The organism is Streptococcus sp. NPS 308, assembly GCF_002355895.1.
Classification (GTDB): domain Bacteria; phylum Bacillota; class Bacilli; order Lactobacillales; family Streptococcaceae; genus Streptococcus.
Map to the genome: position 1 here is coordinate 1 of NZ_AP017652.1, position 115,343 is coordinate 115,343.

At 41.8% G+C, this 115,343-nt stretch carries 118 protein-coding genes, 4 tRNA genes, 3 rRNA genes, 1 other RNA gene and 4 pseudogenes (1 of these 130 running past the window's edge); 120 read left to right on the forward strand and 10 right to left on the reverse strand.

The window, feature by feature from the left end:
* The 25 genes and pseudogenes from dnaA to ffs form a co-directional block, all read left to right on the forward strand.
* Positions 1-1,362: chromosomal replication initiator protein DnaA (dnaA, locus tag SNAG_RS00005; protein ID WP_231906640.1), on the forward strand; the 1,362-nt coding region annotated here is incomplete at its 5' end.
* A gap of 158 nt (positions 1,363-1,520) precedes the next feature.
* The gene (dnaN, locus tag SNAG_RS00010; protein ID WP_096405647.1) at positions 1,521-2,657 is read left to right on the forward strand and encodes a DNA polymerase III subunit beta; all 1,137 of its coding nucleotides are present in this window, start codon (positions 1,521-1,523) and stop codon (positions 2,655-2,657) included.
* A gap of 64 nt (positions 2,658-2,721) precedes the next feature.
* Positions 2,722-2,916: a DUF951 domain-containing protein gene (locus SNAG_RS00015; RefSeq protein WP_000285183.1), complete on the forward strand. Its 195-nt coding sequence runs from the start codon at positions 2,722-2,724 to the stop codon at positions 2,914-2,916.
* A gap of 84 nt (positions 2,917-3,000) precedes the next feature.
* Positions 3,001-4,116 (forward strand): redox-regulated ATPase YchF, encoded by a 1,116-nt coding sequence (ychF, locus tag SNAG_RS00020; protein WP_001218699.1) that lies wholly within the window; start codon positions 3,001-3,003, stop codon positions 4,114-4,116.
* A 72-nt stretch (positions 4,117-4,188) separates the two neighbouring features.
* On the forward strand, positions 4,189-4,758 hold the full coding sequence (gene pth / locus SNAG_RS00025; RefSeq protein ID WP_096405649.1) for an aminoacyl-tRNA hydrolase: 570 nt from the start codon (positions 4,189-4,191) through the stop codon (positions 4,756-4,758).
* Entirely contained in the window at positions 4,759-8,262 is a 3,504-nt protein-coding gene (gene mfd / locus SNAG_RS00030; protein ID WP_096405651.1) for a transcription-repair coupling factor, read from the forward strand.
* A 57-nt stretch (positions 8,263-8,319) separates the two neighbouring features.
* Positions 8,320-8,586, forward strand: a complete 267-nt coding sequence (locus tag SNAG_RS00035) for an RNA-binding S4 domain-containing protein (RefSeq protein WP_001234973.1) — start codon at positions 8,320-8,322, stop codon at positions 8,584-8,586.
* Positions 8,579-8,947, forward strand: a complete 369-nt coding sequence (locus tag SNAG_RS00040; RefSeq protein ID WP_000041917.1) for a septum formation initiator family protein — start codon at positions 8,579-8,581, stop codon at positions 8,945-8,947. Before SNAG_RS00035 ends, SNAG_RS00040 begins: the two co-directional genes overlap by 8 nt.
* A 4-nt stretch (positions 8,948-8,951) precedes the next feature.
* Positions 8,952-9,074 (forward strand): SP_0009 family protein, encoded by a 123-nt coding sequence (locus SNAG_RS09945; protein WP_000429343.1) that lies wholly within the window; start codon positions 8,952-8,954, stop codon positions 9,072-9,074.
* Positions 9,067-10,335 carry a serine hydrolase gene (locus SNAG_RS00045; RefSeq protein WP_096405653.1) on the forward strand — a complete coding sequence of 423 codons (1,269 nt, stop codon included), beginning with the start codon at positions 9,067-9,069 and terminating at the stop codon, positions 10,333-10,335. The genes SNAG_RS09945 and SNAG_RS00045 overlap by 8 nt, the downstream gene beginning before the upstream one ends.
* Positions 10,332-11,609, forward strand: coding sequence for a tRNA lysidine(34) synthetase TilS (gene tilS, locus SNAG_RS00050; protein ID WP_096405655.1), 1,278 nt, complete (start codon positions 10,332-10,334; stop codon positions 11,607-11,609). The genes SNAG_RS00045 and tilS overlap by 4 nt, the downstream gene beginning before the upstream one ends.
* Before the next feature lie 4 nt (positions 11,610-11,613).
* Positions 11,614-12,156, forward strand: a complete 543-nt coding sequence (gene hpt, locus SNAG_RS00055; RefSeq protein ID WP_096405657.1) for a hypoxanthine phosphoribosyltransferase — start codon at positions 11,614-11,616, stop codon at positions 12,154-12,156.
* Between the two features lie 15 nt (positions 12,157-12,171).
* Positions 12,172-14,130 carry an ATP-dependent zinc metalloprotease FtsH gene (ftsH, locus tag SNAG_RS00060; protein ID WP_000744576.1) on the forward strand — a complete coding sequence of 653 codons (1,959 nt, stop codon included), beginning with the start codon at positions 12,172-12,174 and terminating at the stop codon, positions 14,128-14,130.
* Between the two features lie 39 nt (positions 14,131-14,169).
* Positions 14,170-14,415 (forward strand): annotated as a pseudogene (locus tag SNAG_RS00065) (23S rRNA (uracil(1939)-C(5))-methyltransferase RlmD); the annotation flags it as partial.
* Between the two features lie 66 nt (positions 14,416-14,481).
* Positions 14,482-14,553: transfer RNA gene (locus SNAG_RS00070), tRNA-Glu, on the forward strand.
* Positions 14,554-14,788: 235 nt separating this feature from the next.
* Positions 14,789-16,335: ribosomal RNA gene (locus SNAG_RS00075) — 16S ribosomal RNA — on the forward strand.
* Between the two features lie 51 nt (positions 16,336-16,386).
* Positions 16,387-16,459, forward strand: a tRNA-Ala gene (locus tag SNAG_RS00080).
* Between the two features lie 124 nt (positions 16,460-16,583).
* Positions 16,584-19,486, forward strand: a 23S ribosomal RNA gene (locus SNAG_RS00085).
* 76 nt (positions 19,487-19,562) lie between these two features.
* A 5S ribosomal RNA gene (gene rrf, locus SNAG_RS00090) occupies positions 19,563-19,678 on the forward strand.
* Together the 16S, 23S and 5S rRNA genes with 3 tRNA genes alongside form the textbook arrangement of a ribosomal RNA operon.
* A gap of 5 nt (positions 19,679-19,683) precedes the next feature.
* Positions 19,684-19,757, forward strand: a tRNA-Asn gene (locus tag SNAG_RS00095).
* 197 nt (positions 19,758-19,954) lie between these two features.
* Positions 19,955-20,115 (forward strand): annotated as a pseudogene (locus tag SNAG_RS10015) (transposase); the annotation flags it as partial.
* 341 nt (positions 20,116-20,456) lie between these two features.
* Positions 20,457-20,690, forward strand: coding sequence for a sigma(X)-activator ComW (gene comW, locus SNAG_RS09850; protein ID WP_096405660.1), 234 nt, complete (start codon positions 20,457-20,459; stop codon positions 20,688-20,690).
* Between the two features lie 245 nt (positions 20,691-20,935).
* A complete protein-coding gene (locus tag SNAG_RS00105) occupies positions 20,936-22,222 on the forward strand; it encodes an adenylosuccinate synthase (RefSeq protein WP_096408773.1) in 1,287 nt (428 codons plus the stop codon).
* A 201-nt stretch (positions 22,223-22,423) separates the two neighbouring features.
* Positions 22,424-22,891 carry a tRNA adenosine(34) deaminase TadA gene (gene tadA / locus SNAG_RS00110; protein ID WP_096405661.1) on the forward strand — a complete coding sequence of 156 codons (468 nt, stop codon included), beginning with the start codon at positions 22,424-22,426 and terminating at the stop codon, positions 22,889-22,891.
* Between the two features lie 32 nt (positions 22,892-22,923).
* An RNA gene (ffs, locus tag SNAG_RS00115) (signal recognition particle sRNA small type) lies at positions 22,924-23,022 on the forward strand.
* A 77-nt stretch (positions 23,023-23,099) separates the two neighbouring features.
* Here ffs and SNAG_RS00120 read toward each other — a convergent pair.
* From SNAG_RS00120 to SNAG_RS00130, 3 genes are all read right to left on the reverse strand, one after another.
* Positions 23,100-24,242: a tyrosine-type recombinase/integrase gene (locus SNAG_RS00120; RefSeq protein ID WP_096405663.1), complete on the reverse strand. Its 1,143-nt coding sequence runs from the start codon at positions 24,240-24,242 to the stop codon at positions 23,100-23,102.
* A 125-nt stretch (positions 24,243-24,367) separates the two neighbouring features.
* The gene (locus SNAG_RS00125; RefSeq protein WP_096405665.1) at positions 24,368-24,832 is read right to left on the reverse strand and encodes a hypothetical protein; all 465 of its coding nucleotides are present in this window, start codon (positions 24,830-24,832) and stop codon (positions 24,368-24,370) included.
* Positions 24,833-24,857: 25 nt separating this feature from the next.
* A complete protein-coding gene (locus SNAG_RS00130) occupies positions 24,858-25,595 on the reverse strand; it encodes a helix-turn-helix domain-containing protein (protein WP_096405666.1) in 738 nt (245 codons plus the stop codon).
* Positions 25,596-25,755: 160 nt separating this feature from the next.
* Here SNAG_RS00130 and SNAG_RS00135 point away from each other — a divergent pair, with 160 nt between their 5' ends.
* Both SNAG_RS00135 and SNAG_RS09790 read left to right on the forward strand, forming a co-directional pair.
* A complete protein-coding gene (locus SNAG_RS00135; protein WP_096405668.1) occupies positions 25,756-25,968 on the forward strand; it encodes a helix-turn-helix domain-containing protein in 213 nt (70 codons plus the stop codon).
* Positions 25,969-26,022: 54 nt separating this feature from the next.
* Positions 26,023-26,175 (forward strand): hypothetical protein, encoded by a 153-nt coding sequence (locus tag SNAG_RS09790; RefSeq protein ID WP_172842362.1) that lies wholly within the window; start codon positions 26,023-26,025, stop codon positions 26,173-26,175.
* Here SNAG_RS09790 and SNAG_RS00140 read toward each other — a convergent pair.
* Positions 26,129-26,776: a hypothetical protein gene (locus SNAG_RS00140; RefSeq protein WP_096405670.1), complete on the reverse strand. Its 648-nt coding sequence runs from the start codon at positions 26,774-26,776 to the stop codon at positions 26,129-26,131. The genes SNAG_RS09790 and SNAG_RS00140 overlap by 47 nt on opposite strands.
* Before the next feature lie 348 nt (positions 26,777-27,124).
* Here SNAG_RS00140 and SNAG_RS00150 point away from each other — a divergent pair, with 348 nt between their 5' ends.
* The 53 genes from SNAG_RS00150 to SNAG_RS00420 all read left to right on the forward strand — a co-directional run bounded on the left by SNAG_RS00150 (position 27,125) and on the right by SNAG_RS00420 (position 66,839).
* Complete coding sequence (locus SNAG_RS00150) at positions 27,125-27,397, forward strand: hypothetical protein (protein WP_054380428.1); 273 nt, start codon at positions 27,125-27,127, stop codon at positions 27,395-27,397.
* 181 nt (positions 27,398-27,578) lie between these two features.
* Positions 27,579-27,878 (forward strand): hypothetical protein, encoded by a 300-nt coding sequence (locus SNAG_RS00160; RefSeq protein WP_096405673.1) that lies wholly within the window; start codon positions 27,579-27,581, stop codon positions 27,876-27,878.
* 14 nt (positions 27,879-27,892) lie between these two features.
* The gene (locus SNAG_RS00165; RefSeq protein WP_096405675.1) at positions 27,893-29,173 is read left to right on the forward strand and encodes an AAA family ATPase; all 1,281 of its coding nucleotides are present in this window, start codon (positions 27,893-27,895) and stop codon (positions 29,171-29,173) included.
* Positions 29,174-29,176: 3 nt separating this feature from the next.
* The gene (locus SNAG_RS00170) at positions 29,177-30,304 is read left to right on the forward strand and encodes an ATP-binding protein (RefSeq protein ID WP_096405677.1); all 1,128 of its coding nucleotides are present in this window, start codon (positions 29,177-29,179) and stop codon (positions 30,302-30,304) included.
* Between the two features lie 63 nt (positions 30,305-30,367).
* A complete protein-coding gene (locus SNAG_RS00175) occupies positions 30,368-30,919 on the forward strand; it encodes a hypothetical protein (RefSeq protein WP_096405678.1) in 552 nt (183 codons plus the stop codon).
* A gap of 10 nt (positions 30,920-30,929) precedes the next feature.
* Positions 30,930-32,513, forward strand: coding sequence for a DEAD/DEAH box helicase (locus SNAG_RS00180; RefSeq protein WP_096405680.1), 1,584 nt, complete (start codon positions 30,930-30,932; stop codon positions 32,511-32,513).
* Between the two features lie 15 nt (positions 32,514-32,528).
* Positions 32,529-34,814 carry an AAA family ATPase gene (locus SNAG_RS00185; protein WP_096405682.1) on the forward strand — a complete coding sequence of 762 codons (2,286 nt, stop codon included), beginning with the start codon at positions 32,529-32,531 and terminating at the stop codon, positions 34,812-34,814.
* A 231-nt stretch (positions 34,815-35,045) separates the two neighbouring features.
* Entirely contained in the window at positions 35,046-35,447 is a 402-nt protein-coding gene (locus tag SNAG_RS00190) for a RusA family crossover junction endodeoxyribonuclease (protein ID WP_096405683.1), read from the forward strand.
* A gap of 44 nt (positions 35,448-35,491) precedes the next feature.
* The gene (locus SNAG_RS00195) at positions 35,492-35,659 is read left to right on the forward strand and encodes a hypothetical protein (protein WP_443031039.1); all 168 of its coding nucleotides are present in this window, start codon (positions 35,492-35,494) and stop codon (positions 35,657-35,659) included.
* A gap of 3 nt (positions 35,660-35,662) precedes the next feature.
* Positions 35,663-35,851, forward strand: a complete 189-nt coding sequence (locus SNAG_RS00200) for a hypothetical protein (RefSeq protein WP_096405687.1) — start codon at positions 35,663-35,665, stop codon at positions 35,849-35,851.
* Positions 35,844-36,533, forward strand: coding sequence for a DUF1642 domain-containing protein (locus SNAG_RS00205; RefSeq protein WP_096405689.1), 690 nt, complete (start codon positions 35,844-35,846; stop codon positions 36,531-36,533). The genes SNAG_RS00200 and SNAG_RS00205 overlap by 8 nt, the downstream gene beginning before the upstream one ends.
* Entirely contained in the window at positions 36,530-37,054 is a 525-nt protein-coding gene (locus SNAG_RS00210; RefSeq protein WP_096405690.1) for a hypothetical protein, read from the forward strand. Before SNAG_RS00205 ends, SNAG_RS00210 begins: the two co-directional genes overlap by 4 nt.
* A gap of 12 nt (positions 37,055-37,066) precedes the next feature.
* Positions 37,067-37,585: a DUF1642 domain-containing protein gene (locus SNAG_RS00215; protein WP_231906642.1), complete on the forward strand. Its 519-nt coding sequence runs from the start codon at positions 37,067-37,069 to the stop codon at positions 37,583-37,585.
* Positions 37,586-37,749: 164 nt separating this feature from the next.
* A complete protein-coding gene (locus SNAG_RS00220; protein WP_096405692.1) occupies positions 37,750-38,088 on the forward strand; it encodes a hypothetical protein in 339 nt (112 codons plus the stop codon).
* A gap of 1 nt (position 38,089) precedes the next feature.
* Positions 38,090-38,350 (forward strand): DUF1372 family protein, encoded by a 261-nt coding sequence (locus SNAG_RS00225; RefSeq protein WP_096405693.1) that lies wholly within the window; start codon positions 38,090-38,092, stop codon positions 38,348-38,350.
* On the forward strand, positions 38,347-38,838 hold the full coding sequence (locus SNAG_RS00230; RefSeq protein WP_096405695.1) for a MazG-like family protein: 492 nt from the start codon (positions 38,347-38,349) through the stop codon (positions 38,836-38,838). Before SNAG_RS00225 ends, SNAG_RS00230 begins: the two co-directional genes overlap by 4 nt.
* Positions 38,835-39,224 (forward strand): YopX family protein, encoded by a 390-nt coding sequence (locus tag SNAG_RS00235; protein ID WP_096405696.1) that lies wholly within the window; start codon positions 38,835-38,837, stop codon positions 39,222-39,224. The genes SNAG_RS00230 and SNAG_RS00235 overlap by 4 nt, the downstream gene beginning before the upstream one ends.
* Entirely contained in the window at positions 39,221-39,469 is a 249-nt protein-coding gene (locus SNAG_RS00240) for a hypothetical protein (protein WP_096405698.1), read from the forward strand. The genes SNAG_RS00235 and SNAG_RS00240 overlap by 4 nt, the downstream gene beginning before the upstream one ends.
* Positions 39,456-39,692, forward strand: coding sequence for a helix-turn-helix domain-containing protein (locus SNAG_RS00245; RefSeq protein ID WP_231906643.1), 237 nt, complete (start codon positions 39,456-39,458; stop codon positions 39,690-39,692). Before SNAG_RS00240 ends, SNAG_RS00245 begins: the two co-directional genes overlap by 14 nt.
* Positions 39,693-39,795: 103 nt before the next feature.
* Complete coding sequence (locus tag SNAG_RS00250) at positions 39,796-40,122, forward strand: DUF1492 domain-containing protein (protein ID WP_231906644.1); 327 nt, start codon at positions 39,796-39,798, stop codon at positions 40,120-40,122.
* A 147-nt stretch (positions 40,123-40,269) separates the two neighbouring features.
* Positions 40,270-40,340, forward strand: a tRNA-Trp gene (locus SNAG_RS00255).
* A 975-nt stretch (positions 40,341-41,315) separates the two neighbouring features.
* Positions 41,316-41,810, forward strand: coding sequence for a terminase small subunit (locus SNAG_RS00260; RefSeq protein WP_096405703.1), 495 nt, complete (start codon positions 41,316-41,318; stop codon positions 41,808-41,810).
* Entirely contained in the window at positions 41,800-43,014 is a 1,215-nt protein-coding gene (locus SNAG_RS00265) for a PBSX family phage terminase large subunit (protein WP_096405705.1), read from the forward strand. Before SNAG_RS00260 ends, SNAG_RS00265 begins: the two co-directional genes overlap by 11 nt.
* Before the next feature lie 11 nt (positions 43,015-43,025).
* Positions 43,026-44,438 carry a phage portal protein gene (locus tag SNAG_RS00270; protein WP_096405706.1) on the forward strand — a complete coding sequence of 471 codons (1,413 nt, stop codon included), beginning with the start codon at positions 43,026-43,028 and terminating at the stop codon, positions 44,436-44,438.
* Entirely contained in the window at positions 44,401-46,422 is a 2,022-nt protein-coding gene (locus SNAG_RS00275; protein WP_096405708.1) for a minor capsid protein, read from the forward strand. Before SNAG_RS00270 ends, SNAG_RS00275 begins: the two co-directional genes overlap by 38 nt.
* A gap of 12 nt (positions 46,423-46,434) precedes the next feature.
* Positions 46,435-46,650 (forward strand): hypothetical protein, encoded by a 216-nt coding sequence (locus tag SNAG_RS00280; RefSeq protein ID WP_096405709.1) that lies wholly within the window; start codon positions 46,435-46,437, stop codon positions 46,648-46,650.
* Positions 46,651-47,133: 483 nt separating this feature from the next.
* On the forward strand, positions 47,134-47,301 hold the full coding sequence (locus SNAG_RS09725; RefSeq protein WP_157740105.1) for a hypothetical protein: 168 nt from the start codon (positions 47,134-47,136) through the stop codon (positions 47,299-47,301).
* Positions 47,302-47,319: 18 nt separating this feature from the next.
* Positions 47,320-47,532, forward strand: a complete 213-nt coding sequence (locus SNAG_RS00290; RefSeq protein ID WP_096405711.1) for a crAss001_48 related protein — start codon at positions 47,320-47,322, stop codon at positions 47,530-47,532.
* 110 nt (positions 47,533-47,642) lie between these two features.
* Positions 47,643-48,155 (forward strand): DUF4355 domain-containing protein, encoded by a 513-nt coding sequence (locus SNAG_RS00295; RefSeq protein WP_096405713.1) that lies wholly within the window; start codon positions 47,643-47,645, stop codon positions 48,153-48,155.
* Positions 48,156-48,182: 27 nt separating this feature from the next.
* Positions 48,183-49,199, forward strand: a complete 1,017-nt coding sequence (locus SNAG_RS00300; protein ID WP_096405714.1) for a carbohydrate-binding protein — start codon at positions 48,183-48,185, stop codon at positions 49,197-49,199.
* Between the two features lie 10 nt (positions 49,200-49,209).
* Positions 49,210-49,413, forward strand: coding sequence for a hypothetical protein (locus tag SNAG_RS00305; protein WP_096405716.1), 204 nt, complete (start codon positions 49,210-49,212; stop codon positions 49,411-49,413).
* A gap of 8 nt (positions 49,414-49,421) precedes the next feature.
* The gene (locus tag SNAG_RS00310; RefSeq protein WP_096405717.1) at positions 49,422-49,733 is read left to right on the forward strand and encodes a phage head-tail connector protein; all 312 of its coding nucleotides are present in this window, start codon (positions 49,422-49,424) and stop codon (positions 49,731-49,733) included.
* A complete protein-coding gene (locus SNAG_RS00315) occupies positions 49,714-50,052 on the forward strand; it encodes a hypothetical protein (RefSeq protein ID WP_096405719.1) in 339 nt (112 codons plus the stop codon). The genes SNAG_RS00310 and SNAG_RS00315 overlap by 20 nt, the downstream gene beginning before the upstream one ends.
* Positions 50,027-50,539 (forward strand): HK97-gp10 family putative phage morphogenesis protein, encoded by a 513-nt coding sequence (locus SNAG_RS00320; RefSeq protein ID WP_096405720.1) that lies wholly within the window; start codon positions 50,027-50,029, stop codon positions 50,537-50,539. Before SNAG_RS00315 ends, SNAG_RS00320 begins: the two co-directional genes overlap by 26 nt.
* The gene (locus tag SNAG_RS00325; RefSeq protein WP_096405722.1) at positions 50,536-50,904 is read left to right on the forward strand and encodes a hypothetical protein; all 369 of its coding nucleotides are present in this window, start codon (positions 50,536-50,538) and stop codon (positions 50,902-50,904) included. Before SNAG_RS00320 ends, SNAG_RS00325 begins: the two co-directional genes overlap by 4 nt.
* Before the next feature lie 3 nt (positions 50,905-50,907).
* A complete protein-coding gene (locus SNAG_RS00330; protein WP_096405724.1) occupies positions 50,908-51,321 on the forward strand; it encodes a phage tail tube protein in 414 nt (137 codons plus the stop codon).
* 3 nt (positions 51,322-51,324) lie between these two features.
* The gene (locus SNAG_RS00335; protein ID WP_096405726.1) at positions 51,325-51,717 is read left to right on the forward strand and encodes a DUF6096 family protein; all 393 of its coding nucleotides are present in this window, start codon (positions 51,325-51,327) and stop codon (positions 51,715-51,717) included.
* Between the two features lie 50 nt (positions 51,718-51,767).
* Positions 51,768-52,109, forward strand: coding sequence for a hypothetical protein (locus SNAG_RS00340; RefSeq protein WP_096405728.1), 342 nt, complete (start codon positions 51,768-51,770; stop codon positions 52,107-52,109).
* Positions 52,110-55,349 (forward strand): phage tail protein, encoded by a 3,240-nt coding sequence (locus tag SNAG_RS00345; protein ID WP_096405729.1) that lies wholly within the window; start codon positions 52,110-52,112, stop codon positions 55,347-55,349.
* 11 nt (positions 55,350-55,360) lie between these two features.
* Positions 55,361-55,711, forward strand: a complete 351-nt coding sequence (locus SNAG_RS00350; RefSeq protein WP_096405731.1) for a DUF6711 family protein — start codon at positions 55,361-55,363, stop codon at positions 55,709-55,711.
* An 8-nt stretch (positions 55,712-55,719) separates the two neighbouring features.
* The gene (locus SNAG_RS00355; RefSeq protein ID WP_172842363.1) at positions 55,720-59,001 is read left to right on the forward strand and encodes a tail fiber domain-containing protein; all 3,282 of its coding nucleotides are present in this window, start codon (positions 55,720-55,722) and stop codon (positions 58,999-59,001) included.
* Positions 58,998-59,207 carry a hypothetical protein gene (locus SNAG_RS00360; RefSeq protein WP_096405733.1) on the forward strand — a complete coding sequence of 70 codons (210 nt, stop codon included), beginning with the start codon at positions 58,998-59,000 and terminating at the stop codon, positions 59,205-59,207. The genes SNAG_RS00355 and SNAG_RS00360 overlap by 4 nt, the downstream gene beginning before the upstream one ends.
* Entirely contained in the window at positions 59,197-59,784 is a 588-nt protein-coding gene (locus SNAG_RS00365) for a hypothetical protein (RefSeq protein WP_096405735.1), read from the forward strand. The genes SNAG_RS00360 and SNAG_RS00365 overlap by 11 nt, the downstream gene beginning before the upstream one ends.
* Before the next feature lie 10 nt (positions 59,785-59,794).
* Complete coding sequence (locus SNAG_RS00370) at positions 59,795-60,235, forward strand: hypothetical protein (RefSeq protein WP_096405737.1); 441 nt, start codon at positions 59,795-59,797, stop codon at positions 60,233-60,235.
* The gene (locus SNAG_RS00375) at positions 60,219-60,551 is read left to right on the forward strand and encodes a phage holin (RefSeq protein WP_096405739.1); all 333 of its coding nucleotides are present in this window, start codon (positions 60,219-60,221) and stop codon (positions 60,549-60,551) included. Before SNAG_RS00370 ends, SNAG_RS00375 begins: the two co-directional genes overlap by 17 nt.
* Before the next feature lie 2 nt (positions 60,552-60,553).
* Positions 60,554-61,420, forward strand: a complete 867-nt coding sequence (locus SNAG_RS00380) for a CHAP domain-containing protein (protein WP_096405741.1) — start codon at positions 60,554-60,556, stop codon at positions 61,418-61,420.
* A gap of 329 nt (positions 61,421-61,749) precedes the next feature.
* Complete coding sequence (locus SNAG_RS00390) at positions 61,750-62,022, forward strand: DUF7720 family protein (protein WP_096405745.1); 273 nt, start codon at positions 61,750-61,752, stop codon at positions 62,020-62,022.
* 173 nt (positions 62,023-62,195) lie between these two features.
* Complete coding sequence (locus SNAG_RS00395) at positions 62,196-62,639, forward strand: dUTP diphosphatase (protein WP_096405746.1); 444 nt, start codon at positions 62,196-62,198, stop codon at positions 62,637-62,639.
* A gap of 1 nt (position 62,640) precedes the next feature.
* Positions 62,641-63,156: a histidine phosphatase family protein gene (locus tag SNAG_RS00400; RefSeq protein ID WP_172842364.1), complete on the forward strand. Its 516-nt coding sequence runs from the start codon at positions 62,641-62,643 to the stop codon at positions 63,154-63,156.
* A 13-nt stretch (positions 63,157-63,169) separates the two neighbouring features.
* Positions 63,170-64,531, forward strand: a complete 1,362-nt coding sequence (radA, locus tag SNAG_RS00405; RefSeq protein WP_096405749.1) for a DNA repair protein RadA — start codon at positions 63,170-63,172, stop codon at positions 64,529-64,531.
* A 72-nt stretch (positions 64,532-64,603) separates the two neighbouring features.
* Positions 64,604-65,098, forward strand: a complete 495-nt coding sequence (locus tag SNAG_RS00410; RefSeq protein ID WP_172842365.1) for a beta-class carbonic anhydrase — start codon at positions 64,604-64,606, stop codon at positions 65,096-65,098.
* A gap of 214 nt (positions 65,099-65,312) precedes the next feature.
* Positions 65,313-66,281, forward strand: coding sequence for a ribose-phosphate diphosphokinase (locus tag SNAG_RS00415; protein WP_000010178.1), 969 nt, complete (start codon positions 65,313-65,315; stop codon positions 66,279-66,281).
* Between the two features lie 120 nt (positions 66,282-66,401).
* Positions 66,402-66,839, forward strand: a complete 438-nt coding sequence (locus tag SNAG_RS00420; protein WP_049538209.1) for a CoA-binding protein — start codon at positions 66,402-66,404, stop codon at positions 66,837-66,839.
* Between the two features lie 26 nt (positions 66,840-66,865).
* Here SNAG_RS00420 and SNAG_RS00425 read toward each other — a convergent pair whose 3' ends face one another.
* Complete coding sequence (locus SNAG_RS00425; protein WP_096405753.1) at positions 66,866-67,876, reverse strand: YeiH family protein; 1,011 nt, start codon at positions 67,874-67,876, stop codon at positions 66,866-66,868.
* 150 nt (positions 67,877-68,026) lie between these two features.
* Here SNAG_RS00425 and SNAG_RS00430 point away from each other — a divergent pair, with 150 nt between their 5' ends.
* The 22 genes from SNAG_RS00430 to purB all read left to right on the forward strand — a co-directional run bounded on the left by SNAG_RS00430 (position 68,027) and on the right by purB (position 92,285).
* A complete protein-coding gene (locus tag SNAG_RS00430; protein WP_096405755.1) occupies positions 68,027-69,196 on the forward strand; it encodes a pyridoxal phosphate-dependent aminotransferase in 1,170 nt (389 codons plus the stop codon).
* Positions 69,193-69,963, forward strand: coding sequence for a DNA repair protein RecO (gene recO / locus SNAG_RS00435; RefSeq protein WP_096405757.1), 771 nt, complete (start codon positions 69,193-69,195; stop codon positions 69,961-69,963). Before SNAG_RS00430 ends, recO begins: the two co-directional genes overlap by 4 nt.
* On the forward strand, positions 69,960-70,952 hold the full coding sequence (plsX, locus tag SNAG_RS00440; RefSeq protein ID WP_096405758.1) for a phosphate acyltransferase PlsX: 993 nt from the start codon (positions 69,960-69,962) through the stop codon (positions 70,950-70,952). The genes recO and plsX overlap by 4 nt, the downstream gene beginning before the upstream one ends.
* A gap of 3 nt (positions 70,953-70,955) precedes the next feature.
* The gene (locus tag SNAG_RS00445; RefSeq protein ID WP_000182270.1) at positions 70,956-71,192 is read left to right on the forward strand and encodes an acyl carrier protein; all 237 of its coding nucleotides are present in this window, start codon (positions 70,956-70,958) and stop codon (positions 71,190-71,192) included.
* A 446-nt stretch (positions 71,193-71,638) separates the two neighbouring features.
* Positions 71,639-71,827 (forward strand): class IIb bacteriocin, lactobin A/cerein 7B family, encoded by a 189-nt coding sequence (locus SNAG_RS00450; protein ID WP_000180817.1) that lies wholly within the window; start codon positions 71,639-71,641, stop codon positions 71,825-71,827.
* Positions 71,828-71,844: 17 nt separating this feature from the next.
* Positions 71,845-72,012, forward strand: a complete 168-nt coding sequence (locus SNAG_RS00455; RefSeq protein ID WP_096405760.1) for a class IIb bacteriocin, lactobin A/cerein 7B family — start codon at positions 71,845-71,847, stop codon at positions 72,010-72,012.
* A 9-nt stretch (positions 72,013-72,021) separates the two neighbouring features.
* On the forward strand, positions 72,022-72,210 hold the full coding sequence (locus SNAG_RS00460; protein ID WP_049519176.1) for a hypothetical protein: 189 nt from the start codon (positions 72,022-72,024) through the stop codon (positions 72,208-72,210).
* A 208-nt stretch (positions 72,211-72,418) separates the two neighbouring features.
* Positions 72,419-72,613 (forward strand): hypothetical protein, encoded by a 195-nt coding sequence (locus SNAG_RS09860; protein WP_084938708.1) that lies wholly within the window; start codon positions 72,419-72,421, stop codon positions 72,611-72,613.
* A gap of 163 nt (positions 72,614-72,776) precedes the next feature.
* Positions 72,777-74,936, forward strand: coding sequence for a peptide cleavage/export ABC transporter ComA (gene comA, locus SNAG_RS00475; RefSeq protein ID WP_096405762.1), 2,160 nt, complete (start codon positions 72,777-72,779; stop codon positions 74,934-74,936).
* Between the two features lie 12 nt (positions 74,937-74,948).
* Complete coding sequence (gene comB / locus SNAG_RS00480) at positions 74,949-76,298, forward strand: competence pheromone export protein ComB (RefSeq protein ID WP_096405764.1); 1,350 nt, start codon at positions 74,949-74,951, stop codon at positions 76,296-76,298.
* 168 nt (positions 76,299-76,466) lie between these two features.
* Positions 76,467-77,174, forward strand: a complete 708-nt coding sequence (gene purC / locus SNAG_RS00485) for a phosphoribosylaminoimidazolesuccinocarboxamide synthase (protein WP_172842366.1) — start codon at positions 76,467-76,469, stop codon at positions 77,172-77,174.
* A gap of 211 nt (positions 77,175-77,385) precedes the next feature.
* Positions 77,386-81,111 carry a phosphoribosylformylglycinamidine synthase gene (locus SNAG_RS00495; RefSeq protein WP_096405768.1) on the forward strand — a complete coding sequence of 1,242 codons (3,726 nt, stop codon included), beginning with the start codon at positions 77,386-77,388 and terminating at the stop codon, positions 81,109-81,111.
* A gap of 161 nt (positions 81,112-81,272) precedes the next feature.
* On the forward strand, positions 81,273-82,715 hold the full coding sequence (purF, locus tag SNAG_RS00500; RefSeq protein WP_096405770.1) for an amidophosphoribosyltransferase: 1,443 nt from the start codon (positions 81,273-81,275) through the stop codon (positions 82,713-82,715).
* A 38-nt stretch (positions 82,716-82,753) separates the two neighbouring features.
* On the forward strand, positions 82,754-83,776 hold the full coding sequence (gene purM / locus SNAG_RS00505; protein WP_096408784.1) for a phosphoribosylformylglycinamidine cyclo-ligase: 1,023 nt from the start codon (positions 82,754-82,756) through the stop codon (positions 83,774-83,776).
* Positions 83,773-84,324, forward strand: coding sequence for a phosphoribosylglycinamide formyltransferase (gene purN / locus SNAG_RS00510; protein ID WP_096405771.1), 552 nt, complete (start codon positions 83,773-83,775; stop codon positions 84,322-84,324). Before purM ends, purN begins: the two co-directional genes overlap by 4 nt.
* Before the next feature lie 44 nt (positions 84,325-84,368).
* Positions 84,369-84,833, forward strand: coding sequence for a GNAT family N-acetyltransferase (locus SNAG_RS00515; protein ID WP_096405773.1), 465 nt, complete (start codon positions 84,369-84,371; stop codon positions 84,831-84,833).
* 1 nt (position 84,834) lies between these two features.
* Positions 84,835-86,382, forward strand: coding sequence for a bifunctional phosphoribosylaminoimidazolecarboxamide formyltransferase/IMP cyclohydrolase (gene purH, locus SNAG_RS00520; protein WP_096405775.1), 1,548 nt, complete (start codon positions 84,835-84,837; stop codon positions 86,380-86,382).
* A 121-nt stretch (positions 86,383-86,503) separates the two neighbouring features.
* Positions 86,504-87,766 carry a phosphoribosylamine--glycine ligase gene (gene purD, locus SNAG_RS00525; protein WP_096405776.1) on the forward strand — a complete coding sequence of 421 codons (1,263 nt, stop codon included), beginning with the start codon at positions 86,504-86,506 and terminating at the stop codon, positions 87,764-87,766.
* Between the two features lie 191 nt (positions 87,767-87,957).
* On the forward strand, positions 87,958-88,446 hold the full coding sequence (purE, locus tag SNAG_RS00530) for a 5-(carboxyamino)imidazole ribonucleotide mutase (protein ID WP_000805606.1): 489 nt from the start codon (positions 87,958-87,960) through the stop codon (positions 88,444-88,446).
* Positions 88,433-89,524: a 5-(carboxyamino)imidazole ribonucleotide synthase gene (gene purK, locus SNAG_RS00535; RefSeq protein WP_096405778.1), complete on the forward strand. Its 1,092-nt coding sequence runs from the start codon at positions 88,433-88,435 to the stop codon at positions 89,522-89,524. The genes purE and purK overlap by 14 nt, the downstream gene beginning before the upstream one ends.
* 8 nt (positions 89,525-89,532) lie before the next feature.
* On the forward strand, positions 89,533-90,720 hold the full coding sequence (locus tag SNAG_RS00540) for a hypothetical protein (RefSeq protein WP_231906646.1): 1,188 nt from the start codon (positions 89,533-89,535) through the stop codon (positions 90,718-90,720).
* A 266-nt stretch (positions 90,721-90,986) separates the two neighbouring features.
* Complete coding sequence (purB, locus tag SNAG_RS00545) at positions 90,987-92,285, forward strand: adenylosuccinate lyase (RefSeq protein ID WP_096408786.1); 1,299 nt, start codon at positions 90,987-90,989, stop codon at positions 92,283-92,285.
* A 54-nt stretch (positions 92,286-92,339) separates the two neighbouring features.
* Here the strand turns inward: purB and strH are convergent, their stop codons facing one another.
* Positions 92,340-96,371 carry an LPXTG-anchored beta-N-acetylhexosaminidase StrH gene (gene strH, locus SNAG_RS00550; RefSeq protein ID WP_096405780.1) on the reverse strand — a complete coding sequence of 1,344 codons (4,032 nt, stop codon included), beginning with the start codon at positions 96,369-96,371 and terminating at the stop codon, positions 92,340-92,342.
* A 304-nt stretch (positions 96,372-96,675) separates the two neighbouring features.
* Positions 96,676-97,409: pseudogene (locus SNAG_RS00555) on the reverse strand (GntR family transcriptional regulator).
* A gap of 321 nt (positions 97,410-97,730) precedes the next feature.
* Between SNAG_RS00555 and SNAG_RS00560 the strand changes: the two are divergent.
* The 15 genes and pseudogenes from SNAG_RS00560 to SNAG_RS00630 all read left to right on the forward strand — a co-directional run bounded on the left by SNAG_RS00560 (position 97,731) and on the right by SNAG_RS00630 (position 110,397).
* Positions 97,731-99,518, forward strand: coding sequence for a glycoside hydrolase family 35 protein (locus tag SNAG_RS00560; protein WP_096405782.1), 1,788 nt, complete (start codon positions 97,731-97,733; stop codon positions 99,516-99,518).
* Positions 99,515-99,991 (forward strand): PTS sugar transporter subunit IIB, encoded by a 477-nt coding sequence (locus SNAG_RS00565; RefSeq protein WP_000156956.1) that lies wholly within the window; start codon positions 99,515-99,517, stop codon positions 99,989-99,991. The genes SNAG_RS00560 and SNAG_RS00565 overlap by 4 nt, the downstream gene beginning before the upstream one ends.
* A 26-nt stretch (positions 99,992-100,017) precedes the next feature.
* Complete coding sequence (locus tag SNAG_RS00570; protein WP_000616995.1) at positions 100,018-100,923, forward strand: PTS mannose/fructose/sorbose/N-acetylgalactosamine transporter subunit IIC; 906 nt, start codon at positions 100,018-100,020, stop codon at positions 100,921-100,923.
* Positions 100,910-101,731, forward strand: a complete 822-nt coding sequence (locus SNAG_RS00575; protein WP_000185285.1) for a PTS system mannose/fructose/sorbose family transporter subunit IID — start codon at positions 100,910-100,912, stop codon at positions 101,729-101,731. The genes SNAG_RS00570 and SNAG_RS00575 overlap by 14 nt, the downstream gene beginning before the upstream one ends.
* A 3-nt stretch (positions 101,732-101,734) precedes the next feature.
* Positions 101,735-102,139: a PTS sugar transporter subunit IIA gene (locus SNAG_RS00580; protein ID WP_096405783.1), complete on the forward strand. Its 405-nt coding sequence runs from the start codon at positions 101,735-101,737 to the stop codon at positions 102,137-102,139.
* Positions 102,140-102,243: 104 nt separating this feature from the next.
* Positions 102,244-103,410 carry an SIS domain-containing protein gene (locus SNAG_RS00585; protein WP_096405785.1) on the forward strand — a complete coding sequence of 389 codons (1,167 nt, stop codon included), beginning with the start codon at positions 102,244-102,246 and terminating at the stop codon, positions 103,408-103,410.
* A gap of 10 nt (positions 103,411-103,420) precedes the next feature.
* Positions 103,421-104,416 (forward strand): tagatose-bisphosphate aldolase, encoded by a 996-nt coding sequence (gene lacD, locus SNAG_RS00590; RefSeq protein ID WP_096408789.1) that lies wholly within the window; start codon positions 103,421-103,423, stop codon positions 104,414-104,416.
* A 146-nt stretch (positions 104,417-104,562) separates the two neighbouring features.
* Positions 104,563-105,600, forward strand: coding sequence for an aldose epimerase family protein (locus tag SNAG_RS00595; protein ID WP_096405787.1), 1,038 nt, complete (start codon positions 104,563-104,565; stop codon positions 105,598-105,600).
* A 107-nt stretch (positions 105,601-105,707) separates the two neighbouring features.
* Complete coding sequence (locus tag SNAG_RS00600) at positions 105,708-106,562, forward strand: VOC family protein (RefSeq protein WP_096405788.1); 855 nt, start codon at positions 105,708-105,710, stop codon at positions 106,560-106,562.
* 310 nt (positions 106,563-106,872) lie between these two features.
* A complete protein-coding gene (locus tag SNAG_RS00605; RefSeq protein WP_096405790.1) occupies positions 106,873-107,445 on the forward strand; it encodes a hypothetical protein in 573 nt (190 codons plus the stop codon).
* Between the two features lies 1 nt (position 107,446).
* The gene (locus SNAG_RS00610) at positions 107,447-108,124 is read left to right on the forward strand and encodes a hypothetical protein (RefSeq protein ID WP_096405792.1); all 678 of its coding nucleotides are present in this window, start codon (positions 107,447-107,449) and stop codon (positions 108,122-108,124) included.
* A gap of 2 nt (positions 108,125-108,126) precedes the next feature.
* The gene (locus SNAG_RS00615) at positions 108,127-108,798 is read left to right on the forward strand and encodes a hypothetical protein (protein WP_172842367.1); all 672 of its coding nucleotides are present in this window, start codon (positions 108,127-108,129) and stop codon (positions 108,796-108,798) included.
* 69 nt (positions 108,799-108,867) lie between these two features.
* Positions 108,868-109,410, forward strand: a complete 543-nt coding sequence (locus tag SNAG_RS00620; RefSeq protein WP_096405796.1) for a DUF3592 domain-containing protein — start codon at positions 108,868-108,870, stop codon at positions 109,408-109,410.
* Between the two features lie 196 nt (positions 109,411-109,606).
* Positions 109,607-109,864 (forward strand): metal-sensitive transcriptional regulator, encoded by a 258-nt coding sequence (locus SNAG_RS00625; RefSeq protein ID WP_096405797.1) that lies wholly within the window; start codon positions 109,607-109,609, stop codon positions 109,862-109,864.
* A 42-nt stretch (positions 109,865-109,906) separates the two neighbouring features.
* Positions 109,907-110,397 (forward strand): annotated as a pseudogene (locus SNAG_RS00630) (prolyl-tRNA synthetase associated domain-containing protein).
* Positions 110,398-110,437: 40 nt separating this feature from the next.
* Here the strand turns inward: SNAG_RS00630 and SNAG_RS00635 are convergent.
* The 3 genes from SNAG_RS00635 to SNAG_RS00645 are packed head-to-tail and all read right to left on the reverse strand — an operon-like array spanning position 110,438 to position 112,707.
* Positions 110,438-110,734 carry a rhodanese-like domain-containing protein gene (locus tag SNAG_RS00635; protein ID WP_096405799.1) on the reverse strand — a complete coding sequence of 99 codons (297 nt, stop codon included), beginning with the start codon at positions 110,732-110,734 and terminating at the stop codon, positions 110,438-110,440.
* Entirely contained in the window at positions 110,724-112,379 is a 1,656-nt protein-coding gene (locus tag SNAG_RS00640; protein ID WP_096405801.1) for an FAD-dependent oxidoreductase, read from the reverse strand. Before SNAG_RS00640 ends, SNAG_RS00635 begins: the two co-directional genes overlap by 11 nt.
* Before the next feature lie 19 nt (positions 112,380-112,398).
* On the reverse strand, positions 112,399-112,707 hold the full coding sequence (locus SNAG_RS00645; RefSeq protein WP_096405802.1) for a rhodanese-like domain-containing protein: 309 nt from the start codon (positions 112,705-112,707) through the stop codon (positions 112,399-112,401).
* A gap of 176 nt (positions 112,708-112,883) precedes the next feature.
* On the opposite strand from SNAG_RS00645, the gene SNAG_RS00650 reads away from it, so the two are divergent.
* From SNAG_RS00650 to SNAG_RS00660, 3 genes are all read left to right on the forward strand, one after another.
* Positions 112,884-113,447 (forward strand): sugar O-acetyltransferase, encoded by a 564-nt coding sequence (locus SNAG_RS00650; protein WP_096405804.1) that lies wholly within the window; start codon positions 112,884-112,886, stop codon positions 113,445-113,447.
* A gap of 238 nt (positions 113,448-113,685) precedes the next feature.
* Positions 113,686-114,921: a carbohydrate-binding domain-containing protein gene (locus SNAG_RS00655; RefSeq protein WP_096405805.1), complete on the forward strand. Its 1,236-nt coding sequence runs from the start codon at positions 113,686-113,688 to the stop codon at positions 114,919-114,921.
* Between the two features lie 126 nt (positions 114,922-115,047).
* Positions 115,048-115,343 carry the beginning of a nucleoside phosphorylase gene (locus tag SNAG_RS00660; RefSeq protein ID WP_096405807.1) on the forward strand. Its footprint extends 469 nt past the window's final position, so the window shows 296 of its 765 coding nt (coding positions 1-296); the start codon lies at positions 115,048-115,050; its stop codon lies beyond the right edge, outside the window.

A 115,343-nucleotide genomic window follows, 5' to 3' on the forward strand; every position in this document is an offset into this window, starting at 1 on the left:
TTGAAAGAAAAGCAATTTTGGAATCGTATTTTAGAATTTGCTCAAGAAAGATTGACGCGATCTATGTATGATTTCTATGCTACACCTGCTGAACTCATCAAAGTAGAAGAAAATACAGCTACTATATTTCTACCGAGAACAGAGATGGAAATGGTATGGGAAAAGCAATTAAAAGATATTATTATTGCTGCTGGTTTTGAAATTTATGATTCTGAAATCAAACCTCACTATATTTTCACTAAACCTCAGAGTACAGAATCTCCTCAAGTAAATGATACAAATAGTGTCTCTACTTACGATTATACACCTGCACTACCAACGATTCCCTATTCTGAAACGGGATTAAAAGAAAAATATACCTTTGATAACTTTATTCAAGGTGATGGAAATGTTTGGGCGGTGTCCGCTGCGTTAGCTGTATCAGAAGATTTAGCTCTAACCTACAATCCTCTTTTCATCTATGGAGGACCTGGGCTTGGAAAGACTCACTTACTTAATGCGATTGGAAATGAGATTTTGAAGAATATTCCTGATGCGCGTGTCAAGTACATTCCTGCTGAAAGCTTTATCAATGACTTTCTTGAACACTTGCGACTTGGGGAAATGGAAAAGTTCAAAAAGACTTACCGTAGTCTTGATCTCTTATTGATCGATGATATCCAATCTCTCAGTGGCAAAAAAGTCGCAACCCAGGAAGAATTTTTCAATACCTTCAATGCTCTTCATGATAAGCAGAAACAGATTGTCCTAACCAGTGATCGTAGCCCTAAACACCTAGAAGGCCTTGAAGAGAGACTTGTCACGCGCTTTAGCTGGGGATTAACACAAAATATCACCCCTCCTGACTTTGAAACACGTATCGCCATTCTTCAAAGTAAAACAGAGCATTTAGATTACCATTTCCAAAGCGATACCCTAGAATACCTAGCTGGCCAATTTGACTCAAATGTTCGAGAATTGGAAGGAGCAATCAACGATATCACTTTAATTGCCAGAGTCAAGAAGATTAAGGATATAACTATTGATATCGCTGCAGAGGCTATCAGAGCACGTAAACAAGATGCCCGCCAGATGCTTGTTATTCCAATTGAAAAAATCCAAACTGAAGTTGGTAATTTTTATGGAGTGAGTGTCAAAGAAATGAAGGGGACGAGACGAGTTCAAAACATCGTTTTGGCGCGTCAAGTTGCTATGTATCTAGCTAGAGAACTGACAGATAATAGTCTTCCTAAAATCGGAAAAGAATTCGGCGGAAAGGATCATACTACCGTGATTCATGCTCATGCTAAAATAAAATCATTGATTGACGAAGACGATAATTTACGTTTAGAAGTAGAATCAATCAAAAAGAAAATTAAGTAGCTTGTGGATAACTCTCACTTTCCTATCTTTTTTATCCACATTTTTTAAACAAGCTAGGAATCTTGAATTTACTAAATAGAAATCAGTTTTCCACAGAATTCACAGACTCTATTATTACTATTAACTTTCTAATACTAAGAATAAATAAAGGAGAATCCATGATTCATTTTTCAATTAATAAAAATTTATTTCTACAAGCCTTAAATACCACAAAACGAGCAATTAGCTCTAAAAATGCTATTCCAATTTTATCAACAATCAAAATTGATGTTACCAATGAAGGAATTACTTTAATTGGATCAAATGGGCAAATCTCCATTGAAAATTTCATTTCTCAAAAGAATGAAGATGCTGGTCTTTTAATTACTTCCTTAGGTTCGATTCTTCTTGAAGCCTCTTTCTTTATCAATGTTGTATCCAGTCTTCCAGATGTAACCCTTGATTTCAAAGAGATTGAACAAAAACAAATTGTCTTAACAAGTGGCAAATCAGAAATCACTCTAAAAGGAAAAGATAGCGAACAATACCCACGCATCCAAGAAATTTCAGCAAGCACACCTTTGGTTCTTGAAACCAAACTACTCAAGAAAATTATCAATGAAACAGCTTTTGCTGCAAGTACGCAAGAAAGTCGTCCAATTTTGACTGGTGTCCATTTTGTTTTGAGCAATCACAAGGAACTAAAGACAGTTGCAACAGACTCTCATCGCCTTAGCCAGAAAAAATTGACTCTTGAAAAAAATGGTGATGATTTTGATGTGGTGATTCCTAGTCGCTCTCTACGCGAATTTTCAGCTGTATTTACGGATGATATTGAAAATGTGGAGATTTTCTTTGCAAATAATCAAATCCTCTTTAGAAGTGAAAATATTAGCTTCTACACTCGTCTCCTAGAAGGAAACTATCCTGATACAGATCGTTTGATTCCAACTGACTTTAATACGACAGTAACTTTTGATGTTGTCAACTTGCGTCATTCAATGGAACGTGCTCGTCTCTTATCAAGTGCGACTCAAAATGGTACTGTGAAGCTTGAAATTAAAGGTGGTGTTGTTAGCGCCCATGTTCATTCTCCTGAAGTTGGTAAAGTAAACGAAGAAATCGATACTGAGCAGGTTACTGGGAATGATTTGACTATTAGTTTCAACCCGACTTACTTGATTGATTCCCTCAAGGCTTTAAATAGCGAAAAAGTAACTATCAGCTTTATCTCAGCTGTTCGTCCATTCACTCTTGTTCCAGCAGATACTGATGAAGACTTCATGCAGCTCATTACTCCAGTTCGTACAAATTAAGTGAAAGAGGTTGAGCCTAGCTCGCCTCTTTTATGATATAATCGAAAAAGAAAAGGAGAGTAGTATGTATCAAGTTGGAAATTTTGTTGAAATGAAAAAGCCACATGCTTGTACCATTAAATCAACTGGTAAAAAAGCCAATCGTTGGGAAATTACACGTGTTGGGGCAGATATCAAAATCAAATGTAGCAATTGCGACCACCTTGTTATGATGAGCCGCCATGATTTTGAACGAAAAATGAATAAGATTATTGACTAAGAACCCTTAGTTAGAGAGTTAGCAAGTTTTCCCTTTTTGTGTTATAATGTTAGGGATTGAAATGAGAACGGAGAATGAGAAACTATGGCTTTAACAGCAGGTATCGTTGGTTTGCCAAACGTTGGTAAATCAACCCTTTTTAATGCAATTACAAAAGCAGGAGCAGAGGCAGCAAACTACCCATTTGCGACTATTGATCCAAACGTTGGAATGGTAGAAGTTCCAGATGAACGCCTACAAAAACTAACTGAAATGATTACTCCTAAAAAGACAGTCCCAACAACTTTTGAATTTACAGATATTGCAGGAATTGTAAAAGGCGCATCAAAAGGAGAAGGTCTAGGGAATAAATTTTTGGCCAACATCCGTGAAGTAGATGCGATTGTTCATGTTGTGCGTGCATTTGATGATGAAAATGTTATGCGCGAGCAAGGACGTGAAGACGCCTTTGTGGATCCACTTGCAGATATTGATACCATTAACTTGGAGTTGATTCTTGCTGACCTAGAGTCAGTAAATAAACGCTATGCGCGTGTAGAAAAGATGGCGCGTACGCAAAAAGATAAAGAATCAGTAGCAGAGTTTAATGTCCTTCAAAAAATTAAACCAGTCCTTGAAGATGGAAAATCAGCACGTACCATTGAATTCACAGATGAAGAACAAAAAGTAGTCAAAGGTCTCTTCCTTTTGACGACTAAACCAGTTCTTTATGTTGCTAATGTAGATGAGGATGTCGTTTCAGATCCAGACTCTATCGACTATGTCAAACAAATTCGTGAATTTGCAGCGACAGAGAATGCTGAAGTAGTAGTTATTTCCGCGCGTGCTGAAGAAGAAATTTCTGAGTTAGATGATGAAGATAAGCAAGAGTTTCTTGAAGCACTTGGTTTGACAGAATCAGGTGTTGATAAATTGACTCGAGCTGCTTACCACTTGCTTGGACTTGGAACTTACTTTACAGCTGGTGAAAAAGAAGTCCGTGCTTGGACCTTTAAGCGTGGTATGAAAGCTCCTCAAGCTGCTGGTATCATCCACTCTGACTTCGAAAAAGGATTTATCCGTGCAGTAACCATGTCTTATGATGATTTGGTGAAATACGGATCTGAAAAGGCTGTAAAAGAAGCTGGGCGCTTGCGTGAAGAAGGAAAAGAATATGTCGTTCAAGATGGCGATATCATGGAATTCCGCTTTAATGTCTAATAACATTTAACAAATAGTGTCAATTAGGTTGGAAAAAAATTCCAACCCTTTTGGCTTTTGAAAGGAAAATAAATGACTAAATTACTTGTTGGATTAGGAAATCCAGGGGATAAATATTTTGAAACCAAGCACAATGTTGGCTTTATGTTGATTGACCAATTAGCTAAAAAACAAAATGTCACTTTTACACACGATAAGATATTTCAAGCTGACCTAGCATCTTTTTTCCTCAATGGAGAAAAAATTTATCTTGTCAAACCTACGACCTTTATGAACGAAAGTGGAAAAGCGGTTCATGCTTTATTGACTTACTATGGTTTGGATATTGAAGACTTACTGGTTATTTACGATGACCTTGACATGGAAGTTGGAAAAATTCGCTTAAGAGCTAAGGGATCAGCAGGTGGTCATAATGGGATCAAATCTATTATTCAACATATAGGTACTCAGATCTTTAACCGTGTTAAAATAGGTATCGGAAGACCTAAAAAAGGAATGTCAGTGGTTCACCATGTTTTAAGTAAGTTTGATCAGGATGACTATGTAGGTATTTTACAGTCAATTGACAAGGTTGACAAAGCTGTAAACTACTATTTACAAGAGAAAAACTTTGAAAAAACAATGCAGAGGTATAATGGATAAATGGTGACTTTATTAGATTTATTCTCAGAAAATAATCAGATAGAAAAATGGCATCAAAATCTGACAGATAAGAAAAGACAACTAATACTAGGTCTGTCAACTTCTACCAAGGCTCTTGCAATTGCAAGCAGTCTAGAAAAAGAAAATAAGATTGTGTTACTGACTTCAACTTATGGAGAAGCAGAACGAATTATCAGTGATCTTCTTTCTCTCTTAGGAGAGGAACTTGTCTATCCATTTTTGGTTGATGACTCTCCTATGGTAGAGTTTTTGATGTCTTCGCAAGAAAAAATCATTTCGCGGGTTGAGGCCTTGCGTTTTTTGAGTGATCCGTCTAAGAAAGGGATTTTAGTTTGTAATATCGCAGCGAGTCGGTTAATTTTACCCTCTCCGACTAGATTTAAAGAAAGTACTATAAAAATTGCAGTTGGCGAAGAATATGACCAACGCGAGCTACTTCACCGGTTAAAGGAAATTGGATATCGAAAAGTTACTCAAGTACAGACACAAGGTGAGTTTAGTATTCGAGGAGATATTTTAGATATTTTTGAGATGTCTCAGTTAGAACCTTTCCGAATCGAGTTTTTTGGTGATGAAGTAGATGGAATTCGGACTTTCGAAGTAGAAACACAATTATCAAAAGAAAATCAAACAGAACTCACTATCTTTCCAGCTAGTGATATGCTTTTAAGAGAAAAGGATTATCGACAAGGTCAGTCAGCTTTGGAAAAGCAAATTTCGAAGACTCTATCACCGATTTTGAAATCCTATCTAGAAGAAATTTTGTCAAGTTTTCATCAAAAACAAGTACATTCAGATAGTCGAAAGTTTTTATCTTTATGTTACCATAAAACATGGACTATATCTGATTATATTGAAAAAGATACACCAGTATTCTTTGATGATTATCAAAAATTGATGAATCAGTATGAAGCATTTGAAAGAGAATTAGCACAATACTTTACAGAAGATTTACAGAATGGTAAAGCATTTTCTGACATGCAGTATTTTGCAGATACAGAGCAAACCTATAAAAAACAAAGTCCAGTTACCTTTTTCTCAAATCTACAAAAAGGATTAGGAAATCTCAAATTTGATCACATTTATCAATTTAATCAATATCCTATGCAGGAGTTTTTCAATCAATTTTCTTTTCTTAAAGAAGAAATTGAGCGATATAAAAAAATGGACTACACTATTATCTTGCAGTCTAGCAATTCAATGGGAAGTAAAACATTGGAGGATGTTTTAGAGGAATACCAGATTAAATTGGATTACAGAGATAAGTCAAGTATCTGTAAAGAATCTGTAAACTTGATTGAGGGTAATCTAAGACATGGTTTTCATTTTGTAGATGAAAAAATTCTCTTGATCACTGAACATGAGATTTTTCAAAAGAAATTAAAACGTCGTTTTAGAAGACAACATGCGTCAAATGCAGAGCGATTAAAAGATTATAATGAACTTGAAAAAGGGGACTACGTTGTTCACCATATTCATGGAATTGGTCAATATCTAGGCATTGAAACAATTGAAATCAAAGGGATTCACCGTGATTATGTCAGTGTTCAATATCAAAATGGGGATCAAATCTCCATCCCAGTTGAGCAGATTCAGTTACTGTCAAAATATGTTTCAAGTGACGGTAAAGCGCCAAAACTTAATAAATTAAATGATGGTCATTTTAAAAAGGCCAAGCAAAAAGTTAAGAACCAGGTAGAGGATATAGCTGACGATTTAATCAAGCTTTATTCTGAGCGTAGTCAGTTGAAGGGGTTTGCTTTCTCAGCTGATGATGATGAGCAACATGCTTTTGATGATGCTTTCCCTTATATTGAAACGGATGATCAACTTCGTAGTATTGAGGAAATTAAGAGAGATATGCAGGATTCTCATCCCATGGATCGACTTTTAGTTGGGGATGTTGGCTTTGGGAAGACTGAGGTTGCAATGCGAGCTGCTTTTAAGGCGGTCAATGATCATAAACAAGTTGTCGTTCTAGTTCCGACGACGGTTTTAGCGCAACAACACTATACAAATTTTAAAGAGAGATTCCAAAATTTTGCTGTTAATATTGATGTGTTGAGTCGTTTTAGAAGTAAAAAAGAGCAGGCAGAGACACTTGAAAAATTAAAGAATGGTCAAGTCGATATTTTGATTGGAACGCATCGTGTTTTGTCAAAAGATGTTGTGTTTTCAGATTTGGGATTGATGATTATTGATGAAGAGCAACGATTTGGTGTCAAGCATAAGGAAACGTTGAAAGAACTGAAGAAACAAGTGGATGTCTTAACCTTGACAGCAACTCCAATACCTCGTACTCTTCATATGTCTATGTTGGGAATCCGAGATTTGTCTGTTATTGAAACACCTCCGACCAATCGTTATCCAGTGCAAACCTATGTTTTGGAAAAGAATGATAGTGTGATTCGTGATGCAGTCTTGCGTGAAATGGAGCGTGGAGGTCAAGTTTACTATCTTTACAACAAAGTTGACACTATTGATCGGAAGGTTTCAGAATTACAGGAGTTGATTCCAGAAGCTTCGATTGGGTTTGTTCATGGACAAATGAGTGAAATTCAGTTAGAAAACACTCTATTGGACTTTATTGAAGGTCAATATGATATTTTGGTGACAACTACTATTATTGAAACAGGTGTTGATATTCCAAACGCCAATACCCTGTTTATTGAAAATGCAGATCATATGGGCTTGTCAACCTTGTATCAATTAAGAGGAAGAGTTGGTCGTAGTAATCGCATTGCTTATGCCTATCTCATGTATCGTCCAGAAAAATCAATCAGTGAAGTCTCTGAAAAGAGATTAGAAGCAATCAAAGGATTTACAGAATTGGGATCTGGATTTAAGATTGCGATGCGAGATCTTTCTATCCGTGGGGCAGGAAACCTCTTAGGAAAATCCCAATCAGGTTTCATTGATTCTGTTGGTTTTGAATTGTATTCACAGTTATTAGAGGAAGCTATTGCTAAACGCAATGGCACTGAGAACACAAGAAATAAAGGAAATGCTGAGTTGATTTTACAAATTGATGCTTATCTTCCTGATACTTATATTTCTGACCAACGACATAAGATTGAAATTTACAAGAAAATTCGTCAAATTGACAACCGTGTCAACTATGAAGAACTACAAGAAGAGTTGATGGACCGCTTTGGAGAATACCCAGATGTAGTAGCCTACCTTTTAGAGATTGGTTTGGTCAAATCATACTTGGATAAGGTATTTGTAGAACGTGTGGAAAGAAAAGACAATAAGATTACAGTTCAATTTGAAAAAATCACTCAACGATTGTTTTTGGCTCAAGATTACTTTAAATCCCTATCTGCAACCAATTTAAAAGCAGCTATAGCGGAGAATAGAGGATTAATGGAAGTTGTATTTGATGTCCGAAACAAGAAGGATTATGAAATTTTAGAAGGGCTGATGATTTTTGGAGAAAGTTTATTAGAGATAAAAGAATCAAAGGAAGCTAATTCTCTTTGACGTTTTTCTTCTATAAAAGGGATAAAAATGGTACAATAATAATTTGAGGTAATAAAAATGAGATTAGACAAGTATTTAAAAGTATCACGAATTATTAAGCGCCGCACAGTCGCAAAGGAAGTAGCAGATAAAGGTAGAATCAAGGTAAATGGAATTTTGGCCAAAAGTTCAACAGATTTGAAAGTTGATGACCAAGTTGAAATTCGCTTTGGAAATAAGTTGTTGCTTGTAAAAGTACTGGAGATGAAAGATAGTACAAAAAAAGAAGATGCAGCAGGCATGTATGAAATTATCAGTGAAACACGGGTAGAAGAAAATGTCTAAAAATATTGTACAAATGAATAATCCTTTTATTCAAAATGAACACCAACGTCGTCGCTACCTGATGAAGGAAAGACAAAAGAGGAATCGCTTTATGGGTTGGGTTCTTATTTTGATGATTTTATTGTTTATTTTACCGACCTATAATCTGGCCCAAAGCTATAATCAGTTACTGCAACGTCGTCAGCAATTGACAGAGTTGAAAGAACAGTATCAAACTCTCAGTGATGAAAAGGATAAGGAATCCGCTTTTGCTGCAAAGTTGAAAGATGAAGACTATGTAGCAAAATATGCACGCGCCAAGTACTATTACTCAAAGAAACGAGAAGCGATTTACACAATTCCTGATTTGCTTCCGAGGTAATGTCATGGAAAATTTATTAGAAGTTGTTGAGCAGTTTCTAAGTTTATCAGATGAAAAACTAGAAGAATTAGCAGCTAAAAATCATTTATTACGATTACAAGAAGAAAGGGAAGAGAAGAATGCGTAAGTTCTTAGTAGTTTTATTGCTACCTGCTTTTATCATAACCTCAAGAGTAGTTAGCACAGAAAAACAGCTTCCTTACTCTTCACAAGAAATTTATTATCTAACCGAGTCTGATTATGGATTCTACTATAAAGAAACTCTGGAATCCCCAATGGTATATGGAGAAACAGCTGTCTATGCTAATGAGGAACTTGTCAAGGAGTCTGGTAAATTGACTCCTGGAACCACCTTTAAAATAGTAGAGTGGCGTTTGAATAGACAAGGTGTTCCTGTTTTTAAATTAGATAATCACCAGTTTATCCTTGCAGATAAGCGGTTGGTCTATGATCAAAGTCAAGTTCAAACTCAAAATAGACAAGTATGGTTGGAACCGGGGTTTGTTATCTATAACAGCCCTTATGGCACTAAAGAAATTTCTTCTACCCTCTCCCCCTATCAACACGTACTAGTGGATAGAACCCTCTTTGCTGAGGGACAAGAATTTCTTCATATTGATCAAGTTGGGTGGGTATCAAAAGGGTTCGTCTCAGAAGAAGACAATCGCATCCAGAAGGTTCAAGAAGTTTTATCAAACAACTATCAGAATGAAAATTATTCTATTTATGTTAAACAACTGAGTACAGGTAAAGAGGCTGGGGTGAATGAAGACAGCAAACTCTATGCAGCTAGCATCTTGAAACTGGCCTATCTTTATTATGCTCAAGATAAGATAAATCAAGGGGAATATACGCTAGAAAGTAGCTTCAAGTATATCCCAGAAGTAAATAGTTTCCCTGGTTCCTATAAACCAGAAGGTAGTGGTAGTTTACCTAAAAAAGAAGACAGCAAAGATTACAGTCTTCAACAGTTAATTACCAAGGTAACAAAAGAGTCTGATAATGTTGCTCATAATATTTTAGGTTATTATGTGACCAATCAGTCTGACGGGGCTTTCAAAGAAAAAATGTCCACTATTATGGGTGAAGATTGGGATGTGAATGACAAATTGACTTCTTCAAAAATGGCTGGAAAAGTCATGGAAGCTATTTATAATCAGAATGGTTTTGTCTTAGAGTCTATGAGTAAGACTGATTTTGACAACCAAAGAATCGCAAAAGGAGTTTCGGTTAAGCTAGCTCATAAAATTGGAGATGCCGATGAGTTTAAACATGACACTGCCATTGTCTATACTGATTCTCCTTTCGTTCTTTCTATTTTCACCAAAAATTCTGATTATGACACCATTTCTAAGATAGCCAAGGATGTCTATGAGGTTCTAAAATGAGGGAACAGGATTTTTTAAATCATTTTCTCCGAAAAGAGTATTTTAAAAAACATTCTAAAGTCCTATTGGCTCTGTCTGGTGGACTGGATTCGATGTTTTTATTTCATCTATTGTCTACTTATCAAAATGAGTTGGGAATTGAGTTGATTTTAGCACATGTCAATCACAAGCAGAGAAGTGAGTCTGACTGGGAGGAAAATGAACTAAGGAAGTTAGCTGATGCAGCTGAACTTCCTATTTATATTACAAGCTTTTCAGGAGACTTTTCAGAAGCGCGTGCTCGAGAGTTTCGTTATGATTTTTTTAGGAAAATCATGAAAGAAGTTGGAGCGACTGCCTTGGTTACTGCCCACCATGCAGATGATCAAGTTGAAACGATTTTGATGCGCTTGATTCGTGGAAGTCGGTTACGTCATTTAATAGGAATAAAAGAAAGTCAAGTAGTTGATAATATTGAAATCATCCGTCCCTTGTTGCATTTTCATAAAAAGGATTTTCCACCAATTGCTCATTTCGAAGATCAAACAAATCAGGAAAGTACCTATTTTCGCAATCGCATTCGAAATAAGTATTTACCAGAACTTGAAAAAGAAAATCCCCGTCTTAGATCTGCTCTTTTAAATCTAGGAAGTGAGATTTCAGATTACCAAGCAGCCATAACGGAGCTTTCTGAACAGATTGATGTAGAAGATTTGAATGAGCTCTTTTCATACTCAAAACAAACTCAAGGGGTCTTGCTCCAGAACTATCTCAATCAATTCCCAGACTTAAATCTTACGAAGTCTCAGTTTGATGAAGTTCGACAGATTTTAGCAAGGAAAAGCCAGTATCGTTATCCATTGAAAAATGGCTATGAATTGATAAAAGAGTATCAGAATTTTCGAGTTTGCAAAATCAGTCCTCAGGCTGATGAAAAGGAAGATGAACTTGTGTTACACTATCAAAATCAAGTTCGACATAAGGGCTATTTATTTTCCTTTGGTATTCCTATTGAAGGAGATGTTGTTCAAAAAATAAATGTTTCACGAGAAACCTCAATACGGATTAGAGGTCGAAAACCTGGTGATGTTATTAGGCTGAATGGTCATCGAAAGAAACTGAGACGCTTGTTTATAGATTTGAAAATCCCTATTGAAAAACGAAAAACAGCTCCTATTATTGAGCAATTTGGAGAAATTGTCTCAATTTTAGGAATTGCGACCAGTGATTTGAGTAAAAACACGAAAAATGATATAATGAACACTGTACTTTATATAGAAAAAATAGATAGGTAAAAAGATGTTAGAACACGATATTAAAAAAATCCTCGTTTCACATGATGAAATTACAGAAGCAGCTAAAAAGCTAGGTGAACAACTAACCAAAGACTATGAGGGGAAAAATCCAATTCTTATTGGAATTTTGAAAGGATCGATTCCTTTTATGGCTGAATTGGTTAAGCATATTGATACACATATTGAGATGGACTTCATGATGGTATCTAGCTACCATGGTGGAACTGCAAGTAGTGGTGTAATCAATATCAAGCAAGACGTAACTCAAGATATCAAAGGAAGACATGTTTTATTTGTAGAGGATATCATCGATACAGGTCAAACTTTGAAGAATTTGCGAGATATGTTTATTGAAAGAGAAGCAGCTTCTGTTAAAATCGCGACTTTGTTGGACAAACCAGAGGGACGTGTTGTTGAAATTGAGGCAGATTATACTTGCTTTACTATTCCAAATGAGTTTGTAGTAGGTTATGGTCTAGATTATAAAGAGAATTATCGTAACCTTCCTTATGTCGGAGTATTGAAAGAAGAAGTTTATTCAAATTAGAAAGATCTATCTTTAATGAAAAAACAAAATAACGGTTTAGTTAGAAATCCATTTTTATACTTGTTAATTATCTTCTTCCTTGTAACAGGATTCCAGTATTTTTATTCTGGAAATACTGCGGGACGAAGCGAAAAAATTAACTATACAGAATTGGTAAAAGAAATTACAGCAGACAATGTAAAAGAATTAACCTATCAGCCGAATGGTAGCATTATTGAGGTGTCTGGTGTTTATAAAAATCCTAAAACTAGTAAAGAAGAAACAGGAATTCAATTTTTCACTCCTGCTGCTACAACAGTAGAAAGATTCTCAAGTACCATTCTTCCGTCTGATTCAACAGTTGCAGAATTGCAAAAACTTGCTTCTGAACATAAGGCAGAGGTAACGGTTAAACATGAGAGTTCAAGTGGTATGTGGATCAATATCCTTGTCTCTGTTGTGCCATTTGCTATTCTCTTCTTCTTCCTATTCTCTATGATGGGAAATATGGGAGGAAACAATAGTAGAAATCCAATGAGTTTTGGACGTAGCAAGGCCAAGGCTGCTAACAAAGAAGATATCAAGGTACGATTTTCAGATGTTGCAGGTGCCGAGGAAGAAAAACAAGAATTAGTAGAAGTTGTTGAATTCCTAAAAGATCCAAAACGATTTACCAAACTTGGCGCGCGTATTCCTGCGGGTGTTCTTTTAGAGGGACCTCCGGGAACAGGTAAGACTTTGCTTGCTAAGGCGGTTGCTGGAGAAGCAGGTGTTCCATTCTTTAGCATCTCAGGATCAGACTTTGTAGAAATGTTTGTCGGAGTTGGTGCAAGTCGTGTTCGTTCTCTTTTTGAGGATGCTAAAAAAGCAGCACCAGCCATTATCTTTATCGATGAAATTGATGCTGTTGGTCGCCAACGTGGTGTCGGCCTCGGTGGAGGAAATGATGAACGTGAGCAAACCTTGAACCAGCTCTTAATTGAAATGGATGGTTTTGAGGGTAATGAAGGAATTATTGTTATCGCTGCGACAAACCGTTCAGATGTTCTTGATCCAGCTCTTCTCCGCCCAGGACGTTTTGATAGAAAAGTCTTGGTTGGTCGCCCTGATGTTAAAGGTCGTGAAGCAATCTTGAAAGTTCACGCTAAAAATAAACCTCTAGCAGAAGATGTTGATTTGAAATTAGTTGCCCAACAAACTCCAGGTTTTGTGGGAGCTGACTTGGAAAATGTTCTAAATGAGGCAGCCTTGGTTGCAGCCCGTCGCAACAAGTCAGTTATTGATGCTTCAGATATTGATGAGGCAGAGGACAGAGTGATTGCTGGACCGTCTAAGAAAGATAAAACAGTATCACAAAGAGAACGTGAATTGGTTGCCTACCACGAGGCTGGACATACCATTGTTGGTTTAGTCTTGTCGAATGCCCGTGTTGTTCATAAAGTGACTATCGTACCACGTGGACGTGCAGGCGGATACATGATTGCACTTCCTAAAGAAGACCAAATGCTTCTTTCTAAAGAAGATATGAAAGAGCAATTAGCAGGTTTGATGGGAGGTCGTGTTGCTGAGGAAATTATCTTTAATGTCCAAACGACAGGAGCTTCAAATGACTTTGAACAAGCTACACAGATGGCGCGTGCAATGGTCACTGAATACGGTATGAGTGAAAAACTAGGTCCAGTTCAATATGAGGGCAATCATGCTATGTTTGGTGCACAAAGTCCTCAAAAATCAATTTCAGAACAAACAGCCTATGAAATTGATGAGGAAGTTCGTTCATTATTAAATGAGGCACGAAACAAAGCTGCTGAAATTATCCAATCAAATCGTGAAACTCATAAGTTGATTGCAGAAGCATTGTTGAAATACGAAACATTGGATAGTACACAGATTAAATCTCTTTACGAAACAGGAAAAATGCCTGAGACTGTAGAAGAGGAATCTCACGCCCTATCTTATGATGAAGTAAAATCAAAAATGAGTGAAGAAAAATAAATTTAGAGAGGTTCAACCTCTCTTTTTATGTTCTAATGTGAAGGTTACCGAGCAGATGCCCTGATAGTTGCCCCTCCTCATACAGGCTTAGATGATAAGCTATTGGATACCATTCTGACCTATGTTCCAGAAAAAATGGTCTATGTATCTTGTAATGTTTCAACATTAGCACGAGATTTGGTTAAAATAGTAACTGTCTATGATCTGCAGTATATCCAGTCGGTCGATATGTTTCCTCGCACTGCACGAACAGAAGAAGTGGTTAAGTTAGTGAAGAAAAATTAAATTCACTGGGAAAAGTTCTTGACAAAGGGAGAAAAGTAGGTATAATAGAAAGAGTCGAAAAGCTCAGGTCCGTTGGTCAAGGGGTTAAGACACCGCCTTTTCACGGCGGTAACACGGGTTCGAATCCCGTACGGACTATGGGTATATTGTGGTTAGAAAAAACTTGGAAAAAAGTTTAAAAAACTTGTTGACAGAGAGAGCTAGCTGTGATATACTAATATAGTTGTCGCTCATGAGAGAAGTGAGAGACAAAGACCTTTGAAAACTGAACAAGACGAACCAATGTGCAGGGCACTATAACTGAAGTTATAGTACTGAACAATGAAAAAAACAATAAATCTGTCAGTGACAGAAATGAGTGAGAACTCAAACTTTTAATGAGAGTTTGATCCTGGCTCAGGACGAACGCTGGCGGCGTGCCTAATACATGCAAGTAGAACGCTGAAGGAGGAGCTTGCTTCTCTGGATGAGTTGCGAACGGGTGAGTAACGCGTAGGTAACCTGCCTGGTAGCGGGGGATAACTATTGGAAACGATAGCTAATACCGCATAAAATTGATTATTGCATGATAGTCAATTAAAAGGTGCAATTGCATCACTACCAGATGGACCTGCGTTGTATTAGCTAGTTGGTGGGGTAACGGCTCACCAAGGCAACGATACATAGCCGACCTGAGAGGGTGATCGGCCACACTGGGACTGAGACACGGCCCAGACTCCTACGGGAGGCAGCAGTAGGGAATCTTCGGCAATGGACGGAAGTCTGACCGAGCAACGCCGCGTGAGTGAAGAAGGTTTTCGGATCGTAAAGCTCTGTTGTAAGAGAAGAACGAGTGTGAGAGTGGAAAGTTCACACTGTGACGGTATCTTACCAGAAAGGGACGGCTAACTACGTGCCAGCAGCCGCGGTAATACGTAGGTCCCGAGCGTTGTCCGGATTTATTGGGCGTAAAGCGAGCGCAGGCGGTTAGATAAGTCTGAAGTTAAAGGCTGTGGCTTAACCATAGTACGCTTTGGAAACTGTTTAACTTGAGTGCAAGAGGGGAGAGTGGAATTCCATGTGTAGCGGTGAAATGCGTAGATATATGGAGGAACACCGGTGGCGAAAGCGGCTCTCTGGCTTGTAACTGACGCTGAGGCTCGAAAGCGTGGGGAGCAAACAGGATTAGATACCCTGGTAGTCCACGCCGTAAACGATGAGTGCTAGGTGTTAGACCCTTTCCGGGGTTTAGTGCCGCAGCTAACGCATTAAGCACTCCGCCTGGGGAGTACGACCGCAAGGTTGAAACTCAAAGGAATTGACGGGGGCCCGCACAAGCGGTGGAGCATGTGGTTTAATTCGAAGCAACGCGAAGAACCTTACCAGGTCTTGACATCCCTCTGACCGCTCTAGAGATAGAGTTTTCCTTCGGGACAGAGGTGACAGGTGGTGCATGGTTGTCGTCAGCTCGTGTCGTGAGATGTTGGGTTAAGTCCCGCAACGAGCGCAACCCCTATTGTTAGTTGCCATCATTCAGTTGGGCACTCTAGCGAGACTGCCGGTAATAAACCGGAGGAAGGTGGGGATGACGTCAAATCATCATGCCCCTTATGACCTGGGCTACACACGTGCTACAATGGCTGGTACAACGAGTCGCAAGCCGGTGACGGCAAGCTAATCTCTTAAAGCCAGTCTCAGTTCGGATTGTAGGCTGCAACTCGCCTACATGAAGTCGGAATCGCTAGTAATCGCGGATCAGCACGCCGCGGTGAATACGTTCCCGGGCCTTGTACACACCGCCCGTCACACCACGAGAGTTTGTAACACCCGAAGTCGGTGAGGTAACCTTTTAGGAGCCAGCCGCCTAAGGTGGGATAGATGATTGGGGTGAAGTCGTAACAAGGTAGCCGTATCGGAAGGTGCGGCTGGATCACCTCCTTTCTAAGGATAAGGAACTGCACATTGGTCTTGTTTAGTCTTGAGAGGTCTTGTGGGGCCTTAGCTCAGCTGGGAGAGCGCCTGCTTTGCACGCAGGAGGTCAGCGGTTCGATCCCGCTAGGCTCCATTGGTGAGAGATCACCAAGTAATGCACATTGAAAATTGAATATCTATATCAAATAGTAACAAGAAAATAAACCGAAAACGCTGTAGTATTAATAAGAGTTTATGACTGAAAGGTCAAAAAATAAGGTTAAGTTAATAAGGGCGCACGGTGGATGCCTTGGCACTAGGAGCCGAAGAAGGACGTGACAAACGACGATATGCCTTGGGTAGCTGTAAGTAAGCGATGATCCAGGGATTTCCGAATGGGGGAACCCAACAGGTACTACCTGTTACCCATATCTGTTAAGGATATGAGGAGGAAGACGCAGTGAACTGAAACATCTAAGTAGCTGCAGGAAGAGAAAGCAAAAGCGATTGCCTTAGTAGCGGCGAGCGAAACGGCAGGAGGGCAAACCGAAGAGTTTACTCTTCGGGGTTGTAGGACTGCGATGTGGACTCAAAGATTATAGAAGAATGATTTGGGAAGATCAGCCAAAGAGAGTAATAGCCTCGTATTTAAAATAGTCTTTGTACCTAGCAGTATCCTGAGTACGGCGGGACACGTGAAATCCCGTCGGAATCTGGGAGGACCATCTCCCAACCCTAAATACTCCCTAGTGACCGATAGTGAACCAGTACCGTGAGGGAAAGGTGAAAAGCACCCCGGGAGGGGAGTGAAATAGAACCTGAAACCGTGTGCCTACAACAAGTTCGAGCCCGTTAATGGGTGAGAGCGTGCCTTTTGTAGAATGAACCGGCGAGTTACGATATGATGCGAGGTTAAGTTGAAGAGACGGAGCCGCAGGGAAACCGAGTCTGAATAGGGCGCATTAGTATCATGTCGTAGACCCGAAACCATGTGACCTACCCATGAGCAGGTTGAAGGTGCGGTAAGACGCACTGGAGGACCGAACCAGGGCACGTTGAAAAGTGCTTGGATGACTTGTGGGTAGCGGAGAAATTCCAAACGAACTTGGAGATAGCTGGTTCTCTCCGAAATAGCTTTAGGGCTAGCGTCGACATAAAGATTCTTGGAGGTAGAGCACTGTTTGGGTGAGGGGTCCATCCCGGATTACCAATCTCAGATAAACTCCGAATGCCAAAGAATTATGGTCGGCAGTCAGACTGCGAGTGCTAAGATCCGTAGTCGAAAGGGAAACAGCCCAGACCACCAGCTAAGGTCCCAAAATAATTGTTAAGTGGAAAAGGATGTGGGGTTGCACAGACAACTAGGATGTTAGCTTAGAAGCAGCTATTCATTCAAAGAGTGCGTAATAGCTCACTAGTCGAGTGACCCTGCGCCGAAAATGTACCGGGGCTAAAACAATTTACCGAAGCTGTGGATACCTTTATAGGTATGGTAGGAGAGCGTTCTATGTGTGATGAAGGTATACCGTGAGGAGTGCTGGAACGCATAGAAGTGAGAATGCCGGTATGAGTAGCGAAAGACAGGTGAGAATCCTGTCCACCGTAAGACTAAGGTTTCCAGGGGAAGGCTCGTCCGCCCTGGGTTAGTCGGGACCTAAGGAGAGACCGAAAGGTGTATCCGATGGACAACAGGTTGATATTCCTGTACTAGAGTATGTAGTGATGGAGGGACGCAGTAGGCTAACTAAAGCAGACGAATGGAAGTGTCTGTCTAAGCAGTGAGGTGTGATATGAGTCAAATGCTTATATCTGTAACATTGAGCTGTGATGGGGAGCGAAGTTTAGTAGCGAAGTTAGTGACGTCACACTGCCAAGAAAAGCTTCTAGCGTTTAAACATACTCTACCCGTACCGCAAACCGACACAGGTAGTCGAGGCGAGTAGCCTCAGGTGAGCGAGAGAACTCTCGTTAAGGAACTCGGCAAAATGACCCCGTAACTTCGGGAGAAGGGGTGCTGACTTTATGTCAGCCGCAGTGAATAGGCCCAAGCAACTGTTTATCAAAAACACAGCTCTCTGCTAAATCGTAAGATGATGTATAGGGGGTGACGCCTGCCCGGTGCTGGAAGGTTAAGAGGAGTGCTTAGGAGTAATCCGAAGGTATGAATTGAAGCCCCAGTAAACGGCGGCCGTAACTATAACGGTCCTAAGGTAGCGAAATTCCTTGTCGGGTAAGTTCCGACCCGCACGAAAGGCGTAATGATTTGGGCACTGTCTCAACGAGAGACTCGGTGAAATTTTAGTACCTGTGAAGATGCAGGTTACCCGCGACAGGACGGAAAGACCCCATGGAGCTTTACTGCAGTTTGATATTGAGTGTCTGTACCACATGTACAGGATAGGTAGGAGTCTACGAGATCGGGACGCCAGTTTCGAAGGAGACGATGTTGGGATACTACCCTTGTGTTATGGCCACTCTAACCCGGATAGGTTATCCCTATCGGAGACAGTGTCTGACGGGCAGTTTGACTGGGGCGGTCGCCTCCTAAAAGGTAACGGAGGCGCCCAAAGGTTCCCTCAGAATGGTTGGAAATCATTCGCAGAGTGTAAAGGTATAAGGGAGCTTGACTGCGAGAGCTACAACTCGAGCAGGGACGAAAGTCGGGCTTAGTGATCCGGTGGTTCCGTATGGAAGGGCCATCGCTCAACGGATAAAAGCTACCCTGGGGATAACAGGCTTATCTCCCCCAAGAGTTCACATCGACGGGGAGGTTTGGCACCTCGATGTCGGCTCGTCGCATCCTGGGGCTGTAGTCGGTCCCAAGGGTTGGGCTGTTCGCCCATTAAAGCGGCACGCGAGCTGGGTTCAGAACGTCGTGAGACAGTTCGGTCCCTATCCGTCGCGGGCGTAGGAAATTTGAGAGGATCTGCTCCTAGTACGAGAGGACCAGAGTGGACTTACCGCTGGTGTACCAGTTGTCTTGCCAAAGGCATCGCTGGGTAGCTATGTAGGGACGGGATAAACGCTGAAAGCATCTAAGTGTGAAACCCACCTCAAGATGAGATTTCCCATGATTTTATATCAGTAAGAGCCCTGAGAGAAGATCAGGTAGATAGGTTAGAAGTGGAAGTGTGGCGACACATGTAGCGGACTAGTACTAATAGCTCGAGGACTTATCCAAAGTAACTGAGGATACGAAGTGTGAGGTTTACTTGTGATTTGATAGATATTCAATTTTGAGTAGGTATTACTCAGAGTTAAGTGACGATAGCCTAGGAGATACACCTGTACCCATGCCGAACACAGTAGTTAAGCCCTAGAACGCCGGAAGTAGTTGGGGGTTGCCCCCTGTGAGATATGGAAGTCGCTTAGCTTTTATCCGCCATAGCTCAGTTGGTAGTAGCGCATGACTGTTAATCATGATGTCGTAGGTTCGAGTCCTACTGGCGGAGTCAGATAAAAAGAACACCTGGTGGTGTTCTTTTTTCTTATGTTACTATTAGTCCGTTTCACCTAACGGAGTGAGATAAATAAACTATCTGCTATGAGAGAGTGTGTTGTTTGTTATGCCAAGAAAAATCCAAATGCTATACAATAAAGGTCTTCAAGCTGATTGTAGAGTAAAAATTGTAGAGTAAAAGGAGAAACCATGGTACAAAAGGCTCATAGTTATCAAAAACAAAGTGGCACTGTAAGTATCACATTGTATTTAGTCCTAAGTACTGACGAAAAGTTATCTATAATCCATATCGAAGTAGTCTAGGAGTATTATTTCATGGTTTGTGAAATTATAAGGATATTGAGATTATATAGGGTCACCTGATCCTTGAATATGTAGAGAGGATTCCTTCAGGGATAGTGGTAAGTAAAGAGCAATGAGACTATAACAACGTGAAAGTCATTGTCTGTAGGTACTGGCTGATAATTTGAGCTTATATTCCCTAGCGCAAACCACTCCTTAGACGAGGGGTTATGATTTTATAAATGAAGTAAACTTCTCAAAATTCAAAACTTAATTTTTGCATCTATAAATGTCTTTATATTTTATTTTTAGTTCGTTTGGCTTCAAATTCTACTTTTATAGGATTTGAAGATTTTTTAGTTCCTTTTTTTGTTAGACTAGTGTTAATAATAAGAAAGGGATTTTTTATATGCTTCAAAATTTTTATGATCGAGCATTTGTTTTTTTGAAATTAGTTGAACAAGAATATGCTTCTTTAGGGCAGAGTTGTGCTGAGTGGGAATCACTTCATCTTCGTTTTTTACTTTATTACTTGATAAGATTTAGAATTACAAGCGTTAAAGACTTTAATTTATATCATTTTCAGACGGCATATCGCTTGTATCTTGATAAATTCCTTCAAGAAGGTGCCGTCCTAAACTAGTAAGGATCATATATTTCATTTATCACGAACAATAATGAACATTTAATTTATAAATTTAAGGATTTTATTTAAAATTTAAGGATTTGATTTTTATAATTTACAGAAATTCCAAATCTTTTCTAGTGTTTCTTCTTGATAAAATAGTGTTTTTTTCTTATAATAAATTGTAAGATATAATTGCAGGTGAAATTCCTGCCATGTATATGAGAAAGGACGAGCTCCTAGTAGCTCAGACGAATTTTATTATGACTTCAGTTGTTGTTGTAGGTACCCAGTGGGGTGATGAAGGTAAAGGGAAAATTACAGATTTTCTTTCAGCTAATGCAGAAGTAATTGCTCGTTATCAAGGTGGTGATAATGCTGGTCACACAATTGTGATTGATGGCAAGAAATTTAAGTTGCACTTGATTCCATCTGGAATTTTTTTCCCTGAAAAAATCTCTGTTATTGGGAATGGGATGGTCGTGAATCCAAAATCCCTTGTGAAAGAGTTAACTTATCTTCATGAAGAAGGTGTGACAACAGATAATTTGCGCATTTCGGACCGTGCGCATGTCATTTTGCCATATCATATTGAATTAGACCGTCTACAAGAAGAAGCTAAGGGCGACAATAAAATCGGGACTACTATCAAGGGTATTGGTCCAGCCTATATGGATAAAGCTGCTCGTGTTGGAATTCGTATTGCAGATCTTTTGGATAAGGATATTTTCCGTGAACGCTTGGAACGCAATCTTGCGGAAAAGAATCGTCTGTTTGAAAAATTATATGACAGTACTCCTATTTCAATTGATGATATTTTTGAAGAGTACTATGAATATGGCCAACAAATCAAGCAATATGTAACTGATACATCTGTTATCTTGAACGATGCGCTTGATAATGGGAAACGTGTGCTTTTTGAAGGTGCGCAAGGTGTTATGTTGGATATTGACCAAGGTACTTATCCATTTGTTACTTCGTCAAACCCTGTCGCTGGTGGTGTGACAATCGGTTCTGGTGTTGGTCCAAGTAAGATTGACAAGGTTGTCGGTGTGTGTAAAGCTTATACGAGTCGTGTAGGGGACGGACCTTTCCCAACTGAATTGTTTGATGAAGTGGGAGATCGCATCCGTGAAGTAGGTCATGAATACGGTACAACAACTGGCCGTCCACGTCGTGTGGGTTGGTTCGACTCAGTTGTGATGCGTCATAGCCGTCGTGTTTCTGGTATTACAAATCTTTCTTTGAACTCTATTGACGTTTTGAGTGGTTTGGATACAGTAAAAATCTGTGTGGCTTATGATCTTGATGGTCAACGTATTGATTACTACCCAGCTAGTCTCGAACAATTGAAACGTTGCAAGCCAATCTACGAGGAATTGCCTGGTTGGTCTGAAGATATCACTGGAGTACGTACTTTGGAAGATCTTCCTGAAAATGCACGTAACTATGTTCGTCGTGTTAGCGAATTGGTGGGTGTTCGTATTTCAACATTCTCAGTAGGTCCTGGTCGTGAACAGACAAATATTTTAGAAAGTGTTTGGTCATAGGAGATTTTTTAAGATTTGTTTAAGACAGGTTGGATATACTATAGACAGTTACAAGAAGACCTCCTAACTTGTTGTAACAAATTTCCTAAACTTTTCTTTTTCATAATAATCTCCCTATAAAGTCACCGCATTCGGTGGCTTTTTTTGTGTTGAGAATCATGATATAATAATAAAATCGACAAGTAGGAAAAGGAAGAATTGATGAATTATACAGTTGAAGAAAAAGAAAGATTCATGAGAGAGGCCTTGAAGGAGGCAGAAATTGCTCTAGAACACGATGAAATTCCAATTGGCTGTGTGATTGTCAAGGATAGAGAAATCATTGGCCGTGGGCATAATGCGCGCGAGGAGTTGCAACGGGCGGTTATGCATGCAGAAATCATGGCTATAGAGAATGCGAATGCGAGTGAAGAGAGTTGGCGTCTGCTCGATTGTACGCTTTTTGTGACCATTGAGCCCTGTGTTATGTGTAGTGGGGCAATTGGGCTAGCTCGCATACCAAAGGTGGTCTATGGGGCTAAGAATCAGAAATTTGGTGCAGCTGGAAGTTTGTACGATATTTTGACAGATGAACGTCTCAATCATCGTGTAGAGGTTGAAACGGGAGTTTTGGAGAGTGAGTGTGCAGCGATTATGCAGGACTTTTTCCGAAATCGACGGAAAAAATAATTTCTCTTTAAAAATAGAGGGGAATGTGGTATAATAAACAGTGGAGCAACAGTTCTGCGTGAAGCGGGTCAGGGGAGGAATCCAGCAGCCCTAAGCGATGTGAATTGTGTGCTCTTTTTTCGTGCACTTTAAAAACCCTTTAAAATCAACACTTTAAGGGGTTTTTGTTTGTCTTGTATAAGAAAAAGGGGCAGACGAGGGGCACAATTTAAAATTTTATCTTGTCTAACTTGCTAGATATGTCTGATACCATTTTTTGGGTAACGTGAGAATAAATCTCTAGTGTGGTCTTTGAGTCGCTATGCCCTACTCTGTCCATGATAGCAGTCAAGGGGATACCTAATTCAGCAAGTAGGGATATATGAGAGTGTCTGAACATATGTGTAGTGATGTTCTTATCTATGCCAATTTTCTGGCCATGTCTTTTCAATGCACCAATAACCCGAGCATTTGTTATTGGCTCTCCTAAAGTATTTATAAAAATAAAATCTGTATCAAATCCATTTGTCGCATTCTCTATTATCTGCTCTTTGATGATGTCTAACACTTTTTGAGGTGCTGTTATAACCCTATCAGACTTGATTGTCTTTGGTGTAGTTCTCTCTTTTTGTCTGAAATCGTATGTATGCTTGATGTGAATGGTCTTTTTAGAAAAATCTATATCCTCCTTGTAATTTAAGGCAGCCAGCTCTCCATATCGCATGCCAGTAAGAAAAAGAACTTTGGCTATTCGGATATACTTTGTAATTCGATAATCACATAGGGCCTCTTCTTTTAAATTTTGGATGAACAACTTAAACTCTTTCTGATCTAAGTATTTTGTATTTTTCTTTCTGAGATCTTCAGTTGTAATTACCTTTCTAGGCATTTCAACAAATAGCATTTCATTTGTATCAATATAATTCATTCTGACAGCGAATTTCATTATCTGATTAAGCTTGAACTTGATTTTAGAAACATAGTTATGAGACCTTCCATCTTGTAATAGCTGATCTATCACTTTTTGCAATAATCGTCTATCAATGTTTCTAACTAAATAGTCGCCCTCTATCTGCTTTAAAATCTCTTTTTTAACATTCTTTGAAGCGTAGACGGTTGAGTTTTTAACACCGTGTTTCCAATTTTCCTCAAATTCCTCATATAGTTTTTCAAAAGTTATATCAGAAACAAAATGTTGTTTTTCTCCTAATTTTTGATTTATTTTCTCTTGCAACAAGATAGCAGCTTGATTTCTTGCCTGGGGAGTTTTCTTCTCCAGCGTGACAGACACCTTTTTTAATTTCTCTGTATACGGATCTTTATATCGCTCAAAAAATTTATATTTTCCATTCGGAAGTTCTTCCATCCACATTTGATTTTCACCTCATTTCTTGGTAAAATAGACATAGAAAAGAGGGCTTTTTAATGCCTATCTTTCTATACATCCTACTCCACGCTCAGAGTCGCCAAACTTTCAGAGCGTGGGGCTTTTTTTGTTTATTCAAATCCTTTGAAACTATCTAAAATCTTATCTTTTGAGTCAGTTGGATTGACAATCATAACAACGAAGTTTCCATAAATTGTAACAGGTTGATCGAGTAGTTTTTTATCTTTCTTGATGGATGCAAAATATGGATTACCTTTCTCATATTGATACACTTCCACAGAGCTTCCGTCTGGCAAAGTAAATCCTTTGCCATCTTCTGCTTGAATTAACGAAAATGACTTTTCTTGTTCATGTTCAATGGTAAATCCATTGTCTTCTAAAGCTTTCTTGAAGTCGTTTAAACTGGTCGCTTTTTTAGAAGCAGGTTTTTCGGTTGTCTTTGTTTCCTTAGCCTCGGTTTGTTCTGTTTTTGGTTGTTCAGAATTACCTTTTGTAGCAGATTGGTTACTAGAGCAAGCTGCTAGAGTAAAAGTAGCAGCAAGCAAAATAGTTGATGTTATTAGTGTTTTTTTCATGGATATTCTCCTTTATTTGTTTTATCTAAACCTTGTAAATATCTACAACCTCTCCGATTGTGCGGATGTCGTCATTCTCTGACAAGTGAATTTCCTCGTATCCACTATTTAAACTTTGAAGATACCAAGATCCATCATAATCCCTTTTCAGTTTCTTGACAAAGTTTTTGCCATTAATTTGAAAGATACCGATTGAGTTGATATCTACTTGACTGGTAACCTTGATGAACAATAAGTCGTTATCTTCGATGAGCGGTTCCATGCTGTCGCCTGCCACTTTAGCTATTGTATCATAGCTCTCTGGCACATCTTCAGCTCTGAGCTTCACTTCCATGTGAAGATTATCTTCCTGAAACGTTCCATGCCCTGCTGCAACCAACCCCTCTACATAGTCTATAATGTAGTCATCGTTCTTGTACTTCTCTAGAACTGTTGATGCCTTCATATTGATTTGCTCGTTTAATAGAACAGTAGCGTAGTCGATTACTTTTTCTTGACGATCTTCGTCTAGTTGATTGAAGATAGTTAGAATTTCAGCTTGATCAATATCAATACCGTTGAAATAATCTAATGGCACATTAAAGAAATCAGCAAGGATTTTGACAGATGAGAGTCTAGGTTCCTCTCTATTATTCTCCCATTTTGAAATTTTACCCTTATTAAAATTGATAGTGTCAGGGTATTTCTTGTTAAGAGTATCAGCTAACTCCTCAAGGGTTAGATTATGGCTCTTTCTGAGCTCTTTAATTCTGTTTCCTATCATGATGTTGTTGCTCCTTTTCTATAAATAGAATATCATAAAAGTTGCGAAAACACAAATTTTTTTAAAAAAATAAAAAAAAGTTGTTGACAACGAAAAAATAAAGGTGTATACTAAAATCACCAAGGTTGCGAAAACGCAACAAAAAAGAAAGGAGATGTCTATGGCAGGTGCATTAGTACTGGACAAGCCATACCACAATTTAAAAGGCATTATCGTCTCAAAAGGATTGAGACAGAAAGATATTGCTGAAAAATTGGATATGGATAAGTCAACGTTGAGCATGAAGCTTAACAGATACCGTGGCAGAGATTTTACATTCTCAGAGGCAAGCAAGCTGGCAGAGCTACTAGGTGTCAAGATGGAAGATTTCTAGTAGTATTTTTTTACTCTTAAAGTTGCGAAAACAACAACATAGAAAGGAGCAAACATGAAAGAAATTGAAAAAAATGCCCTCAACGATGTTTTGAGGACAATTATACTTATAAACGTGAAGATTGAAGAAATTGCTGAAATTCAAAAGCAGCAGGAAATACTTATTTCTTATCTTCGAGGGATGATAGCAGGCTCTGAGTCTGAGTGATTCTATCTTGAGATTGTTGGACGAATGACTGATAGTCAATTTGTGGTGTTCTTAAATTAAAATCATGCGTATGTATGAGAGGAGAATAAGACTGTTGCTTTTCTAACAGATTAAGTATCTTGTTTAGATTATCGTTAAGGTCTTCTAATGTAAGACTTTTATCCAAGCGACTTTCAGGCATTTCGAAGTTTTCAAAACTTTGTATCTTAGCCTTAAGATCAATTTTTGATTCTTCTATTTTTGATACGTCTGTATCATAGAATACAGTACGAGTCGTCATAACATCAAAAGGAAGATTTCCTCCTACTCTTATGATTGGGACTAGTGGAAGTTCAAGCGCCTGTCTGAAACCTAACTCGTAGAATGCATTGGGATTATGGTCTGTCATATCTGCTATAACCATAGGAGCAGTTTTAAGGTAATTGATAATTGTAGCGTTGATGTTATCTACCGCATTTACATGGTCAACACGTACAGGTTTATAACCGAGTTCTTCACAAACTGGAGCGATAAGGTATTTATATACATTGTCAGCTCTTTCCCTAGTAGGTGTACCAGATTCACCAATAGCAGTTACAATAAAACAAATTTTTTCAGTCATGATTATACTCCGCGAATTTTATTATCTTTATTATACCAAATTTAGAAAGGAATACTATGAATGATATAACATCATCAAACAATCTTAGTCAGATTGAACTTGAAATCAAACAATTTCTTTCCGTTCCCTTAAAATTAAAAATTTTACGAGAATGTTTGTTGCATTTGTTCTTCAAAATGACCAATAATACAGCAGATATAACGGTAGAGAAGTCAACAGTACATTCTAGTGATAGAACAAGCAAGACGGTCTATACAGTAACAGTATATGAATGAATAAAAAAGCACCTAACATAAGTCAGGTACTTAGAAAATTATTCAACATGATTATAACACGAAAGGAGAAAAAATGGAAGCAGTTGAAATTGTAAGAATTAAAGATGTGATCATCGAAAAGGTTTCGGCCAACGATGAAGAATTAGAACACATCTTTGGATGCTCAAAGCGACAAGCGGGAGACATGAGACGCGAGATGAAGAAACTACCTAGCCAACAGAAGCATCTTAGGAATGATGGCCAACTTGTCACGATTAAAGGTTTTGACGAATATCTGCAATATCGCGGGACTCAAGCTTGGAAAAAAGAAATGGTGAAAAGCAAGAAAATGAGGTCAGTCGGATGAACCTACTAGCAAGAATTAAAAAACTATTTTTCGGAAGAGGTCGAAGAAACCAATCTGAACTGGAGAGTGGTCGCTTTGGATTTGAACCAGGCGCTGATCGAGACACAAGGAAAACTTCAAGAAGCAAATCAGCGAATTGCTGATCAAGATAAAATCATTGAAATTTACAAGGAGAAGTATAATGATTGAACCGTCATTAACAAGTCAGCTTTTGGGAGTTGGCGCATTGTTCATCGGATTTATCGGAGCAGGAATCCACACGCACAACATCGACTTGAAGAAAGCCGAAGAAAAGAAAATGCAACAGCAACATGATGCAGACATCACCCGAGCACGTCAAGAAGCCTTTGCGAAGGGCCGTGAAGCTGAACGCAGAAAAATCCGCGAGAACATCCGCAGACCATTTCCAGGCTTCACATTTGACAACGAGCGACCAGAGGGATTGAAGCCTGAGTTGGTTGGCTTGCCTGCGCCGAAATAAAAAAGGAGTAACAAATGGTAAAAATTAACAAACTAGAAATCGAAAATGTCAAGCGTGTTAAAGCGGTCAAATTAGAGCCGTCAGCAACTGGTTTGACAATCGTCGGTGGAAACAACAATCAAGGCAAAACAAGCGTACTGGACGCGATTGCTTGGGCGTTGGGTGGTAACAAGTACAAGCCTAGCCAAGCTCAGAGAGAAGGCAGTACAATTCCGCCTAGTTTAAAAATCACATTATCAAACGGATTGATTGTAGAACGCAGCGGAAAGAATAGCACTCTCAAAGTGATTGACCCGAGCGGTAACAAGGCTGGTCAAAACTTGCTGGATAGTTTTGTGGAAGAGTTGGCTATCAACTTGCCCAAATTCATGGAGCAGACCAGCAAAGAGAAAGCGAAGACCTTACTTCAAATCATCGGAGTTGGTCCGCAATTGTCTGAACTGGAAATGCAGGAGAAAACCAAATATGATGAGCGCCACGCAATCGGTGTGATTGCTGACCAAAAGGAGAAGTTCGCTAAAGAACAGCCGTACTATCCAGATGCACCGAAAGAATTAGTCTCTATCGCTGAACTTATCCAACAACAACAAGCTATCCTTGCCAAGAATGGCGAGAATGCCCGCAAGCGCCAGAACTTGGCAGTTATCCAAAATCAACATGCTTCAGCAACTGCAGAAGTTGAACGTCTGGAGCAATTGCTGGCCGATGCCAAAGAAAAAGAAAGTCAGTTAGCTCAATACTTGGCTATCGCGAATACAGATGCCATGGACCTTCTCGATGAATCAACTGAAGAAATCGAACAGAACATTGCAGAGATTGACGAAATCAATCGTAAAGTTCGAGCTAATCTGGACAAGGATAAAGCAGAAGAAGATGCCAAGGGTTATCGCGAGCAATACAAGGAACTTGATAATGTGATTGCAGACATCCGCAAACAGAAGACAGACTTGCTCACCAATGCAGACTTGCCGTTACCTGGTTTGTCCGTGGATGATGGCGAACTGCTCTATCTTGGCCAGCGCTGGGATAACATGTCTGGTAGTCAACAACTGCAAGTGGCGACTGCAATCGTGCGCAAATTGAAGCCAGAGTGTGGGTTTGTCTTAATTGATAAGCTGGAGCAAATGGATCAGCAGACTTTGCAAGAATTTGGAGCATGGCTTGAACAAGAAGGTTTGCAAGCAATCGCGACACGGGTATCAACAGGAGACGAATGTAGCATCCTGATCGAAGACGGGTATAGCGTGAAGCCAGAGATGGCACAAGCACCTAAAACATGGCAAGGAGGATTTTAAAACATGCAAATCACAAGAGGAAAACGGGCGCGAGCTCAAAAGGTAGTTATCTACGGACCGGAAGGAATTGGAAAATCTAGCTTTGCTAGTCAATTCCCATACCCCGTCTTTATCGACACAGAAGGTTCGACAGACAACATGGATGTTGCTCGACTCGACAAGCCAACAAGCTGGACCATGTTAGTCAATGAGATTGCTTTTATCAAGGCAAACCCAACAGAGTGTAAAACACTCATTGTTGATACGGTTGACTGGGCAGAGCAATTAGCAGTGACTCACGTATGCTCGCAACACAGAAAGCAAGGTATTGAAGATTTTGGGTGGGGCAAGGGTTATACCTATGTCCAAGAAGAAATGGGGCGTTTCTTGAATGTCTTATCTGACCTAGTTGATATGGGTATCAACGTGGTATTGACTGCGCACGCTCAAATCAAGAAATTTGAACAACCAGACGAGATGGGTTCTTACGACCGATACGAATTGAAGCTTGGCCAAAAGACAGGTTCTAAGACGGCACCGCTTGTCAAAGAATGGGCTGACATGGTTCTATTTGCCAACTACAAAACCTTAGTCATGACGACTGACAGCGGCAAGAAGAAGGCGCAAGGTGGCGAGCGCGTGATGTATACCAATCATCGACCGGCTTGGGATGCCAAAAATCGTCACGGTTTGCCAGATGAAATGCCGTTAAACTATGCTGGAATCGCTCATATCTTTGCTAGCCAACAAGTACAAGCGTCACAACCACAAGTTGAACAACTTCAGGCAGTTGCTTCAGCGCCTCAGCAGACCACACAGCAAGCTCCTGAGCAAGTTCAAGAAGAATTGCCTCTCGATATGTCACAGGTGGCTGAAAAGCCTCAAAATGAAGCTTCTAGCACGCCATCGACATCACCTGCGCAATATCATGCAAGCTTGCCCAAGAGTTTGACGGACCTCATGTCTCAAAATAACGTGACAGAAGAAGAACTTCAAAAAGTCGCTTACATCCGTGGGCACTTCCCGCTAGGAACGCCAATCGAAAACTTCCCGCCTGATTATTGGGATATGATTGTGGCACACTGGCAGGCTACTATGGAAGTCATTCAAAATCAAGTACGAGCAGACCCTGAACTGCCCTTCACGATGTAGATTTTGGGAATTAGAAATCATAGCGAAATATAACAAAAATTTTAGAAACTAGAGGAAAATAATATGACACAACAATATAACAACTTTGAACGTGAAATTGGATGGGAAGACACTATTGAAAAAGACTCGGAATACGTCCTACTACCTGACGGTTTATATCACTTTACAGTAATTGGTATGGAACGCACACGCCACACGCCAAATCCGCAAAATCCCGGAAAATTGCCGGCGTGTAACAAGGCTATCGTCAGCCTCCAAATCGTGGCAAACGAAGGTGAAACAGAACTGCGCCACAATCTATTCTTACACAGCTCAACTGAAGGTATGCTATCTGCTTTCTTTGCTGCAATCGGTCAGAAGAAAAAAGGCGAACCGCTTCGCATGAACTGGAACACCATCATCGGTGCAACTGGTGTATGTAAAGTCGGAACCCGACAGTACAAGGAAAATAATTATAACGAAGTTAAGTCTATGCTCTATCCTGAAGATGTGGATTATACAAAAGTATTAAATCAACAACCAGGACAAGCTACACAAGCAAGCTACCAACAACCGCAGCCGAATTTTTCGCAACAACCACAAGGACAAGCTGGATACCAAGCCGGTCAATTTTAGGAGGTAAGGGATGCAATTAAGACCTTATCAACAGGAAGCACGGGAAGCTGTTCAAGCTGAATGGGCTAAAGGTCGCAAGCGCACTCTCTTAGTATTGCCAACAGGATGCGGAAAGACGATTGTGTTTTCCAAAATCATTGAAGACCAAGTGAAAGAGGGCAAGCGTGTGCTTGTCCTTGCTCATAGGTCAGAGCTTTTAGAGCAGGCTAGCGACAAGCTCAAGACTGCGACAGGACTCGGCACGGCCTTAGAAAAAGCTGAGAATACCTCTATCGGTTCATGGTATCGTGTTGTAGTTGGTTCTGTTCAGACGATGCAGAGAGAGAAACGACTTAGTCAATTTCCTCCTGGTTGGTTCGATACGATTGTAGTTGACGAAGCCCATCACGCTATTTCGGACGGTTATCAGCGTGTCCTTGGTTATTTTGAACAGTCAAATGTACTAGGAGTAACTGCTACACCAGACCGTGGAGATATGAAGAACCTCGGCTCTTACTTCGACAGCTTAGCTTATGAGTATTCGCTGGTTCAAGCTATCCAAGAAGGATACTTATCTAAAATCAAAGCCCTGACAATTCCGCTCAGCTTGGATTTATCAAATGTCAGCATGTCAGCAGGTGATTTCAAGGCGAGCGACGTCGGAACAGCACTGGATCCATACTTGGAGCAGATAGCTGACGAAATGGCCAAGCAATGTGCAGACCGCAAGACAGTCGTATTCTTGCCTTTGGTAAAGACCTCGCAGAAGTTTCGCGATATCCTAAACGCAAAAGGATTTCGTGCTGCTGAAGTCAATGGAGAGTCCAAGGACCGTGCAGAAATCTTAGAAGATTTTGAGAAAGACCGTTACAACGTGCTTTGTAACTCTATGCTTCTCACAGAAGGCTGGGACTGCCCGTCAGTAGACTGCGTAGTCGTGCTAAGACCTACCAAGGTGCGAGCGCTCTATTCTCAAATGGTAGGGCGTGGGACTCGCTTGTATCCAGGGAAGGAAGAACTACTTTTGCTAGACTTCCTATGGCATACTGAACGCCACGAACTCTGTCGGCCAGCTCACCTTATCTGTGAAACTCCAGAAGTCGCTCAGAAAATGGTTGAGAATATGGAAGAGCAAACAGGTGTCATGCTTGACCTTGAGGATATGGAAGTCAAGGCAACCGAGGACGTCGTCGCACAGCGTGAAGAGGCGTTGGCCAAACAATTGGAAGAGATGCGCAAGCGCAAACGCAAGCTAGTGGATCCATTGCAATTTGAAATGTCTATCCACGCAGAAGACTTGTCGAACTACGTGCCTAATTTTGGATGGGAAATGGCGCCTGCTAGCGACAAGCAAATCAAAGCACTTGAGAAATACGGTATCTTTACCGACGAAATAGGCAACGCTGGAAAAGCTAATCTCTTGTTGGACAGATTGCACAAGCGACAATCAGAAGGCTTGACGACACCAAAACAGATTCGATTTTTGGAAGGTCGTGGATTCAAAGATGTCGGAATGTGGCAATTTGATAATGCCAAAAATATGATTGATCGCATTGCAGCAAACGGATGGAGATTGCCTGCAGGCGTGCGACCAGCTGAATATGTGCCAAATTAAAAAAAGGAGAAAACAGTGGCAGAGAATGATTTTAACTTATTGCCGTTGCTGGATTATATCAATCCTGCCACGGTAGATTACCAGACTTGGGTGAATGTGGGCATGGCCTTAAAACATGAAGGATATACAGCATCTGACTGGGATAACTGGTCACAAAACGATAGCCGGTACAAGAAATTTGAATGCTTCAAGAAATGGGATACCTTCAACGAAGAAGCAGGAACTATTGTAACAGGTGCCACGATTACCCAGCTAGCAAAAGAAAATGGCTGGGTGTCGCAATCCAGCTACGATAGCGATAACGCTCATGAGTTAGGCTGGACCGATACAATAGACCGTGATTATCGTGTCATTGATAAAGACTGGATTGAAGGTAAGGAGATTCATGAGCCGACAATTTGGAATCCGGTGCAAGAAATCATCAAATACCTTGAAACACTTTTTGAAGCTGGTGAAAATGTAGGTTATGTGACCAAATGCTATCCAAAGACTGACGACGAAACTGGCGAGATTGTCAAATGGCTGCCAACCAAGGGAGCTTACGACCGTACAGCTGGTGAGTTGATTCAGCTCTTACAAGAATGTAATGGAGATATTGGAGCTGTCCTTGGTGACTATCACGAAGAAGCTGGCGCATGGGTTCGCTTCAATCCCGTGGATGGCAAGGGTGCCAAGAACGAAAACGTGACAGATTTCAGATATGCCCTGGTTGAATCCGACAGTATGCCAATCGATAAGCAAAATGCCATCTACAAAGAACTTGAATTACCGATTGTTGCCTTGGTTCATAGCGGAAATAAGTCGCTACATGCCATCGTCAAAGTAGATGCCAAGAATTACGAAGAATACCGTAACCGGGTTGATTATCTTTATAAAATCTGTCAAAAGAACGGCATTATCGTCGATACACAGAATCGAAATCCAAGTAGACTATCTCGTATGCCTGGGTTCATACGTAATGGACAGAAGCAATTCTTGGTAGATACCAATATCGGTAAGACTGATTGGGATGAATGGTATCAATACATTGAAGATTTGAACGATGATTTACCTGATCCTGAAGGATTGGCCGACAGTTGGGATAATTTACCAGAATTGGCTCCTGAGTTGATTAAGGGCGTTCTTCGACAAGGTCACAAGATGCTAATTGCTGGACCATCTAAGGCTGGTAAGTCATTCGCTTTGATTGAGATGTCAATCGCAATTGCAGAGGGGAAGAAGTGGCTCGGTTGGGATTGTACGCAAGGGCGTGTCCTCTATGTCAATCTGGAGCTAGACCGTCCGTCTGCCCTGCATCGATTCCGCGATGTTTATCAAGCCATGGGATTACCACCACAGAATATCAGTAACATAGATATCTGGAATCTACGCGGCAAGACCGTACCGATGGACAAGCTGGCGCCTAAGTTAATCCGTCGAGCTTTGAAGAAAAATTATATCGCAGTTATCATTGACCCGATTTACAAGGTACTTACTGGTGACGAGAACAGCGCAGACCAAATGGCGCACTTTACCAATCAATTCGATAAGGTAGCTACAGAGTTAGGCTCTAGCGTTATCTACTGCCATCACCACTCAAAGGGGAGTCAAGGTGGCAAGAAGTCCATGGACCGTGCTAGTGGTTCGGGTGTATTCGCTCGGGATCCTGACGCGCTTATCGACTTAGTAGAGCTGGAAGTGTCCGAAGAATTGCTTACTCAAAGACTGAATCAAGCAGCGTGCGAGGTTTACAAGCAGGCTTTACAAGAACGAAATAACGCTTATTACCAACAGAATGTCGGACTAGATGATCTCTTGAGTCCTGCGCAGATGAGAACGCACTTTGAGAAAGGGATTCCGGACGTGATGGAACGTGCTCCATTCGTGGATAAGCTCGAAGAAGCTCGCAAAAAGATCCAGATAGCAACTGCATGGCGTGTCGAAGGCACGCTTCGAGAGTTTGCCAAATTTAAGCCAGTCAACATGTGGTTCAGCTATCCAGTGCATGCGCTTGATGAGACGGGCGTGCTGGCGGATATCCAATTGGACGATGATAAACCGGGGTGGATGAAAGCTAAAGAAACTCGCAAAAAGAACGCAAAGGAAGACAAAAAGCAAAAACTGATAGAGTTTGACGAAGCAATCGAAAACGCGAACTTCGGCGAACCACCCTCAAAAGAAGATGTAGCTGAGTATTTAGGAGTGTCTATAAAAACAGTTACTCGCAGATTGAATTCATCTAAAAAATATTGGTTCGACAAGAACTCAAATTCGATAAAAGAAAAAGGACAAGACCATAAAAACGTGGTCGTGTCCGAATAAGACAGCACCATAAATTTATGGTTGTGTCTTTGTCTTAAAAAGGACAGACAAGACCATAAAAACGTGGTCGTGTCTTGGACAGACAACTATATATTATATATATAGATAATGTCCTGTCGTCCATCATGTCCATACCTGTATAGACAGGGTTGCCTAAAACGCACCCTGTCATATACAAGGGCCATGGACTAAAAGCGAAATTTAAAAAAGAAAGGAAGTGCATTTTTAAAAATGTCTATTGAATTCTTTTTACCAATGCAAAAAATTCCAACGACGACCCACCAGCAAAAAAAGGTAAACGTACAATTTGGTAAGCCGATCTTTTATGAGCCAGAGGAGTTGAAAAATGCCAGAGCAAAATTCGAAAGCTTGCTTGCCCAGCATGTGCCTCCGGATAAAATTAAAGGAGCAATTCGACTGACAGTCAAGTGGTGCTTTCCTCGTATCAAAAGAAGCTACGATGGCCAGTACAAGATCACAAAGCCAGATACAGACAATCTGCAGAAGCTACTCAAGGACTGCATGACAAAACTTGGCTACTGGCAAGATGATGCACAAGTGGCCAGCGAGATTGTCGAGAAGTTCTGGGCAGACACTGTCGGGATCTATATCAAGATTGAGGAATTGCCATGAAGATTGACTACATAGATTTCTTTAGCAGGGTCATTCCGGAGTGGATGGCGCGCAGCAACCAGAAAAGCCAAGAGGTCGGATTTGGCTCGGACGCTTATTGGCTTTGGGTGGTGACGTCAATCGGAGAGGTTTGCAAACAATACAATGATGATGAGCTAGTGACAGAGCAGTTCAGTCTACTCTTTAACTGGCTTGAGAAACAGGCAGGATAAACCATGAAATACAGCAAACAAACAATAATTGAAGGACTAAAGCATTCAATCGAAATCACAGAGCAGGAAATCGAGGGGTATTCGAAACCATGCGATAAACGAGTGGCACAAGGTCGTACTGCTCATCGCGAATTTTTGAAGAAAAAACTTAAGAAAATGAAAGAACAGTTGAAGGAGCTGGAAGATGAATAATCAGGAATTGATTGAACGGATAGAAGGCTTAAAAAATATTTTTGGCAACAAAGCAGAATATATTGAGATAGACGCGGTAATAGAACTTATTTCTAAACTAGACGAACCAGAAGCAGGTCACGCAGACGAAGCGCCACGCTATGTAAAGAACGTACTAGCACGATTGCGAGAATTGCCATTGCATAATCGTGAAGTTTGGCTAAAGGCTATCATGGGTGAATTTGAGCAGGAATTTAGTCATGCAAAATGGCGTGAAGGCTATGAGCAAGGCAAGTTTGAGGGTATGGTTGAACGTGAAAAAGTCACAATCCCGCAGTTTGTGGCGGATTGGATTGAGTATTGTAAAGTCAAGAAAATTACTTTAGCTCACGCACTATATCGTTCTGAAGGAGCAATAAACAAAAGTGTTTATCGTTGGATTGTCGAAAGCTTAGGTCACCAAGAAACCTTCGCTCGAGCATGGCTGGACGGCTACGAGGTCGAGAAAGAGAGGAAATACATTGTAACTCTGAAATCAAGTGGACAAAAGTTGTACTATCACACTGAAGATGAGGATTATATTTTCTCTAGCTATGATGGAGTATTCTATTCAGAATATCACACTAAAACTGATCTAGAAGAAAATGGTATGAGTTGGATATTCGATTGTGAGGGTGTGGAAGTTCAGGAGGTGCAAGAATGAGCTTTAGTCAACAAATTAAAACAAGCAAAAGCGACGAATATTACACGCCTAAATATGCAGTAGAAATCATTTTACCTTATATAGAAAGGTTCAATCATATTTGGTGCCCGTTTGATAAAGAGCACAGCGAATTTGTCAAAACGTTACAACAACTCGGAAAAAAAGTAACTTTCGGACATATTGAAACAGGTCAAGATTTCTTCTGCTATGAGCAAGTACCAGAGGGGGCTGAGTGTATCGTAAGCAACCCGCCTTTCAGTAAACGAGATAAAGTCTTTTTGAAATTGTATGAGTTAGGCTTGCCGTTCGCTATGATTATGAACAATAACGGGCTTTTTGACAGTAAATCAAGATATGAGCTATTTAAAAAGAATAATTTTGAGCTACTTATACCAAAAGGCAGAATGAGATTTTTTGACGAAACAATGGAAGTTAAAAACAGTCCTAACTTTCAAAGTATTTACGTATGTAACGGGATTTTAGAAAAACAAATTGAATTTTGTGATATGGAGATGAAATAAAAGGATAAGAAGATGAATAAACAGGAATTGATTAAACAGGAATTGATTAAACAAATTAAAAAGTTATTTATATTTGGTGTAAAAGATTATATCGAGAGAGAGGAGGTTCTAAAACTTGTGGAACAACTAAACGAACCTGAAAAAGTCAGGATTCCACGTTTTGTTGCGGATTGGGTTTCTTACAATAAAGGATGGCATAAGACTTTGCAGTATGCACTAGCGAACGCTTCGGATAAAGTACTATCATGGCTTTGCGAAGATAAGCTAAACCGACAAAACATCTTCGCTCATGCTTGGTTGCACGGATATATACTAGAAAAAGAAAATCGGTATTTGGTGAAGTTTAAAGGACTTAATCCTAATTATATTTTTTTGAAATTTCATCAATATGATAATGATAAGACTTGGTTTGTTGGCGGAGAACAAGAATATGAATTTTTTAGAAAACACCACACCCGCAAAGAATTAGAAGAAGCTGGCTTCGGCTGGGTGTTCGATTGTCCAGGGATTGAGATTGAGGAGGTGGAGTGATGGAATCATTTGCACACTATTTTAGAGACACAATTGATTTTAGGTAAGCAAGTTTTAGAAATTGTATTGGATTTGCTAAAAAACGAATCAAAAACAGGGGCAGTTTTGCCCTTAAACATAAATGATTACGGATTTACAATTACAGTAGAAAAAGAGGTGGAGTGATGGGTTATGATTTGGAAATCTTAGCGAAAATGGAAAACGGAGATTATATTTGTATTGCCGAACCTAAATATAGTTCTCCAACCTACAATCTTGGAAGAATGTTTAGGGAGGCTATGGATTGGGACTTTTACCAAGGCATAATTTACAATGTTGCTGATATTTTTGAAAATATTAAACGTGGTATATCTGAGTTAGAATGTCACCCTGAAAAGTATGTGCAGTATGAGCCCGAAAATAAATGGGGAACGGTCAATGATGCATTAGATGTTTTGAAATCGTTAAGGGATTGTATTTTAGAAAAAGACGTTGAAACAAAATATTTATATGTGAGGTGGTAAAATGAAACGATTTATCGCAATCTGGATTTTATTGTCTGCTGGATTAAATATTTGGCAGAGTATCCAGATTAAGAAATTAGAAGAAAAGCGCCCGATGGTTGTCTACAAAGCGGATAACGCAGGCGCTGAGATATTCGGCAAGGTCGTCGAAAAAGGGCGACACGGCAAGTTATACACGATTACGATTCGTGACTACGGTGTGTTCGCGGTTACGAAGGAAGTGTACGAGAAAGTGAAAGTTGGGGATGAGGTGAGAATATGAACACACTACAAAATGTAAAGCAATGGTTTATAGACCGCGACCTTGAAAATGGTGGACGGCTGGACAAGCAGTCATTAAAACTGAGTGAGGAGTTTGGTGAGCTATGCGCTGGCTATCTCAAGAAGAATGAACAACTGACCAAGGATAGTATCGGAGACTGTGCAGTTGTGATTGTCGGGCTGGCCTTGCTCATCAAGGAAGATGTGAATCAGATTTTCAAAGAATCTGATAATATCAAGAGAAAAGATGCAATGGAAAGCTTCATCTCACTTAATGCAAATATTAGTGAGTTTCAACTATCACAAGGATTTGCTAGCAAGGAATTATGTCGGCATAATCTAGTACGTTGCATTGGTTATCTGAAATCAATCAGCTATGAACTTGGCTATAATTTTGTCGCCTGCTTTAAAATGGCATACAACGAAATCAAAGACCGTAAAGGTCGCTGGATTGACGGAACTTTCGTTAAAGAGGAGGATTTGGGATGATACCAAGATTTAGAGTGTGGGATAACGAAAAAAAGAAATTCGTAGAACATTTTTTTATCACAGATAACGGCTTGATTTGCAACATGGAAAAACCAAGATCAGATCACAAACTTCTTATCCCTGTCGAAAAGTCAGAATTGATTCTCATGCAATCAACAGGATTGTTTGACAAAAATGGCAAGGAAGTGTTCGTCGGTGACATCGTGAAATGTACAAGAGGATGTCTCCATGAAGTATATTTAGAAAAAGAATACGGTGGCACATTCATAGGCGGAATGCCTGCTATATATCTAAAAGGTTTGAGAGAAGGATATGCGTGGACTGAACACGAGGAAATCATTGGCAATATCTATGAAAATCCTGAGCTTTTGGAGGAGAAAGAATGACAAAATTTGTTCAACTAGTGCCCTTAAAATATGGCGAGATGAAAGAACCTATTACAATTAACATTGATTGTATCCAAGGTGTTTTGAAACACGATATTTATCTTAGTAAAGTATTTGTAAGTGATGAGATGATAGAACATCTAAAGGATCAACTAACTGCTGATAAGTTCTTGTATGTAATCGAGCCAACATACGAAAAGCTTGTAGCTATTTTAACTCAGGAAGAGGAAGATGATGGATTATGATAAACCTTTAACAAAAAAACAGTGTGAATTATTCGCTTTCATGCTAAAACAAAAGAGGATTGTTAACAAGGTTACTTTGAAGGAATTAGGAAGTAAACTAGGCTATTCAATCGCAACAATCTCAAATTGGGAGAATTTAAAATCCGCTCCTGATCTGTACAATGTTGAAGATGTAGCGACTTATTTCAATCTTCCTTTGAATGTTTTTATCGGAGAGGGGTGATAGGGTGCAGAGAGCTATTGAGAAAGAACTTAAAAAACTAAAATTTAAGAATGTTAAAATACAATCTTTACATTGCGAAATCATCAATCTAAGGTCTGGTATTATGAAAGGTCAGGTTTTTGACAGTATGCCGAAATCTCAGAACAATGATAATCGCACCGAAGAAATGAACATCAAGGCTATTGATCGTATTACTGAACTCTATCAGGAAATCGAGAGGGAATACAAGGAGCAAGAGGAACTTGTCAGAGCGATTGAAGAGTTAGAGGAGCCGATTGAGAACATCGTAATGCGATTGCTGTACATAGATGGTCTGCCTTGGTCGCAAATACAAAGAAGGTTGAATTGCAGTCCAGCTACTATCCAGCGGGCTAGGGATAAGTCCTTGGTTAAACTCTCTAAAATGTTTGATAGTAACGATAGTAAATGATAGTTTTAAAGTGCTATTATGGTATTGTCAGCAAGTACGGTAAAGCGGACTGATGACTCCTTTAACTTTTCGTAACGACATCAGGGATATAAGCTGGTGATTTCCTCTTTATCTTTTTGGGTTCAATCCTTGATGTCGTTATTTTTTAGATTTTTAGTGTAGTGGTAACACAACAGTCTCCAAAACTGTTATCGCGGGTTCGATTCCTGCAAAGTCTGTGAGAGGTCTTGCATTTTTTAGGGCTTAGCCTAGATAATCTGTGGTAACTCAGGAAAAGGATGTTTTTAAATCTATCAAACTTCCTGCCAGCAATGGTCGATCTAAGCAATTTAATCTTAACTATTTCAGTTTTGGAATAGGTGGACGAAGTTAAAGCAGAAAGATTCCAACGGCAAGGTGCTGAGGAAATGCAAATGTGGCAGTTTGGCTGTGAGACGAGTCTATAAGAGGAAATAGGTATTTGGTTCGAGGTGCAACAAGAGCTTAATACCATATCTTACAAAAATTGGGTGCCTCCCAAAAGTATGTAAGGTGAGTCGATTGTCCGCAAAACAATCGATAACAAGCAGGCGCTGTGCATTTTGTTCTTCAAAAGAGAATGAAACACATGGCGATGCGTGTCTGTGATAGATAAAAGATGATTTTTATATTTAATGCTATTCAAAATAGAAAAAAACTCAAAAAAGCAAAAGTCATCGCCCGTCATAAACGAAAGTGTACTTCGGCAATTAGATTGCCTGCTCAAGTCTCGCAAGGATGAGAGTAAAGTCAAAGAGTAAAGCAGCTTAGACTTTTAGCGGGGTCTTCGTTAATTGAAAAATGGCTTAGTAGTTTATGATGTAAGGAGTGATTGGTCTAACCAATCGTGCATGAGTGATACAAGTAGGAATATTTGTGGACAAGATAATAAACTATAAGTTATCAAAAGTCACTCGTTTAAAGCAGTAGTCTCATGCTGGTTAATGGATATATGGTAGACGGATGATGTCACAGGTTCGAGTCCTGTCGTTCCAATTGTATCTCTGTGAGTAGCTATCACAATAGGGGTACAGGGCGGTAATTAGATTTAGGCTAATTAACCCGTAGGACAGAGATAAAGTAGCGCTATATAAGGCTCTGGTGGGGGAGGCACCCACTTACCGCATACAGTCACACAATCGTGTGGCTTTTTGTTTTGTAGAAAAATGGAGGTGATGGACATTGGGTTAAATCAAAGACAAAAGATGTTTGCGAGCGAGTATTTGAGGACAGGCAATGTCTATCAATCTGCAATATTCGCAGGTTACAGTGAAGCTTATGCTAAAACAACTGCTAGTAAATTGCTAGAAAATGCAAGCGTTAAAACGTTTATACAAACAGAAACCGAAAAGATGCACGATGAGAATATCCTGAGTGCCAAAGAGGCTCTTTCAATCCTTTCAGACATTGCAAGAGGCAAGCGACTCGAAGAAGTTTTGATGATGAACCCTGTCACTGGCGAGGTGGATAGAGTTACGAAAAAAGCGGATAATAACACGGTTATTAAAGCAATAGCCGAGATATTGAAACGATATCCGACTGCCAAACAAGCTGAAAAACTTGAGCTTGAAATAGAGAAACTTAAATCTCAAATTGGTATGGATGACGAGCATGACGATAAGCTTGTAGAGTTTGCTAAGGCTTTGAGAGGCGCTTTTAATGACAAGTAAGTTCACGCCAAAACAAGAACAAGTCCTTAGACGAGTTTTAAACGATGACTTTTTTATTTGCGGTTTGCATGGTGCAAAGCGTTCAGGTAAGACTGTTTTGAATAATATGGTCTTCCTAAATGAAATTGATAGAGTTAGAACAATAGCTGATAAGTTAGACATTGATGAACCGATGTATATTTTGGCTGGGACATCTTCGACATCGATACAAAATAATATCATTCAAGAACTCTATAACATGTTTGATATTGAGCCAAAATATGACAAACACGGAGCGTTTACTCTTTGCGGAGTCAAGGTTATTCAAGTCTATACTGGCTCGATTTCAGGTTTAAAGCGAGCTCGTGGTTTCACAGCTTTTGGTGCCTATATAAACGAGGCATCGTTGGCCAATGAACAAGTGTTCAAAGAAATCATCTCACGTTGTTCGGGAGAGGGTGCACGGATTGTTTGGGATAGTAACCCAGACATCCCGACTCACTGGCTCAGACGAGATTATATCAACTCTGAGGACGATATGATTATAGACTTTCATTTCAAGTTGGATGATAATACATTCATGTCTGATAGATACCGTGAGAATATAAAATCAGCCACACCGGCAGGCGTCTTCTATGACCGAGACATCCTTGGTCTTTGGGTGACTGGCGAGGGCGTCGTCTATCGTGATTTTAGCGAGAATATGTTTGTGAATGAAGTACCAGAAGACATCACGAAGATATACGCTGGTGTTGACTGGGGTTACGAACACTTTGGCTCTATTGTTGTTATTGGAGAAACCTCAGATGGTTCGGTTTATCTGCTAGAGGAACACGCTCATCAGTACAAAGAGATAGATTTTTGGGTAGATATCGCTAAGAACATCAAAGAACGATATGGCAATATTACGTTCTGGGCAGATAGCGCACGACCTGAACACGTTGCCAGATTTCAAAGAGAGCAATTAAAGACGTTTAATGCTAACAAAGCAGTCTTGTCGGGTATTGAAGAAGTCGCCAAGCTGATGAAAGCCGGGCGCTTTTTTGTGGTCTCAGATAAGGTCAGCAAGTTCAAAGATGAGGTTTATCAGTATATTTGGAACGAAAAGACGGGTGAGCCAGTAAAAGAAAATGACGACGTACTGGATGCAGTGCGTTATGCGATTTATTCGCACCATTCACAACCGAAAGCAACCGTCCGCAGGCGTTCACAATATGGCCTATAGAAAGGATTTAAATGTATCAGATTTTAACTTATCCACGGGATGGATACGATGAAACAGCTTTGAACAAGGAATTGATTTATAAGTTGATTCGCAAGCACACGCAAGAGCGCAGTCACTTGCAGAAATTGAAGAAATACTATTTGGGTGAGCATGCTATTTTGAATCACACGAGAAGAAATCAGAATGCGCCGAATTATAAGACGGTAGCTAATCATGCTAAAGATATCGCAGATACGTCTACGGGCTATTTTATGGGTAATCCTATCAAGTATAACAATACTGCTGAGAGCGACCTTGAGCCTTTGCTTGAGGCTTTCGATGGTGCTGAAATAGACCAAGTAGATGCGCAGAACGCTTTGAATATGGCTATCTATGGACGTGCTTACGAGTACATCTATGCGAAAGAGGGATTGACTGAGCTTGATTCGACTAGCGTAGATCCTGAGAATGTATTTCTTGTATACGATGATAGTATCGAACGCAAGGCCTTGTTTGCAGTCTACTACTACGAAATCAAGGACGACACGAAAGATGCTACTAAGTATCAAGCAGAAGTCTTTACTCAGAATCTGCACTATCACATTGTGCTGCGTGATTCGAGCAAAGGAACGACGCAGAATGAGAATGTAGAAGAACACAATCTTGGCCAAATCCCAATCATCGAATACCGCAACAACCACTTTGCGATTGGTGATTATGAGCAACAAATCAGCTTGATTGATGCTTACAATTCGTTGATGGGTAACCGTGTAAATGACAAAGAGCAAGCAGTTGAGTCTATCCTTGTTCTGTACGGTGCGCAGTTAGCAGACAACCAAGAAGAAGCTAGAGAGGCAATGAGTATACTTGCTGAAGAAGGTCTTTTGGAATTGCCAGCAGATGCCAAGGCTGATTTCTTAAAGAATGCCTTAGACGAGAACGCAACTGAAATCTTGCGCAAGGCCTTGAAAGAAGACATCTACACATTTAGCCATGTACCGAATTTGACAGATAAGAATTTCGCAGGCAATAGCTCGGGCGTAGCCATGGAATTCAAGCTACTGGGCCTTGAAATGATAACTAAGACGAAAGAAGCAAACTACAAGCGAGGTCTTAGACAGCGTATTGCTATCTTCGCTCATTATTTGGGCATGCAGCAGATTGCACTTGAAGCACATTCAATCGTGCCACAGTTCAGCCGTGGGTTGCCTAAGAACTTGCTCGAATTGTCGCAGATTATCAATAATCTTGAAGGCAAGGTCTCACTTCGTCAGCTTATTTCTCTCTTACCATTCGTTGAAGATCCTGACGCTGAACTGGAAGAACTTGAGGAAGAAAAAGAGAAGAATATGGAACGTGTACCATTCTTTTATCAAACGAACACGAAGCCAGACGATGAGGTAGCAGATGAAGAACAAGGACTACTGGACCAAGAGGAAGGCTAATCTCATCTATGAGCAGATGGATAAGGCCGAGAAGCAAGCGGACAAGTTCGACGAGATTTACAAGCAATCTAAAGCCTATTTAGATAAGCAAATCAACAAAGTCTTTGATAAATTCCAACGTGATTATGGATTGAGCGAGCGTGATGCTAGACAGGTCTTAAAGAACATGAAAGACCAGAAAGACCTGAATGAACTTCGCAAGGTTCTTGAAGCTAGACCGAATGACCCGAATATCCAACGGTTGCTTGCTGATTTAGACAGTCCGGCTTACGCTCATCGCATGAAGCGGTTAGAACGTCTAAACGATGATTTAGACCGTATGCGTGAGTCTATCTATCGCTCTGAGAAATCAGGCTCAGATGCCTTTTATAGCGACCTCATGAAAGATAGCTACTACAAGGCTACCTTTGACCTGCAACAGCAGACAGGACTAGCATACGGCTTTTCTGGGCTTCCTGAGAGCGAGATTAAACATCTACAGTCTTTCAGTTGGGTAGGTGACGGAAGTACGTACTCAACAGACATCTGGAAGAATACAGGGAAGCTTACTTCAAGCATAAAAGATGAACTGCTCATGAGCCTCATGACAGGCCGAGATATACGAGGGACTGCACAAGCAATTGCTGAGAGGTTTAATGTAGGTCAGAATGATGCAAGGCGTTTGGTTCGGACAGAATCAGCCTTTTTTCATAATCAAATGGAACTGCTCAGCTATGAAGAAGCAGACATAGAGAAGTATATCTTTGTGGCCGTCTTAGACAAGCGTACATCACGTATTTGCCAAGAGCACGATAATGTAGTTTATCGAGTGGATGAAGCTGTACCTGGCGTCAATCATCCTCCTATGCATCCATGGTGCAGGTCTACGACTATCGCACATGACGAGGACGCAGACTACAGCAAACTAGAGCGTAGGGCTAGAAATCCTGAAACCGGTAAAGTTGAGTACGTACCTGCTGATATGACTTATAAAGAGTGGTATAGCAAGTATTTAGATGGTGAGGAAGTTGGTAAGATTGACTTTTCCAAACTTACTTCCGAAGAAATCAATAATCTTGATTTTGATGATCTTTTAAAATATTTTGACTGGGCAGCTGAACAAGATGCTTTAAAAGAGAAAGCAGAAAAAGTCGCTTTGCAAGCTCGAGAAGATAATGTTCCTTTGGCGCGACGCGATTTGGTGGATCGTTTAGAGAAGAGACTTAGAACAACAAATTTTGTTGAAGTATTTGGTGAAGAAAATGCACAAGGTCTTTTAAGAGAATTGCGTTTCTTCCCGAATGATGATTTTGTGCAATCTCTCTACGGTTCAGTAGATAAATTATCATTTGCCAGAACAAGAGAAATGAACTCTCGTGTAAGTACTACAAAAGTCTATCTTTCTAAAAGTGATTTTGCTTACAACAAGAAATTTAATCAGAAGGCGCATTCGATCGTTCTTCATGAATTGACTCATGGCATTGATAATATTGCAAGCTACTTCGGCGCCCCAGAATTGGGAGCCAAAGCCTTCAGTAGTCAGTATGACTTGCATAAAGTCATAAAAAAAGATATGGACAATTATATTTTCGGGGACATAAAGCTCAAAAGAGGAGCATCTATGGATGAGAAACGAGACTTTTTTAATCTTCGACAAGCTAAAGTAAAAGATTTCAAATCGGAATTATATGAACTGGCGAAGAAACTAAACCCAGAAATTCGTCCTGAAGGAAATGCGGAGGTTGTAGCATTTGCATCAGATATGATGAGTTCTTTCCGAAGTGCTGAATATGGACATCAGGTCTTCGGACATGAGGATATTTATTGGAAAGATAAATCCAATCGAGGGATGGAATTTCTTGCAGAATACACTCAAGCGCAAATGACACCTGAAATAAAAGCATTTTATGACAAAGTTTTTCCAAATTCTGTTAAAATATACAACAAGATATTTGAAGATATTTCAAAATTGAAACTAGAAAACCAAAAGCCGCTTGTTTGGTAGGGAGGGTATAGAATGTTTTTTTGGAAAAACGAAGAAATTTATAACCAATTCAAAGAAATTGGAGAGCGATACAGAAGCCATTTTGGAGAAGATTTTCCGGTATACCTGATAGTTCCTTTTGAGGTGACTGAGGAAGTTCTTTTAAAATATAATTCAGTCGTGAATTCGTGCATTAAAAAAAATGAAGCATTTGAAAAACCGATTGATTACGATGACAGAATTTATTAAGCACCTAGAGAAATCTAAGTGCTTTTTTCGTGCTCGGAAAGGATTAAAAATGGATATAGCAAGAATTGGGATAACTAACGTAGAATTTTCAGGATCAAGCGAAAGTGACTCAGCACACTCAGCGACAGTTAAATTAGAGTTAGATATTTATGGGACGGATACGTTCAGTGCGATTGAGTTACTACCTAAAATATTAACCGACATTTCTTCATTATCTTATGAAGTTGATTGATTATAACTAAGAAAGGAGTAAAAGATGTTTATTTGGGAATGGATAGCAATCGCTTTCGGGTGGTTGTTATTTTTTTGGCTATTCGTTTTAATTGCAGGAACTTTTCTTGCGATTTTAACAGGTTTCAAAAACAGAAAGTAGGTGATCCGATATCTTGACTAGCAGGAACAGACTGCTATAAATCACTGTAAATTGCTATAAACCGTGTCAGATTTGATGCGGTTTTTGTATTTAAGGAAAATGTGTAAAAAATGAAAGTCAAAGAACTTTGTGGCGTGATAGAAAAAGAAGCTTATGTTTCGGTTTATCACGAAAATGAACTTTTAAAAGGAGACTATCCATGCGATTTTCTTGATTGCGATTTGATTGTAAAAAGAATTTCTGTGATAGCTTGTGAAGTTATCCTTATAGAAGCTTAAAAAAGAAAGGAACTAAAAATGGAAGATTGGAAAGAACGCTTTAAAAAAGAATACTATGAATTGAGAGAACGATTCCAGAAGTTAGATATGATGATTGATAAATACGAAAAAGGACAGCTAGAGTTTGAACCTAAATGTCCAATTGATTTGTTAAAAGGTCAGCGTTCGACTATGTGGAATTATTTAAAAATTCTAGAACAACGTGCAGAAATTGAAGAAATTAAACTATAAAACTTAACCGTATGGAATCCCGCGCGGTTTTTTGATTGTCCGAGCATTGAAGACGTAAAAAGCCATGGAATTATACAGTCGGGGACGACTTTAAAAATAGGAGGTTCGCAATGAACGAAGAAACACAAACAGTCGAAACGGTTGAAGTCCAAGAGGTACCTGCAGAACCTGCACAACAACCGCAAGACGAGAAGAAGTACACGGACGCAGACGTCGATGCTATCATCGATAAGAAATTTGCTAAGTGGAAATCAGAGCAAGAAGCCAAAGAAAACGAAGCGAAGAAGCTTGCCAAGATGAACGCTGACGAGAAACAGAAATATCAGTTAGATCAGCGTGAGCAAGAACTAGCTACTCGTGAACAGGCTGTTGCTCGGAAAGAATTGACCGCAGAAGCTAAGGCAATGTTAAGTGAACGTGGCTTACCAGTTGAATTAGTATCCGTGGTCGATTTGTCAAACGCTGAAGCCGTGACTGAATCAGTCGCAAGCATTCAGAAAACGTGGGAGGATGCGGTTCAGAAAGGCGTATCCGAACGCATGAAGGGTAGCGCACCTATTAAGACTGCGCCAACAAATCAGCAAGAAGTCACCGAAAAATGGAAACAGGACTTTTTGCGCTAGAAGAATTAAAAAATGAGGTAAAAATAAATGGCATTCGAAGCATTAAACACAGCAGAATCACGCAAGAAACATCTTGGAATTATCGAGGATGTCCTTGCGGTAAATTCATACGCAACACCACTCTTGACACCGAGCGAAGCAGTGACTCTAAACGGTCGCTCATTCACAGTCGCAACAGGTAACACAACTGGTCTCAAAGACTATAAACGCAACCAAGACAACGAATTTGATCACGTTGAAGTTGAAGAAAAGGTCTACACTCTTGAAGAAGAGAAATACTGGGGCCGTTTCGTTGACCAATTGGATGAACGTGACTCAAACGGTCAAGTAAACATTGAATATGTAATTGCTCGTCAAGCTGCTGAAGTTGTAGCTCCATATCTTGACAAACTTCGTTTCGATGCAGCACTCGGAAACGTAAGTGACAATGTGGTCATGGGTAAAACGGCAGGAGCGAACAACGCATACAATGCGGTTCTTGATGTTTCTGAGAAATTGGATGAACTTGGAATCACCAAAGAACGCTTGCTCTTTGTCACACCAAGTTTCTACAAAGCTATCAAGTCTGAAATCGTACGCTTGCCACAAGGTGACGCAGACAAGAAAGTTCTTGGCAAAGGATATGTTGGTGAATTGGATGACTACACAGTCTACAAAGTACCTTCTAAATTCTTGCCAAATGTAAATGCCCTTGCAGCTGCTCCTGGTGTTGTGACATCGCCAATTCAAATCGACAATACTAAGTACAACGACAATGTGCCTGGTCGTTTTGGTGAATTGGTAGAACAATTGCTCTACACTGGAGCTTATGTCCTTGAACACTTCCAAAAATACATCATCACAATCGCAGATACTAAGCCAGCTGCTAAGGAAACAGCCCAAGGCAAGACAGTGAACCGTGCTAAAAAATGGAAGACCGGAAAAGCCTACAAAGAAGGTGATACAGTAACGCATGAAGACAAAGTCTATGTTGCTATCAAAGACATCACCAGCTCAACCGACGCACCAGACTCTGACTCAGCTAACTGGAAAGTCAAGAAATAAGGTCTGACCTATGAAAGTTAGAGTAAAACAAGCTTTCAATGACTGGCAAGCGAAAGTGAGACGACATGAGAATGATGTTTTTGAGATGACAGACGAGCGTTTCAACGAATTGTCACACAATCTCAAGAGCGAGTTCTCAGTCGATATCGCTGACGTTGTCGAGATCATTGACGTAACCGAAACCCAAGGAGACGAGACGACTCCTTTTGACTAGGAGGTCTTATGGAACTTGAAAAACTAAAACAATTGACGGGCGAGAGTGACGAAACAGTCCTCTCGTCTTTACATTTAAGGGCTGAAAACATCATTTTATCTGAGACGAACCGAGAGAAGCTGACGCCAGCGCTCAACAGACTACTACCTGAACTTGTAATTGAGCTCTACAATCGCTCTGGAAGCGAAGGAGAGCAGTCTAGAAGTGAAGGTGGTATATCTGTTACCTACGGAGAGTCTGGCTTGTCTACGGGCCTTTTACAGCGTATTCGGATGCATCGATTAGCGAGGGTGGCAGGTCATGTTTTTGAAAAAGAATAGACTGAAACCATATAACCTCAAGCGGTTCAAGAAGACCGTGACAAACGAGGGGGTTGCTAAAGAAGGATATGCGGACGAGATTGAAGAAGTACACCTTGAGTTGTGGCCAGCGACTAGCAAGCTACAATCTGAAATCTACGGTGACCGTGTCAACGATATCTTGAATGCGAATGCGAGCAAGGATACAGATATCAACGTCAAAGACGGCGTCTGTATCGATAGCAAGACAGAGGTCACGCATCGGGTTATCTCAAAAAAAGTATACAGCAAGCATCAAGTTTTGGAGTTGGAACGTGTCAGGTTTAATCGGAGCAGATAGCTTAATCGCTAAGTGTCGTAAGCTATACGGTGCAAAGAGTAACGAGATAGTGGGACAAGCGGTCTTGCATGCTGCTAAAACAGTCGTACAAGCCGAAGCTAAACTCGGAGCACCAGCGAACGAGGGTGAGTTGAGGAATAGCATCAGAGTTCGTCTAAAAATGAACGGCAACAAGATATCGAGCGAAGTCTTTACAAACTCAGACCATGCTGCCTATGTCGAACTCGGAACGGGTCCGAAAGGACAAGCTAACCATTCAGGCATATCACCAGAAGTGAGCGTGTCTTATCGGTCTAGTCCGTGGTACGTGCATGAAGACCAAATCAACGTAGGACCTTACCACTTTGCAAAAAGAGGTGAGTTCTATAAGATGTATGGTCAACCTGCTCAACCTTACTTGTATCCTGCTTTGAAAGATAACCATGACCGTGTATCTAGAAGTGTTTCAAAATACGTCAGCAGAAAGATAAGAGAACAGATAAAATGATTAATATTAAACCCTTAATTTACAAAGAATTGCAAAAGGTCGCAGATAATGTGACCGATACTTATCCAAGCGATTGGGAGACTTTCCCAGTCGTTATTTTTTTGGAAGAACAGAACAAGCCGGGCGATTGGTTCGATGACAAAGAGCAAAAGTCATACGTTCGTTATAAAGTTGATATTTTTGACAATGAAAGCACAACTGATTTATCAATTAAAATCAATGAGATTTTCGCTATGTCTGGTTTACAACGGACCGAGTCACAAGATATGCCTGATCCGTCGCATCTGAGACATAAAGTCATGAGATTTGAGGGTGTTATCGACCCAAAAACACAGCTTGTTTATCAATACAGAATGGAGAATTAAAACATGTTAGCAAATGGAATTAAGCTTGCTTTTAGCAAAACTAAAGGCGATTACCAAAATCTTGTAGGTTTGAAAGAGGTACCAGAGTTTGGTATTGAACCTGAAAAAGTCGAGAATACAACTCTTGCAGACAAGGTTAAAAAATATGAATTTGGTATTGGTGACGCTGGGGAACTTGAGTACAAGTTCGCTTATGATAACACAACTGCTACTTCACCTTATCGTGTCTTGCGTAATGCTGCAGACAATAAGGAGAAGCTCTACTTTGAGCAAACCTATCCAGACAACACCAAGGTCACTTTTGAAGGACAAGTATCTGTCAAACTCGGTGGTGGCGGAGTGAACTCTGTTATCGAATTCACGCTCAAGATTGCATTGCAGTCTGAACTCGAATTTAAAGACGGTTTGGGAGGTTAATAGATGGCTCTACCATACGCAATTTGGAAAGTCAGTGAGGATAAGGAGTTAAAGCTCCGTCTCACATCCTTGCAAGCGACCAAAGTTGAAGAAAAAATCGGAGCGAATTTGCTCAAGGTATTCATGCCGGCTGATGGAGAGGCTTTTGCTTTGCCACCTCTTAAAGTCATGTTGCTGTTGACTCATGGAGCACTTCAAAAGTTTGAGCATGGAATCTCATTTGAAGATGTATCTGACCTATACGATGACTACGTAGATAACGGTGGAGACCAGGCTGCATTCATGGCAGACGTTATTTTGCCGATGTTGCAAGTTTCGGGTTTTATGCCACGGGAGAAGGAAGGCAAGAAGAAAACTCCCAAGAAATCCAAAGCGAAAATGGAAGTAGTCAAGTAGAATCGGTTGCTGTATTATCAGTAAAAGAAATGGTTGAGGGGCTTTATCCGATGTTTTTAGATATCGGGGGCAAGCCCCTCGATTTTTGGGATTTGACGGTGCTTGAAATCAGAGAAATGATTGAAAGCTACAATCGTGTCAATATCCAAAAACAAAAAGAAAAAATCATTGAATCATACAGACTTTCGCAGATGATAGCAAATAATGTATCCTTGCTGCTTTCAAAAGATGCTAAACCGCTTGAAATATGGGACTATGCTCCTGAACTTTTTGAGAAAGAGCGAGAGCAGGTCGAACAAGCAAGATTGGCTCAAGAATTGAAATTGCACAAAGAACGCATGCGCATGTTTGCTGAGAGTCACAACCGAAAATTGAACATGAAAGGAGAATAGATGGGAGTTACACTTGACGAGCTCAAGGTTATGATTGATGCCGAAATCGCACCTTTCAAAAACAAGATGAAAGAAGTCGAGAATAAAGTCAAAGATGCCTCTAACAAAGTACAAAACTCAACCAACAAAATCAAGGCACAATCAGGCTCTATGATGGGTGTGTTTGGTAAACTAGCCAAATTCGCTGGATTTGCTTACCTTGGTAAGAAAATGCTTGATGTTGGCATGTACTCAACTCAGATGGCTCTTGAAGTCACGGCATCGGTTAACCAAATCAAGCGTCAAATGGGCGAGAGCTCACAGACATTCTTAAAATGGGTCAACGATAACGCGAACGCTATGAATATGGGTGTTGGTGAGGCGACAAAATATGGGGCGGTATATTCAAACCTATTTTCAGGCTTTATCAAGGACTCGAACAAGTTGAGCGCATACACTGCTAAGATGTTGCAGACATCTGCAGTTGTAGCTGAAGGTTCAGGGCGCAGCATTACAGACGTTATGGAACGTATTCGCTCTGGTTTGCTAGGGAACACCGAAGCAATTGAAGATTTAGGAATCAACGTCAATGTGGCCATGATTCAGTCCACGGAAGCATTCAAGCGTTTTGCAAATGGCCAAAGTTGGGACCAACTCGACTATCAGACCCAGCAACAAATCCGGCTTATGGCTATCCTGGAACAAGCGACTGCTAAGTATGGTACAACCTTGTCACAATCGGTCAATGGTAGCATCAGCTTGTTCAAGTCGTTACTGAAAGACTCAGCTCTCAATATCGGTAACGCATTCTTGCCGATTATCAACGCGATTATGCCAGTCTTAAACTCATTTGCTATGGTCTTGAAGAACGTGACTGCTAAGCTCGCTGAGTTTATTGCTTTGATGTTCAATAAGAAAGCGACTGTAAAAGACGGTGTAGCTGGTGCAGTTGGTAACATGAATGGAGCTATGCAAGATGCTGCAGGTGGCGCAGGAGACCTTGCTGATGCTATGGGTGATGCTGACGATGCTTCGGGTGGCCTAGCTGATAATCTCGGAGACTCTGCCAAAAATGCCAAGAAAGCAGTCAAAGAATTGCTTGGCTTAGCTGGATTTGATGAAATAACGCTTTTGAACAAGAAAGATGATTCTGACGACGGAGACGGTGCTGGCAAAGGCAGTGGTGGCGGTAAAGGCAAAGGTAAGAAAGGTAAAGGCGGAAGCGGACCTTTCAAGGATATCTTGCCAGAAGTCGCTCTTACCGACATGGATAACCAGTTCAAGAGTATCTTTGATGGTCTAGGAGATAAGCTGAAAGGGTTGTTTGATCTCTTCAAAAAAGGTTTTAATGCTGCATTCAGAGCCGAGGGTCTGGAACGTATTAAGAATGCTTTAGGTCGAATCAGAAAGACTCTTGAAGAAATTGCTACTGATCCACGGGTAGTTAATGCTTTTAATGGCATGGCTGGGAAGATAGCATACTCTCTAGGGCAGATTACAGGCTCTCTAGCAACGGTTGGAGTCGGTATCGGTGTTTTCCTTGCCGAAAGCATTGCAAATGGTCTAGAACGTCAAAAAGAGCGTATTATTCGCTCTCTAGTAGCTCAGTTTGAAAATACGGGCAATATGTTTGCATCGGCTGGAAACATCGCTCAGGCATTTGCAGACGGCTTCTATGACGTCATTACATCGACTGGTGCTATCCGTATTGGAGGTGCGATTACGTCTGCTCTTTTGGCTATTCAAGCTAGCGTCACTGAGGTTAGTTACAAGCTCGGTGGCGACCTTATGCATGGTATCGAGCGAATTGTTACAGATAACATGCCTGGTATCGCCAGTTCGCTTTCCAATTCCCTGTCTGCCGTTGCTCCTGTTTTCGAAAGTGCAGAACAGGCAATCAATGATATGTCTGATTCTCTCAGCCGTGTGTACGATAATTATATTCGGCCAACGATTGAATCATCAACGAAAGCTATATCAAGTATTATCAGTTTGTTTGTAAAAGGTTGGAATAATTACATCCAACCAATTATCGAAAAACTCGGTCAAGGTTTCTCGGACACAATTGACAAACACATCTCGCCAATGATCCAGAAGATTTTGGAGATGGTCGCAAGCTTCCAAGAAATGTCACAAGTCATTAATGCTTATGTAGGACCTGTGATTGGCTTTTTCGTTGAGCAATTGACGAGAGTTCTGGCTCCAACTCTTGAATACATCGGAGAAGTCTTCCGTGTATTATTCAACACAGTTGCTGATATATTTGGAGGAATAGCTGACTTCCTAAAGGGCGTGTTTGATATTATCACTGGCATTCTTACCAGTGATATGGGCAAGATTTTCGACGGTTTCACTGAAACGGGCGATGCCATCATGAACATCTTGTCTACAATCTTAACTGGATTGTTAGATTTAACAGTAGCGGTTTTGAAAGTTATATGGGATACGATTGTAGCAATCTTCCAAGCAATCTGGGATGGTATTGTAGCGATATTCACTCCGCTTGGCGAATGGTTCTCAGAACGCTGGAACGACATCACAACTGTTTTAGCCGACGTGGCTAAATGGTTTGGTGATATGTTCCAGAAAGCTTGGAATGCCCTAACGAATGTATTCTCTTCAATCGGTACTTGGTTTGGCGAACGCTGGAACGACGTGACGACTGCGCTTGCTAACGTCGCAACGTGGTTCGGGAACATCTTCAAGACTGCATTTGAAGCGGTCAAGAACGCATTTAGCACGATTGGAAGTTTCTTCAGTGGCGTTTGGACCACGGTCAAGAACATCTTCGTGAATGCTGGCCAAATGGTCGGTAGCGCAGTGGGTGGCGCGTTCAAGAGTGCAGTTAATGCGGTTCTTGGAACGATTGAAAACGTGGTGAACGGCTTTATTGGCATGATTAACGGTGTTATCGGTTTAATTAACAAGATTCCGGGCGTCTCTCTTGGAAGCGTTGGCTATGTAAGTCTCCCTCGATTGGCTCGTGGTGGTATCGTCGATAGTCCGACAGTAGCCATGATTGGTGAGGCCGGTAAAGAGGTTGTAATGCCGCTTGAAAATACTGGATTCTTGCAGACTATGGGTCGCATCGTAGGTGGTGCGGTCGTAAACGCTCTGGGCGGTGGTTTACCACAATCTGGAGGCTTCGTCGGTAGCGGTGACATCGTCATTCAAATCGGTGGACACGAATTTGGTCGTGTGGCTATCCAAGAAATCAATCGAGAACAAGAACGTGCAGGACAAGTCTTGCTTAACATTTAAAGGGAGGTAAAATGGCACGCTTAATAATCAATGGGGTGGCTGTTAAGCCTCCTAAATCTTTTCAAGTTGGCATCCAAGACATTGACGGAGAAACAGGCCGAAATGCTAACGGAGATATGGTGCGTGACCGTATCACGACTAAACGAAAATTAGATTGTGAATGGGGCATGCTGACTCAAGATGAAATGAGTCAGCTTTTAAATGCCGTCTCAGCGGTCTTTTTTGAAGTCTCTTATCCCGACCCAGTAAGAGGTCAAACAACAGGTACTTTTTACGTTGGAGACAGAACGGCTCCAAGTTATTCATTTACAAACGAGCTCAAGCCATGGTCGGGCGCTAAATTCAATCTGGTAGAAAGGTAGGTTAGAACATGGATATATTTAGACGTAGGAAATTTGATGAAGCTATGTTTGCCAAAAACCGTACTCTTGCTATCAGAGTAGGGCAGTATCAGTCAAGCGATATCAAAGAAGCGCATTTTGATTATGGCTATATCAAAGGTGATGCCTATAAGCCCGGTGGAACGTGTGCTGGCAGTGGTAAAATCACGTTTACAAGCATCATCACCACATTCAATAAATCGGATAATATTTACCCTGAAATCGGTCTTTTGGTAGACGGAACCTACGAATGGGTTAAAATGGGCGAGTATTTCATCAACGACATTGAAATTGACCGAAACCGTAACACGACTACACTTGATTTGATGGATGGGATGTTTAAACTCAATCGTGAACATATCACAGATTTGACTTATCCAGCAGAAATCAGACAAGTGATTAAAGAAATCTGCTTAAAAACAGGTATCACTCTGGCTAACGAAAACATGGATGTAATATCCATGAATTATGTAATAGAAAAGATCCCCAAAGAGAAAAAAATGACATTCAGAGATGTTTTGAGTTTAGCTACTCAGATGCTCGGGATGTCTTGTTTTTTCAATCGCGAAGGAAAACTTGAAATCAAAGAATTAACCGAGTCAGGCATCACGATTACAGCAGATAGCTACTTTATGCACGGATTGACCAAGAGTGAAGTTCATTACCAGATTGCAGGGATAACCTGCAAGAAAGACAAAGAGACTCTCACGGTTGGTATGCGTACTGGTCGATCATTGGAATTGGATAATCTATTTATGTCTCAATCAATTTTGGATAACCTTTATCACAAAATTAAGGATATCCGCTATTATCCGTTCAATTTGAATTACCAAGGCCATTTACTGCTAGATGTTGGTCAGTGGGTAACCATCAAGACGAACACGGGTGAGACGTTCAAATCGCCAATATTGAGCCAATCGTTCACGTTTAAGGGTGGTCTGCGTGGTCGTATCAGTGCAGACAGTAAATCTGGCAATGATGCTCAGTATTCATACGCAGGAACGCTCACGAAGAAGATTAAGCAATTCAGCGAATTTGAGAAGCAAGTTCAAAACCAAATTGAAGAAGCGGACAAAGGCTTTGACCAAAAAGTTGATAAAATCAAGAAAGATTTTAACGACCAGATTGAACTGGCCAAAGCTAAAGCGGAAGAGGTGCAAAGACAATTTTCTGAGACAATCGACCAACGGTTTCGTGATTTTGACAGCACTGGTTTGAACGAAATCAAGCAAAAAGCAGACGAGGCCTTACAAAAGGTCGGAGCAAATACTTTGCTTGCTCAAGAAGCGAAACAAATCAGTGAGCAGGCAACTGCTGATATAACCAAATTAAAAAACGATGTCGTAGATGGATACGTTGGCAAGAACACGTATCAAGAGGGTATTCGTGGGATTGAGCGACGAATCGAGGAAGTGAAGACATCGACAAATGGCCAAGTTGCTACTCAAATCGCTGAGTACAAGCAGACTGTTGATGGGCAATTCACTAACTTGGTTTCTCAAATCGAGGGCAAGGCTAACCAGACGGACTTTCAGCGTGTGAAAGAAACCAGTCAGCTATATGAGCGGATTTTGGGGAATACTGAAAATGGTATCGCTGAGAAGGTTGCTCGCATGACTCTGACTAATCAGCTGTTTCAAGTTGAGGTGGCTAAAAATGTCGGAGATAGCCGAAATTATGTGAAGAATGCTGATTTCAGAGATAAGTCGAAAAATTGGAAAGAAATGAACGCTTCGGGATTGAATTTCAACTATGAACATTCATCGCAAAATCGAAATAAATCGGGCGTGCATATTTATGGTACGTCTATAAATGCTCGTTACTTTGGATTGCAACAGACATTTAAAATTGAACTAAAAAAATCCGACAAAATCACTCTTTCTTTTTTGATTTCAAAAGATGGATACAATACTTTTTCTGGTATTGACATCGGGTTACATTATAGAAAAGATGGTGCAATAAAATCTCAGGCTTGGAAGAATATTCCAAATAGCGACATAACTGCATCCGCTTATAAAAAACTTAATTTTAATTATGAGTTACCAGTTGATATCGATGAAATCAATTTAATGTTTTATGGAAATCCCGGGAAATCAATAAACATTTACATTTCCGAGATAAAACTTGAAACTGGAAGCAATGCGACATCCTTCACGCTAGCTCCTGAAGATACCGATGAAGCCGTCCGCACGGTTCAAAATCAGCTTGCTGACTCATGGGCTGTTCAGAACCTCAATAGCGCAGGCTCAATCGTTTCGCAAATCAATGCAACAAACAATCAAATCTTGATTGAAGCCGAGAAAATCCGTTTGAAAGGTAAGACCTTACTCGATGAACTCACTGCTATTGATGGATATTTCAAACGTCTGTTTGTCGGTGAAGGCAACTTTGCCAAGTTGAATGCTGAGATAATCGGAGCGAACACTATCACAGCTGACAAGCTCATCATGGACCAGGCAATGGCTCGGTTGTTCGTCTCGAGCGATATCTTCACGGATACACTTGCTGCTAAGGAAGCCTTTATCAATAGGCTTCGGTCAATTGTAGTATCTGCGACTTTATTTGAAGGTTTCAAGGGTCGAATCGGTGGGTTCCAAATCGGTACACATGATAAAGACCCTTCAACTTATTGGCTTACAGGTACTAATTCATTTGCTGTCGGTATGAGTAACGGTAGCACTCAGTGGGGTCAAACCTCTCTTTGGGTAAACTGGGGGAACGATTGGGGGAAACCAGGTGACAGAGCTTGGTTTGTTAAACGAACAGGCGAAATGAACTGTTATAATCGAGCGTATTTCTGGAATACCCCAAAAATCAACGGGGATTTAGAGGTAACCGGTGATATTTACTATTTTACAGACAAAGAAAAAAACCTAGGTGGCTACTGGATATTCTCCCCTAGCTACAAGAAAATTGAAAAAACAAACGGGTATCTTTATTTGTACAGTCCGTCCAGTAGATACGACTGGATACCTCTTAACAAAGAAATCTCAGACCGTCGATATAAGCACAATATTGTTGACAGTACAGTCTCAGGGCTCAATGTTATCGAGCAACTCAAGACGTACTCTTACCGCAAAGAATACGATGGAAAAACAGAGGATATCTCTTGCGGTATCATGGCGCAGGATGTCCAGAAATATGTTCCTGAAGCATTTTTTGAAAATCCTGACGGTGCATACTCATATCGCACATTTGAACTTGTGCCTTACTTAATCAAGGCCATTCAAGAACTCAATCAAAAAATACAGAAATTGGAGAAAACAGCATGAACGAAAAAGACCAACAAATCAGCAGTCTAGCGATTAATTCGCTAAGCAAGAAAATTAGCAACGAAGCTACTCAATCGGCTATGACAGAAGCACTCTATACAGTAACTGCTATGGAACTTGAACAGATGAAACGAATCATCGAATCTGACGAAGAACTCAAAGCGAAATTTGAAGAAGTGAAAGGAAAAATGACAAATGGCAATTAACGGTTATACATTAGCAACCAAACCATATCTTCGTGGTTCAGGAGATAATGTCCGGACACTAGTTGAAATCCGTTTAGAAGAAGGGACTCGTTATAGTTCTAACGCTCGTGAGCTCGCAGGAGACCGTACGGGCGAGTCTGACGATGTTTTAATCAAGGCGGTATTAGATATTGTCAAGACTGAAATTGACCCGTCAAGCGCAATCGTGCAAGCTCAGGAGCAACTTAACAAGGCCAAGGAAGATTTGACTGCTAACAAAGAGTATCTTGACAGTGTTTCAGCGATTACTGAAGTTCTCATTGCTCTAGCGATTGGCCAGAATGGGGGCATGCCAACGAACACATACAGTAAAGTTGCGCAGTTCATCAAGCCACTTGTGAAAGACCGTCGTTATGCGAATGGTGACATCGTGTCGATGCCTTACCCTTACGATACGAATCCAAAATGGCCAAAAGAAACACCAACAATCCTGAAATTCCAGATGCAACTATCTGAAGGGTATACCTGGAAAGAGCAACCTCTTGCTGAGATGTTGCAAAAGGGCATTTTGACGATTGTCATGCCACGGATTGATTAAGGGGGATTTTATGTCATGGTCTGAAACAATCGAGAAAATGATACATGCAATCACTCAGCTTGCTCCTACAATCGGAGTTATCGCTACTGGTTGGTTTGGAATGCGAGCTAGTAAAGCAGGTCACCTCAACCAAGAACAATTCAAGGAGCTGAAAGGCGAATTGAACACTATTCACGCTATCGGTGAGGAAAACAAGCAAAATATAACCGAAATAAACAACAAGCTAGCAGTACATGATGAAGCGCATCTAGCTACTATGTATCTACGGCTTGAGCGTGATATTACAGTCGCTCTCAAGCGTGGATATACAAGTGTTCACGAGTCAGATATTATCCACAAAATGCACTCGAGCTACAAGAAACTTGGTGGAAATGGGCGTATCGATGCCCTATTTAACAAATACTTAAATTTAGAAATTGCGGAGGAAAACATAAATGCAACAGATTACTGAAATCATCACAAACGGAGCTATCAGCATCCTTGTCATTTTGGCAGGGGTAGCAGTTAAGGCAGTCAAAGACTACCTGGTTCAAAAAGGCGGAGAAAAGACTATCAAAATCGTCGAAATCCTTGCTAGAAATGCGGTCAATGCCGTGGAGCAGGTCGCTTCAGAAACTGGCTTCAAAGGCGAAGAGAAGCTGGAGCAAGCCCGCACTAAAATCCGTGCTGAGCTTACCAAATACAATATCAGCATGACCGATAAAGATTTAGACACATTTGTCGAGTCAGCGGTCAAACAAATGAACGATACTTGGAAAGGGGAATAAGCATGTCTAAAATTAATGACATGATCAATGACCTTATGTCCCACGCTAACGCTGGGACTGGCGTTGATTACGACAAAATGTACGGCTATCAATGTGCTGACGTGACTTGCTACGGTATCTTTGAATATTTCGGTACTCGACTTTGGGGTAACGCTATCGACTTGCTACGGTCTGCAGAAGCAGCGGGCTTGCAAGTCGTGTATGGCGCTCAATATCCTAAAGCTGGTTGGTTCTTTGTTAAGAATTTCGTCGCAGGCGATGGAGTGAATTATGGTCATACTGGTCTTGTCTATGAAGATTCTGACGGTTCAACCATTAAAACTATTGAGCAAAATATCGATGGTAACGCAGATTTCTTGGAAGTCGGCGGACCTTGTCGATATTATGAGCGCTCAGTCAATTCGATTGTGGGGTATATCGTACCACCTCAAGAGGACCAAACTGGTTGGAAGCATGATGGGACTGGTTGGTGGTGGAGCCGTAAAGACGGCTCATATCCAACTGCTAAATTTGAAGCAGTAGATGGAAACTGGTTCTACTTCAACGAGAACGGCTATATGTATGAGAGCCAATGGCTGCTTCATACAGATGGTAAGTGGTATTGGTTTGACGAAGATGGTTATATGGCCAATAGTGGATGGAAGAAAATCCATGGGAAATGGTACTACTTCAACCGTGACGGCGCCATGCAGACTGGATGGGTTAAATACTATGAGAAATGGTATTACCTCAATTCAGAGAATGGCGATATGGTATCGAATACTTTCATCCCTTACAACGGTGGCTACTACCTCATGCTTGAAGATGGTCGCTTGGCCGAAAAAGAAAGCTTCAATGTTGAGCCAGACGGCTTGATCACTACTAAATAATTTTTTAAAAAATAGAAAGGAAAATTTCTAAAATATTGTTCGAATTGTAACCGCAGGCTTAGGCTTGCGGTTTTTTTATTTTGCAAAAACGTGCATTTTGAACGATTAGAAACCAAAATCTAAATCCTATTGTTCAAAAAAGCGTTTTCTTGAAGAATAGGAAGAGGAAACCGTGTCGCATTATTGTCAAAAATGCCATTTTGTCAATAATAGTTCTTTCTAATTTTTTGATTATTGTCAAAAACGGTGTTTTGTTAAAAATAAAAAATAATGATTTTTTCATAACTTTTTATTTTTTTTTACGAATAGATAAGTAGGAGGAAGAAAATATGAACATTTTGAAGATTGAACTTGCGAGCATAGAGGAGACAGATTTAGGTTTTGAGCATTGGGTAGATGTGACTTATCAGGTGCCGATTTTGAAAAATGAGTACACGGTCAAGTTGTTGCTGCTCTTTGATTTTGAAATCGAAGATGACAAAGTGATTGAATATCTGGTCACTACCTGGAAGTATCGTGATCTCGTGTTGCATTCAGTGCGGATGTATGAGATGGAGAGAGAAGGGGCAAAAAAGGGGCAAAAATGTCGTAAATGTCTGTAAAACGATGTAAAAAGTCAACTTTGCTCTCGCTTTAAAGCTCTAAATTTCAACGTATTGTGAAACAGTGTAAATTATCGTATTGCCTATAACTGTTGTGTGCTCTTTTTTCGTGCTTTTTTCGAATAAATAAGATAAAATAGCCTAGAATAAATGATAATAGAAAAGAGAAAAATATGAAAATTCGTGGTTTTGAATTGGTTTCGAGTTTTACAGATGAAAATTTATTGCCCAAGCGTGAGACAGCGCATGCGGCTGGCTATGACTTAAAGGTTGCCGTGCGTACGGTGATCGCGCCAGGAGAGATTGTCTTAGTTCCGACAGGGGTTAAGGCTTATATGCAACCAACTGAGGTCCTCTACCTTTATGATCGCTCTTCAAACCCTCGTAAAAAGGGCTTGGTTTTAATTAACTCAGTTGGGGTTATTGATGGGGATTATTATGGCAATCCTGGGAATGAGGGACATATCTTTGCTCAGATGAAAAATATTACGGACCAGAAAGTGGTTCTTGAAGTTGGAGAACGTGTGGTTCAGGCTGTCTTTGCGCCTTTCTTAATCGCAGACGGAGATGAGGCAGACGGTGTTCGGACAGGTGGATTTGGATCGACAGGGCACTAAGATGAAGATTATCTTTGTACGTCATGGAGAACCAGACTACCGTGAGCTAGAGCAACGTTTTTATACAGGTTTTGGGATGGATTTAGCACCTTTATCTAAGGAAGGACGGCAACAAGTTCAGAAACTTTGTCAAAATCCTTTGCTTGGCTCAGCTGATATACTGGTGTCTTCTGCAGTGACGCGAGCATTAGAAACGGCTTCTTATCTTACTTGTGCTACGGGCCTTCCTTTAAGAGTAGAGCCTTTATTGCATGAATGGCAGGTTTACGAAAGTGGTATAGAGAATTTTGAAAAAGCACGTACTCTGTTTTTAGAAAACAAGGGGGAGTTGCTTCCTAATAGTCCTATTCAGTATGAGACAGCTGAAGAGATGAAGGCGCGTTTTTTGGAAACTATGATAAAGTACCGAGACTACCAGACAGTGCTAGTTGTCGCTCATCGAATGCTCATGCGCCAGTTTGTGCCAAATGAGAAGATTGATTTTTGCCAAGTAATTGAGTGTGAGGTAGAAATTTAGAAAGAGGTTTATTATCGCAAAGAAAAAGGCGACATTTGTGTGTCAAAATTGTGAATATAATTCACCTAAGTATCTAGGACGCTGTCCAAACTGTGGAGCTTGGTCTTCTTTTGTAGAAGAGATCGAGGTTGTCGAGGTCAAAAATGCGCGTGTGTCTTTGACAGGTGAAAAAACCAAGCCTATGAAACTGGCTGAAGTAACGTCTATCAATGTCAATAGAACCAAGACCGAGATGGAGGAATTTAACCGTGTACTTGGAGGCGGAGTGGTACCAGGGAGTCTCGTACTTATTGGGGGAGATCCTGGAATCGGGAAATCAACGCTTCTTTTACAAGTTTCAACCCAGTTGTCTCAAGTGGGTACGGTTCTCTACGTCAGTGGGGAGGAGTCTGCCCAGCAAATCAAGCTACGAGCAGAGCGATTGGGGGATATTGATAGTGAGTTTTATCTCTACGCCGAGACCAATATGCAGAGTGTTCGAGCTGAGGTAGAGCGCATCCAACCAGATTTTCTCATCATTGACTCTATACAAACTATTATGTCTCCTGAGATTTCAGGGGTGCAAGGGTCTGTGTCTCAGGTGCGAGAGGTGACAGCTGAGCTTATGCAGCTGGCCAAGACCAATAACATTGCCATCTTTATCGTAGGGCATGTGACCAAGGAAGGGACCTTAGCAGGTCCGCGTATGTTGGAGCATATGGTGGATACGGTGCTTTACTTTGAAGGGGAGCGTCACCATACCTTCCGAATCTTACGAGCGGTCAAAAACCGTTTTGGCTCGACCAATGAGATTGGCATTTTTGAGATGCAATCAGGTGGCTTGGTTGAGGTGCTCAATCCGAGTCAAGTTTTCCTAGAAGAGCGTTTGGATGGGGCCACTGGTTCATCAATCGTGGTAACTATGGAAGGGACACGTCCGATTTTGGCGGAGGTTCAAGCCTTGGTGACACCGACCATATTTGGAAATGCCAAGCGTACGACGACAGGGCTTGACTTCAATCGTGCTAGTTTGATTATGGCTGTTTTGGAAAAACGTGCAGGGCTTCTCTTGCAAAATCAAGATGCCTATCTCAAATCTGCTGGTGGTGTCAAATTGGATGAGCCTGCTATTGATTTAGCTGTTGCAGTGGCGATTGCTTCGAGTTACAAGGACAAGCCAACCAATCCTCAGGAATGTTTTGTGGGAGAATTGGGTTTGACAGGAGAGATTCGACGGGTCAATCGTATCGAACAACGTATCAATGAAGCGGCAAAACTTGGGTTTACAAAAATTTATGTACCCAAAAATTCCTTGACAGGCATTAAACCACCTCAAGAAATTCAGGCGATAGGAGTGACGACTATCCAGGAAGTTTTGAAAATGGTCTTTGCTTAATCTGTGACAAATCTTCTTAAAAATGATAAGATAGGAGAAATATTTGATTATCAAATTTTTAAGGGGGAAATCGTGTCGTATTTTGAACAGTTTATGCAAGCCAATCAGGCTTATGTTGCCCTTCATGGGAAATTAAATCTGCCACTTAAGCCGAAAACAAGAGTAGCAATTGTGACCTGCATGGACTCACGGCTACACGTCGCGCAAGCTTTAGGTTTAGCACTTGGGGATGCTCATATTTTGCGGAATGCTGGAGGCAGAGTAACGGAGGACATGATTCGTTCTCTGGTGATCTCCCAGCAACAAATGGGTACACGTGAAATTGTGGTGCTTCACCATACAGACTGTGGAGCTCAAACCTTTCAAAACGAGTCTTTTCAAGAGCATTTGAAGCACGAGCTCGGGGTTGATGTTTCTGGTCAAGATTTTTTACCATTCCAGGATGTTGAAGAGAGTGTGAGAGAGGATATGCAGTTGCTTCGAGAATCTCCACTGATTCCTGATGATGTGGCTATTTCAGGTGCGGTTTACGATGTGGATACAGGGAGTATGAGAGAAGTATACTAACTTCATCTTGCAGAATTCTAATCCTAGCATAAAATCGTTACTTCAAATGTAGCGATTTTAATTTTAATATAACTAATATAAGTTGGCAAAAAACAAGGGTATAAATGTTTACTCTTGTTTTATTTTTGATTGAAAAATAAAAGAAAAAGCGCTACAATGGTAGATGGAAAATGTTGTGTAAAAAACAAGTGATACATAGATACCGGAGGAAATCATGTCTTTTTCTGATTTAAAGCTGTTTGCCCTTTCTTCAAATAGAGAATTGGCAGAGCGTGTGGCGCAAGAGATTGGGATAGAGTTGGGGAAATCGACTGTTCGTCAATTTTCAGATGGGGAGATTCAGGTCAATATCGAAGAATCAATCCGTGGAAAACACGTCTTTATCCTACAATCAACGAGCTCACCTGTAAATGACAATCTGCTCGAAATTTTGATCATGGTAGATGCCTTGAAGCGAGCTAGTGCAGAATCTGTCAACGTTGTTATGCCTTACTATGGCTATGCACGTCAGGATAGAAAAGCGCGCGCGCGTGAGCCAATCACTGCAAAACTCGTTGCAAACATGCTAGAAGTTGCTGGGGTAGATCGTTTGTTGACGATTGATTTGCACGCTGCACAGATTCAGGGATTCTTTGATATTCCCGTAGATCACTTGATGGGTGCTCCATTGATTGCGGACTATTTTGAACGTCGCGGCATGGTTGGCTCTGACTACGTGGTTGTCAGCCCAGACCATGGTGGGGTGACTCGTGCTCGTAAATTGGCAGAGTTTTTGAAAACTCCGATTGCGATTATTGACAAACGCCGTAGTGTAGACAAGATGAATACCAGCGAGGTGATGAACATCATCGGTAAGGTCGAAGGCAAGACTTGTATCTTGATTGACGATATGATTGATACAGCTGGAACTATTTGTCATGCAGCGGATGCACTTGCTGAAGCAGGCGCTGTTGAAGTTTACGCAAGCTGTACGCACCCAGTTCTTTCTGGACCAGCTATGGACAATATCCAAAAATCAGCTATTAAAAAATTGGTTGTTTTGGATACTATCTACCTACCAGAAGAGCGTTTGATTGATAAGATTGAACAAATTTCGATTGCTCATCTCTTAGGAGATGCCATTGTACGTATCCACGAAAAACGCCCTCTTTCTCCATTATTTAGTATCGAGAAAAAAATCTAAACTTTCACTTGAAATAGATCGTTCTCCTAGCAGGTTTCTTTTCTTGCTAGGAGATTTTTTGTAGTCAAAATCTGCAAGCCTTTTCATAATATGCTATACTGATGAAAAAGGAGGATTTCTATGAGCCAAGAATTTATCAATCCAAGTGATGGTGTGGTACGTCAGTATCTTGCAACCAGTAAAACGTTAGCGGTAGTGGGTTTGTCCGATCGTGAAGAAACAACTAGCAATCGAGTGACTAAGGAAATGCAGGCTCGGGGCTATAAAATCATTCCAGTCAATCCCAAGGCTGCAGGTGGCGAAATCTTGGGAGAAAAGGCCTATGCAAGCCTAGCTGAGATTCCTTTTCCTGTCGATATTGTCAATGTTTACCGACGTAGCGAGTTTTTACCAGATGTGGCGCGAGATTTTCTCAAGGCTGATGCCAAGATTTTTTGGGCACAACTAGGTCTAGAAAGTCTAGAAGCGGAAGAAATCTTGCGTGCTGGAGGATGCGACGACATCGTGATGAATCGCTGTATCAAGAGAGAACACACACGCTTAATTCTTGAACAATAAAAGGTAGCCATGGGCTACCTTTTGTCTTAGAAAATACCAATCAATGCCTGCATGCCAAGACTGGTAAGGATGATGGCAATCCAGCAAAGGCCTCCAAGAAGAATGGATTTGCCGCTGGATTTGATCAATCCAATGAGATTGGTTTTGAGACCGATGGCGCTCATGGCCATGACGATAAGGAATTTGGAGAGTTGCTTAAGAGGGGTAAAGATACTACCGGACACACCGAGAGAGGTAAGGAGAGTTGTTAGGAGAGAAGCCAAGATAAAGTAAAGGATAAAAAGTGGGAAGACTTTTTTTAGTTGGAAACCCTGGCTATTTTTTTGTTGGCGACTTTGCCAGTAGGAGAGAAAGAGCGTGATAGGAATAATGGCAAGGGTGCGTGTGAGTTTAACAATGGTTGCAGACTCAAGGGTATTGGTCTGATAAAGACTGTCCCATGCGCTGGCTGTGGCCGTTACAGAAGAAGTATCGTTGACTGCGGTTCCTGCAAAGAGGGCGAAGCCTTCATTTGATAGGTGAAGCCAGGTTCCTAGAGTTGGAAAGATGAGTGCGGCTAAGACATTGAAGAAAAAGATAACGGAAATGGCTTGGGCGACTTCTTTTTCCTTGGCATGGATAACGGGCGCTGTCGCAGCAATGGCAGAACCACCACAGATCGAAGACCCCACTCCAATCAAGGTAGCCAGTTTAGTATCCAAAGCAAAAAAGCGCTGGAAGAGGTAGGCAACAATCAAGGAAATCGAAATGGTGGAGAGGATAACAGGGAGCGAAGATTGCCCGACTGCGAAGACTTGCGAGATATTGAGACCAAAACCGAGCAAAATAACGGCATATTGAAGTAATTTCTTGGAACTAAAGGTCAAGCCAGCACCCAGTTGCTTGTAGGAAGAGAGAAAAGGATGGAGGAGCATCCCCGCAAAAATCGCAAAGATAGGTGCTCCGACGACAGGAAAGAAACCTCCTAAGTACCAGGATATGAAAGAAATGAGAAGGCAGGCCAAGATTCCTGCCCCATTTTTTGATAAAAATGACATATAAACCTCCGAAAATAAGCACTTATTATTATAGTCCTGTCGAGAAGAAAAGTAAAACAGAAAGTGAAAATTCTTGATTTCAGATGGATTTTGCGGTCAGGGAGCTTTTGTAGTATAATAGTACTATGTTCTGTAAGTAAGGGGATATCTATGGACTTAACCAAGCGCTTTAATAAACAATTAGATAAGATTCAAGTGTCCTTGATTCGTCAGTTTGATCAGGCCATTTCAGAGATCCCTGGAGTTCTGCGTTTGACCTTGGGAGAGCCTGACTTTACAACGCCAGATCATGTCAAGGAGGCGGCCAAGCGAGCGATTGACCAGAACCAGTCCTACTATACAGGGATGAGCGGTTTACTGACCTTGCGCCAGGCAGCTAGTGATTTTGTAAAAGAAAAATACCAGTTGGACTACAATCCTGAAAATGAAATCTTGGTTACTATCGGAGCGACAGAGGCTTTATCTGCTACTTTGACAGCTATCTTAGAAGAAGGAGACAAGGTACTCTTGCCAGCTCCTGCCTATCCAGGCTATGAGCCGATTGTCAACCTAGTTGGGGCAGAGATTGTCGAGATTGATACAACTGAAAATGGTTTTGTCTTGACTCCTGAAATGTTGGAAAAAGCAATTTTGGAGCAGGGGGACAAGCTCAAAGCAGTTATTCTCAACTATCCAGCCAATCCGACAGGAATTACCTATAGTCGGGAGCAGTTGGAAGCCTTGGCAGCTGTTTTACGTAAATACGAGATTTTTGTGGTCTGTGATGAGGTCTACTCAGAATTGACCTATACAGGGGAAAATCATGTATCATTGGGAACTATGCTGAGAGATCAAGCCATTATCATCAATGGCCTGTCTAAATCGCATGCTATGACAGGTTGGCGTTTAGGTTTTATCTTTGCTCCTGCAGCTTTCACAGCTCAGTTAATCAAGAGTCACCAATATTTGGTTACTGCGGCAAACACCATGGCCCAACATGCTGCAGTAGAAGCCTTGACTGCTGGTAAAAACGACGCAGAGCCTATGAAGAAGGAATACATCCAGCGTCGAGATTACATTATTGAGAAGATGACAGCTCTTGGCTTTGAAATTATCAAACCAGACGGTGCCTTCTATATCTTTGCTAAGATTCCAGCAGGTTACAATCAAGACTCCTTTGCTTTCCTCAAGGATTTTGCCCAGAAGAAGGCTGTTGCCTTTATCCCTGGTGCTGCCTTTGGTCGTTATGGAGAAGGCTATGTTCGTCTGTCTTATGCAGCCAGCATGGAAACGATCAGGGAGGCCATGAAACGACTTGAGGAGTACATGAGAGAAGCATGATCCAGTCTATAACGAGTCAAGGTCTCGTACTCTACAATCGTAACTTTCGGGAGGATGATAAGCTGGTCAAGATCTTCACCGAGCAGGCTGGTAAGCGCATGTTTTTCGTCAAACACGCTGGTCAATCCAAACTAGCTCCTGTTATTCAGCCCTTGGTGTTGGCACGGTTTCTCTTGCGAATCAATGATGATGGACTCAGTTACATTGAGGACTATCATGAGGTGATGACCTTTCCCAAAATCAATAGCGACCTCTTTGTCATGGCTTATGCGACTTATGTTGCGGCTCTTGCAGATGCCAGTTTGCAGGATAATCAGCAGGATGCTCCCTTGTTTGCCTTCTTGAGAAAGACTCTAGAGTTGATGGAAGAGGGTTTAGATTATCAGGTTTTGACCAATATTTTTGAAATTCAAATCTTGACCCGATTTGGAATTGGGCTCAATTTTAATGAGTGTGTCTTTTGCCATCGGGTAGGTCAGGCCTTTGACTTTTCTTTCAAATATGGAGCCTGCCTCTGTCCAGACCATTACCATGAGGACGAGAAACGTTGCCATCTGAATCCCAACATCCCTTATCTGCTCAATCAATTTCAGGCTATTGATTTTGAGACCTTGAAGACCATTTCGCTTAAGGCCGAAATCAAGCAAGAGCTACGCCAATTTATGGATCAGATCTACGAAGAGTATGTTGGGATTCATCTAAAATCAAAAAAATTTATTGATTCCCTAGCCGACTGGGGACAATTACTAAAAGAGGAAGACAAATGAAAAAAATCGCAGTAGATGCTATGGGGGGCGATTACGCACCTCAGGCCATCGTTGAGGGTGTCAATCAAGCTCTAGCTGACTTTTCAGATATTGAGATTCAACTCTATGGAGATGAAAGTAAGATTAAGCAATATCTAACAGCGACAGAGCGTGTCAGCATTATCCATACGGATGAGAAAATTAACTCAGACGATGAGCCGACAAAAGCTATCCGTAAGAAGAAAAATGCCAGCATGATATTGGCGGCTAAGGCAGTCAAAGAGGGAGAGGCAGATGCTGTTCTTTCCGCAGGAAACACAGGTGCCTTGTTGGCAGCAGGATTCTTCATCGTGGGTCGTATCAAGAATATCGACCGACCTGGACTTATGTCAACATTGCCAACTATAGATGGAAAAGGCTTTGATATGCTTGACCTCGGTGCCAATGTAGAAAACACTGCCCAGCACCTCCATCAATACGCTGTTCTCGGCTCCTTCTATGCCAAGAATGTTCGTGGGATTGCAAAACCACGTATTGGTTTGCTTAACAACGGAACAGAAAGCAGCAAGGGAGACCCGCTTCGTAAGGAAACTTACGAATTGCTAGTAGCTGATGAAAGTTTGAACTTTATCGGAAACGTGGAAGCGCGTGATCTAATGAATGGCGTTGCGGATGTTGTCGTGACAGATGGTTTCACGGGAAACGCAGTGCTCAAATCTATCGAAGGGACAGCTATGGGAATCATGGGCTTGCTCAAGACAGCTATTACAGGTGGTGGGCTTCGAGCAAAACTTGGTGCTCTTCTCCTTAAAGATAGTTTGAAAGGTTTGAAAAAACAGCTCAACTATTCAGATGTTGGAGGGGCAGTCTTGTTTGGTGTCAAAGCACCTGTTGTTAAGACCCATGGCTCAAGCGATGCCAAGGCTGTGTACAGTACGATTCGTCAGATTCGTACCATGCTAGAAACAGACGTAGTTGCTCAAACTGCGCGTGAATTTTCAGGAGAATAACAGATGACAAACAAAGAAATTTTTGACCGTATCGTGACCATTATCCAAGAAAGACAGGGAGAAAACTTTGTCGTGACAGAAGCCTTGAGTCTGAAGGACGACCTCGATGCAGACTCAGTGGACTTGATGGAGTTCGTCTTGACGCTAGAAGATGAATTTGGAATCGAAATCAGCGATGAGGAAATTGACCATCTTCAAAGTGTAACAGATGTAATCGAAACCATTAAAGGTAAAATATAGCCGAAAGCAACATGCAAGTCATGTTGTTTTTTTATTTGCAGAAAAAAGAAAAACGTTAAAATTTTTAGTAGAAATTGCGAATAAAGAGACGAGAAAGAAAAAAGGAGGATTATCTATGTATGTGACAGGTTTTTATCCCTGGTTCATTAAGTGGTTTTTAAAATAAAAGTAAAATAGCTGTTCATTTTCGAATTGTTTTTCGAATGGATAAGTGAGAAGAGAAGAAAGGAGACTACGCGATGTATTTACCAATTTTATTGCCATGGTTTATCAAATGGTATTTGAAATAAATGAAATTTACCTGTTCATTTTAAATCACTTCTCGAATAGATAAGTGAGAAGAACAGGAAGGAAAAAGATTTCAGTAATTTACCCAATCTGGTTTTTAAAATGGTTTAAAGCCTAGAGACCATAAACTAAAAAAATAAAAATAAAGGAGAAAAAAGATGACAAACTTTGACAAAATGGAACAGAACTTTGTAGCTCTTACTGAAGAAGAGTTGATGGATGTGGATGGGGGAGCATGGCCGATTGTAGCTTGGGTGATTGCTAATCCTGTGACAGCAGCTAAAATTGCTGGTGGAATTACTGCAGTAGGAATTGCAGGTTATAATTATGTGACGGGTAGATGGTAATAGAAGGAGGAGATGATATGGAAAAATCTATTTTAGAATTTGAAACAATGACTAATACGGACTTGCAGGAAATTCAAGGGGGAGCCTTTCCCCTTCTTATCCCTGTGGCAGTCGGTTTTGTAAAAGGATTTGTATATACAGGTGGAGCTATTTTAACAACTCGAGCACTCTTTTCAGGTAAATAGGAGTCTGCTATGAAAAAAATCTTATTAGGATTTGCTGAGGGGTATTTTGTCGTATCGATCATTCTTTATATCGCAACGTATATGATTATGAAAAATCCGATCAATACCTTGTTTTATCCAGAAACCTACCCAATTCTGCTTGGTCTGTTTTATGTAGGATACAAGTACAAAACAAAAGAAAGTACGATTGGGAATTGATGGACCATCAGATTGGAGTTTGAGATGAAAGTTGTTCAATTACTAGGAAACACTTGGCCAGAGACCACAGTATTATTTAGCTCGATGGCTTATCTAATTATTAGAATCGTGGCTAACGTAAACAAAATAAATCTACCTACGATTTCCTTGTTTTTAGTGGTTTTTATTTTACTGTGTCGGGGCCAAGGAGAAAGAAAAGGAGAATAGAATGAATAGGATTGTAAAATATGTTCTACTATTCACTTTCCTATTTTTGATGAATATTTTCATCTTTGGGATACTAGCAACTCTTGGATTTCAAGTAACAATGAGTGAAAATAGTTATATGGTGCCCCCGGTGTTTGCGTTTATCGTTTTATACACTATTCACAAAAGAAGTGGGAAAGGTAAGAAATCTCTGTAATTGAATATTTTAGGCAGGACTCTTGTTCTGCCTCTTTTCTTTGACAAAAAGTGCTGTTTAGGCGTGGATATTGTTTTTTCAGAAACAATTCCCTTATTTCTTCTTCGTTTGGTTAAAATAATCTTACAAATTTTTAAAGAGATTGTTAGAAAAAGGAGAAGATATGAAATTTAGGAAAAGGCACTATCGTCCCCAGGTGGATCAGATGGATTGTGGCGTGGCTTCCTTAGCCATGGTATTTGGCTACTATGGTAGTTATTACTCCTTGGCTCATCTACGAGAGTTAGCCAAGACGACCATGGATGGGACGACCGCTTTGGGACTTGTAAAGGTGGCAGAGGAGATTGGGTTTGAGACGCGGGCTATCAAGGCGGATATGACGCTCTTTGATCTGCCAGATTTGACCTTTCCTTTTGTGGCTCATGTGCTCAAGGAAGGGAAATTGCTCCACTATTATGTGGTGACAGGTCAGGATAAAAAGCACATCTATATCGCTGATCCAGATCCTGGTGTCAAGCTGACCAAGATTTCCCGTGAGCGATTTGCGCAAGAGTGGACAGGGGTTAGTATTTTTATGGCACCATCTCCGGGCTATAAACCTCATAAGGAGAAGAAACAGGGGCTCCTATCCTTCTTGCCGATTTTACTCAAACAGCATGGCTTAATTACCAATATCGTCCTAGCGACACTCTTGGTAACCTTGATCAATATCGTGGGTTCCTACTATCTTCAGTCCATCATTGATAGTTACGTGCCAGACCAGATGCGTTCGACCTTGGGCATTATCTCAATAGGACTAGTCATCGTCTATATTCTCCAGCAGATTTTGTCTTATGCGCAGGAATACCTCTTACTTGTTCTGGGTCAACGGTTGTCTATCGATGTGATTTTGTCCTACATCAAGCATGTTTTTCACCTGCCGATGTCCTTTTTCGCGACACGCAGGACAGGAGAAATCGTGTCTCGTTTTACAGATGCCAATAGTATCATTGATGCGCTGGCGTCGACCATTCTGTCGATTTTCCTAGATGTGTCGACGATTTTGATTATCTCGCTTGTCTTGTTTTCACAAAATATGACACTCTTTTTCATTAGTCTACTTGCGCTTCCCATCTATACAGTGATTATCTTTGCCTTTATGAAGCCTTTTGAAAAGATGAATCGGGATACCATGGAAGCTAATGCGGTTCTGTCTTCTTCTATCATCGAGGACATCAACGGCATTGAGACCATTAAATCTTTGACCAGTGAGAGTTCGCGCTATCAAAAGATTGACAAGGAATTTGTGGCTTATCTGAAAAAATCTTTTACCTATAGTCGGGCAGAAAGCCAGCAAAAGGCTCTGAAAAAAGTTGCCCAGCTCCTGCTCAATGTTGCCGTTCTCTGGCTGGGAGCTATTCTGGTCATGGATGGGAAAATGAGTTTGGGCCAGCTGATTACTTATAATACTTTGCTTGTTTACTTTACCAATCCTTTGGAAAATATTATCAACCTGCAAACCAAGCTTCAGACAGCGCAGGTCGCCAATAACCGTCTTAACGAGGTTTATCTAGTAGCTTCGGAGTTTGAGTTTGAGGAGCAGAAAACAGTCGAAGATTTGAGCATGATGAAGGGAGATATGACCTTTAAGCAGGTTCACTACAAGTATGGCTATGGTCGAGATGTCTTGTCGGATATCAATTTGACCATCCCGCAAGGTTCTAAGATGGCTTTTGTGGGGATTTCAGGTTCGGGTAAGACCACCTTAGCAAAAATGATGGTTAATTTCTACGATCCAAGTCAGGGAGAGATTAGTCTGGGTGGTGTCAATCTCAATCAGATTGATAAAAAAGCCCTGCGCCAGTACATCAACTATCTGCCTCAACAGCCCTATGTCTTTAACGGAACGATTTTGGAGAATCTGCTCCTTGGAGCCAAGGAAGGGACGACGCAGGAAGATATCTTACGAGCAGTTGAATTGGCTGAGATTCGGGAGGATATCGAGCGAATGCCACTGAATTATCAGACAGAATTGACTTCGGATGGGGCAGGTATTTCTGGGGGACAACGACAACGAATCGCTTTGGCGCGTGCTCTTTTAACGGATGCGCCTGTTCTGATATTGGACGAGGCGACTAGTAGTCTAGATATTTTGACGGAGAAGCGGATTGTTGATAATCTCATGGCTTTAGACAAGACCTTGATTTTCATCGCCCACCGCTTGACCATTGCTGAGCGAACAGAGAAGGTTGTTGTCTTGAATCAAGGCAAGATTGTCGAAGAAGGAAACCATGCAGACTTGCTTGCTCGAGGCGAATTTTACGCTCATTTGGTCAATAGCTAGAAAGAGGAGAGGATGAAACCAGAATTTTTAGAAAGTGCGGAGTTTTATAATCGTCGTTACCATAATTTTTCCAGTCGGGTGATTTTACCTATGTCCCTTCTGCTCGTATTTCTGCTAGGATTTGCAGTTTTTGCAGAGAAGGAGATTAGTTTGTCTGCCAGAGCAACTGTCGAACCTAGTCGAATAATTGCCAATATCCAGTCGACTAGCAATCAACGCATTGTGGCCAATTATCTGGAAGAAAACAAGTTGGTCAAGCAAGGGGATCTGCTCGTTCAGTACCAGCAAGGGGCGGAGGCTGTCCAGGTTGAGGCATATGCCAGTCAATTGGAGATGTTAAAGGATCAAAAAAAGCAGTTGGGGTATTTGCAATCCAGTTTGAAAGAGGGGAGTGATCAATTTCCAGAAGCAGATAAGTTTGGTTATCAGGAGATGTTTCGAGACTATCTCAGCCAAGCTAGTAGTCTTAGAAGTAATGTTTCTCAGCAAAATGCCAGCATCTCTTCTCAAAATGCAGCCGCAAGTCAGAGCCAGGCCGAGATTGGCAATCTTATCAGCCAAACAGAGGATAAAATTCGAGATTACAAAACAGCTAAGTCGGCGATTGAAACAGGAGCTCAACTAGATAGTCAAAATGCAGCCTACTCATTTTATCAGACTTATAAAAACCAAGCTGGAGAAGATCCGCAAGCTAAATCGCAAGTTATTGCACAGGTGGATGCACAAATTACCCAGCTAGAGTCTAGTTTAGCTACTTATCGTGTGCAGTATGCGGGTTCTGGAGCTCAACAAGCCTACGCAACGGGACTGGATAGTCAACTTGAATCCCTCAAGTCTCAGCACCTAGTCAAAGTCGGCCAGGAATTAACCCTTTTGGATCAGAAAATTTTGGAGGCAGAGTCGGGTAAGAAAGTCCAAGGAGGTCTGCTGGATAAGGGAAAAATTACAGCAAGTGAGGATGGGGTGCTTCACCTTAATCCTGAGACCAGTGAATCTACGATGGTTGCAGAAGGAACTCTGCTAGCCCAGCTCTATCCATCCTTGGAAAAAGAAGGTAAAACTAAACTCACGGCTTATCTTACTTCAAAAGATGTTGCAAGGCTCAAGGTCGGTGATTCTGTCCGTTTCACTACAAGCAAGGATGGTAATAAAGAGCTCGTTCTTGTTTCTGCGATTACGAATATTGACGCGACAGCTACCAAGACTGAAAAGGGCAATTTCTTTAAAATAGAGGTGGAGACCAGTCTGACTCCTGAACAGGCAGAAAGTCTTCGCTATGGTTCAGAAGGACGTTTGACGCTAATCACAGGGAAGAAAAGCTATTTGCGCTATTATTGGGATCAATTTTTGAACAGAGAATAATGTTCGTCTTTTTTCGAGATAACTGATTGAAAAACTGTAAGACAAAGGTGTTTTGCAGTTTTTTCTTTACGCAACAAGTACTATTTTGTTAATAGTTCGTAAAAATCTTGAATTTTTGTTTGTTTTGTGGTAGAATGTGCTCAAGTAATACGAAAGGCGAACTTTAAAATGTCAAAAAAACTGATCTATTCGGGAAAAGCCAAGGATATCTATACAACTGAGGATGAAAATCTCATTATTTCAACTTACAAGGACCAGGCAACTGCCTTCAACGGTGTCAAGAAGGAGCAGATTGCGGGCAAAGGAGTCTTGAATAATCAGATTTCATCTTTTATTTTTGAGAAATTAAATGCGGCTGGTGTAGCGACTCACTTTGTGGATAAGCTTTCAGATACAGAGCAACTCAATAAAAAGGTGGAGATTATTCCTTTGGAAGTTGTGCTTCGCAACTACACGGCTGGTTCCTTTTCAAAACGTTTTGGGGTGGAAGAAGGTATCGCATTTGAGACTCCAATTGTAGAATTTTACTATAAAAATGATGATTTGGATGACCCCTTTATCAATGACGAGCATGTGAAATTCCTTAAAATTGCGGATGACCAGCAGGTTGCTTACTTGAAAGAAGAAACCCGTCGTATCAATGAACTCTTGAAAGCTTGGTTTGCTGAGATTGGTCTTAAGTTAATCGATTTTAAACTGGAATTTGGTTTTGATAAGGATGGCAAGATTATCTTGGCTGACGAATTTTCACCAGATAACTGCCGTTTATGGGATGCGGATGGTAACCACATGGATAAGGATGTTTTCCGTAGAGGACTAGGTGAATTGACTGACGTCTACGAAGTTGTTTGGGAGAAATTGCAGGCTTTGAAATAAGCTGTTATAAACGGAAAACCTTCGTCTCTCAGATGTAAGGACTCAGGCTGAAAAGGTCCCCTGGACCTTTACACTCCGTCGTGGCTTGGGAGAACTAACAGATGTTTACGAGATTGTTTGGGAGAAATTGCAGGGTTTGAAATAATCTGTTTGCAAGACTCTCAAGGTCGTTGGGAACATTGCAAGAGTTGAAATAAAGGAATAAGAATTGATGAATAAACGTATTTTTGTTGAAAAAAAGGCTGATTTTCAGGTTAAGTCAGAGAGTTTGGTGAGAGAGCTCCAGCACAACTTGGGACTTTCAACTTTGAAAAGTATTCGCATCGTGCAAGTTTATGATGTCTTTGACTTGGCAGAGGACTTGTTTGCGGCTGCAGAAAAACATATCTTCTCTGAGCAGGTGACAGACCATGTCTTGGATGAAGCGGTTGTGCAGGCGGATCTTGCTAACTATGCTTTCTTTGCCATTGAAAGCCTGCCAGGGCAGTTTGACCAGCGTGCAGCTTCTTCACAGGAAGCCTTGCTTTTGCTGGGAAGTTCGAGTGACGTGACGGTCAACACAGCACAATTGTACTTGGTTAATAACGATATTGATGCGACTGAGTTGGAAGCGGTCAAGAACTACCTGCTCAATCCAGTGGATTCACGTTTCAAGGACATTACGACAGGAATTGCCAAACAGGAATTTTCTGAGTCAGACAAGACCATTCCTAAATTGACCTTCTTTGAAAGCTATACAGCAGAAGACTTTGCCCGCTACAAGGCCGAACAAGGGATGGCAATGGAAGTGGATGATTTGCTCTTTATCCAAGATTATTTCAAGTCAATCGGGCGTGTGCCGACGGAAACAGAGCTCAAGGTCTTGGATACTTACTGGTCTGACCACTGCCGTCACACGACTTTTGAGACAGAGTTGAAGCAGATTGATTTCTCAGCTTCTAAATTCCAAAAACAATTGCAGGTGACCTACGACAAATATATCGCTATGCGCGAGGAGTTGGGCCGTTCTGAAAAACCACAAACCTTGATGGATATGGCGACTATTTTCGGTCGTTATGAGCGTGCCAATGGCCGTTTGGATGATATGGAAGTGTCTGACGAAATCAATGCCTGCTCGGTTGAAATCGAAGTGGACGTTGATGGCGTCAAGGAACCTTGGCTCCTCATGTTTAAAAACGAAACCCACAACCACCCAACAGAAATCGAACCATTTGGTGGAGCGGCTACTTGTATCGGTGGAGCTATTCGTGACCCATTGTCAGGGCGTTCGTATGTCTACCAAGCTATGCGTATCTCAGGTGCTGGAGATATTACAGCACCGATTTCTGAAACTCGTGCTGGGAAATTGCCACAACAAGTCATTTCTAAAACAGCAGCTCATGGTTATTCTTCATACGGGAATCAGATTGGGCTTGCGACGACCTATGTTCGTGAGTACTTCCACCCAGGCTTTGTAGCTAAACGCATGGAGTTGGGTGCCGTTGTTGGTGCAGCTCCAAAGGAAAATGTGGTTCGTGAAAAACCAGAAGCGGGAGATGTCATTATCCTCCTCGGTGGTAAGACTGGCCGTGATGGTGTCGGTGGTGCGACAGGTTCTTCTAAGGTTCAAACAGTTGAGTCTGTAGAGACTGCTGGAGCAGAGGTTCAAAAAGGGAATGCCATCGAAGAACGCAAGATTCAACGTCTTTTCCGTAATGGCGCTGTCACTCGTCTTATCAAGAAATCCAACGACTTTGGTGCTGGTGGTGTCTGTGTAGCTATCGGTGAATTGGCAGACGGTCTTGAAATTGACCTCAACAAGGTTCCTCTTAAATACCAAGGCTTGAATGGTACAGAAATTGCCATCTCTGAATCACAAGAACGGATGGCTGTGGTGGTTCGTCCTGAGGATGTAGATGCCTTCGTTGCAGAATGTAACAAAGAAAATATTGATGCTGTTGTGGTTGCGACAGTGACTGAAAAACCAAATCTAGTCATGTACTGGAATGGTGAAACGATTGTTGACTTGGAACGTCGTTTCCTTGATACAAACGGTGTGCGTGTCGTTGTCGATGCCAAGGTTGTGGACAAGGATGTCAAACTCCCAGAAGAGCGCAAGACAAGTACTGAAGCCCTTGAAGCTGATACTCTTGCGGTACTATCTGACCTCAACCATGCGAGTCAAAAAGGTTTGCAGACCATCTTTGACTGCTCGGTCGGTCGTTCTACGGTCAATCACCCACTTGGCGGTCGTTACCAATTGACACCGACTGAGGCTTCTGTGCAGAAATTGCCAGTTCAACACGGTGTGACTCATACTGCGTCTGTTATGGCCCAAGGCTTTAACCCTTATATAGCAGAGTGGTCTCCATATCATGGAGCTGCTTATGCGGTCATCGAAGCAACTGCTCGTTTGGTTGCTACTGGTGCAAACTGGTCCAAGGCTCGATTCTCTTACCAAGAGTACTTCGAGCGGATGGACAAACAAGCTGAGCGTTTTGGTCAGCCGGTAGCGGCTCTTCTAGGTTCTATCGAAGCACAAATCCAGCTTGGTTTGCCATCTATCGGTGGTAAGGATTCTATGTCTGGTACCTTTGAAGAATTGACCGTACCACCAACCTTGGTCGCTTTTGGAGTTACGACAGCAGATAGCCGTAAGGTGCTCTCCCCTGAGTTCAAGACTGCTGGTGAAAATATCTATTACATCCCAGGTCAAGCTTTGGCACAAGAAATTGACTTTGATCTTATCAAGTCTAACTTTGCTAAGTTTGAAGCCATCCAAGCTGACCACAAAGTGACATCTGCATCAGCTGTCAAATACGGTGGTGTCCTTGAAAGCTTGGCTCTTGCTACTTTTGGGAACCATATCGGTGCAGAGGTGACCTTGTCTGAACTTGAAACAGCCTTGACAGCTCAATTAGGCGGATTTGTCTTCACATCTCCTGAAGAAATCGCTGGAGTGGAGAAAATCGGTCAAACAAGCGTAGACTTTACACTGACTGTCAATGGTGTGAAGCTAGATGGACAGAAACTTGACAGTGCCTTCCAAGGCAAACTGGAAGAAGTTTACCCAACTGAATTTGCCCAAGCCAAAGAACTGGAAGAAGTTCCAGCTGTCGCTTCTAACGCAGTCATCAAAGCTAAAGAAACTATCGAAAAACCAGTGGTTTACATCCCAGTCTTCCCAGGAACCAACTCGGAATATGATTCAGCCAAGGCATTTGAAAAAGAAGGTGCAGAGGTTAACTTGGTGCCATTCGTGACCTTGAATGAAAAGGCTATTGTCAAGTCGGTTGAAACCATGGTTGACAACATTGGTAAGGCTAATATCCTTTTCTTCGCGGGTGGTTTCTCAGCTGCAGATGAGCCAGATGGATCAGCTAAGTTTATCGTCAACATCCTGCTTAATGAAAAAGTGCGTGTAGCTATTGATAACTTTATCGCTCGAGGTGGTTTGATTATTGGTATCTGTAATGGATTCCAAGCCCTCGTTAAATCAGGTCTTCTTCCATACGGGAACTTTGAGGATGCTACTAGTACTAGCCCAACCCTTTTCTACAATGATGCCAACCAGCACGTGGCCAAGATGGTGGAAACTCGGATTGCTAATACCAACTCGCCATGGTTGACTGGGGTGCAAGTGGGTGATATCCATGCCATCCCAGTGTCGCACGGTGAAGGGAAGTTTGTTGTGACGGCTGAGGAATTTGCTGAACTCCGAGACAATGGACAAATTTTCAGTCAATATGTAGACTTTGACGGCAAACCAAGTATGGATTCTAAGTACAATCCAAATGGTTCTGTAAATGCCATCGAAGGAATTACCAGCAAGAATGGTCAAATCATTGGGAAGATGGGACACTCAGAACGTTATGAAGACGGTCTCTTCCAAAATATTCCAGGGAATAAAGATCAATATCTCTTTGCATCAGCAGTTAAATACTTTACTGGAAAATAAGACTTACAGATTTTCTAATAGATAGTATCCGTAATGTAAAAGTCATGTAGATTTAGCTCTTGGTGATTGCAAAAGGTTTGTTTTGCGAGTGAAACGAGCTTCTACCGTATCATTCGGCTCTACTAAAGGAATGATACACAAATAAAAATTAGGTATAAAAAATGACATACGAAGTAAAATCTCTTAATGAAGAATGTGGTGTTTTCGGTATCTGGGGGCATCCAGATGCTGCTAAATTGACCTATTTTGGGCTCCACAGTCTTCAGCACCGTGGTCAGGAGGGGGCAGGAATCCTCTCCAATGATCAGGGGCAATTGAAGCGTCATCGTGATATGGGGCTTTTATCAGAAGTGTTTAGAAATCCAGCTAATTTGGATAAACTGACTGGAACGAGCGCGATTGGGCATGTTCGTTATGCGACTGCTGGCGAAGCTTCTGTAGATAATATCCAGCCCTTCCTCTTCCGCTTTCACGATATGCAGTTTGGACTTGCTCATAACGGAAACTTGACCAATGCCGAATCGCTCAAGAAAGAATTGGAACAAAGAGGAGCTATTTTCAGTTCAACTTCGGACTCGGAAATCTTGGCTCACCTCATTCGTCGAAGTCACAATCCGAACTTGATGGGCAAAATCAAAGAGGCGCTCAGCCTTGTCAAAGGTGGCTTTGCTTATATCCTGCTGTTTGAGGACAAGTTGATTGCTGCGCTTGATCCTAATGGTTTCCGTCCGCTTTCTATCGGAAAAATGGCAAACGGAGCGGTAGTGGTTTCGTCTGAAACCTGTGCCTTTGAAGTCATTGGTGCTGAGTGGATTCGTGATGTAAAACCAGGGGAAATTGTGATTGTGGATGACAATGGTATCCAGTACGATAGTTATACGAATGATACCCAGTTGGCGATTTGCTCTATGGAGTATATCTATTTTGCTCGCCCTGACTCTAACATCCATGGAATCAATGTCCATACAGCTCGCAAACGTATGGGCGCCCAATTAGCGCGTGAATTCAAATATGAGGCGGATATTGTGGTCGGTGTACCCAATTCTTCACTAAGCGCAGCCATGGGATTTGCGGAAGAATCTGGTCTGCCAAATGAAATGGGGCTGATCAAAAACCAATATACCCAACGCACCTTTATCCAACCGACTCAAGAATTGCGAGAGCAAGGTGTGCGGATGAAGCTATCAGCCGTTTCGGGCGTTGTCAAAGGCAAACGTGTGGTGATGATTGATGATTCCATTGTTCGTGGGACAACCTCTCGCCGCATCGTTCAGCTCTTGAAGGAAGCAGGTGCGTCTGAAGTTCACGTTGCTATTGGGAGCCCTGCGCTAGCTTATCCATGTTTCTATGGGATTGATATCCAGACGCGTCAGGAGTTGATTGCGGCCAATCATACAGTCGAAGAGACTCGCCAAATCATTGGTGCGGATAGCCTGACCTATCTTTCGATTGATGGCTTGATTAATTCTATTGGCATCGAAACAGATGCGCCAAACGGTGGTCTCTGTGTCGCTTACTTTGACGGCGACTACCCAACTCCTCTCTACGACTATGAAGAAGAATATCGTAGGAGCTTGGGGGATAAGACCAGTTTTTACAAATAGACGGATAAAGACTCTCCATGAAAGGAAAGGAAGAGAAGATGACAAATAAAAATGCTTATGCCCAGTCAGGTGTAGATGTTGAAGCGGGTTATGAAGTTGTTGAACGCATCAAAAAACACGTAGCACGTACAGAGCGTGCGGGTGTTATGGGAGCTCTTGGTGGCTTTGGTGGCATGTTTGACCTTTCAAAGACAGGGGTAAAAGAGCCTGTCTTGATCTCAGGGACTGACGGTGTCGGAACCAAGCTCATGCTGGCTATCAAGTACGACAAGCATGACACGATTGGGCAGGACTGTGTAGCCATGTGTGTCAATGATATCATCGCTGCAGGTGCGGAGCCCCTCTATTTCCTCGACTATGTGGCGACAGGGAAGAATGAACCAGCTAAGCTAGAACAAGTCGTTGCTGGTGTGGCAGAAGGCTGTGTGCAGGCAGGCGCAGCCCTCATCGGTGGGGAAACAGCTGAAATGCCTGGTATGTATGGCGCAGATGACTATGACTTGGCTGGTTTTGCGGTCGGCGTGGCTGAAAAATCACAAATCATCGATGGGTCAAAAGTAGCAGAGGGAGATGTTCTTCTCGGACTTGCTTCAAGTGGGATTCACTCAAATGGTTACTCACTCGTCCGTCGTGTCTTTGCGGACTACACAGGTGAGGAAGTTTTGCCAGAATTGGAAGGCAAGAAACTCAAAGAAGTCCTTCTTGAGCCGACTCGTATCTATGTCAAGGCTGTCTTGCCACTCATCAAGGAAGGCTTGGTAAATGGGATTGCCCACATCACAGGTGGTGGATTTATCGAAAATGTCCCTCGTATGTTTGCGGATGACCTGGCTGCTGAGATTGAGGAAAACAAAGTTCCAGTGCTTCCGATTTTCAAAGCCCTTGAAAAATACGGTGAAATTAAGCACGAAGAAATGTTTGAAATCTTCAATATGGGTGTAGGTCTCATGCTGGCAGTCAAGCTTGAAAATGTAGCCCGTGTCAAGGAATTGTTGGATGAACCAGTCTATGAAATTGGTCGCATCGTCAAGAAAGAAAACGAAAGTGTCATCATCAAATGAAAAAAATAGCGGTTTTTGCCTCTGGTAATGGCTCAAATTTTCAGGTGATTGCTGAAGAATTTCCGGTGGAGTTTGTCTTTTCAGACCATCGTGATGCCTATGTGCTCGAGCGTGCAGACAAGCTGGGCGTCCTGTCCTATGCTTTTGAACTCAAGGAGTTTGAGAACAAGGCAGACTACGAAGCAGCCCTTGTCGAACTCTTGGAAGAGCACCAGATTGATTTGGTTTGCCTAGCAGGCTACATGAAAATCGTTGGGCCAACCTTATTGGCGGCTTATGAAGGTCGGATCATCAATATCCATCCAGCCTACCTGCCAGAATTTCCAGGAGCTCATGGGATTGAGGATGCTTGGGAAGCTGGTGTGGAGCAGTCTGGTGTGACCATTCATTGGGTGGACTCTGGAGTGGATACAGGTAAGGTTATCAAACAAGTCCGTGTACCACGGCTAGCGAATGATACCATCGAAAGCTTTGAAACTCGGATTCATGAAGCAGAGTACAAGTTGTATCCAGAGGTGCTGGAAAGTTTAGGGGTGGGGAGAAGGTAAGAAGTAAATCAAGTTTTGATTGTGCAATATTGCTAGGAGAAAAAATGATTGAACTGAAATTAGTAGATGAGAGCAGTTTTCAGGCAGTGCTGGATTTGAAAATATCTGATGCTGATGAACGAGCACGTTTCGTGGCTCCAAATGTACGCTCTTTAGCTGACGCATGGCTCTACCGGAAAAACGAAGATGTGTTTCCGATGGCAATCTATTGGGATAAGCAAGTGGTTGGCTTTCTCCTGCTAGAAATAGACAAGGATGAAGCGGAATACTTTATCTGGCGGATAATGATTGATCAGCAGTACCAAGGAAGAGGTTATGGTCGAAAAGCCTTGGAAGTTCTAATCAAAGAGGCCCAGATGGATAGAGCTTGCAGTCATATTACCGCAGATTATGTGGTTGGAAATGAAAAAATGAAGCACCTGTTGACTGGTCTGGGTTTTCAGGAAACAGGATTTATAGAAGAAAATAACGAAGTCGCTATGCGCTTGGATCTAAAGAAAGAGGAATAGAATGACGAAAAAGGCCTTAATCAGCGTCTCAGACAAAGCGGGCATTGTTGAATTTGCCCAAGAACTTAAAAAACTCGGTTGGGAGATTATCTCGACAGGTGGGACAAAGGTTACCCTTGATAATGCTGGGGTGGAGACCATTGCAATTGATGATGTGACGGGCTTCCCAGAAATGATGGACGGTCGTGTTAAGACCCTCCATCCAAATATCCATGGTGGGCTCCTCGCTCGTCGTGATCTCGATAGCCACCTTGAGGCGGCTAAGGACAATAAGATCGAGCTTATCGACCTTGTAGTGGTCAACCTCTACCCTTTCAAGGAAACGATTCTCAAACCAGACGTGATGTACGCTGATGCGGTTGAGAACATCGATATTGGTGGGCCATCTATGCTTCGTTCAGCAGCTAAAAACCATGCCAGCGTGACGGTTGTGGTAGACCCTGCTGACTATGCAATGGTCCTTGAGGAATTATCTGCAAATGGAGAAACGAATTATGAAACTCGTCAACGTTTGGCTGCCAAGGTTTTCCGCCATACAGCAGCTTATGACGCCTTGATTGCAGAGTATTTTACAGCTCAAGTGGGCGAGAGCAAGCCTGAAAAGCTCACTTTGACCTATGACCTCAAGCAACCAATGCGTTACGGTGAAAATCCTCAGCAGGATGCGGACTTCTACCAAAAATCTTTGCCGACTGACTATTCGATTGCATCAGCGAAACAGCTCAACGGTAAGGAATTGTCCTTTAACAATATCCGCGATGCGGATGCGGCCATTCGTATTATTCGTGATTTCAAAGACCGTCCAACTGTTGTGGCTCTCAAACACATGAACCCATGTGGAATTGGTCAAGCTGATGACATCGAAACTGCTTGGGACTATGCTTATGAGTCTGACCCAGTGTCTATCTTTGGTGGAATTGTCGTTCTCAATCGTAAGGTGGATGCTGCGACAGCTGAGAAGATGCACGGCGTTTTTCTTGAAATCATCATCGCACCAAGCTATACGGATGAAGCGCTAGCTATTTTGACCAACAAAAAGAAAAACTTGCGAATCCTTGCATTGCCATTTGATGCTCAAGATGCTAGTGAGGTAGAGGCAGAATACACAGGCGTGGTCGGTGGTCTCCTTGTTCAAAATCAAGACGTGGTCAAGGAAAGCCCAGCTGACTGGCAAGTGGTGACCAAACGCCAGCCAACCGAGACAGAAGCGACTGCACTTGAGTTCGCTTGGAAAGCTATCAAGTACGTCAAATCAAACGGGATCATCGTGACGAATGACCACATGACACTTGGTGTTGGCCCAGGTCAAACCAATCGTGTGGCTTCTGTTCGTATCGCCATTGACCAAGCCAAAGACCATTTGGACGGTGCTGTTCTTGCTTCCGATGCCTTCTTCCCATTTGCCGATAACGTGGAAGAAATCGCCAAAGCAGGTATCAAGGCCATCATCCAACCAGGTGGCTCAGTCCGTGACCAAGAATCTATCGAAGCTGCGGATAAATACGGCTTGACTATGGTCTTCACAGGAGTGAGACATTTTAGACATTAAGAAAATAAAAGGGAAGAAAACAGTTTCTTTCCTTTTTTTGCTTTAAAAGCGAAACGAAACAAGATTAAAACGAACGTTTGTGTTATAATATTAGTAAATAATTCGCAAAAGAGGTTGAAAGATGAAGCTGTTAGTTGTCGGTTCGGGTGGTCGTGAACATGCGATTGCTAAGAAGTTGCTTGAGTCAAAAGACGTTGAAAATGTTTTTGTAGCTCCTGGGAATGACGGGATGACTCTGGATGGTCTGGAATTAGTGGATATCTCTATTTCCGAACATTCTAAATTGATTGAGTTTGCAAAGGCCAACGATATTGCTTGGACCTTCATCGGTCCAGATGATGCTCTTGCTGCTGGGATTGTGGATGATTTCAATGCAGCTGGTCTCAAGGCTTTTGGTCCGACTAGGGCTGCAGCGGAGCTGGAGTGGTCTAAGGATTTTGCAAAGGAAATCATGGTCAAATACGACGTTCCGACAGCAGCCTATGGCACATTTTCAGATTTCGAGGAAGCTAAGGCTTATATCGAGGAGAAAGGCGCTCCTATCGTCGTCAAGGCAGACGGCTTGGCTCTTGGGAAAGGTGTCGTCGTTGCGGAGACAGTTGAGCAAGCAGTCGAAGCCGCTCACGAGATGCTTTTGGACAATAAATTCGGTGATTCAGGTGCGCGTGTGGTCATCGAGGAATTCCTTGATGGGGAAGAGTTTTCTCTTTTTGCCTTTGTCAATGGGGACAAGTTCTACATCATGCCGACGGCTCAGGACCATAAACGTGCCTATGACGGCGACAAGGGCCCTAACACGGGCGGTATGGGAGCTTATGCGCCAGTTCCACACTTGCCAGAGAGTGTAGTTGATACAGCGGTGGAGACCATTGTCAAGCCAGTCCTTGAAGGAATGATCAAAGAAGGTCGCCCGTATCTTGGTGTCCTTTACGCAGGGCTTATCTTGACAGCAGATGGACCTAAGGTTATCGAGTTTAACGCTCGTTTCGGAGATCCAGAAACACAAATTATCTTGCCTCGTCTGACCTCCGATTTTGCACAAAATATCACGGATATCCTCGATAGCAAGGAGCCAAACATCACTTGGACGGATAAGGGTGTGACTCTGGGCGTGGTTGTCGCGTCAAACGGCTACCCGCTAGATTATGAAAAAGGTGTTGAATTGCCAGCAAAAACCGAGGGAGATATCATCACCTACTATGCAGGGGCAAAGTTTTCGGAAAATAGCAGAGCACTGCTATCAAACGGTGGACGTGTTTATATGCTCGTCATCACAGCAGATACCGTCAAAGAAGCCCAAGATATCATCTACCAAGAACTCGCTCAACAAAACACAGAAGGCCTCTTCTACCGAACAGATATCGGAAGCAAGGCAATTAAGTAAAGATATAAGAATAACGCGACGAAGTCGCCAAATACGATAATGGTCGCCGTGGTGAAAAGACCAGAACTATTACTGTTCTGGTCGGGGGGAGATTTGAGACTTAGGCTCAAAGTTTAGGAATGAAACCGAAGGTTTGCTTCCGTCCCCACCACCTAAGACAATTATCAAAAAAGGAAGAAAAAGGATTAAAAATGAAACCAGTAATTTCCATCATCATGGGCTCCAAATCCGACTGGGCAACCATGCAAAAAACAGCCGAAGTCCTGGACCGCTTCGGTGTAGCCTACGAAAAGAAGGTTGTCTCTGCCCACCGGACACCAGACCTCATGTTTAGACATGCGGAAGAGGCTCGTAGCCGTGGCATCAAGGTCATTATCGCAGGTGCTGGTGGCGCAGCCCATTTGCCAGGAATGGTAGCAGCTAAAACAACACTTCCTGTCATTGGTGTACCAGTTAAATCACGTGCCCTTAGTGGCGTGGACTCGCTCTACTCTATCGTTCAGATGCCGGGTGGTGTGCCTGTGGCGACAATGGCTATCGGTGAGGCAGGTGCGACCAATGCTGCTCTCTTTGCCCTCCGTCTCCTGTCAGTAGAGGATCAGGCTATCGCGACAGCTTTGGCAGATTTTGCAGAAGAACAAGGAAAAATCGCAGAGGAGTCTACAAATGAACTCATCTAAAACAATCGGAATTATCGGTGGCGGTCAGCTGGGGCAGATGATGGCCATTTCTGCTATCTACATGGGACACAAGGTTATCGCGCTGGATCCTGCGGCGGATTGCCCGGCCTCTCGTGTGGCGGAAATCATAGTGGCTCCTTATAACGATGTGGCTGCCCTCCGTCAGTTGGCTGAGCGTTGCGATGTCCTTACCTATGAGTTTGAAAATGTCGATGCTGACGGTCTGGATGCTGTCATCAAGGATGGACAACTCCCTCAAGGGACCGACCTGCTCCGCATTTCACAAAATCGTATCTTTGAAAAGGACTTCCTCTCAAACAAGGCACAAGTCACTGTGGCACCCTACAAGGTTGTGACTTCAAGCCAAGATTTGGCAGACATTGATCTATCTAAAAACTATGTCCTCAAGACTGCGACAGGTGGCTATGATGGACATGGGCAAAAGGTCATTCGCTCAGAAGCAGATTTGGAAGAAGCCTATGCCCTAGCTGACTCAGCAGGCTGCGTTTTGGAAGAATTTGTCAATTTTGACCTTGAAATTTCGGTAATCGTGTCAGGAACTGGGAAGGACGTGACGGTTTTCCCAGTTCAGGAAAATATCCACCGCAACAACATCCTGTCTAAGACCATTGTGCCTGCTCGGATTTCTGCAAGTCTAGCTGAAAAAGCAAAAGCTATGGCCGTGAGAATCGCTGAGCAACTCAACTTGTCTGGAACGCTCTGTGTGGAAATGTTTGCGACAGCTGACGACATTATCGTCAATGAGATTGCTCCACGTCCACACAATTCAGGTCACTACTCAATCGAAGCTTGCGACTTCTCCCAGTTTGATACCCATATCTTGGGCGTTCTCGGAGCACCATTGCCAGCTATCAAACTGCATGCGCCGGCCGTTATGCTGAATGTTCTCGGCCAACACGTCGAGGTCGCTGAAAAGTATGTCACAGAAAATCCAAGCGCTCACCTCCACATGTATGGTAAAATAGAAGCGAAGCACAACCGCAAGATGGGGCATGTGACTGTGTTTAGTGATGCGCCAGATGAGGTGGAGGAGTTTGGGAAAGGGATTGATTTTTAGAGATAAATATGAAATTTGAGGTGGAGTTATTAACTAAAAATATTAGCATTGTCAAACTTGATAAATTACTTCTTAGTTCAGAAATAATTTGTGTTACTTCTGATAGCCAAATTGAACTTGGTGATGAGAATATAATGGGGGATTCAGATAAATATCAGTGTACTTTGGAAGGTGCCGACTTTGCAATAGATGTTCGACAATTTCGAGGAGGACTAGTTACAATTTTGCTGAGCTATGAATACAGCAAGTCTAAATTAAGTTCAGCAAAAAAATTTGATAAATTTCTTTCAAAGTTTAGAGAATTTTTAGAAAAAAATGATTTGAATTATTCAATTCTATCTAATAGTTTATCTATGTATTTTTCGAATAGGCTTTATCCTACATTTCAAGTATATGAATCATTATTACGAAAAATTCTTGTTTTAGCTTTATCTCCATTAGAAAATGAAAATGTTATAAAAGTTATTAAGAAAGAAACTAAAGGTAAACTGGATCCATCAAAAATTCGCGCATTGCAATCTATCGAAAAATTGCAAATAGCTGAACTTCATTCGTTGATATTTGAAATAAATATAAATCCAGTTCGTGACTTAACTATTCATTTTAAAGATTTTCAAAATAAGAATGAATATATTCTGAAAGAAATGATAAACAATTCTCTTCCAATCACTATATGGGAAAAACATTTTACACCATTCACTGATAGTGAGAAAGTAGATGTGCTCAAAAACAACTATGATAGTATTAGACAGTACAGGAATGATGTTATGCATTTTCACATGCTAACCTATAGAAGTTACAAAAAAATAGATTTGTTGCTGTCAAATGTAATTAAAGAATTAGAAGAGCTTGAATATAGTATGCTTGAGAAATGGGATTTTGAAGCAACTAGGAAACTAACAAATGATATTTTTTCTCAGGAGTTTCTGGCTAACTTATCATCTTTATATAAAACAGTATCAGAAACCATTATACCAGTGATAAATGAATTAAATGCCAATAATGAGAGGATTAAAGCTGCATTAACTCCACTAAAAGAGGTTATTAATAATATTGAAATACCTAAGATAAACTCGGAGTTATTAAAGCCTTATCAAGATTTATCTAGTAAAATTAGGGACTCATATCAATTAAAATATTTTGATAATTTTGATGATAAAGACTCTAAAAATACTGAGGATTCTGATGAGGAGTGACAATGTTTTAATTTTCAGGAACTGTACTATTCAATAGCATGAATATAATGATAGTAAAATAAGAAAGATAGAACATTCTAATGATTTGAAATTTGATAGAATATCGTTAATATATAACTTAAACAAAGAAAGGAAAGGGACATCTAGTTTGCAGAACTGAACCCGGGCGGAAAGCTCGGAATTTAGATAAACCTCCTAGGATGCAAGCGTCCGTCGTTGGTTTCCTAAAATTCAGTCGCTTTCTAGTCGCCCTTGGTATCTTAAACATGATTAACCGTTACTCTCGCCCTGAGATGGCGAACATTTGGAGTGAAGAAAATAAATACCGTGCTTGGCTTGAGGTGGAAATCTTGGCTGACGAGGCATGGGCTGAGTTGGGGGAAATCCCTAAGGAAGATGTGGCTTTGATTCGCGAGAAGGCGGACTTTGACATCGACCGTATTTTGGAGATTGAGCAAGAGACTCGCCACGATGTGGTGGCTTTCACGCGTGCGGTTTCTGAGACGCTTGGTGAAGAGCGCAAGTGGGTCCACTATGGTTTGACTTCTACTGACGTGGTGGATACGGCCTACGGATACCTCTACAAGCAGGCCAACGACATCATCCGTCGTGACCTTGAAAACTTCACCAACATCATCGCTGATAAGGCTAAGGAGCACAAGTTCACCATCATGATGGGGCGTACCCACGGTGTGCACGCTGAGCCGACAACTTTTGGTCTTAAATTGGCGACTTGGTACAGCGAAATGAAGCGCAATATCGAGCGTTTCGAGCATGCGGCTGCTGGTGTGGAAGCTGGTAAGATTTCTGGTGCGGTTGGTAACTTTGCCAACATCCCACCATTCGTTGAAAAATACGTCTGCGACAAACTCGGTATCCGTGCTCAAGAAATCTCTACACAGGTGCTTCCTCGTGACCTTCACGCTGAGTACTTCGCAGTTCTTGCCAGCATCGCAACTTCTATCGAGCGTATGGCGACTGAAATTCGTGGTTTGCAAAAATCTGAGCAACGCGAAGTAGAAGAGTTCTTTGCCAAAGGTCAAAAAGGGTCTTCAGCCATGCCTCACAAACGCAATCCTATCGGTTCTGAAAACATGACAGGTCTTGCGCGTGTCATCCGTGGTCACATGGTGACGGCCTATGAGAACGTCGCTCTCTGGCATGAACGTGATATCTCTCACTCATCAGCAGAGCGTATTATCACACCGGACACGACCATTTTGATCGACTACATGCTCAACCGTTTTGGAAACATCGTCAAGAACTTGACGGTCTTCCCAGAAAACATGATCCGTAACATGAACTCAACTTTCGGTCTCATCTTCAGCCAGCGTGCTATGTTGACCTTGATTGAGAAAGGTATGACACGTGAGCAAGCTTACGACCTTGTTCAACCTAAGACAGCACACTCTTGGGACAACCAAGTAGACTTCAAACCACTTCTGGAAGCAGATCCAGAAGTGACATCACGCCTGACTCAAGAGGAGATTGATGAAATCTTCAACCCAGCATACTACACCAAACGAGTAGAGGATATCTTTGAACGTATCGGACTTGGTGACTAATCATAACAAAAAGCGAGATTGAATCTCGCTTTTTTGTATGCTTATCGAAGAGGTTTAGTCTTCTTTTCTCTTAGTCAGTCCGTAGGCTGCTAGTGTGGCCATAAGTCCTACTGCGACCAAGCCTGCAGAGTCTTGACTTCCTGTTGCAGGGAGTTGTTTTTCATCTGCTTTGGCAGTAGTTGGTGCAGTTTGCTCAGCTTTCTCAGCGGCAGTGCCGACTTCAACAACTTGAGTGACTGCTTCCTGTGTTACCACGCTATTGACAAGAGTTCTTTCTTCTTTTCCATCAGCAGTAGTGCTTACAGAGTAGAAGGCAGTACGGTGGCCGTTAGCTCCTTTAGTAACAACTTGCGTTTGTCCTTTTGGTAATTGAGGATTTTCACGTGTCACAGTAGTGAATGGAATTTCTTCCTCTTGAATGTCCAATCTCGGTTTTGTTTCTGCAGCTGGAGCAAGACCGTGTTCGTCTCCTACATGGGTTACAAGGGTTCCGACTTCAATAACTTGGGTCACTGCTTCTTGGGTCACAAGGCTATCTACAAGAGTTTTCACTTCCTTACCGTCAGCACTAGTGCTCACAGAGTAGTAATGGATGCGACGACCGTTAGCGCCTTTAGTAACGACTTGAGTCTTCCCTTTGAGCAAGAGTGGATTTTCACGTGTCACAGTAGTGAACGGAATCTCTTCTTCTTGTATATCCAGTCTTGGTTTCGCTTCGGCAGCTGGAGCAAGGCCGCTTTCATCCCCTTTGTGGGTAATAGGTGCACCGATTTCAACCACTTGGGTCACAGGTTCTTTGGTTACTTGGCTGTCTAGAACGGTTTCTGTTTGTTTACCATTTTCAGTAAGGACAGAGATGTAATGAGTGCGTTCGCCATCTACACCTGGTGTGACAATCTTTTCTTGCTTAGCTGGAAGGTTCGGATTTTCCTTCTTGATAACTTCAAATGGAATCTTTTCTGCTCTTGTGATGAGTTCCGGTTTGGTTTCAACATTGGCAGCTAGTTCGTTTTCATCGAGGCTTCCTGAGTGAGTTGCTGCTGGTTTGAGGCCTAGGCGGGCTGCTTTGAGTTTGGCTACGAGAGCGTCTAACTCAGCTTGCTTGCTGCGGTTGAGGTTGTAGTTGAGAGCCTCTTTAGCTGCATTTAGAGCATCGAGACTTTCTTTGCTGTATCCTTCCAAGTTAGTAGGGATTTGAGCAAGTTCCTCACGGAGAGCATTGTAGTCAGCGCGGAAGTAGTCTTTATTGTGATCTGCGAAGGCAGTCATGAGTTCAAAGATTTCTTCTTCCTTGTACTCAGCACTTGGTCTATCTGCCCAGATAGCAAGCATACTACCAATAGTAGGAAGGTCAACTTCAGGGTATTTAGTTGATGCTAGTTGATTAAATGTAGTTTTCTCGGTATTTTCGAGAGCTTTTTTGAGGAAGCCACCGCCATCTTCTGGTTTTTGACCGAGAATGTAGTACCAGTCTCCGTTGGTATTAAGGAATTTATAGCCTTTACTTGCAAGGTACTGTGGAGATGCAAGGTTGTAGCCCCACCATCCTTTAGACCAGTAAGAGATGATGACATCCTTGTCAAATTCAACATCATCCTTGTCCTCGTAGTAGAAACCATCGTTGAAGGCCATTGGTTGAAGGCCTCTTTCTTTAGCCATAGCAGCAAGAGTGTTGGCATATTCAGCAAACTTGCCATAGAGTCCATACCATTTGAGGTAGTACCAACCTTGAGCGTTGGTAGCGTCATTAGCGTATTCGTCTGTACCGTAGTTAAAGATCTTAGTCTTGCCCGCAAAGAAGTCCATGTACTTGCCGATAAGGGCTTTTGTAAAGTTCATCGCTTCTTCATTTTCAAGGTCCATGGTTGTTTTAGAGACCTTGTCAAAGTTGGCTTGAGGGTTTTGGATACCTAATTTTTCCATAGCGACAAGCATGGCATCCATGTGACCTGGGCTGTTGATCGCTGGGATGAGTCCAATCCCTTTTGATTTTGCGTACTCAATCAATTCAGTGATTTCTGCTTGACTAAGAGTGGTTCCGTTTGGATCATCGTAGTAAGCTTTTGTTCCTTCAATGATGGCATTTTTGACATCGTCACTTGCATAGGTTTTGCCGTTAGCAGTGATAGTCATGTCATCAAGTAGGAAGCGAAGTCCGTCATTTCCTAGGAGGAGATGCACATCAGAATATCCAAGTTCACTAGCTTTATCAATGATACGTTTGAGTTGTTCAGCTGAGAAGTACTTACGTCCAGCGTCGATTGAGATCACCTTGTTCTTGGCAAGTTTTTCAACTTCGCGTTTCGCGTCTTCTTCTTTTTGAGCTTCTGGTGTGAAGGTCAAATTGCTAACAGCTTCTTGGAGTTTTGCAATTGCTTGGTCAATGGTATCTTGTTGGGCACGGCTGAGGTTGCTATCGAGTGAGCGAATGGCTTTTTCAGCTTCTTTGACAGTTGCGACGCTTTCTGCAGTATAGCGGTTAAGGTCTGTTGGAACTTCTTTAAGGGCTTGCTCAGCAGACTCATAGTCGGCAGCAAAGTATTCAGCGTTAGCATTTGCGAAGCTACGCATGAGTTTGAAGAGGCGTGATGGTGAATAGCGTGCAGATGGGGTATCCGCCCAAGCAGCTACCATACCTCCGATGAACGGGATAGTAGCCCCATCAGATTTTGGTACAGAAGTGATTGGAGTGTTCTTGATACCATTGAGTCCTTGGTCCAGGTTGTACCAGCCTTGGCCGTCGGCATTTCGTCCGAGAACATAGTACCAAGCATCGTTGGTATTAAGGATTTGGTGACCTTTTTCAACTAGAAGTTTAGAAGAAGCGACGTCGTAACCGCCCCATCCACCAGTCCACATAGAAACAATGATATCTTTGTCAAAGGTTCCAAAGCTAGTGTCGCTATTATAGTAGATACCGTCGTTAAAGGCCATTGGTTTGAGGCTGTGAGATTTGACGATGCGAGCAAGGTCATTGGCGTAGGCGATAAATTTATCATAACCCTTGTCAGGGAATCCATCTTCTGGATACCATTTATAGGCTTGAAGAACGCTCCATCCTTTGGCATCTGTAGCATCATTAGCGTACTCGTCTAGTCCGATATTGAAGATGTCAGTTTTGCCAGCGAAGTAAGCAGCATACTTGTTGATCAGGGCTTTGGTAAACTCAACAGCTTCTTTGTTATCAAGGTCAACGGTACGAGCAGATTCCTTACCAAAGTAGTTGAAGTTAGGTTTTTGGATGCCTAGTTCTTTCATAGCATGCAAAATGGCATCCATGTGCCCAGGGCTATTAACGGTTGGGATTAGTCCGATACCTTTATCTTTAGCATAGTTAATCAAGTCCGTCATTTGGCTCTCTGTCAAGTGGTTGCCGTTTGGATCCTTGTAGTAGGCATCAGTTCCATTTTCGAGCGCACGTTTGACATCATCACTTGCATAGGTTTTGCCATTGGCTTTGATGGTCATGTCGTCCAACATGAAACGCATGCCATCGTTTCCAACTAGTAAATGAAGATCCGTATAGCCGTAGTGTTTGGCTTTGTCGATGATTTCTTTGAGTTGCTCAGGCGAGAAGTACTTGCGTCCAGCATCAATTGAGATCATTTTTCTTTTAGCCAGTTTTTCATTTACCTGAGCTGCTCGTTCAGTGTTAGGAGTGGTTACTGCAGGTGTGGCTGCTTCATTTTTCTTTTCTGAAGGAGAGTTTTCTGCAGGAACTTCAGTTGGAGCAGGACTTTCTTTCTCAGTAGTCGGAGTAGGACTAGCATTTTCTGTCACAGCTGGTGCAGTTGTTTCTTCCGTTTTTGGAGCAACTGTATGAGGAGCCTCCGAGTCTTCTTTGACATCCTCTTTTATAGGCTCTTCAGCCTTTTCTTCCAGTTTTTCTGGAACCTTGGAATCTACAGCTTCTTTGACTGCTTGAGGACTCTCCTGGACAGTTTGAACGGTTTCCTCAGCTGTTGGAGCTGGAGTAATCCCGTCGGCAGCTACGACTTGTGCGCTAAAAGCAAATCCTATAAGTACAGAAGCTGCTCCAACCGCGTATTTACGAATGGAGAAGCGCTGTTTCTTTTCTAGTTTCATGACAAAACCTCCTTGTTGTTATCGCATATGATAGCGTTTACGTAAAACCAATTTTATTTTATTATCTAAGGGGTAAAATGTCAATAGGGTTTATATAAGAACTATAATAAATGGAGGAAAACATAAGATTTAGGAGAAAATTGCCAATAAAAGATAAAGATAGAAGGAAAAATGAAGCAAGTATTTAACTTGTTTTTAGTAAAAACGCTACTAATTAAATAAGAACCTTTCATGGCATTTTCATAGTTTCTTTCTCGTGCTATAATAAATACAGAAAAAGCCTGAGCTGGGCTCAGGCTTTTTCTTAATGACCTCGGTTACATGAGATGAATTTGATTTTGTAGTAGTCTGCTCGCTTATAAGTTTCACTATAGGCAAGGACTTGGCCAGTGGCCTCAAGTTTTGTAGTCTTGGTTTGGAAGACAGTTGGGAATTGTGTATCGATTCCAAGTGCAGAAGCAGCATGCTCTGGTGTTGGAAAGGCAATCTCGTTGATTTCCTCAAAATGCTCATCACTCATGTGAATGCGGTAATCCAATTTGAAACGTTTATAGATAGAACTATAATAATCAAGATTTGGATAGTTGGCATTGATATATTGTTCAGGAACATAAGATGTGTGGTAGATGTATGTAACGTCATTTGTTTGACGAATACGTTCAATCTTATAGTAGAATTGATCTCCACGTAGGCCGAGTTTCTCTAAATATTCAAGCTTGTTTCCGCGCTCGATAGAAAGGACAGTAACTTTATCGTCTTTGGTTTCAAAGATTTCAACATCTGAAAACTCAACGAGTTTGTGCTTACGTGCACGTGAAACTTACGTGCACGTGAAACGAAAGTTCCTTTACCTTGTTGACGGACAATATAGCCGTCTTTTGCAAGGTCATTCAAAGCACGAACAACGGTGATCGAACTAACATCGTACATCGCAATCAATTCTGCTTCTGTATAAAATTTATCTCCACTCGCAAATTGACCTGAGATGATTTTGTTTTTTAATTCATCTTTAATATATTGGTATTTTGGAATAGCCATAATTTCACCTCGATTCTCTTTCTCCAACCTTGATTTTACCACAAATACTTAGAAAATAGTAGTATTTAGGTAAAAAAAATTAAAATAATCGACTAAAGATGTTATGTTACATGTAAAAAATTTCATTTTCTAGCCTTGTGAATTATCATACATAAAAAAACGACTTTCATGCGATTTTTTGATAGTTTCGGTAAACGGTAAGTAAAAAAATAGAAAAATTTTAAAGAATTTTCTAAAACCTATTGACAAATGCAAAATATTTGATTATATTTAATATTATAATAAATGAAAGCGCAAACTTAATTAGTCAGAGGTAGTAACATGACAAGATTTAAAATTGAGGACGATTTCTATTTAGATGGAAAACCGTTCAAGATTTTGTCCGGCGCCATTCATTATTTTAGAATTCCAGCGGAGGATTGGTATCATTCGCTCTACAACTTAAAAGCGCTTGGCTTTAATACAGTCGAGACTTATGTAGCATGGAATTTACATGAACCTATTGAAGGTGAGTTTAATTTTGAAGGTGCTATGGATTTGGAGAGATTCCTCCAAATCGCACAGGATTTGGGTCTATACGCCATTGTGCGTCCGTCTCCATTTATCTGTGCTGAGTGGGAGTTCGGTGGTTTACCAGCTTGGCTCTTAACTAAGAACATGCGAATCCGTTCATCCGATCCGGCTTATATTGAGGCAGTTGCTCGCTATTATGACCAATTATTACCAAGGCTTGTGCCTCGCTTGTTGGAAAATGGCGGAAACATTCTCATGATGCAAGTCGAAAATGAATATGGATCTTATGGAGAAGATAAGTCTTATCTGAGAGCGATTCGAAAATTGATGGAAGAACGAGGGATTGATTGCCCACTCTTTACTTCAGACGGTCCTTGGAGGGCTACTCTGAAAGCTGGAACCTTGATTGAAGATGACCTCTTTGTGACAGGAAACTTCGGCTCTAAGGCTCCTTACAACTTTTCACAAATGCAAGAATTCTTTGATGAGTATGGCAAAAAATGGCCCCTCATGTGTATGGAATTCTGGGATGGCTGGTTCAACCGTTGGAAAGAACCAATCATCACGCGTGATCCAAAAGAGTTGGCAGAAGCTGTTCGAGAGGTGTTAGAGCAAGGCTCCATCAACCTTTATATGTTCCATGGCGGAACAAACTTTGGTTTCATGAATGGTTGCTCGGCTCGAGGAACTCTAGATTTGCCACAAGTTACATCTTACGATTATGATGCCCTTCTCGATGAAGAAGGAAATCCAACTGCTAAATACCTAGCAGTCAAGAAGATGATGGCAACACACTTCCCAGAGTATCCACAGTTGGAACCACTTTACAAGGAAAGCATGGAAATGGAATCCATTCCACTAGTCGAAAAAGTTTCCTTGTTTGAAACTCTGGATAGCTTGGCAAGTCCAACTGAAAGCCTCTATCCAAAAGCGATGGAAGAACTTGGTCAAAGTTATGGCTACCTTCTTTATCGTACCGAAGCAAGTTGGGATGCAGAAGAGGAACGTCTCCGTATCATCGATGGACGTGACCGAGCTCAACTCTATGTAGATGGTCAATGGATTGCCACTCAATACCAGACAGAAATTGGTGAAGATATCTACTGTCAGGGAAATCGAGAAGGTTTTTCAGAGATTGACATCTTGGTCGAAAATATGGGGCGTGTTAACTACGGACATAAGTTCTTGGCAGATACGCAACGTAAAGGAATTCGTACAGGTGTCTGTAAGGATCTACACTTCATGTTAAATTGGAAACAATATCCACTTCCATTGGATAATCCTGAGAAAATTGATTTTTCAAAAGGATGGACAGAAGGACAACCGGCCTTTTACGCTTTCGACTTCACCGTTGAAGAGCCTAAGGATACCTACTTAGATTTATCTGAGTTTGGTAAGGGAGTTGCCTTTGTCAACGGGCGTCACCTAGGACGTTTCTGGAATGTCGGCCCGACCCTCTCACTTTATATCCCTCATAGCTATCTCAAGCAAGGTGATAACCGCATTATCATCTTTGAAACTGAAGGTGAATATAAAGAAGAGATTCATTTAACTCGTAAACCTACACTAAAACACATAAAGGGGGAAAACTTATGACAATTGTAGGATGCCGTATCGATGGACGTTTGATCCACGGTCAAGTAGCCAATCTTTGGGCAGGGAAACTAAACGTTTCGCGCATTATGGTTGTAGACGATGAAGTCGTTAACAACGATATTGAAAAGAGTGGCTTGAAACTTGCTACACCACCAGGTGTGAAACTTAGTATCTTGCCAATTGAGAAAGCGGCAGCGAATATCCTTGCTGGTAAATACGATAGCCAACGTCTCTTTATCGTTGCACGTAAACCAGACCGTTTCCTTGGTTTGGTTGAAGCAGGCGTTCCGCTTGAAACACTCAATGTCGGCAATATGTCTCAAACACCAGAAACTCGCCCTATCACACGTTCTATCAACGTGGTAGATAAGGATGTGGAAGACTTCCACAAACTGGCAGAAAAAGGTGTGAAACTCACTGCTCAAATGGTTCCAAACGATCCCGTATCAGACTTTTTGAGTTTATTAAAATAGAAAAAAATTTTTAGGAGGTCATTGTTATGATACAATGGTGGCAAATTTTACTTCTCACTTTGTACTCAGCTTATCAAATCTGTGATGAGTTGACAATCGTTTCATCTGCAGGTTCCCCTGTATTCGCTGGTTTCATTACCGGTTTGATCATGGGAGATGTGACAACTGGTTTGTTTATCGGTGGTAGCTTGCAGTTGTTCGTTCTCGGGGTTGGTACCTTCGGTGGTGCTTCTCGTATCGACGCAACTTCTGGTGCGGTTCTTGCAACAGCATTCTCTATCTCTCAAGGTATTGATACAGATCTTGCGATCACAACAATCGCTGTACCAGTAGCAGCACTTTTGACATACTTCGACGTTCTTGGACGTATGACTACTACTTTCTTTGCACACCGTATTGATGCTGCAATCGAACGCTTTGACTATAAAGGAATCGAGCGCAACTACCTACTTGGTGCAGTGCCTTGGGCTCTTTCACGTGCCCTTCCAGTATTCTTCGCTCTTGCTTTTGGTGGAGAATTCGTACAAGGTGTTGTAAACCTTGTTAAGGAATACCAATGGGTTGCAGACGGTTTGACACTTGCAGGACGTATGCTTCCAGGTCTCGGATTTGCAATCTTGCTTCGTTACCTTCCAGTTAAACGTAACCTTCACTACCTTGCAATGGGATTCGGTTTGACAGCTATGTTGACTGTTCTTTACTCATATGTAACAGGTCTTGGTGGAGCTGTTGCGGGTATCCTTGGTACTCTTCCTGCTGATGTTGCTGAAAAGATTGGCTTTGCTAACAACTTCAAAGGTTTGTCTATGATCGGTATCTCTATCGTAGGTATCTTCCTTGCAGTTGTTCACTTTAAGAACAGCCAAAAAGTAGCTGTAGCAGCACCTTCTACACCATCAGAAAGTGGGGAAATCGAAGATGACGAATTCTAATTACAAACTTACAAAAGAAGATTTTAATCAAATCAACAAACGTAGCTTGTTTACTTTCCAATTAGGTTGGAACTACGAACGTATGCAAGCTTCTGGTTACCTTTACATGATCTTGCCTCAATTGCGTAAAATGTATGGGGATGGAACTCCTGAATTGAAAGAAATGATGAAAGTTCATACTCAATTCTTCAATACTTCTCCATTCTTCCACACAATTATCGCTGGTTTTGACCTTGCCATGGAAGAAAAAGATGGCGTAGGTTCAAAAGATGCCGTTAACGGTATCAAGACAGGTTTGATGGGACCATTCGCTCCTCTTGGAGACACAATCTTTGGTTCACTTGTACCTGCTATCATGGGATCTATCGCAGCAACTATGGCTATCGCTGGCCAACCATGGGGTATCTTCCTTTGGATCGCAGTTGCAGTTGCTTATGACATCTTCCGCTGGAAACAATTGGAATTTGCTTACAAAGAAGGGGTTAACCTTATCAACAACATGCAAAGTACTTTGACAGCTTTGATTGACGCTGCATCTGTACTTGGTGTCTTCATGATGGGTGCTCTTGTAGCAACAATGATCAACTTTGAGATTTCTTACAAATTGCCAATCGGTGAAAAATTGATTGATTTCCAAGACATCTTGAACTCAATCTTCCCACGCTTGCTTCCAGCAATCTTTACTGCCTTTATCTTCTGGTTGCTTGGTAAGAAAGGTATGAACTCTACTAAAGCGATCGGTATCATTATCGTTCTTGCAGTAGGTCTTTCATTCATCGGTAAATTCTTGCTTGGAATGGGCGCATAATTTATGGTGAAATCGTTAATTTTGGTGAGTCATGGTCGTTTCTGTGAAGAACTTAAAGGTAGCACGGAAATGATTATGGGTCCACAAGACAACATTCATGCAGTGGCTCTTCTTCCAGAAGATGGTCCAGAAGAATTTACTGCTAAATTTGAAGCTGCTATCGAAGGATTGGATGATTTCCTAGTCTTTGCAGATCTTCTTGGTGGTACACCATGTAACGTGGTGAGTCGCTTGATCATGGAAGGTCGCAACGTGGAACTCTACGCAGGAATGAATCTGCCAATGGTGATTGAATTTATCAATGCTAGCCTTACAGGTGCAGATGCGGACTATAATAGCCGTGGTGCAGAAAGCATTGTAAAAGTCAATGATCTGTTAGCGGACTTCGATGATGACGAAGATGAATAAGATGTGACCTAGAGCATCTTATATAGAATATACATGGGAATGGGAGTCACTCCCATTCCCATATTTTCAATAGGAATGAAACAATAATAGATTAGAGGAACTCTATGCTAAATTACACAAAAGAAGAATTACTTGAACTGGGTGCAGAAATCACGACTCGTGAGATCTATCAACAGCCTGATGTATGGAAAGAAGCTTTTGAAGCCTATCAAGCGAAACGTGAAGAAATTGTAGCCTTTCTGCAAGGTATCGCTGATAGACATGACTATATCAAGGTCATCTTGACGGGTGCTGGTACTTCTGCTTATGTGGGAGATACCTTGGTGCCTTATTTTAAGGAAGTCTATGATGAACGCAAATGGAATTTCAATGCCATTGCGACAACTGATATTGTTGCCAATCCAGAAACTTATTTGAAAAAAGATGTGGCGACTGTCCTTGTTTCCTTTGCTCGTAGTGGAAATTCGCCTGAAAGTGTGGCGACGGTTGATTTGGCCAAGGCCTTGGTAGATGAGCTTTATCAAGTGACTATTACTTGTGCAGCAGATGGTAAATTGGCTCTTCAAGCTCATGGCGATGACCGCAATCTTTTGCTCTTGCAACCAGCTGCTTCCAATGACGCTGGATTTGCCATGACTTCTAGCTTTACGTCTATGATGCTAACAGCTCTCTTGGTTTTTGATCCTACAGAATTTGCTGTTAAAGCTGAACGTTTTGAAGTTGTCTCTAGCCTTGCCCGTAAGGTCCTAGACAATGCAGAAGATGTCAAAGAGTTGGTTGATCTTGACTTTAACCGTGTCATCTATCTGGGCGCTGGTCCTTTCTTTGGCCTTGCTCATGAAGCTCAGCTCAAGATTTTGGAATTAACAGCTGGTCAAGTGGCGACTATGTATGAAAGTCCAGTTGGCTTCCGTCACGGTCCAAAATCACTGATCAACGAAGATACAGTTGTTTTGGTCTTTGGTACAACGACAGACTACACTCGCAAGTATGACTTGGACTTAGTTCGTGAGGTTGCTGGTGACCAGATTGCTCGTCGTGTCGTTCTTTTGAGTGATCAAGCCTTTGGTCTTGAAAATGTCAAAGAAGTGGCTCTTGGCTGTGGTGGAGTCTTGAATGATATTTGCCGTGTCTTCCCTTACATCATTTATGCCCAACTCTTTGCCCTTTTGACTTCGCTTAAGGTCGAAAATAAACCAGATACACCGTCTCCTACTGGTACCGTAAACCGTGTGGTACAAGGTGTTATCATTCATGACTATCAAAAATAAGGAAGTGTCTATGAGTAAATTACAATTAAGTCCTAATAAAGTAGCTTGCTTGCAAAAACTCTCTGACGAGAACGGCATTATCTCAGCTCTTGCCTTTGACCAACGTGGTGCTTTGAAACGCCTCATGGCTCAATACCAAACAGAAGAGCCAACAGTTGCTCAAATGGAAGAACTTAAGGTATTGGTTGCAGATGAATTGACAAAATACGCATCATCAATGCTCCTTGACCCTGAGTACGGACTTCCAGCTACAAAAGCGCTTGATGCTAATGCTGGTCTTCTCCTTGCGTATGAAAAAACTGGTTACGATACAACAAGCACCAAACGCTTGCCTGACTGCTTGGATATTTGGTCTGCCAAACGCATCAAGGAACAAGGCGCAGATGCTGTGAAGTTCTTGCTTTACTATGACGTAGACAGCGCTGACGAACTCAACCAAGAAAAACAAGCCTACATCGAACGTATTGGTTCTGAGTGTGTGGCGGAAGACATTCCGTTCTTCCTTGAAATCTTGGCTTACGATGAAAAGATTGCGGATGCAGGGTCTGCAGAATACGCTAAAGTGAAACCTCACAAGGTTATCGGTGCCATGAAAGTCTTCTCAGACCCACGCTTCAACATCGATGTTTTGAAAGTAGAAGTTCCAGTCAACGTCAAATACGTTGAAGGATTTGGTGATGGTGAAATCGTTCATACACGCGAAGAAGCAGCAGCTTTCTTCAAAGCACAAGATGAAGCAACTAACTTGCCATACATCTACTTGAGTGCGGGTGTATCAGCTAAGCTTTTCCAAGAAACACTTGTCTTTGCCCACGAATCAGGCGCAAACTTCAACGGCGTTCTTTGCGGCCGTGCAACATGGGCTGGATCAGTTGAAGCTTACATCAAAGATGGTGAAGCAGCAGCTCGTGAATGGTTGCGTACAACTGGATTTGAGAACATTGACGAACTCAACAAAGTTCTTCAAACAACAGCGACTTCATGGACTGAACGTGTAGAAGCATAAAAACAAGAATAGAAGAATTCCTTTTTGTTAAGAGGATACTTAAGGTTTTCTGACAAAGGATTCTGAAAATAGAAACTACAACCATAGATGGTGAGACACTCTCTATGGTTTGTTTACTTAAGAGAAATGGATCAAAGGAGAGAAGAATGAAAGCATACACAGAGCGTGTATTTGGAAATCATGAGGGCAAGGACGTCTTGGCCTATCGCTTTGAGACTGATGGTGGTTACCAGCTTGAAGTTATGACTTATGGTGCGACCATCTTGCGCTATGTCACGCCTGACAAGGATGGAAACTTTGCCAATGTGATTTTGGGTTTTGATGATTTTGCTAGCTATGTAGGCAATAGTCCCAAGCATGGAGCAAGTGTAGGTCCTGTAGCGGGCCGTATTGCAGGTGCGACATTTGAGCTCAATGGCAAGACCTATGACCTTGAAGTCAACAATGCTAGCAACTGTAACCACAGTGGTTCAACAGGTTGGGATTCGAGCTTGTTTGAATTGGTCGAAGTGAGTGACCATGGCTTGACTCTCTACACCGAGCGTACAGATGGGACAGGAGGATTTCCTGGTAATCTCAAGATTTGGATTAGCTACCACTTGGAAGAAACTGGTGCTTACGAAGTCGGCTATAAGGTGACGACAGATCAGGATACGCTGGTCAATCCAACTAATCACAGCTACTTCAACTTGTCTGGTGATTTCACGCAGACAATTGACCGCCATGTCTTTCAGCTAAATACGGAGGGCATTTACCCAATCGCTCCCGACGGTGTTCCGGCTAAAACTCCAGATGCCAATCGTGACGTAGTGAAACACATCTACAATGGTGCTTTGCTCAAGGATATCTTTGCAGAAGAAGATGAGCAAATCCAACTGGTATCTGGTTTGGACCACCCATTTGCTCTTCCTGCAGGTCATGACAATGCTGGTTTCCTTTATGACCAAAACTCAGGTCGTTTCCTGCTTTTCAAGACAGAGGCTCCTTGCTTTGTGGTCTACACAGCAAACTTTGTGGATGAGAGTGTCATCATAGGAGGTCAGCCAATGGTACAGCACAATGGGATTGCCCTTGAAGCGCAGGCCTTACCAGATGCCATTCACAGTGACCTCAAAGACCAAGTCATTCTCAAAGCGGGGCAAACCTTTACCAGCAAAACTCGCTACGAGCTTGTTGTTAAATAAAAAGAAGAGCTGGTTTCCAGCTCTTTTGAGTTGTCTTCGTTGACATTTCATCTCAATAGTGTATAATTGATGTAATTAATAAAGTTACAACAAAAAGGAGACACCCTATGACTTATGCATACCAAAGCCACATTTACCTAGCAGAGGCGGTTTTAAATGTCAAGGATTTGACGAGTCAAACGGCTTTTTATCACCAGATTATTGGCTTAGAGATTTTATCTCAAACAGAGACAGAAGCGATTTTGGGACTTGGCAGAAAAGCCTTGGTCCACTTGATTCAGGCAGAAAAAGCTGGGGAAGTAAGGGAGCATTATGGGCTCTACCATCTAGCGATTTTATTGCCGACACGAAAAGCCTTGGCAGATGTCCTGAAACACTTAAGTGATTTGCGCATTCCTCTGGTCGGAGGAGCGGATCATGGATACAGTGAGGCCCTTTATCTGGAAGATTTGGAAGGAAATGGCATTGAACTCTACCGTGATAAGCCAGTTTCTTCATGGGATATTCGAGAAGACGGACGCATTATCGGTGTGACAGAGGCCCTTGCGGCTCAGGATATCTATGAGTTAGGGGAAAAGGTAGATCCCTTTATCCTAGCTGAAGAGACGAGAATGGGGCATATCCATCTATCGGTTAAGGATAGTCGCGCGGCGAGTCAGTTTTATCAAAAGGTGTTAGGGCTAGAGGATAAATTTAGCATCCCTAGTGCTAGTTGGATTGCAGCTGGGGACTACCACCATCACTTAGCAGTCAATGAATGGGGAGGAAAAAATCTGGCTCCACGTAAGGCAGGCATGCCTGGCTTGGCCTACTACGTCCTTGAGGTCAAAAGCAAGGAAGAACTCTTAGCCATCGTTCAGCAAGCACAAGAGGTAGAAGCACCGATCAAGTGGATACATTCGAGTGAGTTGGATCTTGTAGATCCAGACGGCATTGTGACCCGCATTCGCTTGGAACGATGAGACGAGGAAAACATATCATATATTTTAGAGACATAGAAAAAGGCGGACAAGCTCGCATTCTGTTTTTAGAACGCGGACTTGTTCGCTTTTTTATGGAATGACGAAAGCTTTCTTGTCTTTAGCAATGGTATCGGTCGGGGATATTTCCCCTTTTCTGGGGGTTCATGCTATAATACTAATAAACTTTTCTTTCTCTAGGAAGGCAAATGCCGAAAAAGCTAGAATGCTGGCAATCGTTGTCACGATGCTTTTAAGAGAAAGTAGGACTCTGTTTGAACATCCGTATTGAGTTTAGGAGACGGGAAATAAGATGGACACAAGTGTAAAAAATTTAATCAGTATGGGGCCTCTGGAGGATTCTTTTATCTATTATGATTTGGGGAATCAAGTATTCTACAGTGTAAAACAAGGCATGAATTATTCAGCCATTGCTGCTCCTATTGCAATCTATTTCTTGCAACGGCTGTCGAAGTTGCTCAACCAAACCTTTGGAGATGTCTCCTCCCCTTTCAATCTGATCTTCTTTATCTTGATGTCTCTGTTTTTAATTTTCGGGACCATTCTCCTTGCCAAATCTACTCGACGCAACATGAAGACAGATAGATTTAGAAAAGTTCGACTGACAAAAGCCAATATCAAAACCCTTAGGAGAAAATCTAGGGCGTTGACAGTAGTTGGCTACATTTTTGTTTTAATAACGATTTTTTCAGCCTATCGTTATCTGGCTGTTTCTGATTTTCAATTTTTAATTATGTACATGTTAGGGATTGGTATTCTTACATATATAGTTTATGATTTTCGGATGAAAACGCGCAAACGACTGTTCAAAGAGCTGATGGAGATATTACAGGACGATAGCCGAGGAAAAGAGGGAGAAATGTGAGATGAGAAAAATCATTTATATAGGCCAAGGAAACCAGCAATCCGTCTACTATAATACAAGGACGAGAGAGGCTTTAGCGACAGAATCTAGTACCTCGTCAGAAACCGACGGTGCCATCAGTTCAAAGAAATCCAAGTGGCCTTGGCTTCTCTTCTTTGCTTTCTTGCTAGTTGCTATCATCAGTATTTGGATTCGTTCCTTGATAGCGCCTTTTAAATTGAGTGAGTGGATGATTCCGATCCATCTAGCCGCAATCCTTTTCGTTTTTATCGGAAGTGTTTATGGATTTGAAAAACTGTTCTACAGTGGGGCTAAGTCGCTTGTCCCAGCAAGTGAAGAACAGTTTAAAGATGCGGTTGAAAGTAGTACTTTTTGGAGGAAGTCACCAGATAAGGAACCAACAGTCGATAAAATCATCTTGTATCTATTTGCTATCCTCGTTCTTCTATTTGTTTTTGTAATTGTTGTGTTCTTTGCCATACCTGGGACCTTCATTCCCTACTATGAACATGAATGGTTTGAGCCGTCGATGTTCATGGTGCCAATCGGAGCAACGATCGTCCCAGTTAGCGTGGTTCTTCTACTATTCCAAAACAACCCTATCCGCTGGCTCTTAGCTGTGCGAAAGTATGAACAGGGGAAAGTGATATTTAGGGGAGAAATAGAAAAGAGGGAATGATAATGTCACAAGAGAGATATTTGCAGATCAAAAAAGAGCATCAAGTTCGTAAGTTTGTGGGGCTTTTTCTCTTCATTCTTCTTGCTATACTCGATGTTCTACTGGTATCAAGTCATTCCAATTATGTCCCGCTTGTAACGGTGGCTATGGTAACGATTGTACCTTTTAATCATTTTCTACTTGGTCCTCTTAGGAGAAAGAAAAAAGCCATAGAAAAAGAGTATCCAGAATGGAAAATACTCAGTACAAAGGGAGTAAAGGTTCCCTCGGCTGAAGCCAATAAAAGAACCTTGGCTGGCATTGGGATCTTGATGGCCTTGCTGTTGTCTTTTGGGCTATTCTATAAACCTGTGAAACAGCCGAACGTAAAGGTGAACCAAGTAGACAAGCTGCCTAAGCTTGATTCTAAAGCTCCTGAAAAGTCTAGGTCTTCGAAGTCTGAGTCATCTAGCTCCTCTAAGACCAAAGAATCCAGTTCCTCAGAGTCGAAATCCTCGTCTTCGACTGAACAAAGTTCTAAGACCGAAAGTTCAGGAACAAAACCCTCAAAAAGCGAGTCCAATAATTCTTATTATCAGATTCCAGGGCTTACTGACGAACAGGTGAGAGATATCATATCAAAATCTGTGAAAGATTTAAGAGAAAAACAGTCAAAAGAAAAATCCGAAGAGTAGATTCGATGTCGATTCTGGACGAGTTCCTTCTTTGGGCTTTCACTCTATAGAATAACTGGAGGAGTTCATATGACTAAAGAAATGATTGGTTTGATAGTTGGGACAGTCGTCACTCTCCTATCTTTTGTGTTTGTATGCGGCACCTTTCTCTACCTCTATCTTCGAGAACGAAAGATGGTACGGCTTGCCCAGTCATCTGTAGAGGGAACGGTTGTTGGCTATAGTCGTTTTCGTGAGGGTTATCCACCTATCGTTGAATACACGGTGGATGGGCTTACTTATAAGAAAACCTTGCAGTATTTTATGATCAAAACGGTCACGACTCCGTGGGGGCCTACTAAGGTTTCAAATGATTATACAAGGGAAGAAATGCTGGCGCCTTCCATCACTCGCTACAGCAACTCCTTTGTTTCCTTTGATAGCTTGATGCAGACCCATTTCCCCCTTCATTCGGAGCTAACGGTCTGGTATGATCCAGACAAGCCGACCAGGGCCTATGTCGAACGCTATAGCGGGATGGACAAGTTTTACAAGTGGTTTGGTATCGGATTTGGACTGGCCCTAGTCCTGGTCTATGGGATAGTAATCCTAGCCTTTTTGTCCAAGATATAAGGCATAACTAATCGGAAACTTGATGTCCCGATTATGCTTCAAGGAGAACAGCTTTAGTTCTCCTTTTTCCTGCTCAGTAATCTTTTCTAGCCAATACAAAGAAAAGGTTGTCTCCTATAAAGACAGATAGGATGAGAATTTTGACAAAGAACCTTATTCGAGATATAATGAAGAAAAAGTGACCAAGGATAAATCAATGACAAACTCAAAGTATATAACACGCCTGAAACGTTCAGAGGGCCAGTTGCGTGGGATCCAAAAGATGATAGAAGAAGATCGTGACTGCGCAGATATCATTACCCAGTTGACTGCAGTGCGCTCCAGTGTTGAGCGCGTGATTGAGATGATGATTACCGAAAATCTCACTGCTTGCATCAACCAACCGCTAGAGGACCCTGAGGCTCAAAAGGAACGCTTGGAAAAGGCTGTTCAGTACCTAATCAAACGAAAATAACCCACTTTTGGGGACTATCAAGTTGATAAGGGAGGCTAGAAGATGGAAGCATACGAAAAAGTAGTAGAAATACTAAATGGGCTAGATAGACCCTTTGAAATCGTGGAGTACGAGCCGGCCTTAACCACGGAGCAGGCAGATAGTTTTATCGAGGAAATCGAAGGTATCCGTACCAAGACCATGTTTCTCACAAACAAAAAAGAAAAACAGCCTATTATCTGCTAATCATGGATGATCAAAAGCGTCTGGATATGGACCTCTTGAAAGAACTAATAGGAGCTAATAGAATTCGGATGGCATCGCCTGAGAGCTTGTTTGAAAAAATGAGCTTGCCCGCAGGAGTTGTTTCGCCTTTTGGCTTGCTCAACAATACCGACAAGGACATTCAAGTTTATTTCGACAAAGAAATCATGTCGGAAAAACGGATGAGTTTTCACCCCAATACCAACGAGAAAACCCTCTTTTTGGATACCGTAGATTTGCTTCGTTTTTTAGAAGCGATTGGTTACGAGTCCCATATCATTGAGTTGTAAAAACGAAAAAACCGATTAAGGAACTTAATCGGTTTTTTGCTTATTCTACTTGACCGGGCCAAGCGTTCATACCACCTTCTACATTGGTAACGGTGAGGCCCTGGGCGCTGAGAAATTGACAGGCAGAAGCAGAACGCACTCCACCTTGACAGATGACATGGTATTCATGGTCAGGTTTGAGTTCTTTGTAGCCTTGCTCCAAGGTACTTAACGGAAGATTTTTGGCACCTGGTGCATGTCCTGCTTGGAATTCATGTACTTCACGGACATCGATAAGATCTAGATGTTCATGTTGATATTTTTCATAAAAGTCAGCCATGCTGATATTAGTTACCATATTCTACTCCTTCTGGGTTAGCCATTTTGTATAGTGAATAAGCGCCGTCAAGGTTTTGGACGGTAAATCCTGCTTGCTTGAGGATACGCTCTGCGATATAGCTGCGTAAACCACTGTGGCAGCTAACGATGTAGGCTTGGTTCTTGTCTAGTTCATCCAAGCGTTCCCGTAGTTCGTTTAGGGGGATGTGGATGGTGTCAACCTTAAGTCGACCACTTTGGAATTCGCCACTTGTCCGTACATCAAGGAATTTCTTTCCCTTGGCCAGTTCGTCTTCGAGCTGGTACCATTGAACGTTGTCGCTGAGACCTTCGATAAGGTTCAAGGCTGCGTAGCCCAGCATATTGACGGGATCCTTGGCAGAGCCAAATGGTGGCGCATAGGTAAACTCTAACTCTGGTAGGTCAAAGACGGTGAGATTTCCCTTGATAGCAGTTGCTAGGATATCAATTCGCTTGTCAACACCTTTCTTCCCAACTCCTTGGGCACCATAGATTTTTCCAGTGTTTGGTTCGAAGAGGAGCTTCAAGGTCATATCAGTAGCGCCAGGATAATAACCGGCGTGGTCTTTTCCACTGACATGAAGTGCCTTGTAAGGAAGTTGATTCATGCTAAGGATACGCTCGCTGAGACCAGTCGAAGCAGCTGTCATATCAAAGGCACGAACGATCGCAGTGCCGATACTTCCCTTGTTTGTACGACCAAGTCCTGCGATGACGTCCGCCACTTGGCGTCCCTGACGATTGGCAGGAGAAGCAAGAGAGATGAGGGCGTCTTGGCCCGTAATCTCTTGCTTGACGACGATGGCATCCCCAACTGCAAAAATATCTTTTTGACTGGTTTCGTAATGTTCATCGACCAGGATTCCACCACGAAGTCCCAGTTCAATCCCCGCAGCTTTAGCCAGTCCATTTTCAGGCTCAACACCGACAGAAAGGATGGTGAGGTCAGAAGTGATCTTTTGACCGTTTTCGAGAACGATGACTTTTCCTTGGTCTTCAAATCGAGTCGCAGACTGAGAAGTGATAACGCGAACGCCGTTTGACAGCAATTCTGCTTGGACAAAGGCTGCCATTTCGTGATCTAATGGTGGCAAGACATGGGGTGCTTTCTCAATGATGGTAACTTGCAATCCACGTTTGGTCAGGTTTTCAGCCATTTCAAGCCCGATAAAGCCTGCACCGATAACGACAGCTTCTTTTGAATGATTGTCCAAGGCCACCATAATTTCATCAAGATTGGGAACATTGCGAAGCGTGTAGGCATTCTTAGCTTCTGCCAAACCTTCAATGCTAGGAACAAATGGTTTAGCTCCTGGGGAGAGGATCAACTTATCGTAGCTTTCTGTGAATTCCTGTCCATCATGGCGTACGGTCACAGTGTGCTCTGCTGGCGAAATGCTGATGACCTCGTGAAATGGTCGCACATCCAGATTAAACCGTGCTTTGAGACTTTCAGGAGTTTGGACTAATAAGCTGTCACGATTTGCAATTTCTCCTGAAACATAGTAAGGAAGTCCGCAGTTTGCAAAGGAAACAAAGGGACCTTTCTCAAAAATAGTGATTTCAGCGTCTTCTATGAGACGTCTGAGGCGGGTTGCTGCTGACATACCGCCTGCAACTCCCCCGACAATGATAATCTTCATTGGTTTTCTCCCTTTAGTTCTATATGGTCTTGCCTGTCCAAGCGCTCATACCACCTCGGACGTTGATAACATCATAGCCTTTTTTCTTTAGCTTCTTCGCAGCTAGTTTGCTTCGAACACCAGAATGACAAATGACATAGAGTGTTTCTTTTGTCGCTGGTGCATAAGATCCGATTTCGGATAGAGGGACATTCTTGGCATTTTTGATATGACCTCTACGGAATTCCATAGGCGTCCGAACATCCAGTAGCTGAATCGGTTCTCTGAGTTTAGCTTCTAACTCGCTGGTTGAAATACTGTCAATTTTTGTAAATAATAAGTGAAACATAGGCACCTCCAAATATACCCTTATGGGGTATATTAAACCACGAAGTCAATCTTTTGTCAAGCAAGTTGTTTTGACTTGGGATAGAGATTTGTTTTGAGAGACTGGAAAGCAAGCTATTCTTGACCTTTCAAAGTCTTTTTGATATGATGGCCTCAAACTAAGTGTGAGGTATTAAGATGACCAGTGAATACCAGAAAATGATAGCAGGAGAGCCTTACCGTCCGTCGGATCCTGAATTACGGACCTTGGCGCAGGCTTCTCGCCAAAAACAGGCTGCCTTTAACAAGGAGGAAGATCCCTTGAAGGGAGCTGAAATCATCAAGACTTGGTTTGGTTCAACTGGGGAAAATCTCTATGTCAATCCACGGCTGGTGGTCGATTATGGAGTCAATATCCATCTAGGGGAAAATTTTTATTCTAATTGGAATTTGACCATGCTGGATGTTTGTCCGATCCGCATCGGTAACAATGCCATGCTTGGCCCCAATTGTCAGTTTTTAACCCCACTCCATCCACTGGATTCGCATGAACGCAATTCAGGGGTCGAATACGGCAAGCCCATCACTATTGGAGATAATTTCTGGGCTGGAGGTGGCGTCATTGTCCTTCCTGGAGTGACACTGGGTAATAATGTCGTTGCAGGAGCAGGGGCCGTGATTACCAAGTCTTTTGGAGACAATGTTGTCCTAGCTGGGAATCCTGCGCGCGTGATTAAGGAGATACCTGTGAAAGAAAATTAAAAAGAACAGCTGGGGCTCTTCTTTTTGGCTTTTTTGAATAGAGCGACATCGCACTTGGGGATGTTGCTTTTAAAAACTATTAAATGCATTTTAGTACTCTCAAATTGTTTCTAGTAGCCCTTTCAAAAGAATACTGAGTGAAACTAAATTTAAGGAAACTTTCAGAAAAGTTTTAGTTTTGTTTCAGGAATCTTCTTTAGACTGTCTAGCTATATCATACGAAGGAGAGGAAAAAGGTATGAAATCAAAAAAATGGACCCTACTCGCAACGAGTTTAACGGCAATGGTGTTGATGGCAGCATGTGCCCAGTCAACAACTACATCCAATACCAATGCAACGACAAATAGTGCCACAACAACTGCAACAAAGACAAACCAATCATCCTATTTTACAGAGAAGGACAATGATACTTCTTATGACGAAAGCACAGCTTCTAAGATTGAGTTATCTGGCTCATCTGCAAACGTCTCTGGAGATGGGGTGACAGTCTCTGAATCAACAGTGACCATCACAAAATCTGGGACCTATGTGATTTCAGGTCAGTCTGACGGAGTGCAGATCAAGGTCGAGGCAGATAAGTCGGCAGATGTTCATCTAGTCCTAAAAGGTGCGACCATGACCAATACCAATGCAGCGATATCTGCGACATCAGCTGGCCATGTCTACTTGACTCTAGCAGAGGGAACCACCAACAGTCTCTCTGACTCAAGCTCTAACAGCGACGAAAAAGCAGACGCAGCTCTCTTTTCTAAGGTGGATTTGACCATCAACGGGAAAGGAACTCTCAATGTAGATGGCAAGAAGAACAACGGGATCAAGGCCAACGACACCCTCCACATCACGGGTGGAACCTATAACATCACAGCAGTTGGCGATGCCTTTAATGTTAATGATGAACTCAACATCACTGGTACGACCATGACTATCGACGCCAAAGAAGATGGCGTAAAGGTGGACAATGACGAGGATACTTCAGTCGGAACCATGTACCTATCCAACAACGACATCACCGTTACAGCAGGAGATGATGGCATCCACGCATCAGGTGATTTGGTTATCGATAGTGGTACCTACAACGTCAAGAATTCGACAGAAGGACTTGAAGGTAAGTCAATCACTATCAACGGTGGGGACATTAGCATCTATTCGACAGATGATGGAGTCAATGCAGCAAATAAAAATGCCCAACAGAGTGAAATCTTCTTCACTATGAACGGTGGGAACCTGACAGTAGAAGTCGGCCAAGGAGACACAGACCCAATCGACTCAAACGGCAATATCACAGTCACAGGCGGAACCATTAAAATGACTGGTCAAACAGGTTTTGATTTTGATGGAACTGCGACCTACACAGGTGGAGATATCTATCTCAATGGTGAAAAACAAACGGAAATTGTCAACTCTATGCCTGGAGGCGGTGGACCAAATGGAGGCCCTCAAGGCGGAGGTCCAGCCCCTGGCGGACAAGGATAAAAAAGAATCTCCTTTCTCGAAAGAGAAGGGAGAGTTTTTGTGTTGTTATTAGAGGAAATGTAAAGACAACTCCTTGACACTCCGTCAGTTTTTGATACAATAGTACAAAATTAGAGGAGGTGGGCGATGATTCAGAAGCATGCGATTCCTATTTTAGAGTTTGATGATAACCCCCAAGCGGTCCTTATGCCAACACATGAGGGGTTAGACTTGAAGTTGCCAAAGAAGTGTATCTATGCATTTTTGGAGGAGGAGATTGACCACTATGCTCAGGAAGTAGGGGCGGACTGTGTTGGTGAGTTCGTTTCTGCCACCAAGACTTATCCAATCTATGTCCTCAACTACAAGGGCGAGGAGATTTGTCTTGTCCAGGCGCCTGTGGGTTCTGCCCCAGCGGCCCAGTTTATGGATTGGTTGATTGG

Excerpts from the sequence above, each read along its gene's own strand:
- dnaN (WP_096405647.1), top strand. The coding sequence starts at position 1,521 with ATGATTCATTTTTCAATTAATAAAAATTTATTTCTACAAGCCTTAAAT.
- SNAG_RS00015 (WP_000285183.1), top strand. The coding sequence starts at position 2,722 with ATGTATCAAGTTGGAAATTTTGTTGAAATGAAAAAGCCACATGCTTGT.
- ychF (WP_001218699.1), top strand. The coding sequence starts at position 3,001 with ATGGCTTTAACAGCAGGTATCGTTGGTTTGCCAAACGTTGGTAAATCA.
- pth (WP_096405649.1), top strand. The coding sequence starts at position 4,189 with ATGACTAAATTACTTGTTGGATTAGGAAATCCAGGGGATAAATATTTT.
- mfd (WP_096405651.1), top strand. The coding sequence starts at position 4,759 with ATGGTGACTTTATTAGATTTATTCTCAGAAAATAATCAGATAGAAAAA.
- SNAG_RS00035 (WP_001234973.1), top strand. The coding sequence starts at position 8,320 with ATGAGATTAGACAAGTATTTAAAAGTATCACGAATTATTAAGCGCCGC.
- SNAG_RS00040 (WP_000041917.1), top strand. The coding sequence starts at position 8,579 with ATGTCTAAAAATATTGTACAAATGAATAATCCTTTTATTCAAAATGAA.
- SNAG_RS09945 (WP_000429343.1), top strand. The coding sequence starts at position 8,952 with ATGGAAAATTTATTAGAAGTTGTTGAGCAGTTTCTAAGTTTATCAGAT.
- SNAG_RS00045 (WP_096405653.1), top strand. The coding sequence starts at position 9,067 with ATGCGTAAGTTCTTAGTAGTTTTATTGCTACCTGCTTTTATCATAACC.
- tilS (WP_096405655.1), top strand. The coding sequence starts at position 10,332 with ATGAGGGAACAGGATTTTTTAAATCATTTTCTCCGAAAAGAGTATTTT.
- hpt (WP_096405657.1), top strand. The coding sequence starts at position 11,614 with ATGTTAGAACACGATATTAAAAAAATCCTCGTTTCACATGATGAAATT.
- ftsH (WP_000744576.1), top strand. The coding sequence starts at position 12,172 with ATGAAAAAACAAAATAACGGTTTAGTTAGAAATCCATTTTTATACTTG.
- comW (WP_096405660.1), top strand. The coding sequence starts at position 20,457 with ATGCTTCAAAATTTTTATGATCGAGCATTTGTTTTTTTGAAATTAGTT.
- SNAG_RS00105 (WP_096408773.1), top strand. The coding sequence starts at position 20,936 with ATGACTTCAGTTGTTGTTGTAGGTACCCAGTGGGGTGATGAAGGTAAA.
- tadA (WP_096405661.1), top strand. The coding sequence starts at position 22,424 with ATGAATTATACAGTTGAAGAAAAAGAAAGATTCATGAGAGAGGCCTTG.
- SNAG_RS00120 (WP_096405663.1), bottom strand. The coding sequence starts at position 24,242 with ATGTGGATGGAAGAACTTCCGAATGGAAAATATAAATTTTTTGAGCGA.
- SNAG_RS00125 (WP_096405665.1), bottom strand. The coding sequence starts at position 24,832 with ATGAAAAAAACACTAATAACATCAACTATTTTGCTTGCTGCTACTTTT.
- SNAG_RS00130 (WP_096405666.1), bottom strand. The coding sequence starts at position 25,595 with ATGATAGGAAACAGAATTAAAGAGCTCAGAAAGAGCCATAATCTAACC.
- SNAG_RS00135 (WP_096405668.1), top strand. The coding sequence starts at position 25,756 with ATGGCAGGTGCATTAGTACTGGACAAGCCATACCACAATTTAAAAGGC.
- SNAG_RS09790 (WP_172842362.1), top strand. The coding sequence starts at position 26,023 with ATGAAAGAAATTGAAAAAAATGCCCTCAACGATGTTTTGAGGACAATT.
- SNAG_RS00140 (WP_096405670.1), bottom strand. The coding sequence starts at position 26,776 with ATGACTGAAAAAATTTGTTTTATTGTAACTGCTATTGGTGAATCTGGT.
- SNAG_RS00150 (WP_054380428.1), top strand. The coding sequence starts at position 27,125 with ATGGAAGCAGTTGAAATTGTAAGAATTAAAGATGTGATCATCGAAAAG.
- SNAG_RS00160 (WP_096405673.1), top strand. The coding sequence starts at position 27,579 with ATGATTGAACCGTCATTAACAAGTCAGCTTTTGGGAGTTGGCGCATTG.
- SNAG_RS00165 (WP_096405675.1), top strand. The coding sequence starts at position 27,893 with ATGGTAAAAATTAACAAACTAGAAATCGAAAATGTCAAGCGTGTTAAA.
- SNAG_RS00170 (WP_096405677.1), top strand. The coding sequence starts at position 29,177 with ATGCAAATCACAAGAGGAAAACGGGCGCGAGCTCAAAAGGTAGTTATC.
- SNAG_RS00175 (WP_096405678.1), top strand. The coding sequence starts at position 30,368 with ATGACACAACAATATAACAACTTTGAACGTGAAATTGGATGGGAAGAC.
- SNAG_RS00180 (WP_096405680.1), top strand. The coding sequence starts at position 30,930 with ATGCAATTAAGACCTTATCAACAGGAAGCACGGGAAGCTGTTCAAGCT.
- SNAG_RS00190 (WP_096405683.1), top strand. The coding sequence starts at position 35,046 with ATGTCTATTGAATTCTTTTTACCAATGCAAAAAATTCCAACGACGACC.
- SNAG_RS00195 (WP_443031039.1), top strand. The coding sequence starts at position 35,492 with ATGGCGCGCAGCAACCAGAAAAGCCAAGAGGTCGGATTTGGCTCGGAC.
- SNAG_RS00200 (WP_096405687.1), top strand. The coding sequence starts at position 35,663 with ATGAAATACAGCAAACAAACAATAATTGAAGGACTAAAGCATTCAATC.
- SNAG_RS00205 (WP_096405689.1), top strand. The coding sequence starts at position 35,844 with ATGAATAATCAGGAATTGATTGAACGGATAGAAGGCTTAAAAAATATT.
- SNAG_RS00210 (WP_096405690.1), top strand. The coding sequence starts at position 36,530 with ATGAGCTTTAGTCAACAAATTAAAACAAGCAAAAGCGACGAATATTAC.
- SNAG_RS00215 (WP_231906642.1), top strand. The coding sequence starts at position 37,067 with ATGAATAAACAGGAATTGATTAAACAGGAATTGATTAAACAAATTAAA.
- SNAG_RS00220 (WP_096405692.1), top strand. The coding sequence starts at position 37,750 with ATGGGTTATGATTTGGAAATCTTAGCGAAAATGGAAAACGGAGATTAT.
- SNAG_RS00225 (WP_096405693.1), top strand. The coding sequence starts at position 38,090 with ATGAAACGATTTATCGCAATCTGGATTTTATTGTCTGCTGGATTAAAT.
- SNAG_RS00230 (WP_096405695.1), top strand. The coding sequence starts at position 38,347 with ATGAACACACTACAAAATGTAAAGCAATGGTTTATAGACCGCGACCTT.
- SNAG_RS00235 (WP_096405696.1), top strand. The coding sequence starts at position 38,835 with ATGATACCAAGATTTAGAGTGTGGGATAACGAAAAAAAGAAATTCGTA.
- SNAG_RS00240 (WP_096405698.1), top strand. The coding sequence starts at position 39,221 with ATGACAAAATTTGTTCAACTAGTGCCCTTAAAATATGGCGAGATGAAA.
- SNAG_RS00245 (WP_231906643.1), top strand. The coding sequence starts at position 39,456 with ATGATGGATTATGATAAACCTTTAACAAAAAAACAGTGTGAATTATTC.
- SNAG_RS00250 (WP_231906644.1), top strand. The coding sequence starts at position 39,796 with ATGAAAGGTCAGGTTTTTGACAGTATGCCGAAATCTCAGAACAATGAT.
- SNAG_RS00260 (WP_096405703.1), top strand. The coding sequence starts at position 41,316 with ATGGACATTGGGTTAAATCAAAGACAAAAGATGTTTGCGAGCGAGTAT.
- SNAG_RS00265 (WP_096405705.1), top strand. The coding sequence starts at position 41,800 with ATGACAAGTAAGTTCACGCCAAAACAAGAACAAGTCCTTAGACGAGTT.
- SNAG_RS00270 (WP_096405706.1), top strand. The coding sequence starts at position 43,026 with ATGTATCAGATTTTAACTTATCCACGGGATGGATACGATGAAACAGCT.
- SNAG_RS00275 (WP_096405708.1), top strand. The coding sequence starts at position 44,401 with ATGAAGAACAAGGACTACTGGACCAAGAGGAAGGCTAATCTCATCTAT.
- SNAG_RS00280 (WP_096405709.1), top strand. The coding sequence starts at position 46,435 with ATGTTTTTTTGGAAAAACGAAGAAATTTATAACCAATTCAAAGAAATT.
- SNAG_RS09725 (WP_157740105.1), top strand. The coding sequence starts at position 47,134 with ATGAAAGTCAAAGAACTTTGTGGCGTGATAGAAAAAGAAGCTTATGTT.
- SNAG_RS00290 (WP_096405711.1), top strand. The coding sequence starts at position 47,320 with ATGGAAGATTGGAAAGAACGCTTTAAAAAAGAATACTATGAATTGAGA.
- SNAG_RS00295 (WP_096405713.1), top strand. The coding sequence starts at position 47,643 with ATGAACGAAGAAACACAAACAGTCGAAACGGTTGAAGTCCAAGAGGTA.
- SNAG_RS00300 (WP_096405714.1), top strand. The coding sequence starts at position 48,183 with ATGGCATTCGAAGCATTAAACACAGCAGAATCACGCAAGAAACATCTT.
- SNAG_RS00305 (WP_096405716.1), top strand. The coding sequence starts at position 49,210 with ATGAAAGTTAGAGTAAAACAAGCTTTCAATGACTGGCAAGCGAAAGTG.
- SNAG_RS00310 (WP_096405717.1), top strand. The coding sequence starts at position 49,422 with ATGGAACTTGAAAAACTAAAACAATTGACGGGCGAGAGTGACGAAACA.
- SNAG_RS00315 (WP_096405719.1), top strand. The coding sequence starts at position 49,714 with ATGTTTTTGAAAAAGAATAGACTGAAACCATATAACCTCAAGCGGTTC.
- SNAG_RS00325 (WP_096405722.1), top strand. The coding sequence starts at position 50,536 with ATGATTAATATTAAACCCTTAATTTACAAAGAATTGCAAAAGGTCGCA.
- SNAG_RS00330 (WP_096405724.1), top strand. The coding sequence starts at position 50,908 with ATGTTAGCAAATGGAATTAAGCTTGCTTTTAGCAAAACTAAAGGCGAT.
- SNAG_RS00335 (WP_096405726.1), top strand. The coding sequence starts at position 51,325 with ATGGCTCTACCATACGCAATTTGGAAAGTCAGTGAGGATAAGGAGTTA.
- SNAG_RS00340 (WP_096405728.1), top strand. The coding sequence starts at position 51,768 with ATGTTTTTAGATATCGGGGGCAAGCCCCTCGATTTTTGGGATTTGACG.
- SNAG_RS00345 (WP_096405729.1), top strand. The coding sequence starts at position 52,110 with ATGGGAGTTACACTTGACGAGCTCAAGGTTATGATTGATGCCGAAATC.
- SNAG_RS00350 (WP_096405731.1), top strand. The coding sequence starts at position 55,361 with ATGGCACGCTTAATAATCAATGGGGTGGCTGTTAAGCCTCCTAAATCT.
- SNAG_RS00355 (WP_172842363.1), top strand. The coding sequence starts at position 55,720 with ATGGATATATTTAGACGTAGGAAATTTGATGAAGCTATGTTTGCCAAA.
- SNAG_RS00360 (WP_096405733.1), top strand. The coding sequence starts at position 58,998 with ATGAACGAAAAAGACCAACAAATCAGCAGTCTAGCGATTAATTCGCTA.
- SNAG_RS00365 (WP_096405735.1), top strand. The coding sequence starts at position 59,197 with ATGGCAATTAACGGTTATACATTAGCAACCAAACCATATCTTCGTGGT.
- SNAG_RS00370 (WP_096405737.1), top strand. The coding sequence starts at position 59,795 with ATGTCATGGTCTGAAACAATCGAGAAAATGATACATGCAATCACTCAG.
- SNAG_RS00375 (WP_096405739.1), top strand. The coding sequence starts at position 60,219 with ATGCAACAGATTACTGAAATCATCACAAACGGAGCTATCAGCATCCTT.
- SNAG_RS00380 (WP_096405741.1), top strand. The coding sequence starts at position 60,554 with ATGTCTAAAATTAATGACATGATCAATGACCTTATGTCCCACGCTAAC.
- SNAG_RS00390 (WP_096405745.1), top strand. The coding sequence starts at position 61,750 with ATGAACATTTTGAAGATTGAACTTGCGAGCATAGAGGAGACAGATTTA.
- SNAG_RS00395 (WP_096405746.1), top strand. The coding sequence starts at position 62,196 with ATGAAAATTCGTGGTTTTGAATTGGTTTCGAGTTTTACAGATGAAAAT.
- SNAG_RS00400 (WP_172842364.1), top strand. The coding sequence starts at position 62,641 with ATGAAGATTATCTTTGTACGTCATGGAGAACCAGACTACCGTGAGCTA.
- SNAG_RS00415 (WP_000010178.1), top strand. The coding sequence starts at position 65,313 with ATGTCTTTTTCTGATTTAAAGCTGTTTGCCCTTTCTTCAAATAGAGAA.
- SNAG_RS00420 (WP_049538209.1), top strand. The coding sequence starts at position 66,402 with ATGAGCCAAGAATTTATCAATCCAAGTGATGGTGTGGTACGTCAGTAT.
- SNAG_RS00425 (WP_096405753.1), bottom strand. The coding sequence starts at position 67,876 with ATGTCATTTTTATCAAAAAATGGGGCAGGAATCTTGGCCTGCCTTCTC.
- SNAG_RS00430 (WP_096405755.1), top strand. The coding sequence starts at position 68,027 with ATGGACTTAACCAAGCGCTTTAATAAACAATTAGATAAGATTCAAGTG.
- recO (WP_096405757.1), top strand. The coding sequence starts at position 69,193 with ATGATCCAGTCTATAACGAGTCAAGGTCTCGTACTCTACAATCGTAAC.
- plsX (WP_096405758.1), top strand. The coding sequence starts at position 69,960 with ATGAAAAAAATCGCAGTAGATGCTATGGGGGGCGATTACGCACCTCAG.
- SNAG_RS00445 (WP_000182270.1), top strand. The coding sequence starts at position 70,956 with ATGACAAACAAAGAAATTTTTGACCGTATCGTGACCATTATCCAAGAA.
- SNAG_RS00450 (WP_000180817.1), top strand. The coding sequence starts at position 71,639 with ATGACAAACTTTGACAAAATGGAACAGAACTTTGTAGCTCTTACTGAA.
- SNAG_RS00455 (WP_096405760.1), top strand. The coding sequence starts at position 71,845 with ATGGAAAAATCTATTTTAGAATTTGAAACAATGACTAATACGGACTTG.
- SNAG_RS00460 (WP_049519176.1), top strand. The coding sequence starts at position 72,022 with ATGAAAAAAATCTTATTAGGATTTGCTGAGGGGTATTTTGTCGTATCG.
- SNAG_RS09860 (WP_084938708.1), top strand. The coding sequence starts at position 72,419 with ATGAATAGGATTGTAAAATATGTTCTACTATTCACTTTCCTATTTTTG.
- comA (WP_096405762.1), top strand. The coding sequence starts at position 72,777 with ATGAAATTTAGGAAAAGGCACTATCGTCCCCAGGTGGATCAGATGGAT.
- comB (WP_096405764.1), top strand. The coding sequence starts at position 74,949 with ATGAAACCAGAATTTTTAGAAAGTGCGGAGTTTTATAATCGTCGTTAC.
- purC (WP_172842366.1), top strand. The coding sequence starts at position 76,467 with ATGTCAAAAAAACTGATCTATTCGGGAAAAGCCAAGGATATCTATACA.
- SNAG_RS00495 (WP_096405768.1), top strand. The coding sequence starts at position 77,386 with ATGAATAAACGTATTTTTGTTGAAAAAAAGGCTGATTTTCAGGTTAAG.
- purF (WP_096405770.1), top strand. The coding sequence starts at position 81,273 with ATGACATACGAAGTAAAATCTCTTAATGAAGAATGTGGTGTTTTCGGT.
- purM (WP_096408784.1), top strand. The coding sequence starts at position 82,754 with ATGACAAATAAAAATGCTTATGCCCAGTCAGGTGTAGATGTTGAAGCG.
- purN (WP_096405771.1), top strand. The coding sequence starts at position 83,773 with ATGAAAAAAATAGCGGTTTTTGCCTCTGGTAATGGCTCAAATTTTCAG.
- SNAG_RS00515 (WP_096405773.1), top strand. The coding sequence starts at position 84,369 with ATGATTGAACTGAAATTAGTAGATGAGAGCAGTTTTCAGGCAGTGCTG.
- purH (WP_096405775.1), top strand. The coding sequence starts at position 84,835 with ATGACGAAAAAGGCCTTAATCAGCGTCTCAGACAAAGCGGGCATTGTT.
- purD (WP_096405776.1), top strand. The coding sequence starts at position 86,504 with ATGAAGCTGTTAGTTGTCGGTTCGGGTGGTCGTGAACATGCGATTGCT.
- purE (WP_000805606.1), top strand. The coding sequence starts at position 87,958 with ATGAAACCAGTAATTTCCATCATCATGGGCTCCAAATCCGACTGGGCA.
- purK (WP_096405778.1), top strand. The coding sequence starts at position 88,433 with ATGAACTCATCTAAAACAATCGGAATTATCGGTGGCGGTCAGCTGGGG.
- SNAG_RS00540 (WP_231906646.1), top strand. The coding sequence starts at position 89,533 with ATGAAATTTGAGGTGGAGTTATTAACTAAAAATATTAGCATTGTCAAA.
- purB (WP_096408786.1), top strand. The coding sequence starts at position 90,987 with ATGATTAACCGTTACTCTCGCCCTGAGATGGCGAACATTTGGAGTGAA.
- strH (WP_096405780.1), bottom strand. The coding sequence starts at position 96,371 with ATGAAACTAGAAAAGAAACAGCGCTTCTCCATTCGTAAATACGCGGTT.
- SNAG_RS00560 (WP_096405782.1), top strand. The coding sequence starts at position 97,731 with ATGACAAGATTTAAAATTGAGGACGATTTCTATTTAGATGGAAAACCG.
- SNAG_RS00565 (WP_000156956.1), top strand. The coding sequence starts at position 99,515 with ATGACAATTGTAGGATGCCGTATCGATGGACGTTTGATCCACGGTCAA.
- SNAG_RS00570 (WP_000616995.1), top strand. The coding sequence starts at position 100,018 with ATGATACAATGGTGGCAAATTTTACTTCTCACTTTGTACTCAGCTTAT.
- SNAG_RS00575 (WP_000185285.1), top strand. The coding sequence starts at position 100,910 with ATGACGAATTCTAATTACAAACTTACAAAAGAAGATTTTAATCAAATC.
- SNAG_RS00580 (WP_096405783.1), top strand. The coding sequence starts at position 101,735 with ATGGTGAAATCGTTAATTTTGGTGAGTCATGGTCGTTTCTGTGAAGAA.
- SNAG_RS00585 (WP_096405785.1), top strand. The coding sequence starts at position 102,244 with ATGCTAAATTACACAAAAGAAGAATTACTTGAACTGGGTGCAGAAATC.
- lacD (WP_096408789.1), top strand. The coding sequence starts at position 103,421 with ATGAGTAAATTACAATTAAGTCCTAATAAAGTAGCTTGCTTGCAAAAA.
- SNAG_RS00595 (WP_096405787.1), top strand. The coding sequence starts at position 104,563 with ATGAAAGCATACACAGAGCGTGTATTTGGAAATCATGAGGGCAAGGAC.
- SNAG_RS00600 (WP_096405788.1), top strand. The coding sequence starts at position 105,708 with ATGACTTATGCATACCAAAGCCACATTTACCTAGCAGAGGCGGTTTTA.
- SNAG_RS00605 (WP_096405790.1), top strand. The coding sequence starts at position 106,873 with ATGGACACAAGTGTAAAAAATTTAATCAGTATGGGGCCTCTGGAGGAT.
- SNAG_RS00610 (WP_096405792.1), top strand. The coding sequence starts at position 107,447 with ATGAGAAAAATCATTTATATAGGCCAAGGAAACCAGCAATCCGTCTAC.
- SNAG_RS00615 (WP_172842367.1), top strand. The coding sequence starts at position 108,127 with ATGTCACAAGAGAGATATTTGCAGATCAAAAAAGAGCATCAAGTTCGT.
- SNAG_RS00620 (WP_096405796.1), top strand. The coding sequence starts at position 108,868 with ATGACTAAAGAAATGATTGGTTTGATAGTTGGGACAGTCGTCACTCTC.
- SNAG_RS00625 (WP_096405797.1), top strand. The coding sequence starts at position 109,607 with ATGACAAACTCAAAGTATATAACACGCCTGAAACGTTCAGAGGGCCAG.
- SNAG_RS00635 (WP_096405799.1), bottom strand. The coding sequence starts at position 110,734 with ATGGTAACTAATATCAGCATGGCTGACTTTTATGAAAAATATCAACAT.
- SNAG_RS00640 (WP_096405801.1), bottom strand. The coding sequence starts at position 112,379 with ATGAAGATTATCATTGTCGGGGGAGTTGCAGGCGGTATGTCAGCAGCA.
- SNAG_RS00645 (WP_096405802.1), bottom strand. The coding sequence starts at position 112,707 with ATGTTTCACTTATTATTTACAAAAATTGACAGTATTTCAACCAGCGAG.
- SNAG_RS00650 (WP_096405804.1), top strand. The coding sequence starts at position 112,884 with ATGACCAGTGAATACCAGAAAATGATAGCAGGAGAGCCTTACCGTCCG.
- SNAG_RS00655 (WP_096405805.1), top strand. The coding sequence starts at position 113,686 with ATGAAATCAAAAAAATGGACCCTACTCGCAACGAGTTTAACGGCAATG.